The organism is Mesorhizobium sp. CA7 (assembly GCF_020165015.1).
In the GTDB taxonomy this organism is placed as follows: domain Bacteria; phylum Pseudomonadota; class Alphaproteobacteria; order Rhizobiales; family Rhizobiaceae; genus Mesorhizobium.
Window position 1 is genome coordinate 1 of record NZ_JAIUHH010000002.1, and the last position, 113,447, is coordinate 113,447.

Genomic DNA, 113,447 nt, shown 5'->3' on the forward strand with positions numbered 1-113,447 from the left:
GTAGGCAGTAGGCAGTAGGCAGTAGGCAGTAGGCAGTAGGCAGTAGGCAGTAGGCAGTAGGCAGTAGGCAGTAGGTGCCGTCGTCCCTAAGCCCTACTGCCTATTCCCTACTGGCTACGCGGTGATATCGATCACGCCGCAATCGCCGGGGGCGCTGCCAAACACGACGCGGCGTTCTTCCTTGTCCCACATCATCGACGTGATGGCGCCCGTGCCGGGCCGGCGCAGCAGCACTTCTTTGGCGTCGGCGAAGCGCGCCGCAATCACCATGCCGTCCTCGTAGCCGATGGCCACGACATCCTGGCTCGGATGGCAAGCGACGCAGGTCACCATAGTATTGCCGCGCGTGCCGAGCTCCAGCGGCGCCTTGCCCATCGGCCCGTCTTTGCTGGCGAACGGCCACACGATCGCCGCCGGCGCGCCGGAGCTCGCCAGCCATTTGCCCTTCACGCTCCAGGACAGGCTCTTCACCTTGCCCGGATAACCCGACATGCGCATGTGCTTGCCGTCGGCGAGCTTCCAGCCATGCAGCGCGTTTTCCTGCATGGTGGTGACGAGGAAGGCGCCGTCCGGTGAAAAGGTGATGCCGGTATGGGCGCCGGCCCATTCGAGCTCCACCGGCTTGCCCTCGGCGGCCGGGAAATGCAGCGTCGCGCCATTGTAGCGGGCGACGCCGAAACGCATGCCCTTGGGCGAGAAGGCCAGCCCCTCCACCGAGCGCGGATGGCTAAATTCCTTGATCTTGCCGTCGGCGAAACGCACGAAGGCCGTCTTGCCCGAAGCATAGGCGACCGCGCCCTGCGGCCCGGCGCTGACGCTGGTGATCCATTTTTTGCCGGCGCTGGCCAGCTCGCTCACCTCGCCGCCGGCCTTCACGGCAAACACCTTGCCATCCTCGCCGCCGGTGATCAGCCGGTCGTTGGCCGCGTCATGGAAGGCGGCAAGCAGGCCGTCATTGGCCTGAACCGTCTTGTGCCCATTATCGAGCCGGTGGATTGCGCCGTCGGCGAGCGCGAAATGCGGCACGTCATTCAAGAAGACGGCGGCAACGCAATGGCCTTCGAGATCAAGCGGGGCGACTGTGGGCATGCAAACGGTCCGTTCGAGATTAGCCAGCGCGGCTAGGTGCGGCCTTGCCTTCTCCCCTTGTGGGAGAAGGTGGATCGGCGCGCAGCGCCGAGACGGTTGAGGGGTGGGTGACGGAACGCCGTCATCGCCGAACTGGAGCACTCCTCATCCGACCTCACTTCGCGAAGCCACCTTCTCCCACAAGGGGAGAAGGAAGAACGGGCAGCGCTAGCGTTTGAAAGCCAGGAAATCAAGCCGCCTGGCAGGCTTCAAAACTCTTCCTGAGCCGCTCGGCGTCGAGATCGCGGCCGATGAAGACCAGCCGGCTTTCGTGTTTTTCGCCATCCTTCCAGGCGCGCTGGTGGTCGCCTTCGAGGATCATGTGCACGCCCTGCAGCACATACCGGTCCTCGTCGCCCTTCAGCGCGATGATGCCCTTCAGCCGCAGGATGTTCGGCCCTTCCATCTGGGTCACCTTCTCGATCCAGGGAAAGAATTTCTTGGGGTCCATCTCGCCGCCGCGCAGCGACACCGACTTCACCGTCACGTCATGGATGTCGGAAGCATGGTCGTGATGGTGATGATCGTGACCGTCATGATCATGATGATGGTCATGGTCGTGCGCGTCGAGGAAATGCGGATCGTTCTCCAGGGCCCGCGACAGGTCGAAGGCGCCGCGGTCGAGCACTTCGTCAAGCGCCACGCCGGAACGCTGCGTGCGATGGATTTTTGCCGCCGGGTTGATGGCGCGGATCGTCGCTTCGACCTTTTCAAGCTCATCGGGCGTGACGAGGTCGGTCTTGTTCAGCACCACCACGTCGGCGAACGCGATCTGGTCCTCGGCTTCCTTGGAATCCTTAAGGCGCAGCGGCAGGTGCTTGGCGTCGACCAGCGCCACAACCGCGTCGAGCTTGGTCTTGGTGCGCACGTCGTCGTCCATGAAGAAGGTCTGCGCCACCGGCACCGGGTCGGCGAGGCCCGTGGTCTCGACGACGATGGCGTCGAAGCGGCCGGGTCGCCGCATCAGGCCTTCGACGACGCGGATCAGGTCGCCGCGCACCGTGCAGCAGACACAGCCATTGTTCATCTCGTAGATTTCCTCGTCGGATTCGACGATCAGGTCGTTGTCGATGCCGATCTCGCCGAACTCGTTGACGATGACGGCGTAACGCTTGCCGTGGCTCTCCGACAGGATGCGGTTGAGCAGCGTCGTCTTGCCCGCGCCGAGATAGCCGGTGAGAACGGTTACGGGGATTTGCGTCTGTGCGTCGCTCATGGGTTGCCTCGAAAATCCTGGATTGTCGGCCTGATATAGGATGGGTGTCGAGCTTTTGCACGCGCCAAACCGATGGGCCAGGCCGACCCTCCAAGCGGAGCGGCGCCACACACGGATCGGCGGCGGCCGAGGCAGGCCAGACGGAGGAACTGCTCGGGCGCCCAAGCGCCTTCATCAGCGTTCGCTGTGAATCTCGCCGGTGCAAAAGTCGTTTGTCATCTAACTGAAATAAACATCTGGCATCACCTGCGCGGGCACCGCAATGCTTGCCGGCAAAGCGTTCCGCAAGCCGGACTCTTTAGATCGTCATTTGCCAGCCGTCGGACAGCCTCTATGCTTGTTCGCGCCGGTTCGGCCGAAGAGGGAACGACCATGGCCAAGGCGGACAAGACAGCGACAATGAGCCGGCTGCATTCGGCGGCAAGGCTGGCGCGCACGGCGCTCGCCGCGCGGCTTCTGGCGCACGGCTTCTATGCCGGCCAGGACCAGATCATGCTGGCGCTCGACCGCGAGGACGGCCAGACCCCCGGCAACCTCGCCGGCCGGCTCGGCGTGCGCCCGCCGACCATCACCAAAACCATCAACCGGCTGCAGGCGCAGGGTTTTCTGGAAAAGCGCGCCTCCAACGCCGATGCCCGCCAGGCCCATATCTTCCTCACCGAGTCCGGCCGCGAAACCATCCGCGCCATCGAGAAGTCGGTCAAGAAGACCGAGAAGCAGGCGCTGAGAGGCCTCGACAAGAAGGACCAGAAGGCGCTGTTCAAGCTGCTCGCCCGCATCGAGGCGAATCTGTCGAACGAAGATCTGGTGCTGATCGACGATGACGCGGAGTTGGATGAGGCGTAAGCGCGACGCGCAGCGTCGTCGCTTAACCGCGAGACGTCGGCGATAGACGCGCGATGCGAAGCATCGTCGCGCAGCCCCGCGGACTCCAAGCATCGGCGGCTTAGCGGAAAGGCGACGATGCTGCGCATCGTGCCCGGGCGACGATGCTGCGCATCGCGCCTGAGCGACGACGCTGCGCGTCGCGCTTACGCGTCGCGCACCAGCGCTGCCCAGCGCCCCGGCGTCATGCCGAACGCCTTCTTGAAATGCCGGTTGAAATGGCTCTGGTCGCTGAAGCCGGCGCCGGCGGCGATTTCCGCCAGCGACTCGCCCTCGGCGATCATGCGCCGCGCCTTTTGCAGCCGGCGCATCAGCAGGAAGCGATGCGGGCTGGTCGAATAGGTCGCGCGAAAATGGCGCGACAGCGCGTAGCGGTCGAGACCGGTGACGGCCTCCAGCTCATCGGAGCGCACCGGTCGCTCGGCATTCTCCTCGAGATAGTCGCGGGCAAGCGCGGCGGCGCGCCATGCGGTCTTGCCCTTTGACTTTGCCGGCTGCCCGGCATGGCGTTTGAGGTGTTGCGCCAGCTGCGCAACGAAATCTGCCACGAACAGGTCGCCGAGTGCCTCGTCCAGCGGCGCCAGTGCCGACAACAACGTGTCGCGCAAGCATGGATCGTCAACCACGGCGTCGCGAACGAAAGGCAGCGGCTCGCCACCGAGGCAGTCGAGCAGCAGGGACGGCTCCAGATACAGGATCCTGTAGCGCAGGCCGTCTTCCGTGCCGGCGCCGCCATCGTGCAATTCATCCGGATGCAGCACGATCGCCTGGAGGGGCAGGCTGTGTCGCAGCGCGCCGCGATAATGGAAGCGCTGCACGCCGTTCAATGTCACGCCGATAGCATAGGTGTCGTGCCGGTGCAGCTCGAAGGCGTTGCCATGGAAGCGCGCCTCGATGCGTTCGAGACCCGAGCCGCCCGGAGCCGAAACGATGCGATCGCCGTTGGCCGCATCCGCGCACGAACGTTCAAGACCTTCCTTCGCTTCTTCGCTTAGAGCCTGCGCCATCGCCTGTCCCGCCCGTCACGGGCCGTCTCGGAGTCTCAATCTTGGTGTTCGATACGAAAATTGCAATTGTTCTGAGAGAGGACCTGCCGGTGTGGCAGAAGCTCAACGTCACCGCGTTCCTGACCAGCGGCATCGTTGCGCAGTTCCCCGAAATCATCGGCGAGGCTTACCGTGATCGTGCCGGCAACCTCTACAACCCGATGTCGATCCAGCCGGTCATTGTCCTGTCAGCCGATGCGGCGACGCTGGGCGCGATCCACCGCCGGGCATTGGAACGCGGCGTGACGACATCCGCCTATGTCGAGGAGATGTTCGCGACCGGGCACGACGTCGCCAACCGCGCCGTCTTCGCCGAATTCGCCCCGGACGACGCCAAGGTCGTCGGGATCGCCATGCGCGGCGAGAAAAAGCTCGTCGACAAGATCACCAAGGGCGCCCGCATGCATGGCTGATTTATGCCATCTTGAACCGTCGAGATTGGCAGCAAACTCACCAACTTCGTCATCCACGGGCAGAGCGGGAGCGAAGCGGACGCGGAGACCCGAGGATCCATTCCGTGATTTTGATCGTAGGGTGCTGCGGAGCAGAATTCTGCACCGTCGCAACGCGTCGCAGTCACGGAATGGATTCTATGGTCTGCGCTGCGTCGCTTCGCTCCTTGCTCCGCCATAGAATGACGACCGCGAGGTGATCTCAGGCCATCGCCAAGAAACAATGCGCTCTAAGCCTGTCCGAGGCGCTTGTTGGGCCAGTCGCTTTTGGCTTGCTGGCAAGGGCCGATTGCCTCAGAAGGGTACCGTCTATCTTCCTTCGGCCCGACCTTGAGCACTCCCAGAAACAATGACGACAGCGCAACGCCGCCCGCGGCGATGCTTCTGATGCTGTGCGTCTATGTCTGCTTCACCTTTCTCGACACCTCCAGCAAATATCTGGTGCTGGCCGGCGTCTCGGCGCTGATCGTCGCGTGGGCCCGCTTCACCGTGCATGTCCTGCTGGTCGGCATCTTCCTGCGCGGCTGGCGCGAGCCGGTTCGCTTCCGCGCCAACAACCTGCCGGCGCACCTCTTGCGCGGCGTCCTTTTGTTCGGCTCGACCATGTTCAATATCCTGGCGCTGCGCACGCTGCAGTTGGCCGAGACAACGTCGATCTATTTCTTCGGCCCGATGGTCATCACCGCGCTTGCCGGCCCGCTGCTCGGCGAATGGGCCGGCTGGCGGCGCTGGCTGGCGATTCTCACCGGCTTCGTCGGCGTGCTGATCATCACCAGGCCTGGCGTCGGCGTGTTCGGCATCGGTCATCTCTTCGCGCTTGGCTCGATGCTGTCGAACAGTTTTTATGTGATCATGACGCGGCGCATGTCGTCGACGGAGACCTCGGAGAGCCTGATCCTCTTTTCGGCGCTGGCGCCCGCCGTGCTCCTCCTGCCGCTGCTGCCTTTCTCGCTGTCATTGCCGCAGGATGGCTGGCACTGGGTCATCCTGTTGATGCTCGGCGTCTTCGGCGCCGGCGGCCACTATTTGCTGGTCCGGGCCTATCGTCTGGCGACCACGACCCAGCTCGCGCCCTATCCCTATTCGCAGATGGTGTGGATGATCATTTCCGGCTGGCTGATCTTCCACCAGTTCCCCGACCGCTGGACGCTGCTCGGCGCCGCCATCATCGTTGCCAGCGGGCTCTACATCATCCATCGCGAGCACCGGCTTCGCGTCCGCAACTCCGCCTCGCTCGACACCGAGGCCGAGGCGCTGGCGAAAAAACTTTGATTTGCGCCGAATCCGGTGGCATAAGGCCGTTTTAAAAAATTTAAAGACCCTGGGGAGCGAAGGGCACTGGCACAGAAGATCAAGCTTTCGACGATCGCGGATGCGCTCGGCGTCTCCACGGCAACGGTGTCGCTGGCGCTGCGCGACAGCCCGCTGGTCGCCGGCACGACGCGCGAGCGCATCAAGGAGCACGCCCGCGCCATCGGCTATATCTACAACCGTCGCGCCGCCTCGTTGCGCACCTCGCGCTCCGGCATCGTCGGCGTCGTCGTGCACGACATCATGAACCCGTTCTTCGCCGAGATACTGCGCTCGATCGAAAGCGAGCTCGACCGCAGCCGCCAGACCTTCATCCTGTCAAACCACTACGACCAGCTGGAAAAGCAGCGCACCTTCATCGACACGCTGCTGCAGCTGGGCGCCGACGGCGTCATCATGTCGCCGGCCATCGGCACGCCGGCCGAGGACATCATCATGGCCGAGGAAAACGGCCTGCCGGCAGTGCTGATCGCGCGCACCGTTGCCGGCGCCGATGTGCCGGTGTTCCGCGGCGACGATGCCTATGGCACCGCGCTTGCCACCAATCATCTGATCTCGCTCGGCCACAAGCGCATCGCCATGGTCGGCGGCACCGACCAGACCTCGACCGGCCGCGACCGCTACCAGGGCTATCTCAACGCGATGGAGGCGGCCGGCCTGGAAGTGAAGCCGTCCTGGCGCATTCCCGGGCCGCGCACCAAGCAGGCGGGTTTCGAGGCCTCGGGACAGTTTCTGGCGCTGAAGGACAGGCCCACTGCTGCCTGCTGCTGGAACGATCTGGTCGCGATCGGGTTGATGAACGGCATCGCGCGCGCCGGCCTCGTGCCGGGCGTCGATATCTCGGTCACCGGCTATGACGATCTCGAGGAGGCGGCAATCGCGACACCGGCCCTGACCACGGTCTGGAACGGCCAGCGCGAGGTCGGCCGCCGCGCCGCCAGCGCCCTGCTTGACAAATTGAACGGACAGGCAGTGCGGCCCTCGCAGGAGCTGATCAAGCCGGAACTGCATGTGCGGCAGTCGACCGGCAAGCCAGTGGAGCGTGCATGAAGGCCGAAGGAAAATTGCCGGTCGCCATCCTTGTGCCGGGCGATTTCAACGACCATGCCCTCGGCCGCATCGACGAGGCGTTTAAGTGTGTGCGGATCGAACGCGCCGATCCGTCTTTGGTTACGGACGAGATCCGCGCCACGGTGCGCGGCATCGCCTCCTATGCAGGCATCGACGCGGCGATGATCGATGCGCTGCCCAATCTTGAGATTATCGCCAGCTTCGGCGTCGGCTATGATTCGGTCGACGCCGGTCACGCGGCCAAGCGCGGCGTCATGGTCACCAACACGCCCGATGTCTTGACCGAGGAGGTCGCCGACACCGCCATCGGTCTTCTGATCAACACCGTGCGCGAGCTCTACGCCGCCGAGAAATGGCTGCGCGACGGCGACTGGGTGACCAAGGGCAATTATCGCCTGAGCCGGCTTACCTTGCGTGGCCGCCGCGTCGGTATCTTCGGCATGGGCCGCATCGGCCGATCCGTCGCCCGTCGCCTTGAAGCCTTCGGCCTGCCGATCGCCTATCACAACCGGCGCAAGGTCGAAGGCCTGGCTTACGAATATCATGCCACTTTGAAGGGGCTTGCCGAAGCCGTCGACACGTTGATCTGCATTGCCCCGGGCGGCACCTCCACCGAGAAAGCGGTCAATGCCGAGGTCCTGTCGGCGCTGGGTTCGAACGGCGTCTTTGTCAATATCGGCCGCGGCTCGACGGTGGACGAGGCAGCCCTTGCTGCCGCCCTCAAGAGCGGCACCATCGCAGCCGTCGGGCTCGACGTCTTTGCCGACGAGCCGAACGTGCCGCAGGCCCTGCTCGATGCTCCCAACGCCTCGCTTCTGCCGCATGTCGGCTCGGCGTCGGTCCACACCCGCCGCGCCATGGCCGATCTGTGCGCCGACAACCTCGTGTCGTGGTTTACCGACCGCCGGCCGCTGACGCCGGTGCCGGAGACGCTCAACGTGAAGGCGCGAGCCTGAGGCGTTTCACCGTTTCAGGGAAAACGGCGAATTCACGGAAACGGCGAACCGCGCCTGTCTCTTTGCTTTGGTGTAATTCCGGACGGAAAGCCGTCCTGGAAATTGCTCCAATCCGCACGCGTCGCCACATTTATTAACGCCCACTTAACCCTTCGGAATCATTCTGCATACTTGGTTATGTGCGGAGAGACAGGGTGAAGCTGTTCGTTGGCTTGGCAGCATCGGTAGCGTTGTTCGGGGGCGTTCAGTTCCTGCATGGCGGCAACGGCCAGAGCGGGGCCACCGAACTCATCCCGACAAACGCCTATCGGCTGACCGCCAATGGCGATGAAGCGGCCTGCGCCATCCACCGCGGCGCCGAAATCTCCGAGGGCCTGTCGTTGCTTTCCGTCGCCCCGAACTGCCGCAAGCTGATGCCTGGCATCGAGCACGCGAAATTCTGGCGCGAGCAGGCGGATGGTTCGGTCGCTTTCAGCGAGGACGGGGTCGATCCGATCGTCACCTTCGGCGTTGCCGATGGCGACGGCTACGAATCCTACGCGCCGGCCGCGCCGCTTCTGGCGCTGAGCACGAGCGAATAGCAGCCGCGGAACTGTCCAGGCTTACTCTGCCGCGGCGCGGGCACCTGTTTTCGCGGCCGCATGCAGGCGCACGGCATCGCCGAAGGCCTTGAAGATCTTGGCGGAATTGCTGTCCGACTTCACCCAGTATTCGGGGTGCCATTGCACGCCGACTGCGAAGGCGCGGGCATCCTTGACGGAGACTGCTTCGATCGTGCCGTCGCTGGCCAAAGCCTCGACCTGGAGCCTGGAGCCCAGCAGGTCGATCGCCTGGCGATGCAGCGAATTCACCTTGATCTCGCCGGCGCCGAACACGCCGGCAAGGCAGCTTCCGGGCTTGATCGAGATCGTCTGGTGGATGCCGAAGCGCTCGTCCTGATTGTCGCTCACCGGCGCGCGGTGGTCGAGCGAGCCATCGCGCTCCTGGATTTCGGTGCCCAGCGTGCCGCCGAGCGCGACGTTCAGCTCCTGGATGCCGCGGCAGATGGCAAGCAACGGCACGCCGCGCTCGATCGCCTTGCGGATCAGCGGCAGCGTGGTTGCGTCGCGCGCCGGATCGTAGGGGCCGTTAGCCTCGCTGGGATCGCCGCCATAGAGCGAGGGATGCACGTTGGACTTCGAGCCCGTCACCATGACGCCGTCGACCGACGACAGCAGCTCGTCGAAATCGAGCCGGTCGCCGAAGGACGGCACCAGCAGCGGGAACACGCCGGCGCCGGCGACCGCCGCTTCCAGATACTGCTGGGGTGCCGCGTGCCAGGTGTAGTTGTCGAACTGGCGGACGTCGGACGAGACTGCGACGAGCGGTTGCTGCATTTTGGGTTTGGATTCCTTCGAGGGCTAAGGAGTTAATCTGCCTACAAAATAGGCGATCTGAGGGCAGTTTGCCATGGCAAGTTTCGCTGCCTTGCATGGGCCAGCGGCAGGCTCGTTAGACTATAGTTGCACGCGGCGCCGGAATGTCGGCAACCCTTGCCCGCAACACTGGACTCGACTCTTTGCCTGTGTATGTTTCTTCCCCAACCGATCCGGGCAACGAGGATGCCCTGACGTCGGTCATCTGATCCGCAAGGGAGGAAACTTAATGGATCGTCGTTCTTTCATTCGCAAGGCCGGTGCGTCCGGCGTCGGTGCTGCAGCTGCGGCCGCAGCGCTTGCCACGCCGGCAATAGCCCAGTCCAATCCGAAAGTGACGTGGAGATTGGCATCGTCCTTCCCGAAGTCGCTCGACACGATCTATGGCGGCGCCGAAGTCTTCTCAAAAATGCTGTCGGAGGCGACCGACGGCAATTTCCAGGTCCAGGTCTTCGCCTCCGGTGAGCTCGTGCCCGGCCTGCAGGCTGCGGACGCCACCACGGCCGGCACAGTCGAGGCCTGCCATACGGTCGCATACTATTACTGGGGCAAGGACCCGACCTGGGCGCTCGGTGCCGCAGTGCCCTTCTCGCTCAACGCGCGCGGTATGAATGCCTGGCACTATCATGGCGGCGGCATCGACCTGTTCAACGAGTTCCTCGCCACGCAAGGGCTGTTCGGCCTGCCGGGCGGCAATACCGGCGTTCAGATGGGCGGCTGGTTCCGCAAGCAGATCAACACGGTGGCCGATCTCTCGGGCCTCAAGATGCGCATCGGCGGCTTTGCCGGCAAAGTTGTGCAGAAGCTCGGCGTCGTGCCGCAGCAGATCGCCGGCGGCGACATCTATCCGGCGCTGGAGAAGGGCACCATCGACGCCGCCGAATGGGTCGGCCCCTATGACGACGAGAAGCTCGGCTTCTATAAGGTCGCGCCCTACTACTACTATCCCGGCTGGTGGGAAGGCGGCCCGACCGTGCATCTGATGTTCAACAAGGCCAAATACGAAGAGCTTTCGCCGGCCTACAAGTCGCTGGTGCATACCGCCGCGCAAGCGGCGGACGCCAACATGCTGCAGAAGTACGACTATCTCAATCCGGCGGCGGTGAAGCGGCTGGTGTCGAACGGCGCCAAGCTGGCGCCGTTCAGCCAGGAGATCATGGCCGCCTGCTTCGAGAAGGCCAATGAGGTCTACGCCGAGATGGAATCCAACAACGCGCCGTTCAAGAAAATCTGGGAATCGATCAAGGCTTTCCGCAAGGAGCACTATCTCTGGGCCCAGGTGGCCGAATACAATTACGACACCTTCATGATGGTGCAGCAGCGCAACGGCAAGCTGTAGACCGCCGCCCTCCTTCTCCCCTTGTGGGAGAAGGTGGATCGGCGCGAAGCGCCGAGACGGATGAGGGGTGTTGGAAGGATCGCCGTCCTTGCCAAGCTGGAGCACCCCTCATCCGTCGCCTTCGGCGACACCTTCTCCCACAAGGGGAGAAGGGAAAACCGCGCCTAGCCAGATGACGGGCAGCGCCAGCGCCTGTACATCAGTGAACTGGAACGCTTTCCCAGGAAGTGGGTCAGCCTCGGCCCGGCACCACCAGCACCTTGACCTCGCCCGGCGCCGGCGGATTGGCGATCACGTCCGGTGCCTCTTCGAGGCTGACCTGCTTCGAGATCAGCCGGTCGATCTCGATCGCGCCGGAGGCAATCAGCTGCGCGGCCCTTCCATGCGTGAACGGGTTGAGGAAGGAGCCGAGCACCTTCAGTTCGCGAAACAAGAGATCGAACGGCTCGATTTCCACCTTCATGCCTTGCGGCACGACGCCGACGATCACCACCGTGCCGCCCGCCTTTGCCATGCGCATCGACTGCTCCACCGTGTCGCGGACGCCGGCGCATTCCAGCACCACGTCGACGCCGCCGGGCGCCAGGCCATTCGGCCCGGCGACGGCCGCGATCGGGTCGCCGGCGCTTGGGTCAATCGTCGCGGTCGCGCCGAGTTCCTCGGCGAGCGCACGACGCGAAGCCTGCCGGGTCGACAGAATGATGGTCGCCGCGCCCGCGAGCTTGGCCAGCTGCACGACGAGCAGGCCGATGACGCCGCCGCCCAGCACCACGACCGATGCGCCCGGCCGGATCGCGGCCAGGTCGACGCCGTGCAGGCAGCAGGCGAGCGGCTCGCAGAAAGCGCCATGCGGCGGCTTGAGGTTTGCGGGCAGTCGGAAGGCTTGGCTTTGCGGCATCAGCACGTAATCGGCGAAGCCGCCGTCGCGGTGGATGCCGATGGCGCGCAGATTGCTGCAGAGATTGACGCGGCCGGTATGGCAGTGGGCGCAGCGCCCGCAGGCAATGTTCGGATCGCCGGTGACGCGGTCGCCGACGGCAATGCCCGTCACCGCCGCGCCGACCGCTTCGACGATGCCGGAGAACTCATGGCCGAGCGTCACCGGCGGCGTGCAGGGAAATTCGCCATGGAAGAGGTGGCGGTCGGTGCCGCAGACGCCGCAGGCCTCGATGCGCACCAGAACGTCCTCAGGCCCGGGAACGGGTTTTGCGACCTCGCGCAACCCGATCTTACCTACCGCTTCCAGCCGCACGGCTCTCATGGGTATCCTCAATTGAATTTGGGCGGCTGCGAGAGATCGGGCGCCGGCGCTGCCGGCTTGGCCGGCGCATCGCCGAAGCTCGGCGGCTGCGACAGGTCGGGCGTGCCGGGTGCCGCCGGAGCGCCGCCATTGGACGGCGCAGCTCCATTGTTGTTCGCCGGCGGCGTGCCGAGCGGCGACAGCGAAGGCATGTCGGGCAGCCTGAGGTCGATGGTGCTGGGCTCCACCGCGGCGCCCTTGTAGCGCATGACCATCTGCGGGAACGCGATGGTCAGCCCGATCATGATCACCTGGATCAGGACGAACGGCACGGCGCCCCAATAGATCTGCCCGGTGGTGATCGGCGCGATCTGCTTGCCGGTGATCCTGTCGAGGTAGGGCACGCGGGCCGCGACCGAGCGCAGGTAGAACAGCGCGAAGCCGAAGGGCGGGTGCATGAAGCTGGTCTGCATGTTGACGCCGAGCAGCACGCCGAACCAGATCAGGTCGATGCCGAGCTTGTCCGCCGCCGGCGCCAGCAGCGGCACGATGATGAAGGCGAGCTCGAAGAAATCGAGGAAGAAGGCAAGCACGAAGACCAGGATGTTGACGCCGATCAGGAAGCCGGTCTCGCCGCCGGGCAGCGAGGTCAGCAGGTGCTCGACCCAGATATGGCCGTTGACGCCATAGAAGGTCAGCGAAAAGACGCGCGCGCCGATCAGGATGAACAGCACAAAGGCGGAAAGCCGGGTCGTCGACGCCAGCGCCTGGTTGATGACGTCCATCGTCAGGCGGCCCTTCATTGCCGCCATGATGAGCGCGCCGACGGCGCCCATGGCGCCGCCTTCCGTCGGCGTGGCGATGCCGAGGAAGATGGTGCCCAGAACCAGGAAGATCAGCGCCAGCGGCGGGATCAGCACGATCACCACCTGCTGCGCCAGCTTCGACATCATGTTGATACGGAGCCGCTGATCGAGGATGGCGACGACATAAATGATGATGACGCCGACGGCGAAGCCGAGGATGTCGGCATTGTCGCCGTGGGTCGGCGCAAGGTAGCGATAGGCCGCGTATGAAATCGCGCCCGTCACCACAACTGCCACCAGCAGAGATATCACACCGTGGCCGAGCGTACGCGCCTCGAGCGGCAGCGCCGGCATCGAGTTCGGCCGGACGATCGACATGACCAGGATGTAGAGCATGTAGATGCCGGTGAGCACGAGGCCGGGGATCAACGCGCCGGCATACATGTCGCCGACCGAGCGTCCCAGCTGGTCGGCCAGCACGATCAGCACCAGCGACGGCGGGATGATCTGCGCCAGCGTGCCGGAGGCCGCGATGACGCCCGAGGCCACGCGCCGGTCGTAGCCGTAGCGCAACATGATCGGCAGCGAGATCAGGCCCATGGCGATGACCGAAGCGGCCACCACGCCGGTCGTTGCGGCAAGCAGCGCACCGACGAAGATCACCGCATAGGCAAGCCCGCCGCGGATCGGCCCGAACAGCTGCCCGATCGTGTCGAGCAGATCCTCGGCCATGCCGGAGCGCTCCAGCACGATACCCATGAAGGTGAAGAACGGTATCGCCAAGAGCGTGTCGTTGGACATCACCCTGGTGCCGTAGAAATTGTCGGGAAGCGCATGCAGCAGCGGCCAGGCAAGGTTGATCGACCCGCCGGAATAGGGCGACAGCACGACACCGATGAAGAAGAACATCAGCCCGTTGGCGGCGAGCGAGAAGGCTACGGGGTAGCCGATCAACAGGAAGATGACCAGCGAGGCGAACATGATAGGCGCCATGTTCTGCGCGATGAATTCGATCACGAGCGCACCTCGCCCGCGTGCGCCTTGGCTTCCTCGGCCAGCGCCTTGGCCTCGAGCTCGGCCTGCTCATGGGCCGAGATGAAAGGAGTGGGATCGTCCATGTCGCCACGCATGATGGCGATCTTCTTGATGATTTCGGAAACCCCTTGCAGCGCGAGCAGGAAGAAGCCGACCAGCAGGATGGCCTTGGCCGGCCACACGATCAGGCCGCCGGCATTGGTCGACATCTCGCCGCTGCGGAAGGAAAGCGACACGTAAGGCACGAAATAGATCACCATCAGCACCACGAACGGCATCAGGAAAAAGAGATGGCCGAAGAGGTCGATCCAGTGCTGCACACGGCGCGAGAACATGCCGTAGACGATATCGATGCGGATATGGTCGTTCTGTTTCAGCGTGTAGGCGGCGGCCAGCATGAAGGCGGCGCCGAACAGGTACCACTGCAGCTCCAGCCAGGCGTTGGAGGAGATGTCGAACACCTTGCGGATGACGGCATTGCCAGCGCTCACCAGGATCGCGAGCAGGATCAGCCACGACACCCAGCGGCCGATGAACTCGTTGATGCGGTCGATCGTCCTGGATAGAGCGAGCAGCCCTGCCATGCAGTCCTCCCTGGTACCGGCAGCGCGCCCGATTCCCCCTCCGGTGTCGCGCCGCTTGGCCCAACGATATGCAGTGCGTGGTCCGGCAGGTCAACATGACAAAGCGACGGCAAACAGATCGGCAAGCCGCGCAGAGGCGGAATGCCGCCGCATGACGCAACGTCATGCAACCAAAGTCTGGGAGCTCAGGCGATCTTGGCCTGGTCGCGCCCGGTGCCGATCAGCACCAGCATGGCGACGAGGAAGAGATAGATCCAGGCGTCGCGCCATTCGAGCGGGAAATAGCCGGCCCAGAGCGATTCCGCCATGCCGAAGGCCGCGGCGCCAAGCGCTGCCTTGAGCGGCGACAGATAGCCGCCGACCGCCGTCACGAACAGGATCTTGAGGCCGTAGACCAGCCCGGTGCCGAAGGAGACATTGCCGTAATAGAGACCGGCAAGCACGCCGGCCAGGGCGGCGCAGAAGCCGCTGAACAGCACGGCGCGGCGGAACACCGCGGTGACGTCGATGCCGCACATCGCCGCCGCTTTCGGGTCGTCGGAGACGGCGCGCCAGGCGCGGCCGAAATGCGAATGCGAGAACAGCCAGGCCGCCAGCGCCACCACGGCGATGATACAAGCGCAATCGAGCAGCTGGATGACGGTGAGCGTCACCTTGAAGCCGTCACCCTGGGCAAAGATGACGGGGTTGGCGAGCATCGGCGGCAGCCACAGGTCATGCGTGTCGGCCGCGATGCGGCTCGCTTCCGACAGGAAGATGAGAATGCCGAGCGTCGTCACCACGATCGCGTTGGGCGACCGGTCGGCGAGCCTCTCGAAAACGCTGCGCGACAGGACGTGGCTGATCAGCGCGGCATAAAGCACGGCGGCGGCGATGCCGAGCATTACCGCGGCGGCCAGCGTCAGCCACAGCGCCTGATAGCCGAAGGCGGCGGTCAGGATCATCGTCTGGCCGCAGAAGGCGAACAGCGCGCCGTAAGCCAGGTTGGTGCGATGCAGGATGCCGTTGGTCAGCACATAGCCGAAGGCGAGCAGCGCATAGAGCGCGCCCGAATGCAGCCCGTTCAGCACCTGCTGGAAGAAATAGAGCATGCGATATCCTACAGGTCGTATGACGCGACCCAGCCGGACCGTTGCACTCGGAATCTAACTTGTCAAATGCGTTTTATCGGTTAGATTTCTGTCATGACGGTTTCCTGGACCCCGCACCGCTTCACCGGCGGCATCCTTGCGCTCGACACGGCGAACACCGTCGTGCTGCGCAACGATCCGCAAAAGTCCTTTGACCGTTTTGACGATCCGGCCGAGATCGCCCGCTTCGCCGAGGCGGCGAGCGGCTTTCGCGCGGCCGAGCTCGGCGGCCGAAGGCTGCAGGCGCCGAAGCCGGGCGAGATAAAGCCAGCCGTCGTCTCGATTCGCGAAGCGACCGACCGCCTGTTTCGCCATGCCGTATCGAACGGCGCGATTGCGACCAGCCACTTGCCAGACTTCCTCACGGCCTGCGCCGGCGGGCTGTCCGGCAGCGCGACCGAGATCGGGGTGCCGGGCCAGCCTTTCGGCGATCCGCAAACGCCGATCGCCTTCGAGGCGGCTTTGGCCGTCTCGGCGCTGTCGCTGCTGCGCGACGAAACGGTGGCGAGGCTGAGGATCTGTCCCAATTGCAGCTGGCTGTTCGTCGACCGCAGCCGCAACGCCAGTCGCCTCTGGTGCGACATGGCGGTTTGCGGCAACCGCCAGAAGGCAAACCGCTATTACCGCCGCCGCACAGCGGCGAGGGAGGTCAGCAATGCTTAGGAAATTGTCGCGCTCAATCGTTCTCGGCGCCGCCCTGGTAGCCGCTGTCGCGCTCGGCGCGTGCCGCGACACCGGCAACGACCAGCTCTTTGCCATCTCCGGCAAGCTGTTCGAGTTCAATTACCGGCTGGCCATCGCCACCTATGTCATCACGCTGAAGCCGCTGCGGCCGATGGTCGACGGCCAGATCGCGGTGGTGAGCTTCCAGAACCCGGCCGGCGGCGATCCGCTCGTCGTCAACCAGAAGATCTGGCCGAAGCTGCCCCATATCACGCTCACCAGCCCGCCGCTCTCCTGCGTGGTCAAGGACAAGCCTTACAAAGTCTCGATCCGCATCCAGGATGCCAGCGGCACATTGCTGCAAAGCATCGACACCACCATGACCTCGTCGGAGGACCAGACCATGCTGCCGGATCGCCCGCTGGTGATCGGCCCGAAATACGAGCTCAACCCGGACCTTGCCGGCCATCCTGACGGCAGGCTGCCCGATGCGCAGAAGCCGGATTGCTCGAAAGCGACCTAAAACGCCCAGCGCTCACGAAATTTTTGTTCCTCGGGAAGCGGTTAGCGCGGTCTTGCATGCGCCGTCGGCCACTCGCCAGACCGTTTGTTGCGTGTTATCTGGCTGCTGCGATTTTGTTTGACCTCTCCGCCAAGGGAAGAAAGACTGCGGCGTCCCACTCCGACGTTGGCTGCCTGATTTGAGCCGCCTCCGCAGAGGAAATACCTGATGACGCTGCACGACGTCGCGCTCGACGACAAGTTCGACCTTGGCAAGGAGCGCGTCTTCCTGTCCGGCGCGCAGGCGGTCGTGCGCATGCTTCTGATGCAGCGCGAGCGCGACCGCCGCGCGGGCCTCAACACAGCGGGCTTCGTCTCCGGCTATCGCGGCTCGCCTTTGGGCGGCCTCGACATGCAGCTGTGGCGGGCCAAGAAGCAGCTTGCGGCTGCCGACATCGTCTTCCAGCCGGGCCTCAACGAGGAACTCGCCGCCACCGCCTGCTGGGGTTCTCAGCAGACCGAATTGCTGGGTGAGGGCACGCATGACGGCGTCTTTTCCGTCTGGTACGGCAAGGGGCCGGGCGTCGACCGTTCCGGAGACGTCTTCCGCCACGCCAATCTTGCCGGCTCGTCCAAGCACGGCGGCGTGCTTGCCCTGATGGGCGACGACCACATGGCCGAATCCTCGACGAATGCGCATGCCACCGAATTCCTGTTCGTCGACACCATGGTGCCGATCCTCAACCCGGCAGGCGTCCAGGAGATCATCGACTACGGCCTCTACGGCTTTGCAATGTCGCGCTTCGCCGGCACCTGGGCGGCGATCAAATGCGTCAAGGACAACATCGAATCGACCGCCTCGGTCGACGCCTCGATCGAGCGTCTGGGCATCGTCATTCCCGAATTCGACATGCCGCCGGGCGGCCTCAACATCCGCCACGAGATCGACATGCTCGGCCAGGAAGAGCGGCTGCACGAGTACAAGCGCGCCGCCGCCTCCGCCTTCATCCAGGCCAACGGTCTCAACCGCATCGTCTATTCCGGCGGCCGCAATCCCAAGCTCGGCGTCATCACCATCGGCAAGAGCTATCTCGATGTCCGCCAGGCGCTGGAGGATATCGGCATTGACGAGGCGGCCGCCAACCGCATCGGCATCCGCCTGTTCAAGGTCGGCTGCCCGTGGCCGCTCGATTTCCAGCATATCGCCGAGTTCGCGCGCGGCCTCGACACCATCGTCGTCGTCGAGGAAAAGCGCTCTTTGATCGAGGTTCAGCTGCGCGAGAATCTCTACGGCACCGCCACGCAGCCGGTGATCGTCGGCAAGAAGGACGAGCGCGGCGACTGGCTGTTTCCGGCCAAGGGCGCGCTCGATCCGAACGAGATCGCCATCGCGCTCGGCGAACGGATTCTGCGCACCATCGGCCCGTCGGAAGAAATCGCCGCGCGGCTGGCGAAGCTGCGCCAGTTCCAGGCGATGCTCGCAGACTCTGTCGATATCGGCTCGCGCACGCCTTTCTTCTGCTCCGGCTGCCCGCACAATTCCTCGACCAAGGTTCCGGACGGCTCGATCGCCGCCGCCGGCATCGGCTGCCATTTCATGGCGCTGTGGATGGACAGGAATACGGTCGGCTTCACCGCCATGGGCGGCGAGGGCGCGCAATGGGTCGGACAGGCGCCGTTCTCGAAGCGCGACCACATCTTCCAGAATCTGGGCGACGGCACCTATAACCATTCCGGCGTGCTGGCGATCCGCTTCGCGCTGTCCTCCGGCGCCAACATCACTTACAAGATACTCTACAACGACGCCGTCGCCATGACCGGAGGCCAGCCGCATGAGGGCGGCCTGACCGTCGACATGATCGCCAGACAAGTGCGCGCCGAGGGCGTCGAGCGCATCGCCGTCGTCACCGACGAGCCCGACAAATATGCCGGCAAGGCCGATTTCCCGGCCGGCGTTAGCATCCATCACCGTGACGACCTCGATCTCGTCCAGCGCGAGTTGCGTGGGCTCAAAGGCGTTTCCGTTCTCATCTACGACCAGACCTGCGCCGCCGAGAAACGCCGGCGCCGCAAGCGCGGTACTTTCCCCGACCCGGACAAGCGCGTCTTCATCAACGAACTGGTCTGCGAAGGCTGCGGCGATTGCGGTGTCCAGTCGAACTGCGTCTCGATCCAGCCGGTCGAAACCGAATTCGGCCGCAAGCGGCGGATCGACCAGTCGAGCTGCAACAAGGATTTCTCCTGCCTCAACGGCTTCTGTCCGTCCTTCGTCACCGTGCATGGCGGCAAGATCAGGAAGGCCGAGGGCATTGCCGGCAAGGCCGATCCTCTCGACGGCGTGCCCGCGCCGGCTGAATTCCGCATGGGCACCCAGGGCTGGGCGGCGATCATCGACGGGGTCGGCGGCACCGGCGTTGTCACCGTCGGCGCGGTGCTCGGCATGGCCGCGCATCTTGAAGGGAAGGGCTGCGGCATGATCGACATGGCCGGCCTCGCCCAGAAGGGCGGCTCGGTCTTCACCCATGTCCGCATCGCCCCGACGCCCGAGGACATCCACGCCATCCGCGTTTCGGCCGGCAAGGCCGACCTTGTGCTCGGCTGCGATCTCGTCGTCTCCGGCGCCAAGAAGGTGCTGGGCGCGGTGCGCGAGGGCCACACGATCTTCCTCGCCAACACCGCCGAGATCATGCCCGGCGAATTCACCCGGTCCGCCGACTTCTCGCTGCCGGTCGAGCGGCTGAAGAAGGCGATCCGGGCGGCGGCCGGCGACGACAAGGCGCATTTCTTCGACGCCACCCGCACGGCGACGGCTTTGTTCGGCAACTCGCAGGGCGCCAACATGTTCATGCTCGGCTTCGCCTTCCAGCATGGCGGACTGCCGCTTTCCGCCGAAGCCGTTGAAAAGGCGATAGAATTGAACGGCGAGGCGGTGCCGATGAACATCGCGGCCTTCCGCTGGGGCCGCCGCGCCGCGCATCAGCCCGATTTCGTGCGCGGCCTGGTCAGCCAGACGGACAAGCCGGCTTCCCGACCGGCGGAGACGCTGGACGATGTCATCGCCCGCCGTGTCGCCTTCCTTACCGCCTATCAGAACGCAGCCTATGCCAGGCGTTACGCCGACCGCGTGGCGACGTTGCGCGCCGCCGAAGCCAAGGCTGTGCCCGGCTCGACCGCGGTGACCGAGGCCGTCGCCAGGAACCTCTTCAAGCTGATGTCGATCAAGGACGAGTATGAGGTGGCGCGGCTCTACACCGACGGCACTTTCGCCGCCGACCTCGCCAAGCAGTTCCAGAGCTTCGAGAAGCTCGAGTTCCATCTCGCGCCGCCGATCCTCGGGCGGCGCGGCAATGACGGCACGCCCCGCAAATCCAGCTTTGGCCCGTGGATGATGAAGGGCTTTCGGCTGCTGGCGGCGATGAAGGGCCTGCGCGGAACCGCCTTCGACCTTTTCGGCTACACGGCCGAGCGGCGCACCGAGCGGCAGTCGCTGAGAGCATACGAGGCCGATCTCGACCTGATCGCCGGCGCGCTGGCGCCGGGCAGGGTGGAAGCTGCGACGGCCCTGGCCTCCGTGCCGGCGCTTATCCGCGGCTACGGCCATGTCCGGCAGGCCAGCGCCGACAAGGCGGCGGGCGAGCGCTCGCGTTTGATCGAGCGTTTGAAGCAAGCCCCCGCGGAGCCTTCGCTTCGGGCGGCGGAATGATCGCGCCGGCGCGTTGGACGCCGCGCCAAAATCCCGAATCCCTTATCCGTCCTGCTCACAGCAACCCTCTGCAACCGTCGCCGCGCGCCGTTCTAAGCCTTTCTTAAGGCGGGGTGTGGCATGACAAGGCGTAGTGTTGGGCCGAGTGTATGGGCAGAGCGAAGACCGAGAGCATCCCGGCGGACGTCTATATCCAGTTCGTGCGGGCATTGTTCGACAACGCCGGCATGGTGGCGATCGGCGGCGTATGCTACTGGATTGTCGGTTTCATGGTCTACCTGCGCACGCAGGATCTGCTTTATCTGGCCTTGGCTTTCGTTCTGCTATCGGCCAGCCTCTGGCGGTACTTCAGCATCCAAGGCTTCCACAGAGCGGGCGGCACCATAGCAAGTGTCGCAGAGGCAGAAGCGATAGAGCGCAACTACATTATCAAAGGCAGCGCCCAGGGCCTCGCATTGGGGTCATTCTGCTTCGTGTCGATCTACCTGCGTCCCGACCAGTTTGGTGAACTGGCGTCCGTGTCGTTGTCGTTGACGACCCTGGTAACGGTTGTCGGGCGAAGCTACGGGTCCATGCGCATGGTCCAGATTTTCTCCTTGACCCTCGTCGGGCCGGCGGCTCTTGCGCTCATCCTGCGCATGGATATGGCTTCTGTCGTCCTCGGCTTAATGATCATCCCGCTGACGTTCGTCACGATCAGCAGCGCTGACCATGTCCGCAACGTGCTCTTCTCCGCGGTCATTGGCCACAAGCAGGCGAGGAACCTGACGCGCCGGTTCGACCGCGCGCTCAACACCATGTCGCACGGCCTGGTCATGCTAGGCCCGGACGGGCGCGTCGCGGTGGCCAATGCCGAGGCTGCCCATCTGATGTCGCTGAAATCGTCCGAGGCGCTGCTCGGGCGCTCGATTCACAGCCTGCTGATGCGCGGCGTTGCCGGCGGCATGCTGGCGCCAAAGGACTGCCGCTACATCGAGGCGCAGCTGACGCGCGCCTTGCGCGAAGGCCGCGACCGCAAGGTGCTGGTTTCGCTTGCCAATGGCCAGCACTATGAATTTTCCGCGCGCGAAGGCAGTCAGGAATTGGGCGTCATCACCTTCGAGGACGTGACGGCCCGCGTCGAGGCGGAGGAAAAGATCCGCTTCATGGCGCGCTACGACAATTTGACGGGGCTGCCGAACCGCGCCTATTTCAACGAACTGGTCGGCGAAGCCATGGCGTCCGGCGACCGCGACCGGCTCTGCGGCCTCGCCGTGCTCGACCTCGACGATTTCAAGAGCGTCAACGACACACTCGGCCATCCAGTCGGCGATGGGCTGATCTATGCCTTGGCCGAGCGGCTGGCTGCGGTCGCTGGGCCAGGCATCAATGTCAGCCGTTTCGGCGGCGACGAGTTCATGGTCTTCTTCGACCGCATCGAGGACGAGAGCCATCTCAACGATTTGCTCGACGAGATCTTCGTCAACCTGCAGGGGGAGGTGGATGTCGCCGGTCACAGCCTACGCATCCAGGCCAGCGGCGGCGCCGTGTTGTCCAGGGTCGAAGACACCGATGTCGACGCCATGATCGTCAAGGCCGACCTTGCCCTCTACAAGGCCAAGGAGCTCGGCAAGAACAGCTGGCGGCTGTTCGAGGCATCAATGGATGCCGCGTTCCGCAGTCGCCAGCTGATGAAGGCCGACCTGCGCAATGCCGTGCAGGCCAGGGAGTTGCGCGTCGTCTACCAGCCGATCGTGGCCATCAGCACCATGCGCATCGCCAGTTGCGAGGCGCTCTGCCGCTGGGACCATCCCGATCTCGGCCCGATCTCGCCCAGCGTCTTCATCCCGCTCGCCGAGGAGATGGGCATCATTGCCGACATCAGTACTTTCGTGTTGCAGGCGGCCTGCGCCGAATGCGCCAAATGGCCGACGCAGACCAGCGTATCGGTCAACCTTTCGGCCAAGGATTTCCGCAACCGCGATGTCGTGCAGAAGGTTCGTGACGCGCTGGCGGCGTCAGGCCTTGCGCCGCACAGGCTCGAAATCGAGGTCACCGAGACCGCCTTGCTCGACGACAAATCGCTGACGCGCGAGCTGATCGAAGAGATGAAGACGCTTGGCGTCCGCATTGCGCTCGACGATTTCGGCACCGGCTATTCCAGCCTCAGCTATCTGCACAAGCTGCCGCTCGACAAGATCAAGATCGATCGCTCCTTCCTGATCGATTTGAACCAGAACCGGCAGTCGCTCGATCTTCTGAAGGGCATCGTCGGCCTGTCCCGGACGCTGGGTCTTTCTGTCACCATCGAAGGGGTCGAAACCTTCGAGCAGCTGAAGACGCTGGTCCATCTGGTCAAGCCGGACTTCGTGCAGGGCTTCCTCTTCGGCGCCGCGCTCAGCGCGTCGGGCATCGAGACGATGTCGAGTGTCACGTGGCCGTTTGCCGCGGATCTGTATATCGCCGGCAAACGGACAGCCAGCTGAACGCTATTGCGTTCAAAAAACAGATCGAATGTTCACCCAATGAAAGGATGACAGCTCGGGCGCTGTCTAAATCCGCCACGTCCTGGTGCGCGCAGCACCTGATTTCAGAATCACCGCGGTGATCGCCGCCAGTTCGGATCAGACAACCCGGCTGCACGATCCTGCATTTTTCACATGAGATCGCCGAACGGTTCACGGCCGTTAAGGTTAACAACCGGTAAATCAGCGATATCGAATTTTCAGCTTGTGTCTCATTTCAACTCGAATAGCTTATTTATAAGCGGAATTCGAGGACAGACTATGGTTGTTGCTAGAAAGAGTGCGTCGGTCGACGCCAGCGCTAGAATCGACTCGGCGCTCAACCGATCCATGATGCAACTGCTGGACCATGTCGAATATCGTCTCATCACCGGGGGTGAAGATCAGGAGGCGATCTACCGGCTCCGCTACAATTCCTATCGGCGCTCAGGTATGTGTGGTCCGATCGCGAGCGGTATGTTCGAGGATCGCTGGGATAATCTGCCCAACGCCTACCGGTTCGGTGTCTATTGCTATGGCCAATTGGTCAGCACACTGCGCTTCCATTATATTACCAGCGAGTGTCCGTTCTCGCCCTCCGTCGACGCCTATCCGGAAATATTGAAGGAGCGGCTTGCGCGCGGAGAAACCTTCATCGATGGAACCCGGTTCGCAGCCGATCCTGCCAGCGCACCGTCGCCCGGAGTGATACCTTTCCTGACACTCAGGATTGCCATGGTCGCCTCCTGTTATTTTGGCCAGGACTCGGTACTGACGCCGGTCAAGATGGAGCATTCCGCTTTTTACGTTCGTTACTTTCAGGCCGTGCAGAGGACAGAGGCTAGAGTATTTCCGGGCGTTCTTCCCCCGCTCGCACTGTTCGAAATCCCGGCCGGCGAAAACATGCGCCTGACGCTCAAACGATTGCCGTTCTTCAGATCGACGCCGATGGAGCAGCGGATGATGTTCGGCAATCCGGCCATCAACCGGCTGACGCCCCTCACCATTCTGCCGACGGCGAAATACTACCGCGCCGCTGCCTGAACGCAGGCCATGAACCTTTCGCCGGCGGCGACGTTGTCAGAGCAATTCCAGGAAAAGTGTGAGCGGTTTTCCGTCCGGAATTGCGTCGATACAAGCTCCGCAGCCCGGTCTGCCCAGGCGATCGCGCCTGTCATAAGAAAGGATCCCGCATGACCATCCACTCGCTCGCGCTGACGCCGCTGATCTCGCTGATCGCCGGCGTGCTGATCCTTGTGATGCCTCGGCTCCTCAATTACATCGTCGCGCTTTACCTGATCGTTGTCGGCCTGCTCGGCCTTTTCCCCCATCTCGCCGGCTGAAATTCCGCGCCGGCCGCGTCGACATTGCGCGGCATTCGATTTCAACTTTCGTTTGAGGCTGTTGTCGCGGACTGTGCGGCAATAGCGCCATTGCTCTTGGTTCGGCTTTTCGCTATGTGCCTCGAAGGCATTTTCGAAGGGGTACTTCCATGGCTGATCACACGCCGACCGGTCCTGTCGAGCTGGGCGCGCAGATGGACTATGCCGAGCACGACCGTACCTACAAAGGCTTCCTCGGTCTTGCCAAATACGGCTCTCTGTTCTGTGCCGCCATCCTTATTGCAATGGCCTTCGGCTTCTTCGTCGGCGGCTTCTTCTCGGCGACCATCCTGTTCATCCTGATCATGGCCGTCGGCACTCTCATTCTGCGGTAGACTTCCCAAGCCCATTGCCCTCGACGTCGCCGGACGTCCGGCCGACGCCTTGCGCAGTCAAGGTTCCAGCCGAAAGGATCATCCGGTGGGACAAATCGTATTCATCCCTCGTGAGGTTGACCCGAGCGAGCCGCGCGTCGCGGCCTCGCCGGAGACGGTCAAGCGCCTGGCGGGTCTCGGCTTCGACGTGATCGTCGAGAAGGACGCCGGCCTCGGCTCACGCATTCCCGACCAGGATTTCACTGCTGCCGGCGGCGCGATCGGAACGGCGGCCGACGCCAAAAAGGCCGATGTGGTGCTGAAAGTGCGCCGGCCGACGGATGGCGAGCTCAGGGGCTACAAGCCGGGCGCCGCCGTCATCGCCATCATGGATCCTTACGGCAACGATGCCGCTGTCGCCGCGATGGCCAAGGCCGGCATCACCGCCTTTTCGATGGAATTCATGCCGCGCATCACCCGCGCCCAGTCGATGGATGTGCTTTCCTCGCAGGCCAACCTCGCCGGCTACCAGGCGGTGATCGACGCGGCCGCCGAATATGACCGCGCGCTGCCGATGATGATGACGGCGGCAGGCACAGTGCCGGCGGCGAAAGCCTTCGTCATGGGCGTCGGCGTCGCCGGCCTGCAGGCCATCGCCACCGCGCGGCGGCTAGGCGCCATCGTCACCGCTACAGACGTGCGTCCGGCGGTGAAGGAGCAGGTGCAGTCGCTCGGCGCCAAATTCCTGGCGGTCGAGGACGAGGAGTTCAAGGCGGCCGAGACGGCCGGCGGCTACGCCAAGGAAATGTCGAAGGAATACCAGGCCAAGCAGGCGGCGCTGACTGCCGAGCACATCGCCAAGCAGGACATCGTCATCACCACCGCGCTGATCCCTGGCCGTCCGGCGCCGAAGCTCATCTCTGCTGCCATGGTCGCCTCGATGAAGCCGGGCTCGGTGATCGTCGACCTGGCGGTCGAGCGCGGCGGCAATGTCGAGGGCGCCGTGCCCGGCAAGGTCGTGACGACGGAAAACGGCGTCAAGATCGTCGGCCATCTCAACGTGCCCGGTCGTGTTGCTGCTTCCGCCTCGCTGCTCTACGCCAAGAACCTCTACGCCTTCCTCGAGACGATGGTCGACAAGACCGCGAAGACGCTCGCCATCAAGCGCGACGACGAGTTGGTCAAGGCCACCATGTTGACTGACGCTGGCCAAGTCGTGCACCCGAATTTCGCCAAGGCGGCGCAAGAGCCGCGCGTCGAACCGGCCGCCGTTCCTGCCAAGACCATGGTCGCCGACGCCTCCAAGCCTGCTCCGAAGAAGGCGGCGGCAAAGAATCCTGCCGCTGCCAAGTCGCCCTCGTCTAAGTCGAAAGGGACCGCGTGATGGAACAGCTGCAGAAAGCCCTCGACCAGCTCGATCAGGCGACGGCCGCCGTCCGCCTTGCGGTGCAAGACCTGGCCAACGCGCCCGCCGGCGCCGAGGCTGCCGGCAACGCCGCGCATGCGCTTTCGGGCGGCGCCATTGATCCCTTCGTCTTCCGTTTCGCCATCTTCGTGCTGGCGATCTTCGTCGGCTATTATGTCGTCTGGTCGGTGACGCCGGCGCTGCACACGCCGCTGATGGCCGTCACCAACGCCATCTCCTCGGTCATCGTCGTCGGCGCGCTGCTCGCCGTCGGCATCGCCGCTTCCGGCCTGGCCGCGGGCTTCGGCTTCGTCGCGCTGGTGCTGGTCTCGGTCAACATCTTCGGCGGCTTCCTCGTCACCCAGCGCATGCTCGCCATGTACAAGAAGAAGGAAAAGTGACGTGAACGCCAACTTCGCTTCCTTCCTCTATCTTGTCTCCGGCATCCTGTTCATCCTGGCGCTGCGCGGCCTGTCGCACCCGACCACCAGCCGCCAGGGCAATCTTTACGGCATGATCGGCATGGGCATCGCCATCGCCACAACGCTGGCGCTGGCGCTGCCTTCGGCCGGCCGCTTCGGCCTGATCGTGCTCGGTCTCGCCATTGGCGGCGGCATCGGCGCCATCACCGCGCGTCGCATCGCCATGACCTCGATGCCGCAGCTGGTCGCCGCCTTCCACAGCCTCGTCGGCTTCGCCGCCGTGATGGTGGCGGCTGCCGCCATCTACGCGCCGGAAAGTTTCGGCATCGGCACGGCGGGCGACATCCACGCCCAGGCGCTGGTCGAGATGAGCCTGGGTGTCGCCATCGGTGCCATCACCTTCACCGGCTCGGTCATCGCCTTCCTGAAGCTCGACGGCCGCATGTCCGGCAAGCCGATCATGATCGGCGCCCGCCACTTGATCAACATCGCGCTCGGCGTCGCCCTGGTGGTGCTGATCGTGCTGCTCGTGACCACCGAGTCCAAGCTCGTCTTCTGGCTGATCGTCGCCGCCTCGCTGGTGCTCGGCGTGCTCTTGATCATCCCGATCGGCGGCGCCGATATGCCGGTCGTGGTGTCGATGCTGAACTCCTATTCCGGCTGGGCGGCGGCGGCACTCGGGTTCACCCTCGGCAACCTGGCGCTGATCATCACCGGCGCGCTGGTCGGCTCGTCGGGCGCGATCCTGTCCTACATCATGTGCAAGGGCATGAACCGGAGCTTCATCTCGGTCATCCTCGGCGGCTTCGGTGGCGAGACGGCCGCGGTGGCCAGCGACGGCATCGAGCGCACCGTCAAGCAGGGCTCGGCCGACGACGCGGCTTACCTGATGATGAACGCGCAGAAGGTCATCATCGTGCCCGGCTATGGCATGGCGGTCGCCCAGGCGCAGCATGCGCTGCGCGAAATGGCCGACAAGCTCAAGGCCAACGGCGTCGAGGTGAAATACGCCATCCACCCGGTCGCCGGACGCATGCCCGGCCACATGAACGTGCTTCTGGCCGAGGCCAACGTGCCTTATGACGAGGTGTTCGAGCTGGAGGACATCAACTCGGAATTCGCGCAGGCCGACGTCGCCTATGTCATCGGCGCCAATGACGTCACCAACCCGTCTGCGCGCGACGACAAGTCCTCGCCGATCTACGGCATGCCGATCCTCGACGTCGACAAGGCCCGCACCTGCCTCTTCGTCAAGCGCTCGCTCGGTTCCGGCTATGCCGGCATCGACAACACGCTGTTCTACAAGGACGGCACCATGATGCTGCTCGGCGACGCCAAGAAGATGACCGAGGAAATCGTCAAGGCGATGGATCACTGAGCGTCATGGCAGGCATCAAAAAGAAAGGCCCGACAGCTGTCGGGCCTTTCTTTTTGAATCTGTAAAGGCGCGCTCAGATATCCAGATTGGCCACCGACAGCGCATTGTCCTGGATGAACTCGCGGCGTGGTTCCACCTCGTCACCCATCAGCCGCGAGAACAGCGAGTCGGCGTCGGTCGCGTCGTTGACCTTGACCTGCAGCAGCGAGCGCACATTCGGGTCCAGCGTGGTTTCCCAGAGCTGCTCGGCATTCATCTCGCCGAGACCCTTGTAGCGCTGCATGGTGAGGCCCTTGCGGCCTGAAGCGAACACTGCGTTGAGCAGCGCCAGCGGCCCCGAGAGGAGTTCCGAGGTCTCTTTCCGACGCAAGGCAGGCTGCTCGCCATAGACTTCTGCCAGGCGCGCTGCGTAGCGGTCGAGCTGGCGCGCATCGGCCGAATTGATCAGCCCGGCGTCGAGCTGGACCACATCCTTCACGCCGCGCACGGTGCGCTCGAACACATAGCCGCCCGAACCGTCATTGGACGTCGACAGCCTGCCGGTCCAGCCGCGCTCGGTCTCCTCGGCGATCATGTCAAGCCGCTTCGCGACGCGCTCGGCCATGGCATTGGCGCGGCCCAGATCGGCAAGCAGGTCGGGATTGAGCGCGCCGGCGATCGCCGCCTGCTCGACGACGCTGCGATTATAGCGCGTATGCAGCCCGTTGATTAGCTGGCGCACCGAAAGCGCGTCGTCGACCGAGGCGCGCAGGTCCTGTCCTGTCCGTACCTCGCCGGAGGCCAGCACCAGCGAGGCCTCATCCAGTCCGGACCCGATCAGATATTCCTCATAGGCGCTTTCGTCCTTGAGATATTGCGAGCTCTTGCCCCGGGTCACTTTGTAGAGCGGCGGCTGGGCGATGTAGAGATGGCCGCGCTCGATCAGCTCCGGCATCTGCCGGAAGAAGAAGGTGAGCAACAGCGTGCGGATGTGGGCGCCGTCGACGTCGGCGTCCGTCATCAGAATGATCTTGTGGTAGCGCAGCTTGTCGGCATTGAACTCGTCCTTGCCGATCGAGGTGCCGAGCGCGGTGATCAGCGTGCCGATCATGTCCGAAGAGAGCATGCGGTCGAAGCGCGCCCGTTCGACATTGAGGATCTTGCCGCGCAGCGGCAGGATCGCCTGGTTCTGGCGCGAGCGTCCGCCCTTGGCCGAGCCGCCGGCCGAATCGCCCTCGACAATGAAGATTTCCGACTTCGCCGGATCGCGCTCCTGGCAATCGGCGAGCTTGCCGGGCAGCGAGGTGACGCCGAGCGAGCTCTTGCGGGTGATGTCGCGCGCCTTGCGCGCGGCCTCGCGCGCGGCCGCCGCCTGGATCACCTTCTCGACCACCACCCTGCCTTCGCTCGGATGCTCCTCCAGCCAGGTGCCCAGCGCCTCGTTGACCAAGCTCTCCACCACCGGTCGGACCTCGGACGAAACCAGCTTGTCCTTGGTCTGCGAAGAGAATTTCGGGTCCGGCACCTTGACCGATAGAACGGCGGTCAGGCCTTCGCGGCAGTCGTCGCCGGTCAGCGAGACCTTTTCCTTCTTGGTCTGGCCGGACGATTCGCCATAGCCGGTGATCTGCCTGGTCAGCGCCGCGCGGAAGCCCGCCAAATGCGTGCCGCCGTCGCGCTGCGGGATGTTGTTTGTGAAAGCCAGCACGTTCTCGTGGTAGCTGTCGTTCCACCACATCGCGACTTCCACGGTGATGCCGTCGCGCTCGGCGCGGATGGCGATCGGCGTTTCGATCAGCGGCTTCTTCACCCGGTCGAGATATTTGACGAACTCTTCCAGGCCGCCGTCGTAATGCAGCTCGTGGCGCACCAAGTCGGCATGACGCGCGTCGGTCAGCACGATGCGCACGCCGGAATTGAGGAAGGCGAGCTCGCGCAGCCGGTGCTCCAGCGTGCCATAGTCGAATTCGACCATGGTGAAGGTCTCGGCCGACGGGAAGAAGGTGATCTCGCTGCCGCTGCGGCCCTCGTAGGTGCCGGGCTGTTTGTTCTGCTCATATGTGCCCGTCACCTTCAACGGCGCGTCGGCATTGCCATGCGTGAAGCTCATCTCGAAGATTTCGCCGTTGCGGCGGATCTTGAGCTTGAGCCATGCGGAAAGCGCGTTGACCACCGAGACGCCGACGCCGTGCAGACCGCCGGAAACCTTGTAGGAGTTCTGGTCGAATTTGCCGCCGGCATGCAGCTGCGTCATGATCACTTCGGCAGCCGAAACACCCTCTGAGGAGTGGATGTCGGTCGGAATGCCGCGGCCATTGTCGATCACGGTGACGGAACCATCCGGGTTGAGCGTCACCGAGACGAGGTCGGCATGGCCCGCCAGCGCCTCGTCGATGGCGTTGTCCACCACCTCATAGACCATGTGATGCAGGCCCGAGCCGTCATCGGTATCGCCGATATACATGCCTGGACGCTTGCGAACGGCATCCAACCCCTTCAAAACCTTGATGGAATCGGCGCCGTACTCGGCTTCCACGCCAATGGCGCTTTCGGTCTGGTCGCTCATGAATACCTGTCTGATTGATGTCGATGGTCCGGCACGGGAAAGTCACCCCGAATCGCGCCGTTTTGATGTCCTAGATATAGGCGCAAACGGCTGGTTTTCCAAGGTTTGCGGCCATTTTGCCGGCTTGGCGAGAAGCCTTTCATTCACCCCAGCCGACGGACCGGCAAGCTGGCTGAACGCGAGTCACATTTGGTGACGGTCGCGGACCTGCTCGGCCAGATGGACGCCCGCTTCGTCGGACACTACATTCGGCTGTCAGCGGAGCATGCTTCATGGACACCAAGCCCGCCCCTTTCGTGCCGCCGGCGCCGACGCCGCGCACAACGCCGCCTTCGACGCTGGAGATGATGCGCATCGTCTACCGCAATCCGCTCGAGCTGTGGGGCGAGCATACCTACAACGAGCCCTGGATCTCGGTGACCGGCATCGGCGGCCCTCTGGTCATCGCCAACGATCCCGGCCTCATCCGCCATGTGCTGATCGATAACGCCAGGAATTACAAGATGGCGACTGTGCGCCAGCTGATCCTGCGGCCGATCCTGCGCGACGGGCTGCTGACCGCCGAAGGCGAGGTCTGGAGGCGCTCGCGCAAGGCGATGGCGCCGGTGTTCACACCGCGCCACATCTTCGGCTTCGCCGGGCCGATGCTGAAGCGCACGCTGGATTTCGTCACCCGCTACGAGGCCGGCGGCATGACCGATGTCGCGCATGACATGACGCTGCTCACCTACGACATCCTCGCCGAAACGCTGTTTTCCGGCGAGATCGCCGGCGAGCCCGGCAGCTTCGCCAAGGAGATCGACCGGCTGTTCGAAACGATGGGCCGCGTCGATCCGCTCGACCTGTTGCGCGCGCCGGAATGGCTGCCGCGGCTAACCCGCATCCGCGGCCGCAAGACCATGGCCTATTTCCGCAATATCGTGGCCAACACAGTGAAGATGCGCGAGGAGCGGCTGAAGCGCGATCCCGACGGCGTGCCGCAGGATTTTCTCACGCTTCTGCTGCGCGCCGAGGGGCCGGACGGGCTGACCCGCGCCGAAGTCGAGGACAACATCATCACCTTCATCGGCGCCGGCCATGAGACGACCGCGCGGGCGCTGGGCTGGACGATCTATTGCCTCGCCGGGGCGCCCTGGGAACGCGACAAGATCGAGCAGGAGATCGACGCCGTGCTGGCGCGCGAACCCGATCCGACCAAGTGGCTGGATGCCATGCCGCTCACCCGCGCCGCTTTCGAGGAGGCGCTCAGGCTCTATCCGCCTGCGCCCTCGATCAACCGCGAGCCGATCGAACCGGAGACCTGGAACGGCTTATATATTCCGAAATACGCCGCCGTGCTGGTGATGCCCTGGGTGGTGCATCGCCACCGCAAGCTGTGGGACAGGCCGAACGCCTTCCTGCCGGAGCGTTTCCATCCCAAAAACCGCGACAGGATCGACCGCTTCCAGTACCTGCCCTTCGGCGCCGGGCCGCGCGTCTGCATCGGTGCAAGCTTCGCCATGCAGGAAGCGATCATCGCTCTGGCGATCCTATTGTCGCGCTTCCGCTTCGACGCGACATCGCAGACCCGACCTTGGCCGGTGCAGAAACTCACCACGCAGCCGCAGGGCGGCCTGCCGATGCAGGTCTCCCGTCGCATCTAGAGGTTCGCTATCGGTCGGCGATCGGCCGGCGCTGCTGGAACTGTCCGGCGGCGCGGAAGCGCCAGAGATAGCTGGGCAGGATGGTGGCGATCGCCTGCGGCTGGATGCCGAGGCCGGCAAGCGTCCTGGCGGCCTTGGCGGCTTCGTCCGAGACGACATTGTGCTCGCGCAGCTGCAGCACCTGGTCCTGGGTCAGGAGCGGATTGGGTAACAGCTGCAGGATCGACGCCTGGATGTTCGCCACCCACCACGGTACCGGCACCAGCAACCGCCGGCGGTCGATGACCGCGAGCAGCTCTTCCATGCATTCCTTGAAGGTCAGCACCTGCGGGCCGCCGAGCTCGTAGATCTGGCCGCCCTTAATCTTGCCGTCGACCGAGCGCGCGATCGCCTCTGCGACGTCTCCGACATAAACCGGCTGCAGCTTATTCTGCCCGCCGCCGATCAGCGGCAGGACGGGCGACAGGCGCGCCATGCCGGCGAAGCGGTTGAAGAAGCGGTCCTCCGGTCCGAAATTGATCGACGGCCGGAATATGACGGCATCCTGAATCGTCTCGAACACTGCCCTTTCGCCCAGCGCCTTGGTGCGAGCGTACTCGGACGGCGAATTGAGATCGGCGCCGAGCGCCGAGATCTGGGTGAGGCCGGCGCCGACCGAGCGTGCGGCCTCGGCGACGGCGCGCGCGCCGAACTCGTGCACGGCGCCGAATTTCTGGCGGCCGGTCTCATGCAGGATGGCGACCAGGTTGACGACATGGTCGGCGCCCTGCACGGCGCGGTCGACCGACCAGCGCACGCGCACATTGGCCTGCACCGGCTGGATCTGCCCGACATTGCCCAGCGGCTGCACATGGCCGGCAAGGTCGGGCCGCCGGCAGGCGACCCGAATGCGATAGCCGCGCTTGGCCAGCGCCCGCACGACGTGGCGACCGACGAAGCCCGAGCCGCCGAAGACGACGACGAGCTTGGGGGTCTGCAGGATTTCGGTCATGACTGGCTCCGCGCGCAAATGCTTGGCTGAAGCCGTTTCTTAATCCGTTTCTCGCCAAAGGCAAAGAGCGACCGGAAGTCGCCGTCGGCTTGTTTTTGAACTTGCCCGGAATGCCTGCCCCGCCGCATTTGAGAGAACAGAAAACCCCGCCGAAGCGGGGTTTTCCGGGCAGTGTCCACACCGAAGCAGAGTCCAACGAGACGGCCTGACCTGAGACGGCATCAAGGTGGCGTGAAGCAAGCACGCCCGCCCCGCCCTGAACGCCCGGCGTGGCGCCGCCAGCCGCGAGCCGGACGAAGCCAATCGGGCGGCTCGCGGCGTGGGGTGCCGGACATGGGTCGTGCAGCGTCTAAAAAGGTTCAATCGCGGAGGGAAAAATCAGGCCGAATAACGCTCGGCGAATTCCGAAATGCGCTGCACCACTGCCCTCGACGTGGTGATGCCGCGCGCCTTTGCCTTCTCGGCGGCGTCAGCGCGCGAGCGGCCGGGGATGTGCACGCCATAGCGCCGCCGCAACCGCTCGAGCTGGTCCTTCATGCGCCGCTCGAAATTCGGGTCGAGCAGCTTTGGCTCGATGGCCAGAACGAAAAGGCCGGTGCCGGGGCTCTCCGCCCCATCGGTGAACCAGGGCGCGTCGAGCGACCAGTTGGCGCCGGAAATGCCCGCGGCCAGCACCTCGACCATTAAAGCGATGTTGGCGCCGCGCTGGCCGCCAAAGGCAAGCATGGCGCCCTTCATCGCCGCCGCCGGATCGGTGGTCGGGTTGCCGCTGGCATCCAGCGCCCAGCCTTCGGGGATCTTCTTGCCGTCCTCGGCCGCCTTGCGGATGTTGACGAAGGCGGTCGCGCTCGACGACTGGTCGATGATCAGCGGCGGCCCGTCGGCGGCGGGCGACGCAAAGGACATCGGATTGGTGCAATAGACCGGCTTGACCGAGCCCGAGCCGGCAAGCACCGCCGGTCCGTTGGTGGCGGCGAAGGAAACCAGCCCCTGGTCGGCCAGCCGACCGGTGAAATAGCCGAGCGCGCCGCATGTATAGGCGTTCTTCTGCGAGAAGATCGAGACCCCGAACAGTTTTGCCGCCTTGACCAGGTCGTCGATTGTGCGGTCGAAGCCGGTATGGGCAAGTCCGCCGCGCGCATCCGAAAGATAGACGGCGAGCGCCGGCCGCGTGATCGCCGGATCGGCGTTGCCGTCGATGCGGCCGGCTTCGAGCGCTTCCAGATAGTCGATGAAATGCGACAACCCCACCGTCGACAGGCCTTCGGCTTCGGCGGCGATGATCGACGCGGTCAGCGACTGTGCCGCCTCCTCATTGGCGCCGGCGCCAAGCGCCGCCATCCGGCATAGGCCTGTTGCCTGGGCGAGGGTGAGTTGCATCAGTGTTGCCCTGCAGCGAGTAGCGAATAGGGAATAGCGAGTAGGGGGAAATAAAGAAACTACTCGCTATTCGCTACTCTCTATTCGCTATCCGATCTTGACCGGAATCCGTGCCTCGATCCGACTGAAGACGAAGACCAGGATACCGGTGATCGTCATATAGATCAGCGCCAGCAGCAGCAAAGGCTCGTAGGTCAGATAGGTGTCCTGGCGCACCTTGGAGGAGACGGCGAAGATATCGATGACGCTGATCGTCGCCACCAGCGGGGTCGATTTCAACTGCAGCACGGTCTCGCCGGTCAGCGTCGGCAGCGCACGGTAGAAGGCCTGCGGCAACCAGATGCGCCGGAAGATTTTCCAGCGGCTCATGCCGAACGCGCGGGCCGCCTCCAACTGTCCGCGCGGCACGCCGGCGAAAGCGCCCCGCATCACTTCACCCTCATAGCCGGCGAAGGAGAAGGTCAGCGCCACCACGCCATATGGCCAGGCCTGCCTGAGATACGGCCAAAGCCACGATTCGCGGATCCATGGATATTGCGGAAAGATCGAGCCGAGGCCGTAATAGAGCAGCCAGAGCTGCAGGAGCAGCGGCGTTCCCCGGATGATGGTGCAGAAGACCTTCGCCGGTGCCGAGAACCAGATCGGTCCGCCTGCCTGGGCGAGCCCGAGCGGCACGGCCAGCGCAAAGCCCAGCGCGCAGGTCACGGCGAGGATCCAAAGCGTCCGCCAGATGCCCATCAGGCCCATTTCCCAATATTGCGGCAGCCAGTCCCAGCGCATGAAGACGGCGGCGCACAGAACCAGCGCCAGCCCGATCAGGATCAGCACGATGCGGTGCGGCTTGAGCCAGATCGAGGCGCGCGCCGCCATGTGAATCGCGGAGGCTTCGGCGGACATCAGCGCGCCTCCCTGACGGAGGGCATGCCGCGCCGCGACCAGGCCTCGACGCGGCCGATGATCAGGTTGGAGAACAGCGAGAGCGCGAGATAGAGCGCGCCGGCCGCAAGGTAGAAAAGCAGGTAGGCCTTGGTCACGCCGGCCGCCTGGCGCGTTGCGAGGGTGAGTTCGAAGAAACCGACGACAGCAAGCAGCGCTGTGTCCTTGGTCGCGATGAGCCACAGATTCGCCAGGCCGGGGATGGCGAAGGGCAGCATGGCCGGCACAGTGATGCGTCGCAGCATCAGGCCCGCCGACATGCCGTAGGCGCGGGCGGCCTCGATCTGGCCTTGCGGGATGGCGAGGATGGCTCCGCGGATGACTTCGGTCGAATAGGCGCCCTGGACGAAACCCAGCACGAAAATGCCGGCCGCGAGCCCGCTGATGTCGACTCGGCTGTAGCCGATCGCCGTCAGCACCTGGTTGATGAGGTCGGTGCCGGCGTAATAGAGCAGCAGGATCAGCACCAGTTCCGGCACGGCGCGCACGACCGTCGTGTAGACCGCGAGCAGATCGCGCGTCACCGGGCCGCCATAGAGCTTGCCGAACGCGCCGGCGGTGCCGATCATGAGGCCGAGGCAGGTCGCGCCTATGGCGATCTCGATCGAATGCAGCAGGCCGACCAGCAGCGTGCCGCCCCAGCCGGGCGCCACGGGCGACAGGAGTTCGATGATGCCGGCCGCGGAGGCCGGAAGAAAGGCGTCGATCAGCTTCGTCCCCGGATTGCTGGCGAGCCGCCGATGGTCAGGTCAGCGGCGGGCACGCGTGGCAAGATCGGGCATGGCGCGGACGCCATGCCCTCACTCATTTCGAGAGGGCTCAGTTCGACTGCGTGGCGCCGCCATAGATGTCGAAGTCGAAATATTTCTTCGAGATCTCGTCATACTTGCCGTTGGCGCGGATCGCCTTGATGCCGGCGTTGAACTTTTCCTTGAGCGCGGTGTCTTCCTTGCGGATACCGGCGCCGACACCCGGGCCAAGCACTTCGTCGTCGGGCGCCACCATGCCCTTCAGGTCGCAGCAGGCCTTGCCCTGGTCCGACTTCAGGAATTCGCCGAGCGCGATCGAGTCGGCCTGCACCGCGTCGATGCGGCCAGCGGCCAGATCCTGGTTGGCTTCATCCTGGGTCTGGTATTCCTTGATTTCCTGCGCGCCGGTGAAATGCTTCTTCGCGTACACGGCATGCACGGTCGAGACCTGGACGCCGATCACCTTGCCCTTGAGATCGTCCGGCGTGGCGCCGAACTTCTGGTCCTTCGGCCCGATGATCGCGGTCGGCGTGTTGTAGTACTTGTCCGAGAAGTCGATCGTCTTCTTGCGCTCGTCGGTGATCGACATGGAAGAGACGATGGCGTCGATCTTCTTGGTCGTCAGAGCCGGGATGATGCCGTCCCAGGCCACCGGTGTGATCACGCAGTCAAGTTTCTCTTCGGCGCAGACGGCGTTGACGAAGTCGATCTCCCAGCCCACCCATTTGCCGCTGGCGTCGGGCGAGGTGAAGGGCGGGTAGGGTTCGGCGGCGACGCCGATCTTGACCTGCTCGGCCTTGGCCACTCCGCCCATCGCCGCGACGCCGAGAAGCAGCGCGGCGGCAAATGTCTTGAGAACAGTCTTCATGTCAGGACTCCCAGTTTGTTGTTGTTCCCGGTTTTTCGCTCCGCTTGATGCCGGCACCTAGCCGACATTGCGGAGGAATTGCTTGAGCCTTTCGGATTTGGGCGCGCCGAACAGCTGTTCCGGCGGACCTTCTTCCTCGACCAGCCCGTTGTAGAGATAGACGACATGCGTCGCGACCTCGCGGGCGAACTTCATTTCATGCGTCACCAGCACCATGGTGCGTCCCTCGCGCGCCAGGTCGCCGATGACTTTCAGCACTTCGCCGACCAACTCGGGATCGAGCGCGGAAGTCGGTTCGTCGAACAGCATGACGCGCGGATTGATCGCCAGCGCGCGGGCGATCGCGGCCCGCTGCTGCTGGCCGCCGGACAGGAAAACCGGATAGACGTCGCGCTTCTCCGCCAGCCCGACGCGGGCGAGCAGCTTCTCAGCCTGGGCGATCGCTTCGCCGCGCTTGACGCCAAGCACATGCACCGGAACTTCGATGACATTCTCGATCAGCGTCATGTGGCTCCACAGGTTGAAATTCTGGAAAACCATGCCTAGCCTCGAGCGAATGCGCTCGATCTGCCTGCGGTCGGCCGGAACGGTGTGTCCGTGGCTATCGGCCTTGAGCTTGATCTCCTCGCCATTGACCCGGATGATGCCGCTTGTGGGGTTCTCCAGGCAGTTGATGCAGCGTAAGAGCGTCGACTTGCCGGAACCGGAGCCGCCGATGATGGCGACCACCTCGCCGTCGCGCGCCGACAGCGAAACCCCCTTCAGCACGTGCAGCTGGCCGAACTTCTTGTGCAGGTTTTCGACGTGGATGGCTTCGGCGGCGCCGTTCTGCGCCTCACCGGATTGGACTGCGGCAGCTGCTGCAGCGCTCACCGGGTGACCTCTATCTGGCCGACTGCAAGTCGTCGAACGTCTATCCGGCTAATCAACATACGCTGCACTGACCCGCTCCAGACTTCAGCATGGACCCGACAGCGCGAGCCCGTCAATCCCGCTCATTACGGCACTTGCGGCCTTGTTGCGCAAGTGTATAAATAGCCTTTCATGAAATTTTCACGATTTTTTTCATCTTAAAAGGGCATCGATGAGCGCTTTCGGGTCACAGTCCATGGCGGCGCCGCTGCGGCGCGTGCTGATGCGGTCGGCGGCCAACGCCATGCGCGACGCCGACAGGGCGGCCTGGCACTATGGCCCGGGATTCAACCCGGCGAAAGCAGCCGTGCAGCATGCGGCCCTTGCCGACATGGTGGCGGCTTCCGGCGCCGAGATCGAATGGATCGAGGACACGGCCGACGGCCTTTCGGATTCGGTGTTCACGCATGACCCGTCGCTGATGACCGACCGCGGCGCGCTGATCCTGTCCATGGGCAAGCCACTGCGCGCCCGGGAGCCCTCGCTGCATGAGGAAACCTATAAGAGACTGGGCATTCCGGTCCTCGGTCATGTCGAGGCGCCTGGTCAGGTCGAAGGCGGTGACTGCGTATGGGTGGATGCCCGCACGCTGGCGATCGGGCGCGGTGTGCGCTCGAACCAGGAAGGCATCCAGCAGGTTTCCAACCTGCTGACGCCGCTGGGCATTTCCGTGTACGGCTTCGATCTGCCGCTGTGGCAGGGCGAAGAGGCGTGCCTGCATCTGATGTCGGTGATCAGCCCGCTGGCCGACGACCTGGCCCTGGTCCATTCGCCGCTTCTGCCGGCGGCGTTCTATCAGATGCTGAAGGCGCGCGGCATCCGACTGGTCGAAGGCGACGCCGAAGAGTTCGCCGCTTCCAACGGCCTCAGCCTGAACGTGCTGCCGACCAGCCCGCACAAGGTCATCGCCGTTGCGGGTTTTCCCAAGACCAAGGCCGCGATGGAAGCCGCCGGCTGCACGGTCGAGACATTCGAAGCGGATGCGCTCTGCATCGCCTGCGAAGGCGGGCCGACATGCCTGACGCGGCCGATCCTGCGCCAATGAATGCGCGCCGCAAGTTCCGCCGCGAGGGCGAGGAGCGGCGGCGGCAGGATCTGATCGATGCGACGCTGGACAGCGTGGCGGAATATGGACTTCAGGGCGCCACCTTGCGCACCATCGCCTTGCGCGCCGGCGTCACCGCCGGGCTGATCCGGCACTATTTCCCCGGCAAGGAAGAATTGCTGCAGGAAGCCTATACGGCGCTGGTCGGCCGCATGACCGAGCAGGCGAAGGCGGCATTGGTCATGGAAGACGCCTCGCCTCGCCAACGCCTCGCGGCTTTCGTCACCGCCAACCTCAACGCGCCGATCGTCGACCGGCGGGTGTTTTCGCTCTGGGCAACCTTCCTTGGCCGCGCCAATGCGGATCCGGCGCTCGCCCGTGCCCATCGCGAAGGCTATCTCGGCTTTCGCGACGAGGTGGAAGCGGTCGTTGCCGAGGTGCTCGCCGCCGAGCGGCGCAAGCCGGACGCAGGCGAACTGCGTCGCCATGCCATCGCGATCAACGCGATCATCGACGGGCTTTGGATCGAAGGCTGCCTGGCAGCAGAGATGTTCTCGCCTGGCGAATTGGCGGCGATTGGCGTCAAAGCCATAGAGGCCGAGCTCGGCTTGGCGCCGGAAAAGGGAGGAAACCAATGACCACCATCGGCGAGGCGCTGATCAAATTGCTCGAGGCGCATGGCGTCGACACCGTCTTCGGCATTCCGGGCGTGCATACGGTCGAGCTCTATCGCGGCCTGGCGGGCTCGAAGATCCGCCATGTCACGCCGCGCCACGAGCAGGGCGCCGGTTTCATGGCCGATGGTTACGCGCGCGCCGGCGGCCGTCCCGGTGTCGCCTTCGTCATCACTGGGCCGGGCCTCACCAACACCATCACCGCCATGGGCCAGGCGCGCGCCGATTCGGTGCCGATGCTGGTCATTTCCGGCGTCAACGCCACCGACACGCTGGGAAAAGGGCTGGGCTTCCTGCATGAGCTGCCTGACCAGCGCGGCATGATGGAGAAGGTGGCGCTGTTTTCCGAGCGCATCACCGAGGCCGGGCAGTTGCCTGGCGCGCTCGCCCGCGCCTTCGCCGTTTTCTCCTCCTCACGCCCGGGTCCGGTCCATATCGAGATCCCCACCGACGTCATGGTCAAGCCCGCCGATGGTGTTGCGGCCGTCCTTAGCAATGCCGCGCCGCCCGCTCCGGAGTTGGCGGCGATCGCCGAGGCGGCACGGCTTTGCAGGGCCGCACGCCGTCCGCTGATCCTTTCAGGCGGCGGCGCCAAGAAGGCCGATGCGGCGCTGCGGCGTCTGGCCGAGATGCTCGGCGCCCCCGTGGCCGAGACCGCCAATGCGCGTGGCCTGCTGCACGGCCATCCGCTGTGCGTGCCGGCGAGCCCCAGCCTCAAGGCCGTGCGCGCGTTGATGGCGGACGCCGATCTGGTGATCGCCGCCGGCACCGAGTTCGGCCCGACCGACTATGACGGTTATGGCGACGGCGGCTTCGTGCTGCCGCCGAGCCTGATCCGCATCGATATCGGCGCCGACCAGATTGCGCGCCGGCCGGTGACGGTTGGCATCCACGCGGATTGCGCGGAAGCGATCGAAGCTTTGCTGTCGGCAATCGGGCCGGGTCATGCTGTGGCGAAGGACGGCGAAGTCCGCGCGGCCGCTGCGCGGAAGGCAGCGCAAGCCGAGCTGAAGCCCGAATATCTGGCGCAGGTGCGCGCCGTGGAAGCGATCCGGGACGCGCTGCCGGGCGCCATCATCGTCGGCGATTCGACCCAGCCGATTTATGCCGCCAACCTCTATTACGACCACGACCGTCCCGGCGGCTGGTTCAACGCCGCGACCGGCTTCGGCGCGTTGGGCTACGGTCCGCCGGCGGCGATCGGCGCAGCACTTGCGGTGCCGGAGGCGCCGGTGGTGTGCCTCACCGGCGATGGCGGCTTCCAGTTCACCTTGCCGGAGATCGGCGCCGCGCTCGACGCCGAAGCGCCGGTAATCTTCGTCGTCTGGAACAATCGCGGCTATCGCGAGATCGAAACCTCGATGCTCGATGTCGGCGTCGAGCCGGTCGGCGTCTCGCCGGCACCGCCGGATTTCTGCAAGCTCGCCGGGGCCTACGGCATCGAGGCCGAGCGGCTGGCCGGGATCGGCGGTTTGGTGGAGGCGCTGAAGCGCGCACGGGCGGCGGCCAAGCCGCGCGTCATCGAAATCACCGTCGACTGAAGGCTCGTGCCACCGTTGCTCGGCCCATGCTGGCGCACCGCCAATTGGCATCGCCCGCCAAGGTCCGACGCATGCAAAGACGCTGCGCCAGCCATGTCGATATTTCAATTGAGTGACAGCGCGAAAGGCGCGACGTTCGAGCCTGGGGCGGCATAACCCAAGATATAATCATAAAAAAATGACAGGAGCGGTCTAGGTATGACGGAAACGCTGAATGGCAGGCGTGTCGTGGTGACGGGCGGCACTGGAGCGCTCGGCGGCGCGGTTGTCGGCAGACTGCTGGAGCAAGGCGCGATCTGCCACGTGCCAAATGCCCACGCGGCGGCCCCGCCGCATTTTCCTTACGCAGCCCATGCCAGCGTGCATTTGGCGCATAATGTCGACCTGTCGGATTCGGCCAAGGTCGAGGCCTTCTACCATCAGGTTCCCGAGCTCTGGGCCTCGATCCACCTTGCCGGCGGCTTCACCATGGCGCCGGTCGAAAAGATCGAGTCGGCCTCCTTCGCCGAGATGATGGACACCAACGCACGCACGGCTTTCCTGTGCAGCCGCGCCGCGGTGCGCTCGATGCTGGACTCCAACACGGCCGGCCGCATCGTCAACGTCACCGCGCGCGCCGGACTCGATCCGAGGCGCGGCTCCGGCATGGTTGCCTATGCCGCAAGCAAGGCGGCGGTCGCGGCGATGACTGTGGCCATGGCCGAGGAGTTGAAGGGCAAGGGCATCCTCGTCAATGCCGTGGCGCCCTCGACGCTCGACACGCCCGCCAACCGCGCCGACATGCCCGATGCCGATTTCGCCAAATGGGTCAGCCTGGAGGCCGCGGCGGAAGCGATCGCCTACCTCGCCTCGCCCGCCAACCTGGCGATGAGCGGCACGCTGGTGCCGCTCTACGGACGCGCCTGACCGCACAGAAATCCAGGCAATAGAAAAACCCCGCCGGATCGCTCCGGCGGGGTTTTTGTTGTTCGCCAAAGGGCTTACGCAATTCCGACGGAAAGCCGCCAACGGCTTTCCCGGAAGGCTTTAGTTGCCCTGCTTCTTCAGCGCGGCGCCCAGAATGTCGCCCAGCGAAGCGCCGGAGTCGGTCGAGCCGTACTGAGCGACCGCTTCCTTCTCCTCGGCGATTTCCAGCGCCTTGATCGAGACCTGCAGCTTGCGGGTCTTCTTGTCGAAGGCGATGACGCGGGCATCGACCTTCTGGCCGACGGTGAAGCGCTCGGGCCGCTGCTCGTCGCGGTCGCGCGAAAGGTCCGAACGCTTGATGAAGGTCTCGATGCCGCTGTCGACCAGCCGCACGTCCAGACCGCCATCCTTCACGCCGATGACCTCGCAGGTGACGACGGCGTTCTTGCGCAGCTCGCCGCTACTGGCCGCCTCGCCGACAGTGTCGCGGGCCAGCTGCTTGATGCCGAGCGAGATGCGCTCCTTCTCGATGTCGACGTCGAGCACCTGCGCCTTGACCATGTCGCCGCGATTGTACTCTTCGATGACCTGCTCGCCCGGACGGGTCCAGTCGAGGTCGGAGAGATGCACCATACCGTCCACGTCGCCTTCCAGGCCGATGAACAGGCCGAACTCGGTCTTGTTCTTGACCTCGCCCTCGACCTGGCTGCCGACCGGATGGCTCGAGGCGAAAGCCTGCCACGGGTTTTCCAGCGTCTGCTTGAGGCCGAGCGAGATGCGCCGCTTGGCCGGATCGACCTCGAGTACCACCACGTCGACTTCCTGCGTCGTCGACAGGATCTTGCCGGGATGCACGTTCTTCTTCGTCCACGACATTTCCGAAACGTGGATGAGGCCCTCGATGCCCGGCTCCAGCTCGACGAACGCGCCGTAGTCGGTGATGTTGGTGACGGTGCCCTTGATCTTCTTGCCGATCGGGAACTTGGTGCCGATATCCGACCACGGATCCGACTCGAGCTGCTTCATGCCGAGCGAGATGCGGTGGGTTTCCTGGTTGATGCGGATGATCTGCACCTTGACCGTCTGGCCGATGTTGAGGATCTCGGTCGGATGGTTGACGCGGCGCCAGGCCATGTCGGTGACATGCAGCAGGCCGTCGATGCCGCCGAGGTCGACGAACGCACCATAGTCGGTGATGTTCTTGACCACGCCTTCGACCACCTGGCCTTCCTCGAGGTTCTGCACGATTTCCGAGCGCTGTTCGGCGCGGCTCTCTTCGAGCACGGTGCGGCGCGACACCACGATGTTGCCGCGGCGGCGATCCATCTTGAGGATCTCGAAGGGCTGCGGGTTGTGCATCAGCGGGGTGACGTCGCGGATCGGCCGGATATCGACCTGGCTGCGCGGCAGGAACGCCACGGCGCCGTCGAGGTCGACGGTGAAGCCGCCCTTGACCTGGTTGAAGATGACGCCTTCGACGCGCTCACCCTTGGTGAACTTCTCTTCGAGACGCACCCAGCTCTCCTCGCGGCGAGCCTTCTCGCGCGACAGCATGGCTTCGCCAAGCGCGTTTTCGATGCGCTCGACATAGACCTCGACGGTGTCGCCAACCTTGAGGGAGGATTCCTTGCCCTTGGCGCCGAATTCCTTCAGCGGCACGCGGCCTTCGACCTTGAGGCCGACATCGATGATGGCCATGTCCTTTTCGATCGCGGTGATCGTGCCCCGGACAACCTGGCCCTCGCCGGAATGGCCGGCGGTGAATGATTCTTCGAGCATGCTCGCGAAATCGTCGCGAGACGGATTAGCTACTGACATTGTTTCTCCTGGAATACCCCGGTCTTCAAGCGGGGCGGGCGCCGTGGGTTAGCGTTGCGTGAGCCTGCCGGCGTTCCGGGCTGAAAGCCCTTGGCCGCTGTTCAGGCGGCAAGTCCGGCGCATGAAGAATGCTGGCAGGCTGGTTCGTGCCCGATATGGGTATTTTCGCCGCCAACGGCAATCGAAAAACCTGATCAGGCCTTGTTTCTCTTGGCAAGGACGTCGTCAACGATCGCCATCGCCGCCAGAAACGCGGCTTCTATAGCCATTTCGCTGGTATCAAGCAAGTGCGCGTCTGCCGCTGGCTTCAGCGGCGAGTCGGCGCGACCCATGTCGCGCTCGTCGCGGCGCTCGATATCGGCAAGGATGGTGGCGAGATCGGCGCTGCCGCCCATGCTCTCGATTTCGGCCAGCCGGCGCCTGGCGCGGACTTCGGCGCTTGCCGTGACATAGAGCTTGATGTCGGCATCGGGGCACACCACCGTGCCGATGTCGCGGCCGTCGAGCACGGCGCCGGGCGGCGCCTTGGCGAAGGCCCGCTGCTTCTCCACCAGGATGCGCCGTACGGTCGGAATGACCGCGACCTTGGAGGCCGCCTCGCCCACCGCATGCGCGGCCAGCACGGTGCGGTCGAGGTTCGACAAGTCGACCTGCCGCGCCGCGGTTTCTGCAGCCGAGACATTGTCGAGCGGCAGACCGAGCTCGAGCAGCTTGAGGGCCACCGCGCGATAGGTGAGGCCGGTATCGAGCAGGTTCAGGCGGTAGTGGTCGGAAAGCCGGCGGGCAAGCGTGCCTTTGCCCGCGCCTGCGGGGCCGTCGATGGCGATGGTGAAGGGAGTGGTCATTCGACGCCTTGACGCAAGCGCCTTGCGCCACTGGCGATCGAACTCGACCGCTGTGACCGGCAAAGCCTCGAAATCAGGATCCGAGTTGATCTCTTCGATATCTGGAAAGCCTTCGGTGGAATTTCGTGTCCCTCCGATTTCAAGGTCGTCTGACCCGTCCGGGGCATCACCGCGAATGGCGAAGCCAACCGACCCATCAGCATAGAACTCTATTGTCCGGTTTTGGAAATTGTCGTCTGCGACTTCATACCAGAGGTGAGACGGCTCTTCCGCGATCTCATGCTTCCAGTGAACGTAGACGTATTTCATACAATCTCCGCGCCCAATCCCTTCATCAATCCCATGAACTCCGGAAAGCTCGTCGCGATCATGTTGGCGTCGTCGATCGTCACCGGCTTTTCAGTTGCCAGCCCCATCACCAGAAAACTCATGGCGATGCGGTGGTCGAGATGCGTCTTCACGGCGGTATCGGGGCCGTTCGGATGAGCGCCGAGTCCCTTGCCGCCCGGTCTGCCGCGCACGGCGAGCGAGGCCTCGCCCTCGGAGCAGTCGACGCCGTTGAGCTCCAGGCCCCTGGCGACCGCCGCCAGACGGTCGGATTCCTTGACCCGAAGTTCCTCCAGCCCCTGCATCAGCGTCTCACCCTCGGCGAAGCTCGCGGCGACGGCCAGCACCGGATACTCGTCGATCATCGACGGCGCGCGCTCGGGCGGCACCGCCACGCCTTTCAGCTCCGAGGAGCGCACGCGCAGGTCCGCCACGTCCTCGCCGCCGGCATTGCGCGGATTGAGGATGTCGATACGGCCGCCCATTTCCTGCAATGTCAGCAGCAGCCCGGTGCGGGTCGGGTTCATCAGCACGTTCTCGATGATGATGTCCGAACCCGGCACGATGAGCGCCGCGACAAGCGGGAAGCCGGCCGACGACGGGTCGCCCGGCACGGCGATCGTCTGTCCGGTGAGCCTGCCCTGGCCTTCGATGAAGATGTGGCGCACACCGCGCTCATCCGTCTCGACGCTCAGGTTGGCACCGAACCCCTTCAGCATCTTTTCGGTATGGTCGCGCGTCATCACGGGTTCGATCACCGTGGTGATGCCGGGAGTGTTCAAGCCGGCAAGCAGCACCGCCGACTTCACCTGGGCGGATGCCATCGGCACGCGATAGGTGATGGGCGCTGCATGCTTCGGGCCGCGCAGCGTGATCGGCATGCGGTCGCCGGGAGCGGCCTTCAGCACCTGCACGCCCATCTGCCGCAGCGGGTCGAGCACGCGGCCCATCGGCCGGCCCGAAAGCGAGGCGTCGCCGATGAAGGTCGTCTCCATGTCATAGGTGCCGACGAGCCCCATGGTGAGGCGCGAGCCGGTGCCGGCATTGCCGAAGTCGAGCGGGCCTTCGGGCTGCAGCAGCGCGCCGTTGCCGGTGCCGCGGATGACCCATTCGCCGCCGTTCTTTTCGATATGCGCGCCCATCGCCTTCATGGCGGCGCCCGTGCGCATCACGTCCTCGCCTTCGAGCAGGCCGGTGATGCGGGTTTCGCCGGAGGCAAGGCCGCCGAACATGAACGAGCGGTGTGAGATCGACTTGTCGCCCGGCACGCGCGCGGTGCCGGCAAGGGCAGGGGATTTGCGGGCCGTGGCCGGCTTAGCGGCGGCGGAGTGAGACATCCTTGTCTTCCAAATGAAATGCCGGCTGACCGGCTCGGTTCGTCATGCTGCGGCGGTCTCGTATCACGGTGCGTTGCAATGGTCATCCCCTTGTGCGAGGCCTTCGAACACGAGCATTTTACAATGCCGGCTTTTGGCTTTGACAGCGCTCAAAACTGCCGTTATGGGGACCACTCTTTTATTGACGAGGCCTGCTGTGGCAAAAGCTGAACTTGGCACCAAGCGTGTCGACCCCGAAACGGGTCGGAAATTCTACGATCTCAACAAAGACCCGATCGTCTCGCCCTATACCGGCAAGAGCTATCCACGCTCCTATTTCGAGGAAGGCAAGATTTCCGCCCTCGAGGAAGATGAGGAAGTCGCCGAGAAGGAAGTGGACGCCGAGGAAGAGGAAGGCGCCGAAGTCGTCTCGCTCGAGGAGGCCGATGACGAGGTGAAGGGCGGCGGCGACGACCTTCCAGATCTTGGCGACGATGAAGAGGATGTCGATCTCGGCGACGACGAAGACGACACCTTCCTTGCCGACGAAGAGGAAGAGGACGATGACGTCGCCGATATGATCGGCGTCGGCGACGACGATGACGAAGTCTGAGTTCGTTTGCCGGCCATTTTGGCCTGTGACGAAAAAGCGGCTTTTCAAGGCTTGATCTTGACCGAAGGCGGCGCTAGAAGCCGCCAGCACTAAACGACGGCGCGGTTCCCAATCGCGCCGGATCTCTTCGCCGGAAACGGCGCCGGCCGACTGCCGGGAGTGGGGCCATAGCTCAGTTGGGAGAGCGCTTGAATGGCATTCAAGAGGTCGTCGGTTCGATTCCGATTGGCTCCACCAAACAGTCCTTCCTGAACTGCTGCACGAACGGGCAACCGCTCGACCTGAAATTGCTCTAACCGTGCTGGGCGCGGGTTCTGGCTGCTTTTCGCGCTGCCGCCGATCGTCCGGCGGCGCCTTTGGTCTCAGCGGCTTTCCTTGCCGCCGCCGACCGCTCTTCGGCCGTGCGGCCGGATGCGGCGCTCTTGGCCTGCTTCGACAGAGCCTTGTGGGAGGCGGTGCCCTTCGGCTCGCCCTCGAGCACCTTCGATACCGCCTTCGAGACCTTCGGCTGGCGCTTTGGCTTCCGTTCGCCCTGGCCTGCCTCGTAAGCATATTTGGCGCTCTTGCGTGTGGTCTCCTTCACATCTCCTTTTTTGGGGGGCGGCAGGTCGACGCCCGCGCGGCGCGCCTCCGAAAGGCCGATGGCGATCGCCTGTTTGGTGGAGCGGGCGCCGTGCTTGCCTTTGCGGACCTTGTCGATTTCCGCGTGAACGAATTCACCGGCCTGCGTGCTAGCCGACTTGCCTTCGCGCTTGTCCTCGCGCGCCTTTTCGATGGTTTTCTTGTCCGGCATTGTCTTTCTCCTCGTTCGAACGGGGGCATGATCGAATGCCGACAGGATGCGTCGGATCGCGCATCAGCGGCTTTCATATGTGCCGACGAGGTCGGCAGTGGCGATCATATGCGGCTCCGCCTGGGCCAGAAGATTCGCGATTTCCGGTTCTCCGCCGGTTTCCAGCGCCTCAACGTCGAGTGCCGAAAGGCGGAAGTGATAATGGTGAACGCCGTGCCCTTTTGGCGGCTGGGGACCGTCATAATGGGCATTGCCGAAGTCGTTCACGGCTTGGTGGAAAGTTTCCGGTCCAGCGGTGCCTTCCGGCAAGCGGTCTCGCCCGACGGCAATGTCGTAGACCGCCCAATGGCGAAACATGCCGCGCGGCGCATCGGGATCCTCGACAACGAGCAGGAAGCTTTTGGTCCCGGCCGGTGCGTTCTTCCACCGCAGGGGAGGCGACAAATTGCCTCCGTTGCGGACATACGACTCGGGAATGGTATGGCCGTTTTCAAAGGCTGGACTCTCAAGCGTGAAAGCCATGGCTGGACCTCCGTGTACCTATCGCGTTCTTCTCGAAGAATTCACGAACGATCTTTGCTCGGATTGGCGGAGCGCGCTCGCTACTGGTTTCTTTTGGAACGCGGGGCATTGGCGGGAGTTCCGGCGTCATGCCCGCGACGGAGCGTCGATGGATGCCAGCAAGTCGAGATGTCGGGAAGCTGCTCCAACGGAAGCGAACGCAGCTCGTATCCCGGCGAAACAAGCGCCGGAGGAAATCCCTATGCTGGTGGCCGCAACTAGGCTAAGGGCTTCCTGTCAGAGGGATGCTTATGAGAATTCCGGCTTTGGGTGGAAATCCGGCGCAGGGACGTGTTCGATCCGGGCTGCTTGCGCGACAAAACAATCTCTTGTCGATGCTTTGCATTGCGGTCGCGCTTGCTGCTTGTCAATCGACCCCGGACACACAGCCTGTTGCTGACCCGCAACCCGCTCCGGCCGCCGCTCCCGCTCCGGCCTCACCGAATTCGGCGGTGCTGGATGAGGCGGCCGCGATCGTTCCACCCGGCAAGGGCGTTCCCGCCAGATACGCCGCATTCTCCGGCATATGGGCGGGGCAGCTCAACGGCATGTATGACGGCAAGCTGGCGATCCTGACCGTGTCTTCAGGCGGGCAGGTGACGGCCAGCTACGCATGGGGCGATCTGGCCGACAACAAGCCGGGTGTGGCCGACGGCTCCGGCAGGATTTCCGGCAGTACGTTGAAGCTCGGGCGCCTGCCGAACGGCGCCGACATCACCGCCACGATGCCGTCGCCGGGAACGCTCAACGTCACCTACGCGCTAGCCGGCCAGACCTATACCGGCTCGTTCGCGCGGATCAGCCAGTGAGCAAAGTCAGTCGCTAAGAACTCCACTCGCTAAGATCAGGATTGAAGCCGGTCCTCGATGATCCGCACGCACATCGGCGTTCCGACCTCGTCGGTCTCGGCAAGCTTCTGCACGGCGAGCGTCGCCTCGTCGAAGGCGTAGGCGCCGCGCCCTGGAAGTAGGCGCCTCGCGATTGAGGCTGCCAACAAAGGCAAGACAGGCGCTTTGCATCGATCTTCCCTGGCGTTCGCCGGCGGCTCCTCCGCTGGTACCGGCTTGCGAAAATTTCGCCGATCGTCGCTTGCAAGGTAATCCCATATGTGAAAATATTATTCACAAAAGAAAACAGTGGGAGGAAAGCGACCATGCATCTCGTCATCCGGCATCGCGCCCGGAACCGCTTTGCAGGCCGCGCCGGAAGCTCCCGGAGAGGATCATGAGCGCATTCTCGCCGACCGTCGGTGTCGCCTCGACGCATCCTGCCGACATGCCTGAGGCGCATGCCGAAATCCCTGTCTGGAATTCGGAAAACTGGTTCTACGAGGACTGGCAGGTCGGCCACCAAATCCGCTCGCTTCGCCGCACCATCGCCGAGGGCGAAAGCCATATGTTCAACGCGTTGGTGCTGGACATCCATCCTTACGTGCAGGACCAGATGTTCGCCGAGAAGGAAGGCATCTTCGGCAAGCGGCTGGTGGCGGGCGCTTTCGTCTTTTCGGCCGGGCTCGGCCTGGTCGCCACCAACTGCATCAACGCCTTTTCCTATGGCTACGACAGACTGCGCTTCATCAAGCCGGTCTTCATCGGCGACACCATCTATTCGATCCGCACCAACCTCGACAAAAAGCCGCGCTACCAGGATATGGGCCTGATCCGCGCCAGCTATGAAGTCTTCAAGGGTGAAGGGGAGCTGGTGCTCTACTGCGAGCATCTGCAGACCGTGAAATACAAGAACCCGGCCGATTTCGTCGGCAAGACCGAGAAGTGAAACGTGGCCGCTGACAAAGAACTTCCGCTAACCGGCCTCGTCGTCATCGACATGAGCCAGTTCCTGTCGGGCCCCTATTGTTCGCTGCGCCTGCTCGACCTCGGCGCGCGCGTCATCAAGATCGAGCGGCCCGACGGCGGCGATCTGTCGCGCCGGCTCTATCTCAGCGACACCGAGATCGGCGGCGATTCCACCATTTTCCACGCCATCAACCGCGGCAAGGAGAGCCTTGCCGTCGATTTGAAGAACGAAGCCGACCTCGCCGCGCTGCGCGGTCTGGTCGCCAAGGCCGACGTGCTGATCCAGAATTTCCGGCCGGGCGTCATTGAGCGCCTCGGCCTCGACTATGAGCATGTCAGCACGATCAACCCCCGGCTCGTCTATGCCTCGATCAGCGGCTATGGCGAGGAAGGGCCATGGGTGAAGCGCCCTGGGCAGGATCTGCTCGCGCAGGCTCGTTCCGGCGTGATGTGGCTGAACGGCGACGAGGAGCAGGGACCGGTGCCGTTCGGCCTGGCGATCGCCGATATGCTGGCGGGCGCCGCTTGCGCCCAAGGCATTCTGGCCAAGCTGGTGCGGCGCGGCATCACGGGCGAGGGCGGCCATGTCGAAACCAGCCTGCTCGAGGCGCTGGTCGATTTCCAGTTCGAGGTGCTGACCACGCATCTCAACGACGGCCGCCGCCTGCCGAAGCGCTCGTCCTTCCGCAGCGCCCACGCTTATCTCTCGGCGCCTTACGGCATCTATCCGGCCAACGACGGCTACCTGGCGATTGCCATGACGCCGATCCCGAAGATAGCCGCCCTGCTCGAACTGCCCGAGCTAGACCCGTTCCGCGACAAGCCGGAGACCTGGTTCACCGCCCGCGACGAGATCAAGGCGATCATCGCCAGGCGCATCGCCGAGAAGACCGTCGACGAATGGCTGGCGGTCCTCGAGCCCGCCGACGTCTGGTGCGCCAAGGTGCTGACCTGGCCGGAGCTGATGCAGAGCGAGGGCTTCAAGACCCTGGACATGCTGCAGACCGTGACACGCGAGGACAACGTGTCGATCCTCACCACGCGTTCACCGCTGCGCGTCGACGGCGCGCGCGCCAAGGTGGATCGGGCCGCCCCGCGCATCGGCGAGCACAGCGAGAAAATCCGCGCGGAGTTCGGCCTGTGAGCGGTATTTCGTTGAAAGGCATGACCTGGAGGCATCCGCGCGGCTATGACCCGATGGTGGCGTGCTCGGCGCTGTGGCAGGAAAAGACCGGCGTCTCGATCGAATGGGAAAAGCGTTCGCTGCAGGATTTCGAATCCTTCCCGGTGGAAGAGCTCGCCCGCGCCTATGATTTGATCGTCATCGACCACCCGCATGTCGGCCAGATCACCGCCGAGAAATGCCTGGCGCCGCTCGATATGCCGGGACGCGAGGCGGAGCGCGAGGCGCTGGCTGCGGCAAGCGTCGGCAAATCCTATCCGAGCTACACCTGGCAGGGCCGGCAATGGGCTTTCCCGATCGACGCCGCGACCCAGGTGCAGGCCTGGCGGCCCGATCTGATCGAGGCCGCACCGGCGATCTGGACCGAAGTGCTGGCGCTTGCCGAGCAGGGCCGCGTGCTCTTGCCGCTGCGGCCGCCGCATTCGCTGATGTGCTTCTACACTTTGGCCGCCGATCTCGGCCGGCCATGCATAGTCGACGGTTCGGCCGACCTTGTCGATGGCGAGACCGGCGAAACCGCCTTGGAGATGCTGCGTGAGATTGCGGCGCTGGTCGATCCCGCATGCCCGATGATGGATCCGATCGCCGTCTTCGAGAAAATGGTAGAGCCCGGCTCGCGCATCGCCTGCGCGCCGCTGATCTATGGCTATGTTCCCTATGCGGTGGCGGGTTTCCGCCCGCACCGCCTCGCCTTCGCCGACATGCCGGTCGCCGGCGGCAACGGCCCGGTCGGCTCGGCGCTTGGCGGCACCGGCATTGCCGTCTCCGCCTTTTCCGCCCAGCGCCAGGCGGCAATCGACTTCGCCTACTGGATCGCCAGCGGCGACGTGCAGCGCGGCCCTTATGCCGCCGCCGGCGGCCAGCCCGGCCACGCCGCAGCCTGGGAAGATGATGCCGTCAACGCCCCGACCGGCGACTTCTATCGCGCTACGCGGGCGACACTCGAGGGCGCCTGGGTCCGCCCGCGCCATGACGGCTACATGGCCTTCCAGCAGCTGGCTTCGGACCGCATCAATGAAGGCCTTGCCGGCCGGCAGGACGCCGGTTATGTCGTCGCTGACATCAATCGCCTGTTCCGGGAGAGTTTCGCGCCAGCCGCTGGCTAGATGTGCCGATTGTGGCCGCGACGCTCCGCGAGCTTGACGTCTATATCCGCCAGAGACGGCGCGCATTTCCCGAGAGCAGCCGTGTCCGCTCCGAGTCGCTTGTGCCGGCAAGCAGCGCATGCGTGGCGGCAATCCATGTCGTGAGCCCGCCGCCCAGCGTGCAGACCGGCCAGTCGCTGCCCCAGATCACCCGGTCCCAGCCGAACGAGCCTATCGTGTGCTCGACATAGGGTCGAAGCGTGTCGACCGTCCACGTTGCCGGATCGGCATAGGCGATGACGCCGGAGATCTTGCCGACGACATTCGGACGCTTGGCGATCGCTTCCATATGCTCGCGCCACGGATGCTCGGCATTGCCCTTGATGTCGGGCACGCCGCAATGATCGAGGATGAACTGCACGTCGGGCGCGAGATCGGCAAGCGCCATCGCCTTCGGGATCTGATGCGGCAGCACCACCAGGTCGAAGGTCAGGCCGGTTTCGGCCAGCCGCTTGATGTTCTGGCGAAACAGCGCCCCTTCCGACAGATCGTCGGGCACGACATGCAGCACGCGGCGGAAACCCTTGATGAACGGGTCGGCCTTGACCGTTGCCAGATAGGCCTCGAAACCGGTCTCTTCCGGCCTGCAGGCGGCGATCGCGCCCTTGACTAGGCTGCCCGCCTGGCCGGCGATCGACTTGACCTGCGCCGTCTCGGCGGCGATGTCGGCGGGGTCTACGTCGACCTCCATATGCAACACGGCTTCAATGCCTGAGCGCCGCGCATCGGCGGCATATTCGGCATAGGAGAAATCGCGGTTCAGCGCCGGCACACCGGCAAGCCATGGATAGCGAAGCGCGCTCTGGTCGATGAGGTGCAGATGCGTGTCGATGATCATGGCGGCGTATCCTCCCGGGCTTCCGACACTATCTCGCCGAAAAATCTATTATTCAAATAAGAAATTACGACGATTGTGGCACATCCGATCCGGCGAGCTGCGAGAGCCTTGCCGCTGCATCCTGCAGATGCCGGATCGTCAGTGTGATGTCCGGCGCCGTGGGCGCGTTGACCAAGGTGATGTAGGGAATGGTCAGCGCCGCGATGGCTCTGCCGTCCGGCCCCAGCACTGGCGTCGAAAGATTGTAGACGCCGGCGGTCTGCAGCGACGCCATCATCTCGTAGCCGCGGTCGCGCACCTGGTCGAGGCGGGCGAAGAATTCCGGCGTCAGATTGAGATGCTCAGTGCTCTGTAGATGCTCGGCGATCATCATCTTGCGCTCTTCGGGCGAGCGGAAGGCAAGCAGCACATGGCCGGAACCAGTGTCGAACAAGCTGATATGCGAGCCGACGCGGATCGAGATGCCCCAATAGCGCGGCGCTTCCTGCTGCGCGATGACCACGGCGGCGCCGCGGTCGAACACCACCAACTGGTTGGCCTGCGATGAGGTTTCGGCCAGCTCCCGCATGATCGGCGTCGCATAGGACACCAGCCGGCGAACCGGTGCGTGCAATTGCGCGAGGCCGAAGAGCTTGAGCGTCAGCGAGTAACGGTCGCCGTCGATCTTGGTGACATAGCCGCGCCGCACCAGGCGGTCGAGCATGCGGTAGAACTCGTTCGGGCTGCGGTCGAGCCGCTTTGCGATCTCCGCCTGCGTCAGCCCACCGTCCACGCTGGACAACAACTCAAGAATATCCAGCCCCTTGTCCAGCGCCGGCGCGCGGTAGCGGTCCCCGTCTTCTTCCTCTGCCACCCGTCCCTCCAGTGAATTTCGATCTGCATATATGCATGAACTTCATTCCGCTGGAAGCACATTCGCCTTGACCCGGGAATGAAAATGCTATTTGCATATGAATGAAGCTTAAGCGATCGGTCGCGCACCCGGCGGATCGTCGCCGCGAGCCCATGGGAGGAGAACATGACGAGACTGGTTCTAGGCATTTCCGCCGGCCTGGCTGGCCTGCTGCTCGGCGGCACGGCTTTTTCGGCCGATCTGCCCGGCAAATTTCCGGGCGTGACGATCGACGTGAAGCTGATCGGCGGCCAGCAATATGAAAAGCTCTACGAGCGCATCCCCGAATGGGAGAAGGCGACCGGCGCCAAGGTCAACATCCTGACCAAGAAGAACGGCTTCGATATCGACAAGGAGCTGAAGTCCGACATCGCCTCGGGCAGCACCAACTGGTGCGTCGGTTGGAACCATTCTTCCTTCGCGCCGCAATATACCGGCCTTTACACCGACCTCAGCAAGCTCTTGCCGAAGGAAGAGATCGACGCTTTCGTGCCCTCGACGATCAAGGCCGCGACCATCGACGGCAAGCTCGAGATGCTGCCGCGCGCGCAGTTCGACGTCTCGGCGCTCTATTACCAGAAGAGCCTCTACGAGAACGCCGACAACAAGACCAAGTTCAAGGCCAAATACGGCTACGACCTTGCGCCGCCCGACACCTGGAAGGAAGTGACCGACCAGGCCGAGTTCTTTGCCAACCCACCCAATTTCTACGGCACGCAGTTCGCCGGCAAGGAAGAGGCGATCAACGGCCGCTTCTACGAGATGGTGGTCGCCGAGGGCGGCGAATATCTCGACAAGGACGGCAAGCCCGTCTTCAACTCCGAGGCGGGCATCCGAGCGCTGGACTGGTTCGTCAACCTCTACAAGGCCAAGGCCGTGCCGGCCGGCACCACGAACTATCTTTGGGACGATCTCGGCCAGGGCTTCGCCTCGGGCACCGTGGCGATCAACCTCGACTGGCCGGGCTGGGCCGGCTTCTTCAACGATCCGAAGTCCTCGAAGGTCGCCGGCAATGTCGGCGTGAAGGTCGCGCCCAAGGGTTCTTCCGGCAAGCGCACCGGCTGGTCGGGTTTCCATGGCTTCTCAGTGACCGAGAACTGCCCGAACAAGGAAGCCGCCGCCTCTCTGGCGTGGTGGCTGACCAATGAGGACAGCCAGAAGTTGGAAGCCGCCGCTGGCCCGCTGCCGACCCGCACCGCGGTCTGGGATTGGGACCTGAAGCAGGCTGAAAACGATCCTTACAAGAAGGAGGTCCTTGCCGCTTTCCAGGAGGAAGCCAAGCACGCCTTCGCCGTGCCGCAGACGCCTGAGTGGATCGAGATCTCCAACGCCGTCTACCCCGAACTGCAGGCGGCGATCCTTGGCGACAAGACGTCCAAGCAGGCGCTGGACGACGCCGCCGCCAAGGCGACGCAGATCCTGCAGGACGCCGGCAAGCTCTAAGCAGCGCTCCCAAGGCTGCCTCCCCCATCGTGAATGGGGGAGGCAGCAGCGTCTCGTCGCTGCCGACTTTCCGCCCCGGCCGGGGCCATGCCCGCGACGGCCCGAATTGAATGCAATACCCCACAGGATACCGATGAAGGGCCTCAAGCCATCCGCGCCGTTTCTGCTGCTGCTCCCGGCCATCATCGTGCTGGCGGCGGTCGTGGTGCTGCCGTTGATCCTGTCGCTCTATTCCAGCTTCACGCCGTTTCGCCTGACGCGGCCCGAGACCTTTTTCGTCTTCGTCGGCTTCAGGAACTATCTGTCGATCCTCACCAATGCGGATTTCTGGTGGGCCTTCGGCCGCACCGTTCTGTTGCTCACCATCGCGCTCAACCTCGAGATGCTGCTCGGCCTCGGCTTGGCCATGCTGGTCGAGAAGGCAACGCGCGGCCAGCGCATCCTGCGCACGCTGATGATGTTCCCGATGATGTTCTCGCCGATCCTCGTCGGCTTCCAGTTCAAATTCATGTTCAACGACAATATCGGCCTGGTGAACAATGCGCTGCAGTCGCTGGGCATCACTGAGGACGCCATCCCGTGGCTGATCGAAGGCCATCTCGCCTTCATCGCCATCTCGATCGCCGAGATCTGGTCGTCGACCTCGATCTTCGCGATTCTGATCCTGGCTGGCCTGCTCGCCATGCCCAAGGAGCCGATAGAGGCGGCCCGCGTCGATGGCTGCACGCCCTGGCAGACCTTCCGCTATGTCACATGGCCCTTCGTCATGCCCTTCGCCTATATCGCCATGACGATCCGTTCGCTGGACGTGGCGCGCGCCTATGACATCGTCAAGATCATGACCGACGGCGGCCCGGCCGGCCGCACGGAGCTGTTGTGGACGCTGGTCGGGCGCACCGCCTACAGCGATGCCCGCATGGGCCTCGCCAATGCGATGGCCTATTTCTCGATCCTGCTGTCGATCGCCTTCACCGTCTATTTCTACAACAAGCTCGCCGCGGCGCGTGCGCAGATCGGCGCTGAGTGGTGAGAATGGACGAGAACGCCTCCGCCCGCCTCACGCGCCGCGCGCTCACCGTCGCGCACCGCGTCGGCCTATTCCTTGCCATGCTGGTGATCTGCCTGCCGGGCATCTGGATCGTGCTGTCGTCGCTGAGGCCCACGGTCGAGATCATGGCCAAGCCGCCGGTCTGGATTCCGCAGCAGCTGTCCGTCGACGCCTATGTCGCCATGTTCAGCGGCATCGGCAAAGGCGGCATCCCGGTGCTCGACTATTTCCGCAACTCGCTGATCATCTCGGTCACCTCGACGGCGATCGCGGTGGCCATCGGCATGGCCGGCGGCTACGCCTTCGCGCGCTACCGCTTCCGCGGCAAGTCGGGCATGTTCCTCGGCCTGATGCTGACGCGCACCGTGCCCGGCATCGCGCTCTCGCTGCCCTTGTTCTTCCTCTATGTGCGGTTGGGCATCATCGACACTCATATCGGCATGATCCTGGCCTATGTCGCGCTCAACGTGCCGTTCACCATCTGGCTGATCGACGGCTTCTTCCGCCAAGTGCCGAAGGACCTTGCCGAAGCAGCCCAGATCGACGGCTGCACGCGCTGGCAGGCGTTCTGGCAGGTCGAATTTCCGCTGGCGCGTCCGGGCATCGCCTCGGCCGCCATCTTCGCCTTCCTCACCTGCTGGAACGAGTTCGCTTTGGCCTCGCAACTCACTCGTTCCGTCAATTCCAAGACGCTGCCGGTCGGCCTACTCGACTATACGGCCGAGTTCACCATCGACTGGCGCGGCATGTGCGCGCTGGCCGTGGTAATGATCATCCCGGCGCTGACCCTCACCTATATCGTCCAGAAACACCTCGTCGGCGGCCTGACCTCCGGCGCGGTGAAAGGTTGATTTCCATGGCAACGGTTTCGCTGAAACAGCTCACCAAGCGCTACGGCAACATGGAGATTGTGCACGGCATCGATCTCGATATCGCCGACCGCGAATTCATCGCGCTGGTCGGCCCCTCCGGCTGCGGCAAGTCGACGACGTTGCGCATGATCGCCGGCCTCGAGGACATCAGCGGCGGCACGATCGACATCGGCGGGCGCATGGTCAACGACTTGCCGCCGCGCTCGCGCAACATCTCCATGGTGTTCCAGTCCTACGCGCTCTACCCGCACATGACGGTGCGCGAGAATCTCGGCTTCTCCTTGAAGATCGCGGGTGCGGCCAAGGACGACATGGACCGGCGCGTCGCCGAAGCCTCCGCCATCCTCGGCCTCGACGAACTGCTCGAGCGCCGCCCCTCGCAGCTCTCGGGCGGCCAGCGCCAGCGCGTCGCCATGGGCCGCGCCATCGTGCGCGATCCGGATGTCTTCCTGTTCGACGAGCCGCTCTCCAACCTCGACGCCAAGCTGCGCACGCAGATGCGCACCGAGATCAAGAAGCTGCACGCCAAGGTCAAGTCGACGGTGATCTATGTCACCCACGACCAGGTCGAGGCGATGACGCTGGCCGACCGCATCGTCATCATGCGCTCGGGCCATATCGAGCAGGTCGGCACGCCGGACGAGGTGTTCAGCCGGCCTGCGACCCACTTCGTCGCCGGCTTCATCGGCTCGCCGCCGATGAACCTGCACCAGGCGACGGTGAGCGACGGGCGACTGATGTTCGGCGGCGGCGACAGCCTGCCGCTGCCCGGCCAGTTCAAGTCGAAGACGGCTGCCGGCGACAAGGTCGTGTTCGGCATCCGTCCCGACGATTTCTATCCGACCGGCCACGGCTTGAGCTCAGGCGGCGAAGCGGAAGTCCATCGTATCGAGCTGCCGGTCAGCATCACCGAGCCGCTCGGCAACGAAACGCTGGTCTTCGCCGAGTTCAACGGCACCGACTGGGTCTCGCGCATGCTCAATCCCAAGCCGCTGAAAGCAGGCGACAGGATCGGCATGAGCTTCGACTTGAGCCGCGCGCATCTGTTCTCCGCCGAAACCGGCAAGTCGCTGAGGAGCTGACATGGCGAAAATCGAGAAAATCGAGCTGCGCATGGTCGACCTCGTGCCGAAGGTGAAGCGCACCGACGCCATCCAGAGCTTCGTCAGCCAGGAGACGCCGATCGTCACCATCACCGATGCCGACGGCGCATCGGGCACCGGCTACAGCTATACGATCGGCACCGGCGGCTCGTCGGTTATGCGGCTTCTGGCCGACCATCTTGCGCCGCGCCTGATCGGCTGCGACGCCGACCGGATCGAGGCGATCTGGCACGATCTCGAATTCGCCACCCACGCCACCACCATCGGCGCCATCACGGCGATTGCGTTGGCCGCCATCGACACCGCCCTTTGGGACCTGCGCGGCAGGAAGCAGAACCTGCCGCTCTGGAAGCTCGCCGGCGGTGCCAAGGACCGCTGCCCGCTCTACACGACAGAGGGCGGCTGGCTGCATATAGAGACGCAGGCACTGGTCGACGATGCGCTGGAAGCGAAGGCCAAGGGCTTTGCCGGCTCCAAGGTGAAGATCGGAAAGCCACACGGTTCAGAGGACGTCGCGCGGCTGTCGGCGGTGCGCAAGGCGGTCGGCGACGGCTACGAGATCATGACCGACTGCAACCAGGGCTTTTCCGTCGACGAGGCGATCCGCCGCGCCGAGCGCCTGCGCGAGCTCGATCTCGCCTGGATCGAGGAGCCGCTGCCGGCCGACGACATAGACGGCCATGTGCGGCTGTCGAACTCGACCGCGACGCCGATCGCGGTCGGCGAGTCGCTTTATTCGATAAGGCATTTTCGCGAATACATGCAGAAGGGTGCATGCAACATCGTCCAGGTCGATGCCGGTCGCATCGGCGGCATCACCCCTTGGCTGAAAGTCGCCCACGCGGCGGAGGCTTTCGACATGCCGGTCTGCCCGCATTTCCTGATGGAGTTGCATGTCAGCCTGGTCTGCGCCGTCCAGAACGGCAAATATGTCGAATATATTCCGCAGCTCGACGAGTTGACGGGCGCCAAGATGCGCATCGAGAATGGCCATGCGCTGGCGCCTGGCAAGCCCGGCATCGGCGTCGACTGGGATTGGGACGCCGTGAAGGCAAAGAGCATCGCCGAGTTCACCACGGCGATCGTGAAATAGGGAGACGGATGATGCAGCGCATGGGAATGGTACTGGGCCTGAAGCCTGAGAAGGTCGAGGAATATGTCCGCCTTCACGCTGCCGTCTGGCCGGACGTGCTGACCATGATCTCGGCCTGCAACATCAAGAACTATTCGATCTACCTGAAGCGGCCGGAGAACCTGCTTTTCTCCTATTTCGAATATCACGGCACCGACTACGCCGCCGACATGGCCAAGATGGCCGCCGACCCGAAGACGCAGGAATGGTGGTCCGTTTGCATGCCCTGTCAGGAGCCGCTTGAGACGCGGAAGGAAGGCGAGTGGTGGGCCTCGATGGACGAGGTCTTCCATTATGACTGATGCCTTCGATCCGGCATCGCTGGCGCAGTCCTGGCCGAAGCCTTTAAAACCGCGCTCGATCGTCACGTTCGGCGCCGGCTCGATCGTCGGCGACGCGCATTTTCCCGCCTATCGTAAGGCCGGCTTCCCGATTTCCGGCCTCTACGATCCGGATCAGGCCAAGGCGCAAAAACTGGCTGACACATGGGACGTGACGGCATTCCGTTCGGTCGAGGAAGCGGCCGCCGTGACGGACGCGATTTTCGACCTCGCTACGCCGCCGGGCCGGCATGCCGAGGTGCTGAAGGCCCTGCCGGATGGCGCCGTGGCATTGATCCAGAAGCCGATGGGCAACTATCTCGGCGAAGCGACGGAAATTCTCGAGATCTGCCGCGCCAAGCAGCTCAAGGCGGCGGTCAATTTCCAGCTCCGCTTCGCGCCGATGATGCTGGCGCTGAAGGACGCCATCGCCCGTGGATGGCTGGGCGAGGTCGTCGATTTCGACGCGCTTCTGGCGCTCGATACGCCCTGGCAGCTCTGGGAATTCCTGCTCAAGGCGCCGCGCGTCGAAATCGCCATGCATTCGATCCATTATCTCGACCTGATCCGCCAGCTTCTCGGCAATCCGCTGGGCGTGCACGCCAAGACGCTCGGCCACCCCAACCACAAGGTGGCGCAGACGCGCACCAGCGCCATACTGGACTACGGCGATACGGTGCGCTGCGCGCTCTCGATCAATCACGACCACAAATACGGGCGCCGCTACCAGGCCTGCGAGTTCCGCATCTGCGGCACCGAGGGCGCGGCCTATGTCAAGCTCGGCCTCAACCTCGACTATCCGCGCGGCGAGCCGGACATTCTGGAAATCTATCCGAAAGGCGGGTCGGAGTGGGTCACTGTGCCGCTCGCCGGCGAATGGTTCCCCGATGCCTTTGTCGGCCGCATGGCCAATGTCCAGCGCTTCGCATCCGGCGAAGACGCGGAGCTGGTCAGCTCCGTCGAGGACGCCTGGCACACAATGGCGCTGGTCGAGGCCGCCTATAAATCGAGTGCCGCGCCGGCGACGCCGCTGGCTGCAAAGCCGTAAGGCCGGACATGGAACAGACCACCTATTTCGAGGACTACGAGATCGGCTCGTCGCGCCTCACCAGCGGCCGCACCATCACCGAGACGGACTTCGTCGTCCATGCTGGCCACACCGGCGATTTCTTCCCGCATCACATGGACGCCGAGTTCATGAAGGCGACGCCCTTCGGCCAGCGCATCGCACATGGCACGCTGGTCTTCTCGGTCGGTGTCGGGCTGACGGCGAGCGTCGTCAATCCCGTCGCCTTCTCCTACGGCTACGACCGCCTGCGCTTCATCAAGCCGGTCTTCATCGGCGACACGATCCGCACGCGCACCACCATCGCCGCCAAGGAAGACGACCCAAAACGGCCAAACGCGGGACGCGTCGTTGAACGCGTTGAGGTTTTGAACCAGCGCGACGAGGTCGTGCTGGCGGCGGATCACATCTACATCGTCGAGCGACGGCCCGGCTGAAAGACGGAGACAAAGAACATGGCGGATATCACTGGCAAGGTCGTGGTCGTCACGGCCGCCGCGCAGGGCATAGGACGGGCAAGCGCGCTGGCTTTCGCCAAAGCCGGCGCGATCGTCCACGCCACCGACATCAACGAGGCGGCCCTGGCCGAGCTTGGCAAGACGCCTGGCATCACGACGCGAAAACTCGACGTGCTGAACGACGAGGCGGTGAAGGCCGCCTTCGCCGAGATCGGCCAAGTCGACGTGCTGTTCAACTGCGCCGGCTTCGTCCATGCCGGCTCGATCCTGGAGATGAAGGACGAGGATCTCGACTTTGCCTTCAATCTTAATGTGCGCGCCATGATCCGGACCATCCGCGCCGTGCTGCCCGGCATGCTGGAGCGCGGCGATGGCTCGATCATCAACATGGCGTCGGTGGCGGGCGCCCCGAAGGGCGTGCCGAACCGCTTCGCCTACGGCGTGACCAAGGCAGCCGTGATCGGCCTGACCAAGTCGATCGCCGCCGATTATGTCGCCAAGGGCATTCGCTGCAACGCCGTCTGCCCGGGCACCGTCGAGAGCCCCTCGCTCCAGGGCCGCATGCAGGCGCAGGGCGACTATGAGGCCGCGCGCGCCGCCTTCATCGCCCGCCAGCCGATGGGCAGGATCGGCACGCCGGAGGAGATCGCCGACCTTGCGGTCTACCTGGCCGGCGCCACCTATACGACCGGGCAGGCCTATAATATCGACGGCGGCTGGTCGATCTGAGGCCGTTTCGGCCGCCAGTTGAGTTGTGAGGCAAGCCAGTTACGAGGCAGCAATGACCAAAATCACAGACCTCAGGACCTTCGACCTGCGCTTCCCGACATCGCAAAGCCTCGACGGCTCGGACGCGATGAATCCGGACCCGGATTACTCGGCTGCCTATGTCATTCTCGACACCGATGTTCCGCCGCTGAAAGGCCATGGCCTCACCTTCACCATCGGTCGTGGCAACGAGATCTGCTGCGCGGCGATCGAAGCGCTGCGCCACCTCGTCGTGGGGCTCGATCTCGACTGGGTGAAAGAGGATCCCGGCCGCTTCTGGCACCACGTGACCGGCGACAGCCAGCTGCGCTGGATCGGGCCGGACAAGGGCGCCATGCATCTTGCGGTTGGCGCGGTGGTCAATGCTGTCTGGGATCTCTGGGCCAAGGAAGCCGGAAAGCCGGTCTGGCGGCTGGTCGCAGAGATGAGCCCGGAAGAGATCGTGCGCATCGTCGATTTCCGCTACCTCACCGACGCCATCACGCCCGCCGAGGCGCTGGCGATCCTGAAGAAGGCCGAGACGGACAAGGCCGAGCGCATCGCCACGCTCGAGCGCGAAGGCTATGCCTGCTACACCACCTCTGCCGGCTGGCTCGGCTATCCCGACGACAAGCTGCGGCGTCTTTGCCAGGAAGCGGTCGACGAGGGGTTCAATCACATCAAGCTGAAGGTCGGCCGCGACCGCGCCGACGATATCCGCCGTCTCAGGATCGCCCGCGAGGTCATTGGTCCGGACCGTTACCTGATGATCGACGCCAACCAGGTCTGGGAGGTCGACCAGGCGATCGACTGGCTCAAGGACCTCGCCTTCGCGAAACCCTTCTTCATCGAGGAGCCGACCAGCCCGGACGACATCGCCGGCCACGCCAGGATCCGCAAGGCTGTCGCGCCGATCAAGGTCGCGACCGGCGAGATGTGCCAGAACCGCATCATGTTCAAGCAGTTCATCGCCGGCGGCGCGATCGACGTCGTGCAGATCGATTCCTGCCGCATGGGCGGGCTGAACGAGGTTCTGGCGGTGCTTCTGATCGCCGCCAAATACCGCCTGCCGGTCTGGCCGCATGCCGGCGGCGTCGGTCTATGCGAATATGTCCAGCATCTGTCGATGATCGACTATATCGCGGTGTCGGGCAGCAAGGACGGACGGGTGATCGAATATGTCGATCACCTGCATGAACATTTCATCGAACCCTGCGTGATCCGCGATGCCGCCTATATGCCGCCCCGTGCGCCCGGCTTCTCGATCGAGATGAAGGCACAGTCAATCGAGGACTACCTGCATCGGCCCTGAAAGGTGACGCTGCAAACTGTTACTACGCCCGCGCGACTGGACCGCTGCGAATCGGCTATGCCTGCCGAATGCAGGAGACTTCCCTCTACGAGCCGGTGAAGCGGTTCCTCGAGAGCCTGGATTTCGCCGTCAAGGGCGAGATCGGCGGCTGCGACGTGGTCGGCGTGCGTGCCGGCGAGCCGCCGGTTGTCGTCATCTGCGAGTTGAAGCTGCAGTTCAACCTCGAGCTCGTCCTGCAAGCCGTCGACCGCGCGGCGGCCTGCGACGAGGTGTGGCTTGCCGCCTATATGTCGGCGCGCGGCAAGGGCCGCGAGCATGACCGCCGCTTCCGCGCGCTCTGCCGCCGCCTCGGCTTCGGCCTGCTAGGCGTCGGCAAGAAGGGCGAGGTGGAGCTGCTGCTCAGTCCGGCCGCCTTGCCGCCGCGCCGGGATCCCAGGCGGCGCTCACGCCTAGTCGAGGAGCATCACCGCCGCAAGGGCGATCCGTCCATCGGCGGCAGCACGCGCAAGAAGCCGATCATGACCGCCTACCGGCAGGAAGCGCTGGCCTGCGCCGCCGCCCTGGCCGACGGTCCGAAACGGCCGCGCGATCTCAAAACCCTCTCGCCGCGCGCCGCCAGCATCCTTCTGCACAATTACTATGGCTGGTTCGCCAGGGCCGAGCGCGGTGTCTACGCGCTGACCGAAGCCGGCCTTGCGGCGATCCAACCTATGTCGGTGACGTTGTAAGAACGATTTGCCGATTCGGCGCTACGAACCGGAAAATCCGCGCCGTTCGGCCAAGCCTCGTTTCGACTGTTGACACGTCCCGCCGCCTGTGCAGAAATTGGTTGGACCATTGAACCACTTTAGGCTCAGCCGGCGTGACCGATTTCCTGCCCCCCATCCAGACCACGGCGCGCGACGACGCGGTGCTGAAGGCCTTGGCGGGGTTCGTGCGGCAGGAGGCTCTGGGTCCCGGCGAGAAGCTGCCGACGGAGCGCATCCTCGCCGAACGCCTCAAGGTCAGCCGCAATACGGTGCGTGAGGCGCTGACGCGCTGGGAAGGCCTCGGCCTTGTCGAGCGGCGGCAGGGCTCGGGCACCTATCTCAAGGCCGCCGTCTCCCCTGATATGCTGCACATGCCGCTGACGCTGTCCGGCGGCAATGATTTTGCCGGCCTAATGCGCACGCTGGAGATCCGCCGGGCCCTTGAGGCCGAGGCGGCGGCCCTTTGCGCCATCCGCGGCGGCAAGGCCGAGATCGCCGAGATCGAGCGCAAGCTCGACATCATGGAAGATGCCTTCCGCACCCGCGCAGGCATGTCCTCGGAGGAAGACTGGGAGTTCCACCAGGCGGTCTACCGCGCCTCCGGCAATCCGCTGTTCGAGCAGATCATCAGCGCCATGCATGAGCTCTTCCACCGTTTCTGGGAGCATCCACTCGGCGTGCGTGACTTCGGCCATGCCAGTTTTCCTTATCACCGGACCATCTTCAATTGCATCGCCGCGCGTGACCCCGATGGCGCTCGCGCCGAGGCGCTAAAACTCATCGCCACCGTCGAGGACGATTTGAAGCGCGGCGCTGCCAACCTCAAACTTTCGGACCGCAGATGAACGAGCAGCCCAGCACTTTCGACCCGGCCTCGATGGCCGGCGACTATCTCGGCGAGGCGGCGACCTTGCTGGCGCATGACGATCCGTTTCCAGGCGGCGCCGTGGTGCCGCCGATCTACCAGACCTCGCTGTTCACCTTCGCCAATTACGCCGACATGGCCGACACCTTTGCCGGCAGAAGGAAGCAGCCGATCTATTCCCGCGGCGATAACCCGACGGTGATGGAGTTCGAGGCGCGCGTGGCGGCGCTCGAAGGCGCAGAGGCCGCGCGCGGCTTCTCGAGCGGCATGGCGGCGATCAGCGCCACGGTGCTCGCCTTTGTCGGCGCCGGCGAGCGCATGGTTGCGGTGCGCAACTGCTATGGCGACGCCTACCGCCTGTTCGAGCGGCTGTTCCCGCGCCTGCACATCAAGGTCGATTATGTCGACGGCTCCGATCCCGACGCGGTTGCCGCGGCACTTCCCGGCGCCAAGCTGCTCTACCTCGAAAGCCCGACCTCGATGATGTTCGAGCTACAGGACCTGGAGCATCTGACGCGACTGGCGAAGGAGCAGGGCATCGTCACCACCATCGACAATTCCTGGGCGACCCCCGTCTTCCAGAAGCCGATCTCGCATGGAGTCGACCTGGTGCTGCATTCGGCATCGAAATATCTGAGCGGCCACAGCGACACCGTCGCCGGTGTGGTGGCCGGCTCGGCCGCCCACATCAAGCACATCAACGAGCAGACCTATTCGCAGCTCGGCGGCAAGCTGTCGCCCTTCGAAGGCTGGCTGTTGCTGCGCGGCCTGCGCACGCTGCCGCTGCGCCTGCCGCACCACATGAAGAGCGGGCTCATCATTGCCGAGCGGCTGAAAGCGCATGGCAAGGTCGAGCGGGTCAACCACCCCGCTTATTCCAACCACCCCGGCAAGAAGACTTTAGCCGGCTATGCCGGGCTGTTCTCCTTCGAGGTCACCGAGGATGTCGACATCCCGGCCTTCGTCGACGCCCTGAAATATTTCCGCATCGGCGTCAGCTGGGGCGGCCATGAAAGCCTGGTCGTGCCGGCCAAGGCCTCGCTCGAGCAGACGCCGGGCATCAATTCGATGGCGCGCTTCGGCGTCAGCCCTCGAACCATCCGCTTCAACGTCGGATTGGAAAATGTCGAGGACCTCTGGGCCGACATCGCCCAAGCCTTCGACAAAAGTAAAGCCTTCGACAAATCAAAAAAATAGTTGTCCAAAATGGGAGTCCCGAAGATGAAAAGACTGACCTTCATGTTTGCCGCCGTGGCCGGCCTGGCGATTTCCGCCAGCGGCGCGCTGGCCGACACCACCATCAAGCTGGTCGAGGTCATCACCAGCCCGCCGCGCACCGAATTCCTGAAGAAGCAGATCGCCGAATTCGAGACCGCTAATCCGGGCATCAAGGTGGAAGTGGTCTCGCTGCCCTGGGGCCAGGCCTTCGAGAAGTTTCTCACCATGGTGCAGGCCGGCGACACGCCCGACGTCGTCGAGATGCCGGAACGCTGGATGGGCCTCTATGCCAACAACGGCCAGCTCGAGGATCTCGGTCCCTTCATGGCCAAATGGCCCGACGCCAAGACGCTCGGCGACCGCGCCAAGCAGTTCGGCTCGACCGTCAACAACACCCAGTTCATGATCCCCTATGGCTATTATGTGAACGCGCTGTTCTGGAACAAGAAGCTGTTCAAGGAAGCCGGCCTCGACCGTCCGCCGGAAAACCTCGACGAGTTCGTCTCCTTCTCCAAGAAGATCTCCGCCATTCCCGGCAAATACGGCTACTGCCTGCGCGGCGGCCCTGGTGCCTTCAACGGCATGCACATGTTCATGAACATCGCCGACGGCAAGGGCGGCTATTTCACCGACGATGGCGTCTCGACCATCAATGACGAAGGCTCGGTCAAGGGCCTGCAGATGCTGGCCGACATGTACAAGAACGGTCTGGCGCCAAAAGATTCGGTGAGCTGGGGCTTCAACGAGACGGTGACCGGCTTCTATTCCGGCACTTGCGCCATGCTCAACCAGGATCCGGACGCGCTGCTCGGCATCGCCGACAAGATGAGCGCCGACGACTTTGCGGTCGCGCCGCTTCCCGTGGGTCCGAGCGGCAAATCCTACCCGACGCTCGGCTATGCCGGCTGGGCGATGTTCGCCAATTCCCAGCACAAGGACGAGGCCTGGAAGCTGATGGCGACGCTTCTGTCGCCCAAGGACAATCTGGAATGGGCCAAGGAAGTCGGCGTCGTGCCGATCCACAATGGCGCCGACCAGGATGCGCATTTCAAGACCGAGCAGTTCAAGGGCTGGTTCACCGAGCTCAGCGACAGCTCCAAATACGAAATGGTGACGCCGCCGACGCATCTGGAGAACCTCGGCAACTTCGTCGACCAGGTGGCGATAAAGAATTTTCAGGAAGTGCTGCTCGGCCAGAAGCCGGCCAAGGATGTCGCCGACGAATGGGCCAAGTTCCTGACCAAGGAACAGCAGGACTGGATGGCCAAGAACAAGAAGTAAGCGCAGGCCATTTCCTTCTCCCCGTTCTACGGGGAGAAGGTGGCCCGATAGGGCCGGATGAGGGGCAGCGCTGACTTCTGAAAGGCTGGCTCCGCCCCTCATCTGCCTGCCGGCATCTTCTCCCCGTTTTTACGGGGAGAAGAACGCTGTTTTGCCCGCCGGCGCCCACTCACCACCGTAGAGCCAAAAACTTATGACCTACGCCGTCTCCGAAATCCGACCCGCCGCCCGGCCGCGAAAGCAACGGCTGAGCAAGGCCGCGATCGAGCCGTGGCTCTATCTTTCGCCAGCTCTTGTCCTGCTGGTCCTGGTGCTTTTGGTGCCGCTGATCATCGGCATCAGCTATTCCTTCCGCAAATTCTCGGCCTTCAAGTCGCAATATGTCGGCCTCGCCCAATACCAGGCGATGCTCTCCGACCAGGTGCTCGGCCAGGCGCTGATCAACACGTTGTGGTGGACGGTTGCCAGCCTGTTCTTCCAGTTCTTCCTTGGCCTGGGTCTCGCGCTGCTGCTCGACAAGCCCTTCTACGGCCGCAAGGTCGTCCAAGCGGTGGTATTCCTGCCCTGGGCGGTGCCGTCCTTTCTCTCAGGCCTCACCTGGGCCTGGCTGTTCAACCCGATCATCGGGCCGCTGCCGCATTGGCTCTTCGCGCTTGGCCTGAAGGCGGAGCCGACCAACGTGTTGTCCGATCCTGCCACCGCCATGTGGGGGCCGATCGTCGCCAACATCTGGTTCGGCATCCCGTTTTTCGCCATCACGCTGCTGGCGGCGCTGAAGTCGATCCCCTCCGAGTTGCATGAAGCGGCGGCCATCGACGGCGCTTCGCCCTGGCAGCGCTTCACCAAGGTGACGCTGCCCTTCCTGGCGCCGACCATCGTCATCACCGTCATGCTGCGCACCATCTGGATCGCCACCTTCGCCGACCTGATCTTCGTCATGACCGAGGGCGGGCCGGCCGGCTCGACCAGCACGGTGCCGGTCTACATCTATGTCAGCGCCTTCAAGTCGCTGGACAAAGGCTACGCTTCGGCGGTTGCGGTGCTGCTTCTGGTGCTGCTGATCGCCTACGCCATCGGCCTGATCGCCATCCGCCGCACCCTGGTGAGGCACGTCTGATGATCGCCGGTCGCTCCACCTCCTCGCGCATTTTCGGCGGCATCGGTCTCTACGGCGCTATCACGGCCTACGTGATCTTCGCGCTGTTTCCGATCTTCTGGACGCTGAAGATCTCGGTGACGCCCGAACGCCTGCTCTATTCCGAAGGCATCACCTTCTGGCCGTCGCAGACGACTTTTCAGAACTTCGCCACCGTGCTCGAGGCCTCCGACTTTCCGCGCTATTTCCTCAACAGCGTCATCGTCTCGGTATCAACGGCCGCCTTTGTCACCGTCATCGCCACGCTTGCCGGCTATGCCATGTCGCGCTTCACTTTCCGCGGCAAGGCGACTTTGGCGATCCTGTTGCTGCTCACCCAGACCTTCCCGCTGGTCATGGTCATTCCGCCGATCTACCGCATCATGGGCGATCTCGGCCTGACCAACAGCCTGATCGGCCTGATCATCATCTACACCGCCTTCAACACCGCCTTCGCAACCTTCCTGATGCAGTCCTTCTTCGACGGCATCCCGAAAGACCTGGAGGAAGCGGCGATGATTGACGGCTGCACCCGCGCTCAGGCGATGCGCCGGGTGATCGTGCCGCTGACCTTGCCCGGCATGGGCGCGACGCTGGGCTTCGTCTTTACCGCCGCCTGGAGCGAGTTGCTGTTCGCGCTGATGTTGATTTCCAGCGACGAGCAGAAGACCTTTGCCGTCGGCCTGCTCACCTTCATCGGCAAGTTCGCCGTCGACTGGGGGCAGATGATGGCGGCCTCCATCCTGGCGCTGATCCCGGTCTGCGTCTTCTTCGCTTTCCTGCAACGCTATCTCGTCACCGGCCTCACCGCCGGTGCGGTCAAAGGATAAAAGATGGCTTCCGTCACGCTGCAAAACGTCGAGAAGGATTACGGCGCGCTGCGCATCCTGCACGGCGTCGATCTCGAGATCGCCGATGGCGAATTCGTCGTGCTGGTCGGCCCGTCCGGCTGCGGCAAGTCCACGCTGCTGCGCATGATCGCCGGCCTGGAGGAAGTTACCGGCGGCGAGATCCACATCGGCGAGCGGCTGGTCAACGACGTCGCGCCGAAGGACCGGGACATCGCCATGGTGTTCCAGTCCTACGCGCTCTACCCGCATATGGATGTCTCTTCCAACATGGGCTTCAGCCTGCTTTTGAAGAAGGCCGAGAAGACGACGATCGACGGCAGGGTAGGTGCTGCCGCCAAGCGGCTCGGCCTCGACGCCTATCTCGGCCGACTGCCGCGCCAGCTTTCCGGTGGCCAGCGCCAGCGCGTCGCCATGGGCCGCGCCATCGTGCGCGACCCCAAAGTGTTCCTGTTCGACGAGCCGCTCTCCAACCTCGACGCCAAATTGCGCGTCCATATGCGTGCCGAGATCAAGGCGCTGCACCAGCAGCTCAAGACCACTTCGGTCTATGTCACCCATGACCAGGTCGAGGCCATGACCATGGCCGACCGCATCGTCGTCATGCATGACGGCTATGTGCAGCAGGTCGGCCGCCCGCTGGAGCTTTACGACCGTCCGGTCAACACCTTCGTCGCCGGCTTCATCGGCTCGCCGGGCATGAACTTCTTGCCGGCTAAGGTCGCCAAGGGTGGCAAGGCGGATGCCGTGCTCGCCGATGGCCAGAAGCTGCGGCTGCCGGATGGCCTGCCGATCAGCGACGGCGATGACCTCACCATCGGACTGCGGCCAGAGCACATCAAGCTCGTGGACGACGGCGCGCTGAAGGCCGAGGTCGAGGTGGTCGAGCCGCTCGGCCTGTCGACGCAGTTCTATGCCAGGCTGGCCAACCAGCAGGTCTGCGTCTTCGTCATGGGCCGCAGCGATGTGAGGTCGGGCGACACCATCCGCCTCGGCGCCGATCCGGCTGCGCTGCATCTGTTTGATCCGAAGAGCGGAAACCGGATTGGATAGGTCCGCGGATCAGCGCCAGCGGAAAGCGCCCAGAGTGTAGTCAGGCCACGCGCCAAGGTCTGCGAACAGCCCCGTCAGGTCGCTCCTGTCGGCCAATATTCCCGTCATCACCAGCGCGGTCGACACGCCGGCCGCGTTGCCGCCGGCTATATCGTGCTCGACACTGTCACCGACACAGATCACATCGCTGAGTGCCGGATGTCCCGCAAGCGCCAGCGCAGCTTCGTAGATCGCCGGATAGGGCTTGCCGATACGGGTGACGCTGCCGCCGAGCTGTTCGTAAAGATCGGCGATCTCGCCGGCGCCGAAGCGCGGTCCGACCGCGGTCAGCATGATCCGATCGGGGTTGGTGCAGAAGCACGGCACCTTCCGCGCCGCCGCCGGGCCGAGAGGTCTTCGGTAGTGGTCGAGGTCGTAGCGGTCGCCTTCACTGGCCGCAATCAGCACCAGATCGGCGTCATCGCCGCGCTCGGTCAGAACGAGTGGCAGGCCCTCGATCGCCGAACGGTCCTCGTCGCGGCTGATCAGCAGGCATCTCGTGCCAGCCCGCAGCGCGCCCGAGTCCGCCATGTTTCGGAAGATGCGCCAAGCCACCTCGCCGGATGAGACGAAATGATCCCAGCTTCCCGCTTCGAAACCAAGCTTCAGCAGCCGCCCTTCGTTTGGCTCCGCCCGCTTGCCGGAATTCGAGATCAGCACCACGGTCTTGCCGGCGCGCTTCAGCGCCGACAGGGCTTCGACCGCGCCGGGATAAGCCTGTTGCCCGCCATGCAGCACGCCGAACTGGTCGAGCAGGAACACTTCGTAGCGTTCGGCGAGCGCTGCGATCCCGTCGAGATGCACGGCGTGCTTCGCGCTCACAGCAGCAGCCCCGCCTCCTTTACGGCCATCAGCGCCAGCCGCGCCGTGCCAGCCGCAGCCTCATCGGAGAGCGCCGGCAGAAAATCGACGCCGAGCTTGCGCCGTCGGATCGCGGTCCAGGCGGCATTGGCGGCGCCGCCGCCGACGCTTCGAACCGAGGTGAGCTTCGGCGCGCCGAGTTCGGCGAGCCTCTGGTAGCCGAGCGCCTCGATGGCCGCGATGCCTTCCAGCATCGCCTTGAGATAGTCGGCGTCCGATTCCGGTCGGGGCAGCAGGCGCGGCTGGAGCGTTGGATCGGTGACCGGAAAACGTTCGCCGGCCGAACCGAGCGGATAATAGTCGAGGCCGGTCTCCGTCGCGGGATCAATTGCGGCGCTGAGTTCGACGATGCGCGCGAGCGAAAAATGCTGGGCGAGCACCTTGCCGCCGGTGTTCGACGCGCCGCCCGCGAGCCAGGCATCGCCGAGCCGGTGGCTGTATATGCCGTAGCGCGGCGCCGAGATCGGCCGGTCGGACAGGATCTTGATGGTCAGCGACGATCCGAGAGCGGTGACACCGTCGCCCGCGGCCGCCGCGCCCGTCGCCAAGAAAGAGGCGCAGCCGTCCGTGGTGCCGGCGACCACCGCGACATCGCGCGGCAATCCGAACAGGTCGGCGGCGGCGGCCGTAAGCCTGCCGGTCACGCTACCCGGCCTGACAATGGTGGGCAGAAGCTCCACGCGCATGCCGGTCGCCGCGATCCATTCCGGCCAGCGGCGCGCCTCGGCATCGTAGCCGGTCTTCAGGCTGTTGTTCTCGTCGCTGATGTCGAAGCGGGCCGAGAATTGCCCGGCAATCCAGTCGGCCTGGTGCAGCACGGCGTGGATGCCAGGCAGGCGCTGGAACCAGAGCGCCTTGGCGAGACCGGAGGTCGCCCCATGCGCAGCACTTGCCTCCGGCGCCGTGCCGGCGATCACGGCGAGGATGGCCGCATCCGGAACCTTATCGTTGTACATCAGCGGCTCGGCCAGCGGCCGTCCGGCGTCGTCGGTCGGCAGCACGGTTCCCGACGTACCGTCCACGGCGATCGCGCGCACAGCCATGCGATCGATGCGCGAAAAAAGCTCGTGCAGTGTCGCTTCGACGGCGGCCCACCAAACGGCCGGATCGCGGCCGTTCGCGCCGAAGCGCTCGAGCGGCACGGCGGCGCTCGCGGCGGTGGAGAAGTCCGGACGCATCGCGACGGCGCGCGCTCCGGAGGTGCCGATGTCGATGCCTAATGCAAGAGGCGCCATTCGCCTAACCCGCCGCGTTGAGTCTCTGGCGATACTGCTCGGCATCCCAGTTGACCAGCTCGTCATTTTCGGCGGCGGTGAGATAATTCAATCGCGCCGTGGTGTCGATCCGCGCGGTCACGTCGGCGAGGCAGCGCTGCATAGCGTCCGCGCCGGAGCTGGCGTCGCCGCGCATCAGCACGCCGGCGCCTGGAAAGAGGACCGCGACGGGGTTCGTGCCCAGCCGCGCGACGACGTCGGCGACCTTCTCGCCAGGCCTTGCCACCACGGAGCCCCGGCCAAGGAAGATGACGTGGTCAGGGTAGAGGCTGCCGGCTTCGGCGATGCGGCGGCTGTCCTCATCGAGCGCCACCGCATGCGCCTCGATATCCGCCGGCAATCGGTAACCGCTGCCGTCGGCAAGTGCCGCCAGCGCCGCTATATCCGGGATCGGTGTCTGCCGCGCCGGGCGGGCCAAAAGCGATCTCACCCGGTGCAGCAGACGCTCCGCCTCGGCCACGGTCTCCGCTGCGACGACCAGTCCGTGATTGCCGAGGATCAGCACGTCGACCCCCTGCCCGAGACGCTCGGCAATGCCCTGGGCAAGCGGCAGGCCCGGCCGGCGATAGGGGACATAAGCCCACGCGATGCCCTGGAGACGCCGCCCGGCCTCGATCTCGCAATCGGCCTGAACGGCGAGTGAAATTGTCTCGACGCAGTGGACATGCAGCACCACTCGCTGCGGCATCAGCGCGTGTACGATGGTCTCGATCGAAGGGCGCAAGCCGCGCGGATTGAGGGCATCGATGGCAAAGGCCTGCGGCTTGTCGGCGCTCGGATCACGCCGTTCGAGGGCCTCGACGAGCGGACCCATCGCGACCGGTACCATGATGTCGTCCGTCAGCGCGTCCCTCAACCAGGTGCCGGAGGCCTTGATCCACAGCGTGTCCCCTGCCTTCAGCGATGTGTTGCCGCCGGCTGCCTGTGTCAGGTGCGGATCGTCGCCGATGGCTGCCGAAAGTGTCCGCAAGGCGGCCAGCTCCTGCGCATCAACTGTGGTCGCCATGGCGATCTTCCTCCAACGGCTCGGTCGGTCTCGCACGATCTCCCATTACAGGAGAATGATTGGTGCTGATATCGCAGATGCGAGCGATCTACGTCAACAGTGATCTATTATCGTCAAAACGGGCTTGCAATCCGACTGATGTTGAGTAAGTTGCATCAATTGTCATGCAAAATGGCATTGTCGGGAGGAAGAGTTGAGCGACTCCGGCCGCCAGCGTCAGATCGTCGAGCTATTGCGGGACCGGCCGTTCGCTTCGGTGCGTGAACTGCAGGAGCGGCTTGGCGTGTCGGCGGCGACGGTCAGGCGCGACATCGACAAGATCGACGAGGCCGGCGAAGCCAGGAAGGTCTATGGCGGCATCTCGGCGCTCGACGGCGCCTCGCATGCCGGCATCGCCTATGCGAGGCCCTATGACGAGAACCGTGACCTGGCGGTCGATGCCAAACGGCAAATCGCCGCTGTAGCCGCCACCATGGTGCGGGACGGCGATGCGGTCATCGTCCATGGCGGCTCGACCTGCTTCCATCTCGGCGTCAAGCTTGCCGACCGCAACATTCGCCTCTTCACCAATTCCATGCCGCTCGCCGCCTATCTCAGCGATCATGGCCATTGCAGCCTGACCATCGCCGGCGGCGATCTGCACCGCGAGCCCGGCATCATCCATTCGCTCACCCAGGCCGTGCCGTTTTATGCCTCGAAGTTCTTTCTCGGCGCGCAGGGCCTCGGCCATGAGGGCGTGCTGGAATCGCATCCGCTGCTGGTGCGCTCGATTATCGATCTCAGCCTTTGCGCCGACCAGATCGTCGTGCTGGCGGACAGCCGGAAGCTGTCGATCCACGCCCGCAATGTCGCGCTGCCGCTGTCGCGCATCGGCACGCTGGTGACCGATGACGGCCTGTCCGACGCCGATGCGCGCATGCTGGAAGATGCCGGTGTCACCGTGCGTATCGCCTCGCCTTCGGGAGCCGTCCAGTGAAGGTGGCGGTGCTCGATTTCGGCAAGACCAATTCGAAGCTGTTCGTCTTCGACCAGGACGGGCGCATCCTCGACGAACGGCGCACGAAACCCGACTGGATACGCAAAAGCGGGCTCAGCGTGCTTGACGAAACGGCGCTGCATAACTGGGCGCTGGACGCCGTCAACGAGGCCGCTGATGCCCACGGCATCGAAGGTCTGATGGTGTCGGGCCACGGCTGCACCTTCGCGCTGGTCGACGATACGGCGCTGACGCATCCGATCCTAGACTATGAGCAGGAGCCGCCCGCCGAGATCGCCGCGAGGATCGATCGGCGCATTCCCGATTTCGCCGAGACCTTCTCGCCGCGCCTGCCGCTCGGCTTCAACTATGGCCGCCACATGCTGTGGCTGAAAGAAGTGGAGCCCGGCGCGTTCTCGGCGGCGAAGGCGATTCTCGGCTATCCGCAATATTGGAGCTGGCGCTTCGGCGGCCACGCCGTTTCGGAAGTCTCCTATCTCGGCTGCCACTCGCATCTGTGGGCACCGAGCAAGCGTGACTTCTCCTCGCTGGTCGATGCCGAGGGCTGGCGGGGCCGCATGCCCGCCTTCGCGCACGCCGGCGGCGTCATTGGCGAGCGGCGCTTTGGCCGGGCGGGCAGACCGGTCGCCATTCACAACGGCGTTCATGATAGCAATGCCGCGCTCCATGCCTATCGCCGGCAGGACCTCGGGCCGCTCAGCGTGGTGTCGACGGGCACCTGGGTGATCGTTCTCAACCCTGACTGTCCGTTCGAGGCGCTCGACCGCGAGCGCGACATGCTGGCCAATGTCGATGTCGATGGCGGCCCGGTGCCTACGATCCGCTTCATGGGCGGGCGCGAATTCGCCGTGATCAGCGGCAACTGGCAAGGCGCGATCGCCTCGGCCGCCATACAGCGGGCGATCGACGCCGGCACGATGGCCGTGCCGAGCTTTGCCTCGGGCGGACCGCTGCCGGGCCGGACGGGCGAGATCCTCGGGCCCGTTTCCGGTGCTGGGGAGCGCGCCGCCGTAGCGCTGCTTTATGTGGCTCTGATGATCGATCTCTCGCTCGACCTGATCCGTTCGGCAGACACCGTCATCGTCGATGGCGGACTGAATGCGGATGGGATGCTTGCCGGCCTCCTGGCGGCGCTGCGGCCCGGCCAATCCTTCCTGCAGGGGGCCACGCTGGAAGGCAGCGCCACGGGCGCCGCGGCTCTCGCCTTCGAGAGCATCGGCCGCGAATTCGCCGCCGATAGGCCGGAGCCGGTACGCGCCGCGGACTTCAAAGGCCTGGATCGCTACCGCGACGACTGGCGCGGCCTTATTGCCGGACGCCACATCGCCGGCGCGGCGGCAGGAGGTGCGCAATGAGCGCCGCCGCCCGCGTCGAGGCGTCGCAAAGGCCGGTGCTGGAGATGCGCCACATCTCCAAGACTTTCGGTCCCGTCCGGGCCCTGCACGACGTATCGCTCACCGTCAATGCCGGCGAACTGCATGCGCTGATGGGCGAGAACGGCGCCGGCAAGTCGACGCTGATGAAGGTGCTGTCCGGCGCCTATCGGCCGGATGCCGGCGGCGAGATCCTGATCGAAGGTGCGCCGGTCGCCAGCGGCGATCCGATCAAGGCTCGCGCCCAGGGCATCGCGGTTATCTACCAGGAGCTGTCGCTGGCGCCGAACCTGACTGTGGCGCAGAACATCTTCCTCGGCAACGAGCCGCGTAGGTTCGGCATCGTCGACCGCGACCAGTGCAACCGTCGCGCCAAGGAAATCATCGAGCGGCTCGGCGTCTCCTTTTCGGCGCGCGCCTTGGTCTCCAGCCTGTCGCTGGGCGAGCGCCAGCTGGTCGAGATCGCCCGCGCGCTGTCGACCAGCGCCCGCATCATCGTCATGGACGAGCCGACCACCTCGCTGACCTCGCGCGAGACCGACCGGCTGTTCGAGGTGATCGGGGCGCTGAAGGCGCAAGGCATTGCCATCATCTACATCAGCCACCGCATGGAGGAGGTCTACCAGCTCGCCGACCGCGTCAGCGTGCTGCGCGACAGCGGCTATGTCGGCACGCTGGAACGCGCCGATCTCAATGCATCGCGCCTGGTCTCGATGATGGTCGGCCGCGATCTCTCGGCCTTCTACAAGAAGGATCACCGGCCGCCGGACAGCCAGCGCCCGGTTGCGCTGTCGGTGCGCGGCATGTCGGATGGCGGATTGCTGAAGGACTGCTCGTTCGATCTTTACCACGGGGAGGTGCTGGCGTTGGCGGGGCTGGTTGGTTCCGGCCGCACCGAACTCGCGAGGCTGATCTTCGGGGCCGACCGCCGCAGCGCGGGCGAGCTGGAGCTCGACGGCAAGCCGATTGCCATCGCTTCGCCACGCGAGGCGCTGGAGGCCGGCATTGCTTACCTCACCGAGGACCGCAAGGAGCTCGGGCTGTTTCTCGACATGTCGATCGCCGACAACATCAATATGGGCGTGCTTGCGAAAGACGCGCGCGCCGGCGGTTTTCGTGATTTCACCGCCGCCGAGCGGCGTGCCGCCAAGGCCATCGCCGATCTCTCGATCCGCACGCGCTCGGCGCAGGCCAATGCCGGCTCACTGTCGGGCGGCAACCAGCAGAAGGTGCTGCTTGCCCGCCTGCTTGAGACCGAGCCCAGGGTCGTCATCCTCGACGAGCCGACGCGCGGCGTCGACGTCGGCGCCAAGTCGGAGATCTATCGGTTGATCGACAGTCTTGCCGGCCGGGGCATCGCCATTCTCATGATCTCCAGCGAACTGCCCGAAGTAATCGGGGTGGCCGACCGCGTGCTCGTGATGCGCGACGGCGCCATCGCCGGCGAGGTGACGGCGTCGGAGGGCAGGCCGCTGCGTCAGGAAGAAATCATGGAACTTGCGACGGGGGCGGCCAAGGAAGGACCGACAAGATGACCGACAGCTCAACAGTGGCGAAAGCGGCGGATCAGGCAGCGGTCAGGAGCCGACGGCTGCGCACGGCCTTCGCCGCGCTCGGCATGCTGCCGGTTCTGGTGTTGCTTGCTGTCGGCTTCCAGTTCATCAACCCGCGCTTCCTTACCGGCACCAACCTGCTCATCGTCAGCCAGCAGTCGTCGATCAATATCGTGCTGGCCGCGGGCATGACCTTCGTCATCCTCACCGGCGGCATCGACCTATCCGTCGGCTCGATCCTCGCGGCCTCGGCGATGGTCGCTGTGCTGGTGTCGCTGGTGCCGGACTGGGGCATGCTCGGCATTCCGGCCGCCATTTTGCTCGGTCTCGGCTTCGGCGTCATCAACGGGCTGCTTGTCGCCTACATCAAGCTGCCGCCCTTCATTGTCACGCTGGGCTCGCTGACCGCCGTGCGCGGCGTCGCCCGCCTGCTCGGCGAGGATACGACAGTCTTCAATTCCGACCTGCCTTTCGACTTCATCGGCAATGGCTCACTGTTCGGCATTCCCTGGCTTGTCATCATCGCGCTGACCGTGGTGGTGCTGTCCTGGCTGGTGCTCAAGCGCACCGTGCTCGGCACCTGGATCTATGCCGTGGGCGGCAATGCCGAGGCGGCGCGCCTCACCGGCATCAAGGTGCCGCTGGTGCTGCTCTTCGTCTATGGCGTGTCGGGCCTGCTCGCGGGCCTCGGCGGCGTCATGTCGGCGGCGAGACTCTACGCCGCCAATGGCCTGCAGCTAGGCCAGTCCTACGAGCTCGATGCCATCGCCGCCGTCATTCTCGGCGGCACCAGCTTCGTCGGCGGCGTCGGCTCGATTTGGGGCACGCTGATCGGCGGGCTGATCATCGCCGTGCTCTCCAACGGGCTCATTTTGGCCGGTGTCTCGGACATCTGGCAGTACATCATCAAGGGATTGGTCATCATCGTGGCGGTCGCCCTCGACCGTTACCGGTTGCAGGCCGGAGCAAGAACGTGATTGACCTCGGTCGCCGGCCTAGACGGGCCGGATTGTGTGTAACGCACCGTGAGAGGCGCGGGGCAATCGGAGGAAGCAAGTAAATGAAGACTATCGCCAAACTGCTCTGCGGCGCAGCCCTCGCGGCCCTCGCCATCGCGCCGGCATCGGCCAAAGACCTCAACAAGGTCGGCATCTCGGTCGGCCTGCTCGGCAACCCGTTCTTCGTCGCCACCATTAAGGGCATCGAGGACGCGGCCAAGAAGATCAATCCGAAGGTCGAGGTGACGTCGGTGTCGGCCGACTACGACCTCAACAAGCAGGTCTCGCAGATCGATTCCTTCATCGCCGCCGGCGTCGATGTCATCATGCTCAATGCCGTCGATGCCAAGGCGATCGCGCCCGCGGTCAAGAAGGCGCAGGCGGCTGGCATCGTCGTCGCTGCCTTCGACGTCTCGGCGCCGGGCGCCGACGTCACCGTGATGACCAACAACGTCAAGGCCGGAGAGGAGGCCTGCCAGTATCTGGTCGATCACACCGGCGGCAAAGGCAACTACGTCATCCTCAACGGCCCGGCCTCGTCGTCGATCCTGGAGCGCGTCAAGGGCTGCAAGAACGTTCTTTCGCAGCACGCCGACATCAAAATCCTGTCCGACGACCAGAACGCCGAGGGATCGCGCGACGGCGGCCTGAAAGTGTTCCAGTCGCTGCTCACCCGCTTCGACAAGATCGACGCGGTGTTCGCCATCAACGATCCTACGGCGATCGGCGCGCAGCTCGCCGCCAAGCAGCTCAATCGCTCGGAATTCATCATCACCGCGGTCGACGGCGCCCCGGACATTGAGAAGGAGTTCGCGTCCGGCACCTCGCTGATCAAGGCCTCGGCCTCGCAGGATCCCTATGTCATGGCCGGCCAGTCGCTGACGATGGCGGCAGATGTGCTTGCCGGCAAGAAGCCGGCCGAGCCGACCGTGCTGCTCGATCCGAAGCTGATTACCGCCGAGAACCTGAAGGACTACAAGGGCTGGACGGCGGCCCGCTAAAAAGCCTGCTCCCAAGGCTGGCGCGGCCGGATCGGTCCGGCCGCGCCTCATTCATCGGACGGAGACGATCATGTCGCGCATTGGTATCCATTCTTTCGTCTGGTCTGCGAGTTCGGCGCAGGCGGATCTCGAACGCACGCTGGCCAACACGAAGGAAGCCGGCTTCGACCTGATCGAATTCTCCTATCTCGATCCGGCGGATGTCGATATCGGCAGGCTGGCCAAAAGCATCACCGATCTCGGCCTGGGCGTAGCGATCAGCATTGGCCTGCCTGCCGACGGCGACATCTCCAGCCCAGACAAGGCGGTCGCCGCGCGCGGCGTCGAGATCCTGAACCGCACCGTCGCCCTCACGCGCGATCTCGGCGGCCAAAAGATCGGCGGCATTCTCTCGGCAAGCCACGGCCTGCAAACCGAACCGCCGACGCGCGATCAGTGGAACCGCAGCGCCGCTACACTTGCCGGGGTTGCGGAAACGGCCAAGGCCGCCGGCGTGACGCTCAATCTCGAAATCGTCAACCGCTTCGAAAGCAACCTGCTCAACACCGCCGCGCAAGGACTAGCTTTCATCGAAGACACCGGCTCCGACAACATCTTCCTGCACCTCGACACCTTCCACATGAACATCGAGGAGGCCGATGTCGGCCTGGCCATCCGCCATGCCGCGAGGAAGATCGGTTATGTCCATATCGGCGAGAGCCATCGCGGCTTTCTGGGCACCGGCAGCATCGATTTCTCGGCGATCTTCGATGCGCTGGCGGCGATCGGCTACAGCGACGATCTCAGCTTCGAATCCTTCTCGTCCGAGATCGTCGACGAGAATCTGTCGCGGAAGACGGCGATCTGGCGCAATCTGTGGACCGACAATATGGAGCTTGCTCGTCATGCGCGCCGCTTCATCGCGGTCGGCCTGGAGACGGCCCGGCGCAAGGCCGATCTCGTCTCGGCTTCGCAAAGGCCCTGACGTCTTCGAGAATGTCGAGCAGTGAATTGCGGCTTTCGAGGGCCATGCTCTGCTAGACTCCTGTTGATTCGTCTCGACAGGAAAAGGCATGAGCAAGGCCCTCGGCACATTCGCACTGGTCACGGTTTTGAGCGCTTTGCTGATGGCGCTGTCATTGGCCGTGGCGAGGCACGGCTATCCCTATGGCGCGTTCGGCGTGAAGCGTCTCGACGGCATCGCCGACGCCGGCTCATTCCTGGCGATCGCCGCCGTCTATTTCTTCGCAGCCATGCTGATGATGATCCTGCCCATCCGCGCCGCCGGCGTCGTACTGACCCATGCGGCCGATGCGATCTTCTGGGCGACGATCGTATTGTTCGCGACCATCGTCGGCTCGCTGATCGCCAGATGGGCCTTCGGCCAGCACGAGGTGCTCTGGGCGCTTTTCAACTGGCGTTTCCTGTTCGTGGCAGTGATCGTTGCGGCGCATCTCACCATGAACGAGCTTCGCCGCAACATCCTGCTCAGAAGCCTGTTCTTCGTCGCCTTCGGCGCGGTCACGCTCGCCTGTCTGTTCTGGTCGTTCTCGACCTGACGCGGCAAGGCCCTAGGTTTGTCGCAGAAGGCCGGTAGACCTGCCACGGGACAATCATTATATCATTTGTCCGACAATTGACCGGCCGACGGACTGCCACTACCCCAGCTTCAAGGAATAAGACAATGACCGTGCTGCGCAAGAACCTGATCGACGGCGAGTGGCTTGGCGAGGCCGGCTCGCGCAACATCAACCCGTCGAACACCAACGACATCGTCGGCGAATATGCTTCGGCCGGGCCTGAGCAGGCAAAGCAGGCCATCGCGGCCGCCAAGGCGGCCTTTCCGGCCTGGTCGCGCTCAGGCCCGCTGGCCCGCCATGCCGTGCTGAAGAAAACCTCCGACGAGATCATGGCACGCAAGGACGAGATCGGCCGGTCGCTCGCGCGCGAGGAAGGCAAGACGCTGGCAGAGGGCGTCGGCGAGACGATCCGCGCCGCGCAGATATTCGACTTCTTCGCCGGTGAGACGCTGCGTCTGTCGGGCGAGATGGTGCCGAGCGTTCGGCCTGGCGTCGGCGTCGAGATGACGCGCGAAGGCGTCGGCGTCGTCGGCATCATCACGCCGTGGAATTTCCCCATCGCCATCCCCGCCTGGAAGATCGCGCCGGCGCTGGCCTACGGCAACACGATCGTCTTCAAGCCGGCCGAGCTGGTTCCCGAAAGCGCCTGGACCATCGTCGATATCCTGCACCGCGCCGGCCTGCCCAAGGGCGTGCTCAACCTCGTCATGGGCAAGGGATCGGTGGTCGGCCAGGCGATGCTCGACAATCCCGATGTCAACGCCATCTCCTTCACAGGCTCGGTCGGGACCGGCAAGCGCGTCGCCGCGGCAAGTGTGGAGCACATGCGCAAATTCCAGCTCGAAATGGGCGGCAAGAATCCGCTCGTCGTGCTCGACGACGCCGATCTCGCGGTGGCCGTCGACTGCGCGGTCAACGGCGCTTATTTCTCGACCGGACAGCGCTGCACGGCGTCCTCGCGCCTGATCGTCACCGACGGCATCCACGACCGTTTTGTCGACGCGATCAAGGAGCGGCTGGACAAGCTCGTCATCGGCGATGCGCTCGATGCCAAGACCCAGATCGGTCCTGTCGTCGACCAGAACCAGCTCAAGCAGGACGAGGATTACATCGCCATCGGCCGCCAGGAAGGCGCCGAGCTCGCCTTCGGCGGTGACCGGCTTGAGCGCGGCGCGCCTGGCTTTTATCTGCAGCCTGCGCTGTTTGTCGGCTCGACCAACGCGATGCGCATCTCGCGCGAGGAGATTTTCGGCCCCGTCGCCAATGTCATCCGCGTCAAGGACTATGACGAAGCGCTGGCTGTCGCCAACGACACGCCGTTCGGCCTCACCTCCGGCATCTGCACCACCAGCCTGAAGCACGCGACGCATTTCAAGCGCAATTCCGAGGCCGGCATGGTGATGGTCAACCTGCCGACGGCCGGCGTCGATTTCCACGTGCCGTTCGGCGGCCGCAAGGGCTCGAGCTACGGCCCGCGCGAACAAGGCCGTTACGCGATGGAGTTCTACACCACGGTGAAGACCGCCTATACATTCGCCGGCTAGAGCAGTTCCAGGAAAAGTGTTGGCGGTTTTCCGTCCGGAATTGCGCAAAAACAAGGAGATAGGGCGTTTCGCCGTTTCCATGAAACGGTGAAACGCACTAGTCCAATCCGGGAGCAGATCGATGAGCGTGGCCGACATGACATGGCTCAACCCGCCACCGCAGCACACGGTCGGCGACGGAACGCTCACCGTCCGAACAGGCAAGGACACCGACTTCTGGCGCGAGACCTTCTACGGCTTCTGGCGAGACAACGGCCATTTCCTCTACCGTTCCGTCGAGGGTGACTTCAGCGCCGAGGTGACCGTCAAGGGGGACTACAAGGTGCTCTACGATCAGGCGGGGCTGATGCTGCGCCTGAGCGAAACGCACTGGATCAAGGCCGGCATCGAATACACCGACGGGCTGGCATACTTCTCCGTCGTCGTCACCAACGACACCTCCGACTGGTCGCTGGTCGCCATCGCCGCCGGCAAGGACGGCGTCAGGATCCGCCTAACCCGCCACGCCGAGGCGATCCGCATCCAGTATCTGGACGCCTCGGACGGCCACTGGAAACCGGTGCGCCTGGCCTATTTCCCGATCTCGAAAACGGTCGATGTCGGCATGATGTGCTGCTCGCCGCAGCGCGAAGGCTTTGAGGCGACCTTCTCCGGCTTCACGATCGGGCCGGCGATTGCAAGGGACCTGCATGGGTGAGTGCGGAACCGCGTGGTTCTTTCGCGATTGCCGCGATAAGGTAAGACGGCGCCTTGCCAGAGCGGAAGGGTCCGATGCCGTCTGATACTCCGCTGATCCTGTTCTGGACGCGCTGCTTCAACAAGCCGACCGACATTGCGGCCACGCCGCAATATCCAGCACCCGTCGAATGGACCAACGACCGGCGACGGCTTGCCGAGGCCGATGCGGTGGTTTTCCATTTGCCGAATTTTCGTGAGGCCGGCGACGCCCGCAAATATCCCGGCCAGCTTTGGGTTGCCTGGTCGATGGAGAGCGTCGTCAACTATCCCGTCATGACCGATGCGGCCGTCATGCAGCACTTCGACATCGTCATGACCTATGAAACCGGGGCGGACGTCTGGACGCCTTATCTGCCTGACGCAAGCTGGTGGGAAGCCGCCCGACATGCGCCGATACCGCCCAAGCCCGAGCGCGCACCGACGGTGCACTTCCAGTCATCGAGCATCAATAAGAGCGGTCGTGATACATTCATCGCCGAACTGTCCCGGCACATCGCGGTCGATTGCTACGGCCGCTACCGGCCCAACCGCGAGATCACTGGCCTCGATCTCGGCCGGCAAACCAAGATCGAGACCATTGGCCGCTATCGCTTTTGCCTGGCGCTGGAGAATTCGATCGCGCCCGACTACGTCACCGAAAAGATGTTCGATCCGCTGGAGGCCGGCACGGTGCCGGTCTATCTCGGCGCGCCAAATGCCGCGGCGTTCGTTCCCGACAATTCCTACATCGACGTCGCATCCTTCAGCACACCGGCGGAACTGGCGGCCTATCTTCACCATCTCATCGAAACACCGCAGGCCTACGCAGCCTATCTTGCCTGGCGATCGAGGCCGCTGCCCGAGAGGCTGGCCGGTCAAGTGGCTGATCTCGACATGCATCCGCGTTGTCGGCTCGCCCGCCTCATCGCTCAGCGCCTGACGCAGCAGAGTACGGGCCGGCGGCCAGGCAAACCTTCGCTGCCGTTTGGGGCCGAGGCATTTCTGCGTACCAGGTTGCGGCGTTGGAAAGCTGCTTGGCGCGGCAGGCCGATGTAACACAGGCGTTTACCACGGCACGTGCAGGATTTCGGGCTTGGGCAAGCCGCTCGGGCGGATCCCCAGATCGTTGGCGAGCACGCCAAAAGCCTCTCAGGTCGGCGCCGGCATGCGGCCGATGGCCGGCCTCTCGTCCTCGGCGGGAACGACCATCTGGCGGCGCCGGAAAGCCGGCAATGGGTTCAGCTTGAACAGGCCATAATAGACGATGAAGGACGCCATGAAATAGGGGCCGAGCATCTCGACCTCGAAGAAGGAGCGGATCAGCATCAGCCCGGTCGCGCCGGCAAGCACCACCGAATCGGCACTCCACCCGCCGAACACCACCTTCGATACATGGCCGTAGAAGGCGCGCAGGATGACCAGCGCCAGCAAGGTGACGCCGATGAAGCCGATTTCGACCAGCGTCTCGACATAGGTGTTGTGGAAGTGGAAGCCGGAACGCGTCGAGATATAGAATTCCGCCCACAGCCGCTCCGGATCGGCAAAACCCTGCACCCAATAGGCGGCATAGCCATAGCCGAGCAGCGGACGCTGCTGCGCTGCTTTCCAGCCCTGTTCCCACAGATAGGTGCGGCCGGTGAGCGTCGAATCCTTGCCGAAGATGCCGAGCACGACATCCAGCAGCCCGAGGTTGAGCGCTGCCACCACGCCCGTCACCAGCGCCCCGGCGCCGACGACGAACAGCACCCGGCGATAGCGTCGCGACAGCACCTTGGTCATGGTGAGCAGCATCACGATGCCGATCACCGCCGGCAGCGAGGCCACCGACGTCGCCGAATGGGCGATTGCCAGCATATAGACCGACAAAAGCATGATCGGCGCGGTCCAGACGAAGCCCAGCCAGTTGCGCCGGTAGAAGACAAGGAACGCCAGGCAGAAGAAGATGCCGAGCGAAGAGAAGAAGCCGACCTGGTTCTTGGAACCGAAGGCGCCGACGAAATTGACCGTGCCGTCGATCGTGTCGAGCGCGTAACCACCGACTCCGAGTGAATAGAGCAGCACGAAGAAGATGCCGATCAGCGAGCCGACCACCAGCGTGCGCACGCTGATGGTGCGCGCCGCGACATAGGCGCATACGATGTGCGAGGAATATTGCACCGCCGCGCGCGCGCTGATGCCCGCCGCCTGCGACCAGAACACCGAGAGGCAGACATAGGCCGCAAGCAGAATGGGTAGCCAGGCGCTGGAGAGTTTCCAGGTGAAGCGCCGGTAGTCGACGAACAGCAGCGGCAGCCAGACGGCGTAGTAGGCGAGGATCAGGATCTGGCCGAAATTGGGCGAGTAGGCGAAGGCGAGCGTGGAAACCGCGACGGCGAAAATGCCGTAGGTCTCGTTGCGATCGGGATCGATCAGGATGGATTTCGGAATCTTCATACCGGCTTTTGTCCCGCGCTAAGCCACGGCCCGGGCGCGCTGCATCTGCCGCTGCAGGAAGCGCCGCACCGGCTCGTCATAGACGCGCGTGGCGATGTCGGCGATGACGACAACCATCGCCGCCATCACGATGCCGAACAAGGGATGATGCGCGAACGGATCGATCGAGAAGGCCTTGCCAGCCCCGGCGATGATCATCAGCATCGGCGTGTGGATGATGTAGATCGGGTAGGAAATCCGCCCGAGCCAGCCATAGACGCCTGACAGTCGCGGCGCGGTCGGCGCCACCGCGCCGGTCATCACCATGATCGGGAAGACGATGACGATTGCCGCGAGGTCGTAGGCAACGCGCGCGCCGCCGGCAGCCGGGGCAATGGCGAAGACGGCAAGCGTGAGCAGGATCGCGCCCTCGACCCAGAAGCCGCGCCGCAGGAAGCCGAAGCTGCCCTGCCAGCGGGCCATCGATCGGCAGAGCAGCACGCCCAGGAAGAACGAGAAGGTTACGCGCGGCAGCCCGCTGACGATGGTCTTGCCGGTCATGCCGAAATCGAGCGTGCCGGCGAAAACCGAGGCGACGACGAGCAGCACGAGGCTGGCGCCGACGATCCCCGTCAGCACCCGCCGCGACAGGAGCACGAAGACAGCGACATAGGCGATGTTGACGATGAGCTCGAAGAACAGCGACCACGATGCCGGGTTGAGAGGAAAGATCGTATGATAGGCATCGCCGACCAGCGGGATGAAGAACATGCCCGTCGTCAGCTGCATGCCGATCTCGGGCAGCGGCATGTATTCCGCCGGCATCAGTCTGTTCTTGACCAGCAAATAGAAGAAGCCGAGCAGCGTGCCGGCTAGATAGAGCGGATAGAGCCGGATCAGGCGGATGGCCACGAAAGTGCCGAAGCCCATGCCGGTTTCGATCTTGCGGTCATAGGCATGCGCGATGACGAAGCCGCTGAGCAGGAAGAACAGATCGACCGCGAGATAGCTCGACGGCAGCACCTTGCCGTCGGCGAGGAATGGCGAGAAATGGTAGAGCATGACGCTGATCGCCGCCACGCCGCGGATGGCGTCGAGGTTCAGATACACGTGACGCTGGGCTGCGGGCTGCATGTTATGCCTTCAAGCGGTCCAAACAGATCGCTCGCCCGCGCTGCGCGCGAACGAGCCTGGCTTGTCCCTCCCGCCTTCGTCCCGGTTCGCTTCGGACAAACCCGGGCCGGCGGCGCTATTGGCTGGCCGTCGGCGCCAGCTTCACCTTGATTACGTCGCCCGGCAGGATAGGCGTGTCTTCCTTGGCTTCGACCTCGCTGGTCTTGCCGTCGACGACGCGCACCAGCGAATAGAGCAGGGCTGGCTCTTCATTGCCGGTGTAGGCGGCAGCCGTTGCCGGATCCGATGCCTGTGCGATTAGGCCTTTCTGCATGCCGACCCTCAAGGCCGCCTCATTAAGGTTCGCTTCCGTTTGCTGCCGATCGGCGGTGAGGCTCGAACTCAGTGTGTTGCGGGCATCGATAGCGTCCTGCTCCGCCTTGCTGATCGACTGCTTGGCGGTGAGGATCGCCGTCTCATAATCCAGGATCTTGCCCTGCAGGTCGGTGACCGACTGCTGCGAGGAAAGCAGGCGCGCATTGGCGACCAGGCCCTTCTGCGCCAGCGGACCGATGCTGTCGGCCTGCTTCGAGGCCAGATCGACCTGCTTCTGCTGGTTGGCGATCTTCTTTTGCAGCGATTCGATTTCCGACTGCAGAACACCCTTCAGGTCGTCGAGTGCGTCGAGCTTCAGCTTCAGCGATTTCTGGTCGGAGACCAGGATCGCCGTTTCGTCGGCGACGATGGTCGGCAATCTCGGATCGCCTTGAATTTCCTGAGGCACCTCGAAAGTCGTCTTCCCGGCGAGGTCGGCGTCGATGCGGGCTCGCTTGACCATCAGCCGCAAGCGCTGGTCGTCATAGATCTCATAGCTGCCCTTGGCGGTAATCAGATCCTTTTCGAGCTGCGGACCATAGTCGGCATTGCGCCGGATACCGCCAGCAATGCTGATTGCCTTGAGCACGGTCAGATCGGGCACGAAGGGAAACTGCCCGGGGTTCTGGACTTCGCCTGAAATGTAGAACGGCCGGAACTGCGCCATCTCGACCGAGGCTTCCGGCTTGTCGGGCAGCGCCAGCTTTCGTTGCAGGGCGAGCCCGATCGCTGAAGCGATCTCGGCCGTCGTCTTGCCGGCGGCCTGCATGTCGCCGACGAAGGGCACCGAGAGCATCCCGCCCGGGCCGACCGAATACTCGCCATTGAGGGCCGACCAATCGCGGAACGTGCCGTCGACGGTCTGCCATTCGGCGACCCGGATGTTGAGCTTGTCCAGCGGTCCAAGCCGATAGTCGCTGGCGGCAGCGACCTGCGGCATGACCAGCAACGCAGCAAGCAAGACGCCGCCGAAGCGGGCTGTGGTCCTGGATATGAGACTGCATGCGAAGGGCAGTCCGAAGAGGTCTTTTGTCAAATACGTTTTCCGATTCGCTTTGGCCCCATCCGCCCGATGAGATCACTGCCGGATGCCTGCCCCGAATCTGGCGGAGCAGGCCCGTCGGTCAATAGCTGCCGCGTGACATCCACACGGCAGGGACAGTCTTGAAGATGATGCGAATATCCCCGGACAACGACCAGTTCTCGACATAATGGCGATCGAAGGCGACGCGCGTGTCGTAGGATACGTCGTTGCGGCCGCTCACCTGCCACAACCCGGTGAGACCAGGGCGCGATTTCAGGTAATAGACCGCCGCGCTGCCGTAGATTTCCAATTCGTCGCGCACGACCGGGCGCGGGCCGACAAGACTCATGTCGCCCTGCAGGATGTTGAGGATCTGCGGCAGCTCATCGAGGCTGAGCTTGCGAAGCACCTGGCCGACGCGGGTGACGCGCGGATCGTTCTTCAGCTTGCGCGTCGCGATCCATTCGGCGTTGGCTTCCGGATTGGCCGCCAGATACGCAGCGAGCACGCGCTCGCCATCCGGCACCATGGTACGGAATTTGAGGCAAGAGAAAATCCTGCCGCCGCGGCCGATACGCTTGTGGCCATAGAAGATCGGACCATTATCCGAAAGCTTGACCAGCAGCGCGACCATCAGGAAGAGCGGGCTCAGCAAGATCAGCCCAGCCAGGGACCCAACGACATCGAAACTGCGTTTGAGCAGACCGCCGATGGGGGGTGGAAAATCAACGCCGGCCTGCGCAAAACTCGCATTTGCCGACTTGGCGACGTCCCTCATGCAGAAGCTCCATACGTTGAACGGATGGTTTACGGCAAGATACCAAAAAAATGCTGCAGCGCAACACACAATTTCCCATCGCCTTGAAATGTTCACGTCATGAATTGATTAAATAATAAACCTGCCTTGCCCAAATTTTCACCTTTGTGGCACGTTTATGACAAGGTGAGAGAAAACCAGGAAAATGTAGTCCGCTTTTCGGGCCATTTTTGGACAGTGCATTCTTTGCTGCAGAAGAAACGCGGTTGCAGGCCGCTGGAAGCACTCGCAATGGTAAGTTATTCACATAAAATACTAATCAAAGTCATGAGTTTAACTGAAGCGGCAGACGTCTCATTGAATAGCTCTCGGAGCCAGAGTGTGCGGCGCAGCATGGCAGAGTCGATCTCGTAAAATCGTTGGAAACCATACCTGCACGGCCTTGCTCCGGCAGGCCGGCCTTAATAGAGTCGCAAATTGTTCCTGTCATAGTCTGCACGGGTAAGGAAGGTCGGAAGCAACCGGCCGGATTGGGCAGCCAGAAAGAGCTCTTTGGCGCAACGGGGAGTTACGCGGGTGGGTAAGTCGCAGCTTCTGCATGCTCGTCTCGGTTGAGAGGGCGGCGGTCATGTCTTTGCCGAAATTCATTGTCGGTATGATCTTCGCGCTCGCGATCGTCATCGGCTGGTCCTATTTCGATGGCGCGTCGGCGGGAACCATCCTGCTTCGCACCATCGTCTGCGCCGTCATTATCCAGGCTGGCTATTTCCTTCTGGTCTTTGCCATGATCGGGGGAGCCACGCCGACATCGGCCGACAAGACCCGTGAGGCGGACCGCGGCCCGATCCTGAGTAAGGTCGCCGAAGGCGAAAAGCTAAGCGCCAGACGCAGCCTCCACTGAACGTTCGACCGGCGCGGAGGTCAGCCCGGCCGCGATCGGTGGCGCGCTTTCGCGCTCCGCCTGCTCGCCGGACAGCATCCTCGCAAGCCGGCTGCCGGCTTTCGCCCTCAACCGCCGATATTGTCCGACCTCGACGATGCGTCCGTTCTCGATGGCCACGACCCAGTCGGCGAAGGCGATCATCGACGGCCGGTGTGCGATGGTCAAAATCGTCATCCGGTCGCGCAGCGCCTCGATTGATTGGGCGATCAGCGACTGATTCTGCCAGTCGAGCGCGCTTGTCGCCTCGTCGAGGATGAGCAGCGAGGGTTTGCGCAGCAGCGCACGCGCCAATGCGATGCGCTGCCGCTCTCCGCCGGAAAGGCGGACGCCGCGGTCGCCCACCACCGTATCGAGCCGCGAGTCCAGCCGCTCCACGAAATCGGCCGCATGGGCGTTTCGCAGGGCCGCCCACAGTTCTTCGTCGCTGGCCTCAGGCGCCGCAAGGCGCAGATTGGCGGCGATCGTGTCGTGCAGCAGGAACACATCCTGCGGCACATAGGCGACCTGATCGCGCCAGGCCCTGCGATTCTGCGCTGTGATCTCCACGCCGTCGGCCAGAATACGTCCTTGGGTGGGTTCAAGCAGCCCAAGCAGCATGTCGGCGATCGTGCTCTTGCCGGAACCCGAAGGGCCGATCAGCGCCGTCACCTTTCCGGCCGGCAGACCGAAGGTGATGTCGCTGGCCACCGGTTTGCCGTCGCCCTCGCCATAGGCGAACGCCACATCGCGGATGTTGAGGCCGGTCTCAAGCGACAGTTTTGCGCCTTGTTCGGTCACGTTCTCTTCCGGCTCGCGCTCGGCATCGAAGCGAGCCTGGAGGCTTTGCATCGAAGCATAGGCCGGCAGGTTGATCAGCACTTGTTGGGTCTGAAGCTGCATGTCCATGAAGCGCGGCGCGACCCGCATGAAGACCAGGAGCAGCACGACGATCTCGGCCAGCGACAGGTGAAAGCGAACCAGCGCGATATAGATGAAGAGGCTCAGCCCGATCACGCTCGTAACCTGGAACAGAGCGGTGCCGAGCGAGCTGTTGCGGACGAAGGCGATGTTGTCGGCCTTCATCCTGTCCAGCGTCGCGCCGAGCTCGGCAAAATAGCTTGCCTCGACGTTCAGGCTTTTGGCGACCTTGATGCCGCCGAGGAACTCGGAGACCGTGCGGTATTGGTCCTGGCGATTGCCGGTCAGCGTGCGGCCATAGGCGCTGGCGCGCGCCCGGAACGGCTGCAGCGCAACCAGCAGCACCAGACCGACAAGGATGGCGAAGCACGTCATCACCGGCGAGATGAACAGCGAGACAATGAGATAGCCGGCCAGGAGCAGTGTGGCTTGGGTCAGCATCAGCAGCGAGAAGGCCGCAACCTGCACCCGGTCGACGTCGCCGTTCAGCGCATGGTCGAGATCGGAGCTGCGGATGCGGGTGAAAACGCCCCAGCGCGCCTTGCCGATGCTCTCGAACAGGTTCATGCGCACGCGGTTGACGAAGTCATAGAGCAACCGCGCCATGTAGACCGACTTGAAGCGGTTGAACATCGCTTGCAGCGCCACCAGCGCGACGAGCAGTGAGAGCACGCTCGCGAGCGACAGCGTTCCGCCGGGCACCAGCCGATGCAAGGCCTCCGGCACCCGCACCGCATAGTCCTGGTCGGGCTTGCCGATCAGGCGCAGCAGCGGAACGAGCAGCAGGATCGAAATGCCTTCGGTGAGGCTCCCCAGGATCAGGAAGGCAAGCGCCGTCGCCGTGCGCCGTCCGCCGACATGCGCCACCATGGCGCCGAAACCGGCGACATCGCGCAAAAGCGACAGGCGAAACTTCGAGGACCAGCCCATACCCTGGCTCACCTTGTTCCCGACGCCAGGTCGGATTCGATCGCGGCGACCGCTTCATCGAGCCTGGCGAGTCCGGCCGGCACTTCGAGGCGGTTGACGCCGATCAGCCCGGCGATCTCAGCGCATTGGCTGAGATGCGCGGCGGCGAGATCGCCGGCCAACGCCTGCCGGCCGAAGCGCGTGATGTATGAGAATTTGATGATCGCCGGCAGCGCGGCGACACCGGCAAGCTGCGAGATCGCCGCGCGTTCGCCGCGCTCGAGCACATAGATGCGCGATACCGGCACCGCCTCGGCGGCAAATCCGTCATGCAGCCGATGCTGCGCCTTGTCGATTTGCGGATGCACCTGCGGGCGCACTTCCGCCTGCTCGAGGTGAATGGCGCCGGCCGCATCCGCGGCGAGCTTGAGCTGCGGAAATCCGGGCAGGATCATCGGTCGTCCAGGGTCGGACAAATCCAGCGCGACGACGTCGTCGGTGAGCAGCCGATGGCCGGCGCGGATCATCGCGCCCGCCGTCGTCGACTTGCCGGCGCCCTTGTCGCCCATGAAGATCACGCTCTTGCCGTCGACGGCAATGGCGCTGGCATGCAGGACGAGCAGCCCGCGCCGATGTAGGGCAAGAGCCATAACCGGCCCGAGCAGCGGAAAGGCAAGCAGCGGGTCGTCGATCCCCGGCGCCGGATCGACATCGATCCGCCTGCCGTCGCTGATCATGAAGGTGCCGACCGCCTGCCAGGAAAGATATTGGCGCGTCGCCTCGAACCGAAAGCCCGTGGCGCCATGCGATGCGCCGTCGGGAAAGTCGATCGGCCCGACCGCGATCTCCAGGTCCGGTGTCGCCGGTGCTGTCGGCTCCAGTTCCGGCAAGGCCAGGTCTGAACTGACGACCAGCCCGTACGCCCTGTAGAAATGGCGGACGCGTCCGCCCGGCGCCATTGTCCCGGTGGCGGGCCCCGGTCGCGCAAAGGAAGCGATCGGAAGATTCATGCGGGGCTTCCTTGGACTTGCCGTAGCCACAGCGACAGCGAAACCGAACGCCAGACATGCTGGACGTCGGGCAGCGTTGCCTGCTCGGGCTGGCTGAGCAGGCGCTCATAGACGGCGTTCACTTCAGGCAGGTTGACATAGGGCGCGATCCGCTCGCCGTCCGCTATCAGCAGCCTGTCCAGAAGCTCGCGGTGGTTGCCGAGCATGCCCTTGACCAGGTTGGCGGTGAAATCGATCTTGTCGCGTCGCCATTGCACGGCCGGCGGCAGAATGCCTTGCATCGCGCGGCGCAGCACGTGGCGGCCAAACCCGTCCCTGAGCTTTTCCTCGCCGGGCAGCGCCAGGCAGAACTCGACGAGCGGCTTGTCCCAGAACGGATAGCGGGGCTCGACGCCGGAATTGGCGGCGGCCTTGTCGAGCACTTCGAAGGCGTGCGGCACCAGCCCGGTGGACAGCAGCCAGCGATGCGTCAGCGCTTCGCTGGCGCTCACGGCGGCGGGCATGTAGCCGCTGCGATGGAAGCGCTCGGCAAGATCGGTGCGCCTGGCAAGGTCCGGATTGACCAGGCCCCGCCACGCGCGCGGCGCCGATGCTGGCCTCTGCCGCACCTTGCCGACAAGGCGTCTGGCCATCGATCTCATCCGGGCGATCCGCCAAGCGGGTCCGTAGATGGTCAGGAACTTGAAATAGAGGGAGAACATGCCCTCGCCATAGGTGTTGGCGGCGCTGTGCAATTCGCGCCACAGCTCGAGCCAACGGCCGGCATTGGCGAGTTCGTGAAGGTGCCCATGGCCCTGCGAGACGACCTCGTCGCCGCCATGCCCGTCGAGAAGCACCTTGACGCCCTTTGCGCCCGCGGTGCGGTAAAGGTCGCGGGTCAATGACAGACCGGGCGCCAGGAACGTGCCTTCCTGTTCCTCCAGGATGCGCTCGAACTCGGCGAAGGGCGCGTAATTGCTCACCGCAATCAGCGTGGCATCGAGCGGATTGTCGTCGAGCACCGCATCGATGAACGGCTTCTCGTCCATCGACGATCCCTTGTCGAAGACCAGCGAGAAAGTCTTGAGCTTCGGGTTTCGCTTAGCCGCCGCGCGAAGACCGGCAACGCAAGCGATCGAGGAGGAATCGAGCCCGCCACTCAGCATCGCGCCGACGGCCGGCGTGCCGCGCATGCGGTTCTCCACCGATTGCGCGAAGAGATGCCGGAATTCCTCAGCCGCGTCCGGGTGCGGCGGCCGCTGCGAAGGCTCGATCTGCCAGTAGCGCTGCAGCACTACCCGGCGGTCGGCGACCGTCATGCTGTGCCGCGCCGGCAGGCGGAAGATTTCGGCGTACAGCGTGGCCTGCGGATCGTCCGTCAAGCCGGCGAGGAAGCCGGAAATCTGGTGTTCGCTGAGCCGCCTGCCGACGCCGTCCAGCGCCAGGATCGGCCCGATCTCCGAGGCGAAGGCGAAGCGCCTGCCGGTCGAATGATAGTAGAAAGGTTTGACGCCGAGATGATCGCGCGCGCAAAACAGCGCCCGGCGCTCGCCATCCCATATCGCGAAGGCGAAATCGCCCTGCAGATAGGTCGGGCAGGCCTCGCCCCACTTAAGGTAGGCGCGCATGATGAGCACCGCGTCGGCGACCGACCGGTCCCGCATGCCGAGCCGCGCCAGAAGCTCGTCGCGATTGTCCAGCCGGCAGTCGGCGGTGATGGCGAGCTTGCCGCCGGCCATCGTCAGCGGGCCGGGGCCCTTCTCGCCGGTCGTGTCGAGCCAGGCATGGCCGAGCGCCACGCTGCCGTCCGTCCACCATGAGCTACCGTCGCGGGCGCGGTGGCGCATGCGCGAAAGCATCTCTTGGATATCGCCGGCCGCGGCGGGCCGGCCGTTATCGCTGAGCACGATTCCAGCGACGCCGCTCATCGCTCACGACCCATGGTCGACCAGATGGGCAAATCCTTTGATCGAGCCGCCAAGCACGATGTGGTTGCCGCTCATCAACCAGGCATGCGCCTTGAGCTCGCTGCCGGTCCCTCGTTCGATGCCGATGCTGATTTTCGATGCGCTGCCCTGGCGGGCGAGCAGATATTGTCCGGCCAGCGCTTGGGTCAGGCAGCTGGCGCCCGGCACGAGCCGCGCCGCGGCGGCGACGCCCCATGCGACACGCCGCAGGTCGGCGACACTGGCGTCGCGTCTGGCGTGCATTGCCGTCACCAGGCGACGGACACGGTTATAGGAGGACAGCGTCAACGCGAGCCGCACAACGCTCACCACCATCAGGCAGCGCGCCAGAAACAGCATTTCCCAGGCGCTCAGCGAGCGGAGCCTAGACCAGTTCCTCATTGTGGAGCCTCGCAAGCCCTGCTTCGCTCAGCCCCTTGAGCAAGCCCTCGACATCGGCCCTGCAGCGTTCGGCATCGACATTGTAGCGCGCAAGTACGGCGCTGCGGATATCGAGCATGGATCGCGGCTCCTGGATCTGCTCCCAGATGAAGGCGCCGACGCCGTTCAGGCTGTAATAGACATTGGATTTGAGGTGGAGTAGCGCCAGTCCGGCGCCGAATTCACAAGCCACCGCCTCGTTCGTCGCGACGACGCGGTCATGGTCCGAAGGGTTCCAGTGCATCCTAAAACCTCGTTGCTGGCCCGTCGCGCCCTATGGCTTCCACCGGGATCGGTTGCCTGCGATCCTCGGCAGGAATCCGGGGGACAACGCCCCCCGGCTCACCTGTTGGAGAGCATCCGGAGCCCCAACTCAGACACCCGGATACATGTGAGTTTTAAGAGAAAGTCAGCTCGCCGACCGGCGTGTGCGCGGGAAAGCTCGCGTCGAGCGCCGTCGTGCCTGCACCGCCCTGCGTGATGGTTTCAATCGAACCGTGAACCGTCAGGCTGGGGGTTTCATACTCATGCTTTTCAACATTCTGTTCCATTGTACTCTCCAATTAAGGACTGGAAGCGGCTGCAGAATGCCGCCAACATATCGCTATGCTGCAGCGCAATTGCTGCATGGCAACATCCATGAGTCAAGCTTGATTTACCAAGCATTAATCAATTCTTGGTTGCGCTCGCATCCGTTGTTAATCAAGGCCTAGGCAGCGTCATCCTAAACCTCACCCATCCAGGAATTCAACCGTAGGTCCGTGCCGTTTAGATAAGCGGTTGATTTATCTGCGATAATTTTTCAGGCGAAAAAGACATCTCGCAATTGCGAAGAATTTGTCACAAAAAATCGTCATTTTCCGGCCAGCCGGGACGCCCCTGGAATTGTCTTCAAAAGTGATTGAACGTGAAGCGATTTTAAACGCTGGGGTTGCGGTCAGGAGGCGACCTCAGCCGCTTTTGGCGTGAGCGCGTCAATTTTTCCGATGCTTTTCTTCGCAGTTGCAGTATAACCGCTTTGGGCGGCATTTTGCGGAGAACGACATCGGGCATGGCGGTGCAGGATGGCTCCTATGAAAGGCTGCGCGCCGCCGGCTGCGCCGACGAAGTCGCTTATGTGCAGGCCTGCCTGAGGCTGTTTTTCGCGCCACGAGCCAACATCACGGATGGCCGGGTCGATGTGCCCGCGCCGACGGTGTCGGCCACCCCGATCACGGCCACCCCGATCACGGCGGCCACAATCTCGGCGGCCCCAATTTCGGCAACCAATGTCGCCGACATCGCCAGGCTGAACAAGGTCGCCGTGTTCCTGCTCAAGGCGCTCGCGCGGGCGCCCGCGAATACCGCGCCTGCGGAGTTGCCTGGTTGGCTCGACAGCTACCGCCGGCGTACCATGTCGATGAATGTCGCCTGCATTGGCGATTCGGTGGCCATCGCTCGTGTGCTGCGCGACAGGCAGGTCGATTTCGTCTTCCTCAAGGGGCCGCTCCAGCAGCATCTGCTTTATGGCGACCACTTCATGAAGCCATCCGGCGACGTCGATATACTGGTTTCGCCGACCGGTTTCGCCAAGGCCCGCGATGCGTTGCGCACGATGGGCTATGAGGTTGCCGGCAAGTCGCGTTCGGTCTGGTGGGTGCGCTTCCTCGGTGAGCAACATATGGTGCGCGAAGACGGCGCGAGGGCCTCGACGGTCGACCTCCACCACCGGCTGCAGCAGCCGGGTTCGCCCAGCCCGCGCGACACCGACGGCTTCCTGCGCCGCAAGCGCGAAGTCGAGGTGGCCGGCGCCGCCATGCCGATCATCTCGGCCGCCGACACCTTGCTTTTGTCCGCGATCAGCGTCGCCAAGGCCTTTTTCAACCGCGAGCCCTGCGCCGGCTATGTCTGTGACGTCAGGGCCAGCGTCAGCCGCCTGAGCGAAGCCGAGCAGCGGAGGGTGCTCGACCACGCCGCCGAACAGGGCCTGGCGGATACGCTGCTCTTGGGATTGCGCGCCGCCGACGTGCTGCTCGGCGGCGACGGCACGCTGCTTTCGGATCGCGCCACCCGCATGCTGGCCCGCATCGACAACGCCGACCTCTTCCACATGGTCATGGCGCCGTGGCTCGCGTCCCTGCGCTGGCCGCAGCGCCGCCATGTGCTGTGGGAACTCTGCGGTCGCGAGCCGGTCCGCTACCTGGCTGAAGCCGGCTGGGCGGCCTCCGCCGACCTCAGCCGGCGCATCTTCGAGCGCCCGGCCACGGCCGGGCCGGCGCGGAGCGAAATGATCAGAATCGTGGGCGGGGCGGCCAATCATGCAAGCGAAAGGTGAGCCCATGCCCGTGACGACGCCCATAACGACCTCGGGAGTCTGCGTCATCATCGCCGCGCGCAATGCGGCGCGCACCATTCCCGGCGCCATCGCTTCGGCGCTGCGCGAGGCCGAAGTCGCCGAAGTCATCGTGGTCGACGACGCCTCCACCGATGACACCCGGGATGTGGCTTTGGCCGCCGACGACGGCAGCGGCCGGCTTGCCGTCATTCGTTTCGACGTCAATCGCGGTCCTTCCGCCGCGCGCAACGCCGCCATCCAGGCCTCCAAATCGCCCTTCATCAGCATTCTCGACGCCGACGATTTCTTCCTCGAAGGCCGCTTCCGCCGGCTTTTCGCCAGCACCGACTGGGATTTCGCCGCCGACAACATCATGCTGATCCGCGACGATGCGGCGACCGACCTCGCCAAGGTCGCCGCCCCGCCTTTCGCGGCCGAGCCGGAATTTCTCGATTTCGAGCGCTTCATCGACGGCAACATCTCGCGCCGCCGTGTGCGGCGCGGCGAGCTCGGTTTCCTCAAGCCGGTGATCAGCCGGGCTTTCCTCGAGCGGCATGGGTTGAGCTACGACGAGAACCTCAGGCTTGGCGAGGACTACGAACTCTACGCGCGCGCTGTCGCTTACGGGGCTCGGTTCAAGATCATCAAATCCTGCGGCTATGGCGCGATCGTGCGCGCCGATTCGCTGAGCGGCCGCCACAGGACGCAGGATTTGAAGCGCCTTGCCGATGCCGATCTGGCGCTGCTCCAGATAGACAGCCTTCCGGAGCGCTCGAAGGCCGCGTTGCGGCGCCATGAGCGCCATGTCCGCGACAAATACCGGCTGCGCAACTTCCTTGATGTGAAGGCCGAGCGTGGGCTGGCATCGGCCGCGGCCTACGCTTTCGCAAGCCAATCGAATCTGATCCCGATCGTGCGCGGCGTCGCCACCGACAAGCTCGACGCGCTGTTCCGCCGCACCGGGATTGTTGCGCGGCAGCAGATGCCGCCGACGCGCTTCCTGATGGCGGCAACCAGCGCCGCAAGCGGGTGATCGCCCATTGTCCCGGAAGCCGCCGTCCCTCAAAAAATCGCATTCCGGAAACTATGATGTTGCCTAGTCGCTGCCGGAATGGCAGTCTATGTTGCAATGCAGCAATTTCGAAAGGCCGATAGGATGGCTTCGATTTTTAGCTTCAGATCCCGGGATCCGGCTCGCGACCGGCAGACCGACCTCCAGCGTTTCGACCGGCTGGCGAAGCTGTTCGACCAGATCGCGGCCGAGATTGAGGCGGAGAAAACCGGACTGGAGAATCGTTATAAGTCGACGGCTGCCAACGCCGCCTTTCTGGTCGAGGCGATGGAGAATGGTTCGGCGTCGGCCAGCAAGGGATCGGATGTCGCCGCGATGACCAAGTCGATCCTGAACTGCGAGCGGCGCATTGCGGAGCTCGTTCGCCAGAAAGGCCTGGTGAAGGAACTGCGTCATTCGCTCGACGCGATCGTCGAGGATGGTGCCGACCGGTCTGCTGCGCAGGCGACGGCAAGAGGCTGACGGCGTCAGGCGCCGTCAGCGGTACGAGACGTTACAGGACATTAGAGGAGTCACAGGGCGGAAGATCGGAAGCGGCTCGCTCATGCGAACCGAGGATGACTTTGGGTTGGGCGGACAACACAAGGTGAGTTTGTTATGAACGCAGATCCGGACAACACCTCCACCGAGGCGGCTTGCGAGGTATCGCAGGCGCCAGGGAGCGGATTAACCAGCCTGAGGCTTGCCGTGATCGGCGCCCTGTTTGCGGTCGCTGCGGCCCTTGCGGCGAGCCCGCATCCCGCGCATGCGCAAGCGGCGCAGCAAGAGCTGCAAAGCGCGCCGTCCTTCGTCGACGATTTCTCGAATTTCAACCAGTCCCGCTGGTTCGTCTCGGACGGCTGGACCAATGGCGCACATCAGAACTGCACGTGGTCGAAGGATCTCGTGCGGCTGTCCGACGGCGTGCTTTCGCTGGGCTTCGAAAAGCGCAAGCTGAAGGACCGCGAGTTCGCCTGCGCCGAGATCCAGACCAAGCAGCGCTACGGCTACGGCGTCTATGAGGCACGGATGAAGACCGGCACCGGCTCCGGCCTCAACGCCGCCTTCTTCTCCTATATCGGCCCGCAGGACAAACAGCCTTGGGACGAGATCGACTTCGAGGTCCTCACCAAGGATCCGTCGAAGGTGCAGGTCAACAGCTACATCCAGGGCAAGCCGAAGAACGGCAAGCTTGTCGACGTCGAAGGCGGCGCCGACAAGGGCTTCAACGATTATGGCTTCGTCTGGGAGAAAGACCGGCTGCGCTGGTACGTCAACGGCAAGCTCGTCCATGAGGTGACCAACCCCGACGAGTTGCCGACCCATTCGCAGAAAATCTTCTTCAGCCTCTGGGGCAGCGACAAGCTGACCAACTGGATGGGCGCCTTTGTCGATCCCGGCAGCAAGGTGACCATGGAGGTCAAGCGCGTCGCTTTCACCGCTTTGGGCCAGCCATGCCAATTCCCGGAATCGCTGGCATGCAGCATTAGCAATTCCAACTAGGCATGATCCCCCAAAGTGGAACCGATTTTGGGATAGGATCATGCCGAACCAACTGGGCCGTTTGGCCTGCGGGACATCTGAACCGGCCGGACCGCTTTTGCGGCCCGGCCTTTGACAGGAATAGAACCAAATGAATTTGACGGTATTTGGGATTGGCTATGTCGGTCTCGTGCAGGCCGCTGTGCTGGCCGAGGTCGGCCATGAGGTGGTGTGCGTCGATATCGACGAGAAGAAGGTGGAGCGGCTGAACCAGGGCTTGGTGCCGATTTTCGAACCGGGCCTCGAGGCTCTCGTCAGAGAAAACCACGCGGCCGGCCGCATCCGCTTCACCACCGACGCGGCGGCGGCGGTCAGGCATGGCCAGATCCAGATGATCGCGGTCGGCACGCCGCCCGGCGAGGATGGCTCGGCCGATCTGAAATATGTGCTGGCCGTCGCCGAGACCATCGGCCGTGAGATGGACAGCGCCAAGATCGTCGTCGGCAAGTCGACCGTGCCGGTCGGCACTTGCGAGAAGGTGAAGGCCAGGATCGCCGAAACGCTGAAGAAGCGCGGCCGCGAGGATCTCGCCTTCGATGTCGCCTCGAACCCCGAATTCCTCAAGGAAGGCTCGGCGGTCGCCGATTGCATGAAGCCGGACCGCATCATCGTCGGCACCTCCAGCGAGGACACCGAGATGGTGATGCGCGAGCTCTACGCGCCGTTCAACCGCAACCACGAGAAGATGATCGTGATGGATGTGCGCAGCGCCGAATTCACCAAATACGCCGCCAACTGCATGCTGGCGACCAAGATCAGCTTCATGAACGAGATGGCCAATCTCGCCGAGCAGCTGGGCGCCGACATCGAGGAGGTGCGCAAGGGCATCGGCTCGGATCCGCGCATCGGCTACCACTTCATCTATCCCGGCCTCGGCTATGGCGGCTCGTGCTTCCCGAAGGATGTGCGCGCGCTGATCAAGACCGCCGAGGGCGTGAAGTTCGACGCCAAGCTGCTGCGCGCCGTCGAGGAGCGCAACAATGCGCAGAAGTCGGTCCTGTTCGACAAGGTCAACCACTATTTCAAGGGCGCGCTCAGGGGCAAGACCTTTGCCGTCTGGGGGCTGGCCTTCAAGCCCAACACCGACGACATGCGCGAGGCGCCGGCGCGCACGCTGATGGAAGCGTTGTGGGCGGCCGGCGCCAAGGTGCAGGCCTACGATCCCGAGGCGATGCAGGAGTGCCAGGCGATCTACGGCCTGCGCGAGGATCTGCTTTTGTGCGGCACCAAGGAAGCGGCGCTGCGCGGCGCCGACGCGCTTTTGATCTGCACCGAATGGAAGAGCTTCCGCGCGCCGTCCTTCGACGCGCTCAAGGATGCGCTGACGACGCCGGTCATCTTCGACGGCCGCAATCTCTACGATCCCAAGGTGATCGCGCGCTACGGCATCGAATACTTCTCGATCGGCAGGATGGCGGCATGAGGGCTGATTGCCTCAAGGACAATGGCCGTCGCCATGGCTGTGGACTCATGCCGGCGAACGGGGCATCGGCAACAGTATGAGGTCATCAATGGCTGCGCAGCGCAAACCGACGGTCACCGTCATCGTCCCCACTTTCAACCGGCAAAAATTCCTGCCCGAATCCATCGGCAGCCTGCTGCGGCAGACCGTGATGCCGGATCAGATCCTGATCGTGGACGACGGCTCGACGGATGATACCGGCGCGGTGGCGGCCTCTTTCCCGGCGCCGGTGGAATACTACCACAAGGAAAATGGCGGGAAATCGACGGCGCTGAATTTTGCCCTGAAGCGCTGCACAGGAGATTTCGTCTGGATATTCGATGACGACGACGTCGCGCACCCGACGGCGCTTGAGCGGTTTCTCGCCGCCTTCGAGCGCGAGCCGGCCGCTGATTTCGCATTCGGCGAATATGCGCGTTTCCAGCGTTCGGCCCAGATCGAGGAGCAGGATTACGAGATCGTCGCCTTCGGACATGTCAGCCAGGACAATTTCTTCCCGTCGCATCTCGAATATTGCCACGTCCACCAGCCGGGCCTCCTGGTGCGCCGCGAATGCTACGACGAGGTGGGTGGCTTTAACGAGACCCTGGTCCGGTCGCAGGACTACGAGATGATGTTGAGGCTTGCACGCCGGTTCAAGGGCATCAGGGTTGATGGCTTGATGTTCTTCCAGCGCCAGCACGACATGGTCCGCGGCAGCACCAAGGTGGTCATTTCCTACACCGACCGGATCAAGGCCTGGGGCGCGTACGACCGGGCGATCATGGAAGAGGTCTACAAGTCGGTCGATCTGCATGAGTATCTGGATCGCTCGGAGCAGGCCCTGCCGAGGACGGCCGATCTCGAGATGCAGGCGCTGCTGCAGCGGTCGAGCATCATGGCCAGGAAGGGTCTGTGGCATCACGCGGCCGAGGACATCCGCCGCTACGCCCTGCTTGCCGAACGAGCCGGAAAGACGTCGCTCAGCGACAAGGAACGCGCCATCGTGCGGCGTACGTTCGAAGCCTACGATACAGGTTTGGCATCCGCCCCGGCCGACGAATTCGTCTCGGCGGTGAAGGCCTGGAGGTCGGGACCGCTGAAGGCCGACATCGTCAGGGAATACATGCATTCCTTCCCGCATTATCTGGCGCGGGACCTGAAGGCGGGAAAGGTGATCCCGGCTTCGAAATTGTTGCGGGAGTATTCGGCGCTGTCGCTTTCCGCTTCGCTCGGCCGGCTGTGTCGGGCCATGACGTCGAAGCTTCCCTTGGCGCGCGGCGCAAGCTGATGAGCCGTGGCTTGCGGATACTCGCCCGGGCCGAATTAGGAGCAGAACGATGAAAGTGCTTTTTGCAAGCGGCAACGGGTACATTCCCGAGTTCACCGGCGGCGTGCAATCCAACACGCATCACCTGGTCGAACAGCTGATCGAGCACGGCCATCAGGCGTCGGTCCTCGCATCGCTGTTCGGCGACGGCATGTTCGGCCTCAAGGCGCGCGCCAAGATGAAGCTGTTGCGGCAGCCCGCGGTTGTCGACAATTTCCCCGGCTACCCGGTGATGCGCGCCTGGTTCCCCTGGGAGGCGGCCGGCTTCGCCGTCGAGAAGACCACACCGGACGTCGCGGTCGTGCAGTGCCACAAATCCGTCCTGCTCGGAAAGGCGCTTCTTGCCGAAGGCGTGCCGCTGGTCGTTTATCTGCACAATGTCGAATTTCACGAGCTCGCCGGCGATCCGCGCGAACTCAATTCGGCTTTGTACATCGCCAATTCGGAATTCACGGCGCGCACCTACAAGGAAAAATTCGGCATCGAGTCCACCGTGCTTCCGCCGACCATCAACGACGCGCTCTACTACACGCATACGACCGGCGAATTCGTCACCATGATCAATCCCTATGAGGAGAAGGGGTTCGATCTGGCGGTGAGGATTGCGGCCGCCTGCCCGGAGATTCCCTTCCTGTTCGTGGAGAGCTGGAAACTGGAGGACGAGCATCGTGCCCGCATCGAAAAGACCATCGCGCCGCTCTCGAACGTCACGCTGGAAAACCGCACCGACGATATGAAGACGATCTATGGCCGTACCAGGATCCTGCTTGCCCCGAGCAAATGGGAGGAAGCCTGGGGCCGCGTGGCGTCCGAGGCGCATTGCAGCGGCATCCCTGTCGTGGGCTCGAGGCGCGGCGGCCTGCCCGAAGCCATTGGTCCCGGCGGCGTGGTGCTCGACTACGACGCCCCGCTTACCGACTGGGCGTCGGCGGTGACGCGCCTTTGGAATGATCGCCAGGAATACGAACGGCTTTCGGCCTCGGCTCTGGCCTTCTCCAAGCGCCCGGAGCTCGATCCCGCGCGGCAATTGGTGGTGTTTCTCGATCTGCTGGAAAGAGCGGCTCGGCAGGGCGTCCGCCACGCTGCGTAGCTTGCAAGCAAGGAGAGGGAACCGTTTGCTGCACTGCACCAAAAATGTTGCGATGCGGCAAAAAACTGCAATAGGTTGGGCCGACAGGAGTCGAAGTTCATGCTGCATGCGTCAGGCCCTGCCGGCGATGTTTCCAGCCTGATTTGGGCGAGAACATCCTGCCGATGAGGATCTGCTTCGTAGTCGATAAATTTCCCACTCTGTCCGAGACATTCGTGCTCGATCAGATTGCCGGATGCATTGAAAGGGGAATGAAAGTCAGCGTCGTCTGCAACGAGATGGCTTTTGGCAAGGATAGCAATGTGGACGATGCACGTTGGCAGACATTGCCCGGCCCTGTCGTTTCCTGGTGGGGTGGCCTGAATCGCTACCGCTCACTGCTCCGGAAATGGTCCGGCAGATTTTGGGACAAGCTTTCGACCTTCATCGACCTGGCCAACGCACAAAAGCTGCGAAACGTCGATGTGATCGTGGCGCATTTTGGCCATAACGGCCTGCGCGTCGCCCGCGTCATGAAGCGGCGCAGGATTTCCGCGCCTTTAGTGACCATATTCCATGGCACCGATGTCGGCAGGCCGTTGCATGACGGCACTCTGGACCAGTACAGGCCCGTTTTCGAACAAGGGGCTCTCCAGCTCCCTGTGAACGCATTCTTCCGTCAGGCCCTGATCGATGCCGGTGCCGCGCCGGCACAAGTCGCGGTTCACCACATGGGCATTCGCCCAAGCGAGATCGAATATCGCTGGCGCTCCTGGCAGGGGCGTACGCTGTCTTTCATCTCGGTCTGCCGGCTGACCGAGAAAAAGGGAACCGAATATGCGCTTCGCGCCCTCGCTTGCCTGCCGCACCGCGATTGGACCTATTCCGTGATCGGCGGCGGGGAATTGCTGGAGGAATTGAAGCTTACCGCCGTCGACCTCGGTATTGCCGACAGGGTGACCTTCCTCGGACCGCGTCCGCACGGCGAGGTGAAGCAGCGCCTGCGCGACGCCCATGTCTTCCTGCTGCCAAGCGTCGCCGGGCGAGACGGCGATCTGGAAGGAATACCGGTTGCGCTCATGGAGGCGATGGCCGGCGGCCTGATCGCTGTCAGCACCTACCATTCCGGGATTCCGGAGCTGATCGAGGATCGCAAGACTGGCTTCCTCGTGCTCGAAAGGGACGTCGCCGCGCTTGCCGGCAAACTCACCTGGATCGCCGAGAACCCGGGCCTGTGCGAGCCGATAGCGCTTGCCGCTCGAAGGAAGGTCGAGGCCGATTTCAATGCCGATAACTTGAATGAACGCTTTGCGCAGATCGTTGCGCGGCTAGGGGAGACCGGATCCGTCACATGAATGCCAATCCGCCGCCCCCGCAATTTGGTCGCGTTGCCTTGCGTGGCGGGCTGGTCACGGCCGGCGCGCAAGGCTTCAAGATAGCGATCCAGTTCCTTTCGGTCGTCATCCTTGCCCGACTGCTCGTCCCCGAGGATTTCGGCCTGGTGGCTTCCGTGGGACCGATCGTGGCCTTCGTCGGCCTGCTTCAGGATCTGGGCCTCCAACAGGCGGTCATCCAGCGCAAGGAGATCGATCAACGGCAACTCAACCAAGTTTTCTGGCTGAGCGCGGTTGTCGGCCTGTGCGCCGGGGCGGTCGTGGCTTGCCTGGCCCCCGCCATTGCCGCTTTCTACGGTGATCAGCGAATGTGGGGGATAACACTTGCTTCCGCCGTGCCGCTGCTTTTTGGCAGTCTTGCCGCCGTGCCGCTTGCCCTGATGAACCGTCATCTGCAATTCGGCCAGCTTGCGCTCAACGACGCAATCACCGCGGCCGTAGGGCTGCTCGCTACCGCAACCGCGGCGTATTTAGGGCTTGGCTATTGGTCTCTGGTTTTGGGTCCGGCTGTGTCGGCTGTCGTAGCGCTGGTTGCCGGCTGGTTGGTGACGCGCTGGACGCCGTCTTGGCCGAATCTGAAGGTCGACGCCGACATATTCAGGTTCGGCGCGAATCTTACGGGCTTCAACCTTGTCAATTTTCTGTCTCGCAACCTCGACAACATTCTCATCGGAAAATATTCCGGCGCGGTCGAGCTGGGCTACTATGATCGCGCCTACAAGCTTCTGCTGTTTCCGCTGCAGAACATCAACCAGCCGCTGACGCGTATCATGGTGCCGCTGCTCAGCCGCATCCATGAGGACAAGCAGCGATTTCGAGACATCTATGTCCGGACAAACTGGCTGCTGGCCGTTATTACCATGCCCGGCATTGCGACCTTGACTCTGACTTCGGAGCAGGTGGTCAGGCTTCTCTTCGGCGAGCGTTGGATGGCCGTGGCGCCGATTTTCGCCTGGCTGGGCATCGCCGGCCTAATGCAGTCCGTATCGAGCACCACGGGGTGGATATTCATCTGCCAGGGCAAGACGAAGACGATGTTTCATTGGGGCATCTATTCGTCTTTGACGACCGTCGCCTCCTTCATCGTCGGCCTGCATTGGGGCGCCATCGGCGTCGCGGCTGCCTATGCCATCAGCGGTTACGTGCTGCGCATCCCGGTGCTTGCCGCCCTGATCCATCGTGTCGGCCCGGTGACCGCCGGCGATTTCCTGGGCATACAGGGGCTCTTCATCGTCTCGTCCCTGCTCGCCTGGCTCTCGTATCTGTCGCTGCCGGCCTTGCTGACCAATCAGTCGGACCTGCTCACGATCCTTGTGGCGGTTGTCCTAAACTACGGGTTCGCCTTGGCCCTCATGCTTGCTGTTCCGCAGTCGCGCAAGGCGTTGTTCGCCACTCTTGCCAACGTCGCCAGCAACATTGGGTGAGCGGTTGCCTATCAAGGAGGACAACGGCCTGGTTGCCGACATTGCCGACGCATGCTCTTCCAGCACGGCCTCGAGGCTTGCCCGGCGATAGTGGTCGAGACTGGCGATGAATCTGCCGAGTTTTTCGGCTGCTTCCGACGGCGTCACGGTATCGATATCGAGCAGAAGGTCGTCGACGCCGATGCGCTTGGCGACTTCCTTGGTTTTGAATTCATAGGCGATCGGCAGCACCGGTGTGCCGACGCAAAGCGACATGATCATCATATGCATGCGCGTGGCGACGACGAAGTCGCAATCCTTCACCAGCGCCATCAGTTGGTCGGGCGTATGAAATGCGGCGTCGACATTGACGTGTTCGGCGATTTCCGGGTCGAGTTCGGCCACGATCGCCCGCGCAGTCCTGGCGTCGTCATGGGCATATTCCGGCACACCCTGGCAGGTTGAGATGAAGGTCACCTCCTTGGCGTGGTCCCTGACAAGAATTGTGGCGATCTCCCGGATCGAATCGAGATAGCGGCGCATGCCATCCTCACCGTCGCTGACGAAGCTCCAGTGGCGGACGGAAATAGCGACTCGGCCCGTCGGCGCCGGTGCGCTGCCGAGATGTTTCTTGATCCTGTCGGTATCAGCCAGGGCAAAGACGGCATCGGCGACCACATGGCATTTGCCGGGGTCTTTCACCAGATCCAGGATGTGATTTCTGGATCGCTCATCACGCAGCAGGATGAGCGGAGCCCGATCGAAGATCGGGCCTAGCTCCTGGCGATTGTAACTTTTCTTGAACGGGCCGAGCGATTGCGTGAAGAAGATCGGGTCCTTGCCCAAGATCGCATCGATGCGGAATTGATTGAGCCGCTTTTCAAGATCGTAGTTCTCGACGAGATAGGTTCCGCCTGTCGTGACCACCAGGTCGGCGCTCGCATAGGCCTCAAGGCCGTGGCGGTCGCTTCTGCTGAAGAACACGCTGCTGGCGCCGTTTTGGGCAAAGCGGCGCAAGGCGCGCAAGACTCCCCGATTGTAGATCGACTTGAGCCGGCCCTTTATCCCGCCGCCATGCTGATCCTTGAACAGGGATTCCGACAGCAGCTTGTGGAATTCGAGATCCGGGTAATCTTTCTTCGGGTAAAGCCTGGCCGCGACGTCGGGCTGACTGTCGAAAACCAGGAACTGCACATCGCCGCCGACGATCGATCTGAGAATATGGCGGATAGCCAAAAGGATCGCGGCATCGCCAGTGTTCAGACACACTGTATTTTCGATCACGACTTTCATGGGGGACCTCGTTTCGCATCCGCGGCCAGGCCACGTCGATTAAAACGGCATGTTTGCCGGAGTGCTGACACGCGATCCGCGTCGCGATCTGGTGTGCTGCTCCGCGCTGATAGCCAACGCGAAATCCGGATCGACGCCAAGCAGGCTGAGAGTAGCTTATGATTTTTGCAGTGCAACAAAAAATGTGCGGGCGCTTGCTACGCCGCACCAAAATTGTTGCGATGCAGCAAAAGCTGTACTAGCATCCCCGATGGGTGGGCCCAACAGCGGTCGAGTTACATGCTGCATGTCTTGTACCTTGTGCATGACGTATCCGACCCGGCGGTGCGCCGGAGAATACAGATGCTCAAGGCAGGCGGCGCCAGGGTCACCCTGGCGGGCTTCCGCCGCACCACCAGCCCGGTCGCCGAGATCGAAGGCATCGAGCCTGTCGACCTTGGCGCGACGCGCGACGGCCGATTCGCGCAGCGCATCGGCGCTGTCGCCAAGGCAGCCATGTCGATCGGCGCGAAGCTGGGCGCCGTGCCCAAGCCTGATCTCATCATCGCGCGCAACCTCGAAATGCTGGCGCTGGCCCGCCGCGCCAACGGCGCGCTCGGGGCGAGCGTGCCGATCGTCTATGAATGCCTCGATATCCATCGCCTGGTGCTGCGCGACGACTTCGTCGGCAGGACGCTGCGTGGCGCCGAACGCCATCTCGCGCGCGACGTGAAGCTTCTGGTGACGAGCTCGCCAGCCTTCATCGCCAACTATTTCGAGCCTTTCGGGCAGATCGTCGCACCTGTCGAGCTGATAGAGAACAAATATTTCGAGGCAGCATCCGTCGTCGCCGCGCATTCTGTCGAGGACGACAGCCCATTGCCGCCGCCCTGGCGTATCGGCTGGTTCGGCGCGCTGCGCTGCCGCCGCTCGCTGGAGCTGCTGGCCGATTTCGCCCGCCGGCAGGCGGGCCGTTTCGAAGTCGTGCTCAGGGGCCGTCCGGCGCTGTCCGAATTTCCGGACTTTCACGGTTTCGTCGAGGCCGAGCCGTGGCTTTCCTTCCGCGGCCCCTATCGCAATCCGGAGGACATGGCAGCCATCTACGGTGAGGTGCATTTCTCCTGGGCGATCGATTTTTTCGAGGCCGGCCAGAATTCCGAATGGCTGCTTCCCAACCGCCTCTACGAGGGCTGCCGCTTCGGCGCCGTGCCGATCTCCATGGCGGACACCGAAACCGGCAGGTTCCTGAAGCAGCGGGATATCGGCGTGCTCCTGCCCGAAGCGACGCCCGAAAGCCTCGAGGCGATGCTGAGCCGGATGGACCAAGATGAATATCGCGGCCTGAGGTCGCGCGTGTCGGCGCGCAATCCGAAGACCTGGAGCTACGACCGCAGCGACTGCGCGGCCTTCGTCGACAAGCTGCGTGGCCTCGCCGCCATGCCTTCGGCTTTTGCGACACAGGCGGCCGCGTGATGGCGCAACAGGGCGAACAAAAACCGATGGCGCAGTCCACCTCATCGATCCTGATCGTCATTCCCTGCCTCAACGAGGCCGCCCATATCGGCGGCCTGCTCGACCAATTGCGGCCCGCGGCGGCCCGGCTCGGCGGCCGCATCGTCGTCGCCGACGGCGGCAGCACCGACGGCACGCAAGCCATCGTCGAAAAAATCGTGGCGAAGGATCCCCGGGTTATCCTGCTCGCCAATCCGAAGCGCCTCCAGAGCGCCGCCATCAATCTCGCGGTGGCGGCCCTTGGCGAAGGCGTCGACTACCTCATCCGCATCGACGCGCATGGCGGCTATCCGGACGACTACTGCGACCGGCTGGTCGCGGAGGCCCTTGCCACCGGCGCCGATTCGGTCGTCGTTTCGATGCTGACCGCCGGCACCGGGGCCGTGCAGAAGGCGGTCGCGGCGGCGCAGAATTCCAAGCTCGGCACCGGCGGCTCGAAGCACCGGCACATGTCCGAAGGCGAATGGGTCGACCACGGCCACCATGCGCTGATGCGCGTCGCCGCCTTCAGGCATGTCGGCGGCTACGACGAGAGCTTCAGCCACAATGAGGACGCCGAGCTCGACTACCGCCTGCGTCAGGCCGGCTACCGGATCTGGATGAGCGGCAGGACGCAGATGGTCTATTATCCGCGCTCGACGCTGAAGAGCCTCTATTTCCAGTATCTCGGCTATGGCCGCGGTCGCGCCAGGAACGTGCTGAAGCACCGCATGGTGCCGAAGGTTCGGCAGATGATTCCGCTGCTGGTTGCGCCCGTGGTGCTGCTCGCCCTGTTTTCCTTCGTCCACTGGCTGGCGGCGCTGCCGTTCCTCTTATGGGCGGCGGTGTGCCTCGGTTACGGCCTGGTGACGGCGATACGCCAGCGCAACGCAGGCATAGCGCTCGCCGGCGTCTCGGCGATGGTCATGCATTTCGGCTGGTCGGCCGGTTTCTGGCAGCAGCTTCTGGCGTCTCGATTGCAGCGCAAGGTGGCGTGATGACCGGGCGCTCGATCGACATCTGCATCTGCACTTTCCGTCGGCCGGAGCTGGCCGACACGCTGCGCTCCGTCGCCGCGCTGGAGAAGCCGGCGGGAGCCGAGATTGGCATCGTCGTTGCCGACAATGACGATGAGCCCGGCGCGCAGAAGCTGGTGAGAGCATTGGCCGAGGAATTGAAGCTGCCGGTCCGCTATCGTCACGCGCCGGCGCGCAACATCTCGATTGCCCGCAACGCCTGTCTCGACGCCAGCGTGTCGGACTTCGTTGCCTTCATCGATGACGACGAGACGGCGTCGCCCCGCTGGCTGGTCGAATTGATGGCGGCGGCCGATGCCACGGGCGCTGCGGCGGTGCTCGGTCCGGTGCGGGCGCATTACCGCCCCGACGCGCCGGACTGGATGCAGAAGGGCGACTTCCATTCCACCTTGCCGGTCTGGGTGCGCGGCGAGATCCGCACCGGCTACACCTGCAACGTGTTGCTCAAAATGGCCGACGCGAGCCTTCGCGGCCGACGCTTCAGCCTGGCGCGCGGCCAGACCGGCGGCGAGGACACCGAGTTCTTCGATGCTATGGTCAAGGCCGGCGGCCGCATCGCCTTTGCTCCGCAAGCCTTCGTCGACGAGGTCGTGCCGCGTGCCAGGGCCGCGTTCGACTGGCTGCGCCGCCGCCGCTTCCGCTTCGGCCAGACGCATGGCCACCTGATAGGACACGGCGCCGGCGGGTTGCGTCGCGCCGGTCAGGTCGGGCTCGCTTCGGCCAAGGCTGCCTACTGCTTCGGCATGGCTATTTTGACCGCCATCAGCCCGGTGCAGCGGAACCGCAGCGTGCTGCGCGGCATTATGCACGTTGGTGTCGTCAGCGGTTTGGTCGGCGTCCGTGAAATCCGCCAATACGGCCTCACGTCGCCAGAACAAGGGAACAAGCGTGCAGCCTGACGTCAGCTTCGTCATCGCCGCCTACAACGCCGAGGCGACTCTCGACCGCGCCATCGCCTGCGCGATCGCGCAACTCGGCGTGACCGTCGAGGTCATCGTCGTCGACGACCAGTCGAGCGACGGCACGCTGGATGTGGCGCGTGCTTATCCGCAAGATGTCGTCAAGGTGGTGGCGCTGCCCGCCAATCGCGGTCCGGGCGGCGCCCGCAATGCCGGCCTCGACCTGGCGCGCGGCCGCTGGGTGGCGGTGCTCGATTCCGACGACGCGGTCCTTCCCGGTCGCCTTGCCATGATGATCTCACGCGCCGAAGCGGCGGGCGCCCAGATTGCGGTCGACAATGTGCAGATCGTGCGCGAGGACGGCACGCCCGATGACACCATGTTCCCGGCCGGCTATCTCGAAGGCTTCCGCGAAATCTCGTTGGCCGACTACATCGCCGGCAATCTGGTCTTCGAATCGCGCTTCAATTTCGGCTATCTCAAGCCGATCTTCCAGCGCCGGTTCCTCAACGACAACAAGCTGCGCTACGACGAGAGGCTGCGCATCGGCGAGGATTACATTCTGCTCGCAAGCGCGCTGGCCAGCGGCGGCCGTTGCGTGGTCGAGCCGACCGTCGGTTATGCCTACCACATCCGCACCGGCTCGATCTCGCGCGTGCTCGAACTGCATCACGTCGAGGCGATGACGCGCGCCGATGCCCTGTTCGCGGCGGCATATCCCATGGACAGCGACGCAAAGGCGGCTTTCGCAAGGCGTGGCCGCAGCCTGCGCAAGGCGGCGTCGTTCCTGTCCCTGGTTCAGCACATCAAGGCACGCGCCCCGCTCAAGGCGATCGGCGCGGCGCTCAGGGATCCGGCCGCCATCGGGCATATGTCGATGCCGATCGCGGTTCGGCTCAGAAGGCTTGCGGCGCAAATTCGCCGTGGGCGTGGGGAGATTAAGCATGCGGGCGATTTGATAGCCGGCGACAGGTAGAAATCTTTTCTCTCAGAAGGAAGAGCAGATGCAGAAAGTCAGGAAGGCAGTCATCCCGGTGGCGGGGCTCGGAACGCGGTTCCTGCCGGCGACCAAGTCGATGCCGAAGGAGATGCTGCCCGTCGTCGACAAGCCTGTCGTGCAATATGCCGTCGACGAGGCGTTCGAAGCCGGCATCGAGCACATCGTCTTCGTCACCGGCCGCAACAAGGCGGTCATCGAGGACTATTTCGACCTGCATCCTGAACTGATCGGCACGCTGGAGCAGACCGGCAAGAAAGCGCAGCTCGAAGCGCTGGAAAGCCTGCTGCCGGAGGCCGGCGCCACCTCCTTCATCCGTCAGCAGTCGCCGCAGGGCCTCGGCCACGCCGTATGGTGCGCGCGCGAGGTGATCGGCAATGAGCCTTTCGCGCTGCTGCTTCCCGACATGGTGTCCTTCGGCGCGCGCGGCTGCCTCGCCGAGACGGTCGATCTCTATCAGCGGACCGGCGGCAATGTGATCGCCGTCGAGCGCTGCGACCCGGCCGAAACCAGCAAATACGGCATTGTCGGCCGCGGCGCCGACGTGGCATCCGGCTTCGAAGTGACGGCGATGGTCGAAAAACCCGCGCCGGCCAATGCGCCGTCGAATTTCTACATCAACGGCCGCTACGTTCTGCAGCCGGAGA

The 113,447-nt window shown here is 64.0% G+C and carries 106 protein-coding genes, 1 tRNA gene and 1 pseudogene (1 of these 108 running past the window's edge); 70 read left to right on the forward strand and 38 right to left on the reverse strand.

Annotation, left to right across the window (positions count from 1 at the left end; all coding sequences use genetic code 11):
• Window positions 1-114: 114 nt before the first annotated feature.
• Complete coding sequence (locus LB552_RS04755) at window positions 115-1,089, reverse strand: WD40 repeat domain-containing protein (RefSeq protein WP_224602289.1); 975 nt, start codon at window positions 1,087-1,089, stop codon at window positions 115-117.
• 229 nt (window positions 1,090-1,318) lie between these two features.
• Entirely contained in the window at window positions 1,319-2,344 is a 1,026-nt protein-coding gene (locus LB552_RS04760; RefSeq protein WP_224602292.1) for a CobW family GTP-binding protein, read from the reverse strand.
• A gap of 372 nt (window positions 2,345-2,716) precedes the next feature.
• Here LB552_RS04760 and LB552_RS04765 point away from each other — a divergent pair, with 372 nt between their 5' ends.
• Window positions 2,717-3,190, forward strand: coding sequence for a MarR family winged helix-turn-helix transcriptional regulator (locus LB552_RS04765; RefSeq protein ID WP_027169177.1), 474 nt, complete (start codon window positions 2,717-2,719; stop codon window positions 3,188-3,190).
• A 185-nt stretch (window positions 3,191-3,375) separates the two neighbouring features.
• On the opposite strand, the gene LB552_RS04770 is transcribed toward LB552_RS04765, so the two are convergent.
• A complete protein-coding gene (locus LB552_RS04770; protein WP_224602294.1) occupies window positions 3,376-4,236 on the reverse strand; it encodes a helix-turn-helix domain-containing protein in 861 nt (286 codons plus the stop codon).
• A gap of 44 nt (window positions 4,237-4,280) precedes the next feature.
• Between LB552_RS04770 and LB552_RS04775 the strand changes: the two genes are divergently transcribed.
• The 5 genes from LB552_RS04775 (at window position 4,281) to LB552_RS04795 (ending at window position 8,646) form a co-directional block, all read left to right on the forward strand.
• A complete protein-coding gene (locus LB552_RS04775; protein WP_224602295.1) occupies window positions 4,281-4,688 on the forward strand; it encodes a DUF2000 family protein in 408 nt (135 codons plus the stop codon).
• A 426-nt stretch (window positions 4,689-5,114) separates the two neighbouring features.
• Window positions 5,115-5,999 (forward strand): DMT family transporter, encoded by an 885-nt coding sequence (locus LB552_RS04780; protein ID WP_176477149.1) that lies wholly within the window; start codon window positions 5,115-5,117, stop codon window positions 5,997-5,999.
• Between the two features lie 66 nt (window positions 6,000-6,065).
• Window positions 6,066-7,088 carry a LacI family DNA-binding transcriptional regulator gene (locus tag LB552_RS04785; protein WP_095769389.1) on the forward strand — a complete coding sequence of 341 codons (1,023 nt, stop codon included), beginning with the start codon at window positions 6,066-6,068 and terminating at the stop codon, window positions 7,086-7,088.
• A complete protein-coding gene (locus LB552_RS04790) occupies window positions 7,085-8,065 on the forward strand; it encodes a 2-hydroxyacid dehydrogenase (RefSeq protein WP_224602297.1) in 981 nt (326 codons plus the stop codon). The genes LB552_RS04785 and LB552_RS04790 overlap by 4 nt, the downstream gene beginning before the upstream one ends.
• A 194-nt stretch (window positions 8,066-8,259) precedes the next feature.
• A complete protein-coding gene (locus LB552_RS04795; protein ID WP_224602299.1) occupies window positions 8,260-8,646 on the forward strand; it encodes a hypothetical protein in 387 nt (128 codons plus the stop codon).
• 21 nt (window positions 8,647-8,667) lie between these two features.
• On the opposite strand, the gene LB552_RS04800 is transcribed toward LB552_RS04795, so the two are convergent.
• Window positions 8,668-9,441, reverse strand: coding sequence for a gamma-glutamyl-gamma-aminobutyrate hydrolase family protein (locus LB552_RS04800; protein WP_095769386.1), 774 nt, complete (start codon window positions 9,439-9,441; stop codon window positions 8,668-8,670).
• Window positions 9,442-9,709: 268 nt separating this feature from the next.
• Between LB552_RS04800 and LB552_RS04805 the strand changes: the two genes are divergently transcribed.
• Window positions 9,710-10,819, forward strand: a complete 1,110-nt coding sequence (locus tag LB552_RS04805) for a TRAP transporter substrate-binding protein (RefSeq protein ID WP_095769385.1) — start codon at window positions 9,710-9,712, stop codon at window positions 10,817-10,819.
• Between the two features lie 232 nt (window positions 10,820-11,051).
• Here the strand turns inward: LB552_RS04805 and LB552_RS04810 are convergent, their stop codons facing one another.
• From LB552_RS04810 to LB552_RS04825, 4 genes are all read right to left on the reverse strand, one after another.
• On the reverse strand, window positions 11,052-12,080 hold the full coding sequence (locus tag LB552_RS04810) for a zinc-dependent alcohol dehydrogenase family protein (protein ID WP_224602300.1): 1,029 nt from the start codon (window positions 12,078-12,080) through the stop codon (window positions 11,052-11,054).
• An 8-nt stretch (window positions 12,081-12,088) separates the two neighbouring features.
• Window positions 12,089-13,879, reverse strand: a complete 1,791-nt coding sequence (locus tag LB552_RS04815; RefSeq protein WP_224603377.1) for a TRAP transporter large permease subunit — start codon at window positions 13,877-13,879, stop codon at window positions 12,089-12,091.
• Window positions 13,879-14,484, reverse strand: a complete 606-nt coding sequence (locus LB552_RS04820; protein WP_224602302.1) for a TRAP transporter small permease subunit — start codon at window positions 14,482-14,484, stop codon at window positions 13,879-13,881. Before LB552_RS04820 ends, LB552_RS04815 begins: the two co-directional genes overlap by 1 nt.
• A 185-nt stretch (window positions 14,485-14,669) precedes the next feature.
• Window positions 14,670-15,575: a branched-chain amino acid ABC transporter permease gene (locus LB552_RS04825; protein WP_224602304.1), complete on the reverse strand. Its 906-nt coding sequence runs from the start codon at window positions 15,573-15,575 to the stop codon at window positions 14,670-14,672.
• 93 nt (window positions 15,576-15,668) lie between these two features.
• Between LB552_RS04825 and LB552_RS04830 the strand changes: the two genes are divergently transcribed.
• The 10 genes from LB552_RS04830 (at window position 15,669) to LB552_RS04875 (ending at window position 27,865) form a co-directional block, all read left to right on the forward strand.
• A complete protein-coding gene (locus LB552_RS04830) occupies window positions 15,669-16,277 on the forward strand; it encodes a CGNR zinc finger domain-containing protein (RefSeq protein WP_224602306.1) in 609 nt (202 codons plus the stop codon).
• Window positions 16,270-16,800: a hypothetical protein gene (locus tag LB552_RS04835; RefSeq protein WP_224602316.1), complete on the forward strand. Its 531-nt coding sequence runs from the start codon at window positions 16,270-16,272 to the stop codon at window positions 16,798-16,800. Before LB552_RS04830 ends, LB552_RS04835 begins: the two co-directional genes overlap by 8 nt.
• Window positions 16,801-17,007: 207 nt before the next feature.
• Window positions 17,008-20,481, forward strand: a complete 3,474-nt coding sequence (locus tag LB552_RS04840; RefSeq protein WP_224602319.1) for an indolepyruvate ferredoxin oxidoreductase family protein — start codon at window positions 17,008-17,010, stop codon at window positions 20,479-20,481.
• Window positions 20,482-20,630: 149 nt separating this feature from the next.
• A complete protein-coding gene (locus LB552_RS04845) occupies window positions 20,631-22,946 on the forward strand; it encodes a putative bifunctional diguanylate cyclase/phosphodiesterase (protein WP_095769378.1) in 2,316 nt (771 codons plus the stop codon).
• 369 nt (window positions 22,947-23,315) lie between these two features.
• Window positions 23,316-24,008, forward strand: a complete 693-nt coding sequence (locus LB552_RS04850) for an N-acyl amino acid synthase FeeM domain-containing protein (protein ID WP_224602321.1) — start codon at window positions 23,316-23,318, stop codon at window positions 24,006-24,008.
• 149 nt (window positions 24,009-24,157) lie between these two features.
• Window positions 24,158-24,307: a DUF3096 domain-containing protein gene (locus LB552_RS04855; RefSeq protein ID WP_023729728.1), complete on the forward strand. Its 150-nt coding sequence runs from the start codon at window positions 24,158-24,160 to the stop codon at window positions 24,305-24,307.
• 149 nt (window positions 24,308-24,456) lie between these two features.
• Window positions 24,457-24,681 (forward strand): aa3-type cytochrome c oxidase subunit IV, encoded by a 225-nt coding sequence (locus LB552_RS04860; protein WP_140545869.1) that lies wholly within the window; start codon window positions 24,457-24,459, stop codon window positions 24,679-24,681.
• 85 nt (window positions 24,682-24,766) lie between these two features.
• A complete protein-coding gene (locus LB552_RS04865; protein WP_224602322.1) occupies window positions 24,767-26,044 on the forward strand; it encodes a Re/Si-specific NAD(P)(+) transhydrogenase subunit alpha in 1,278 nt (425 codons plus the stop codon).
• The gene (locus tag LB552_RS04870; protein ID WP_040974911.1) at window positions 26,044-26,466 is read left to right on the forward strand and encodes an NAD(P) transhydrogenase subunit alpha; all 423 of its coding nucleotides are present in this window, start codon (window positions 26,044-26,046) and stop codon (window positions 26,464-26,466) included. Before LB552_RS04865 ends, LB552_RS04870 begins: the two co-directional genes overlap by 1 nt.
• Before the next feature lies 1 nt (window position 26,467).
• Complete coding sequence (locus LB552_RS04875) at window positions 26,468-27,865, forward strand: NAD(P)(+) transhydrogenase (Re/Si-specific) subunit beta (protein ID WP_224602334.1); 1,398 nt, start codon at window positions 26,468-26,470, stop codon at window positions 27,863-27,865.
• Window positions 27,866-27,938: 73 nt separating this feature from the next.
• Here the strand turns inward: LB552_RS04875 and gyrB are convergent, their stop codons facing one another.
• The gene (gene gyrB, locus LB552_RS04880; protein WP_095769371.1) at window positions 27,939-30,410 is read right to left on the reverse strand and encodes a DNA topoisomerase (ATP-hydrolyzing) subunit B; all 2,472 of its coding nucleotides are present in this window, start codon (window positions 30,408-30,410) and stop codon (window positions 27,939-27,941) included.
• Window positions 30,411-30,682: 272 nt separating this feature from the next.
• On the opposite strand from gyrB, the gene LB552_RS04885 reads away from it, so the two are divergent.
• On the forward strand, window positions 30,683-32,053 hold the full coding sequence (locus LB552_RS04885) for a cytochrome P450 (RefSeq protein ID WP_224602336.1): 1,371 nt from the start codon (window positions 30,683-30,685) through the stop codon (window positions 32,051-32,053).
• A gap of 7 nt (window positions 32,054-32,060) precedes the next feature.
• On the opposite strand, the gene LB552_RS04890 is transcribed toward LB552_RS04885, so the two are convergent.
• The 6 genes from LB552_RS04890 to LB552_RS04915 all read right to left on the reverse strand — a co-directional run bounded on the left by LB552_RS04890 (window position 32,061) and on the right by LB552_RS04915 (window position 37,850).
• Window positions 32,061-33,044 (reverse strand): complex I NDUFA9 subunit family protein, encoded by a 984-nt coding sequence (locus LB552_RS04890; RefSeq protein WP_224602337.1) that lies wholly within the window; start codon window positions 33,042-33,044, stop codon window positions 32,061-32,063.
• A gap of 378 nt (window positions 33,045-33,422) precedes the next feature.
• Window positions 33,423-34,424, reverse strand: coding sequence for an Ldh family oxidoreductase (locus LB552_RS04895; protein WP_224602339.1), 1,002 nt, complete (start codon window positions 34,422-34,424; stop codon window positions 33,423-33,425).
• An 87-nt stretch (window positions 34,425-34,511) separates the two neighbouring features.
• On the reverse strand, window positions 34,512-35,321 hold the full coding sequence (locus tag LB552_RS04900; RefSeq protein ID WP_095769367.1) for an ABC transporter permease: 810 nt from the start codon (window positions 35,319-35,321) through the stop codon (window positions 34,512-34,514).
• Entirely contained in the window at window positions 35,321-36,034 is a 714-nt protein-coding gene (locus LB552_RS04905) for an ABC transporter permease (protein ID WP_411965667.1), read from the reverse strand. The genes LB552_RS04900 and LB552_RS04905 overlap by 1 nt, the downstream gene beginning before the upstream one ends.
• 145 nt (window positions 36,035-36,179) lie before the next feature.
• Complete coding sequence (locus LB552_RS04910) at window positions 36,180-36,977, reverse strand: transporter substrate-binding domain-containing protein (protein ID WP_095769365.1); 798 nt, start codon at window positions 36,975-36,977, stop codon at window positions 36,180-36,182.
• Between the two features lie 57 nt (window positions 36,978-37,034).
• Window positions 37,035-37,850 carry an ABC transporter ATP-binding protein gene (locus LB552_RS04915; protein ID WP_318012012.1) on the reverse strand — a complete coding sequence of 272 codons (816 nt, stop codon included), beginning with the start codon at window positions 37,848-37,850 and terminating at the stop codon, window positions 37,035-37,037.
• 211 nt (window positions 37,851-38,061) lie between these two features.
• Between LB552_RS04915 and LB552_RS04920 the strand changes: the two genes are divergently transcribed.
• The 4 genes from LB552_RS04920 to LB552_RS04935 all read left to right on the forward strand — a co-directional run bounded on the left by LB552_RS04920 (window position 38,062) and on the right by LB552_RS04935 (window position 42,055).
• Window positions 38,062-38,934, forward strand: coding sequence for a dimethylarginine dimethylaminohydrolase family protein (locus LB552_RS04920; protein ID WP_224602341.1), 873 nt, complete (start codon window positions 38,062-38,064; stop codon window positions 38,932-38,934).
• The gene (locus LB552_RS04925) at window positions 38,904-39,572 is read left to right on the forward strand and encodes a TetR family transcriptional regulator C-terminal domain-containing protein (protein WP_095769362.1); all 669 of its coding nucleotides are present in this window, start codon (window positions 38,904-38,906) and stop codon (window positions 39,570-39,572) included. The genes LB552_RS04920 and LB552_RS04925 overlap by 31 nt, the downstream gene beginning before the upstream one ends.
• Complete coding sequence (locus tag LB552_RS04930) at window positions 39,569-41,149, forward strand: 5-guanidino-2-oxopentanoate decarboxylase (protein WP_224602343.1); 1,581 nt, start codon at window positions 39,569-39,571, stop codon at window positions 41,147-41,149. The genes LB552_RS04925 and LB552_RS04930 overlap by 4 nt, the downstream gene beginning before the upstream one ends.
• Before the next feature lie 198 nt (window positions 41,150-41,347).
• Window positions 41,348-42,055 carry an SDR family NAD(P)-dependent oxidoreductase gene (locus LB552_RS04935; RefSeq protein WP_224602345.1) on the forward strand — a complete coding sequence of 236 codons (708 nt, stop codon included), beginning with the start codon at window positions 41,348-41,350 and terminating at the stop codon, window positions 42,053-42,055.
• A gap of 120 nt (window positions 42,056-42,175) precedes the next feature.
• Here LB552_RS04935 and rpsA read toward each other — a convergent pair whose 3' ends face one another.
• The 4 genes and pseudogenes from rpsA to aroA all read right to left on the reverse strand — a co-directional run bounded on the left by rpsA (window position 42,176) and on the right by aroA (window position 46,382).
• Complete coding sequence (gene rpsA / locus LB552_RS04940) at window positions 42,176-43,873, reverse strand: 30S ribosomal protein S1 (protein WP_095769359.1); 1,698 nt, start codon at window positions 43,871-43,873, stop codon at window positions 42,176-42,178.
• Window positions 43,874-44,067: 194 nt separating this feature from the next.
• Entirely contained in the window at window positions 44,068-44,718 is a 651-nt protein-coding gene (gene cmk / locus LB552_RS04945) for a (d)CMP kinase (protein WP_224602347.1), read from the reverse strand.
• 30 nt (window positions 44,719-44,748) lie between these two features.
• Window positions 44,749-45,027 (reverse strand): annotated as a pseudogene (locus LB552_RS29835) (DUF6881 domain-containing protein); the annotation flags it as partial.
• The gene (gene aroA / locus LB552_RS04950; protein WP_224602349.1) at window positions 45,024-46,382 is read right to left on the reverse strand and encodes a 3-phosphoshikimate 1-carboxyvinyltransferase; all 1,359 of its coding nucleotides are present in this window, start codon (window positions 46,380-46,382) and stop codon (window positions 45,024-45,026) included. The gene aroA and the pseudogene LB552_RS29835, both read right to left, overlap by 4 nt.
• 196 nt (window positions 46,383-46,578) lie before the next feature.
• On the opposite strand from aroA, the gene LB552_RS04955 reads away from it, so the two are divergent.
• On the forward strand, window positions 46,579-46,974 hold the full coding sequence (locus LB552_RS04955) for a TIGR02300 family protein (protein ID WP_224545357.1): 396 nt from the start codon (window positions 46,579-46,581) through the stop codon (window positions 46,972-46,974).
• Window positions 46,975-47,135: 161 nt separating this feature from the next.
• A tRNA-Ala gene (locus LB552_RS04960) sits at window positions 47,136-47,211 on the forward strand.
• 55 nt (window positions 47,212-47,266) lie between these two features.
• Here the strand turns inward: LB552_RS04960 and LB552_RS04965 are convergent.
• Window positions 47,267-47,767 carry a DUF6496 domain-containing protein gene (locus LB552_RS04965; RefSeq protein WP_224545358.1) on the reverse strand — a complete coding sequence of 167 codons (501 nt, stop codon included), beginning with the start codon at window positions 47,765-47,767 and terminating at the stop codon, window positions 47,267-47,269.
• Between the two features lie 63 nt (window positions 47,768-47,830).
• Complete coding sequence (locus LB552_RS04970) at window positions 47,831-48,289, reverse strand: YbhB/YbcL family Raf kinase inhibitor-like protein (protein WP_224602350.1); 459 nt, start codon at window positions 48,287-48,289, stop codon at window positions 47,831-47,833.
• 491 nt (window positions 48,290-48,780) lie between these two features.
• Between LB552_RS04970 and LB552_RS04975 the strand changes: the two genes are divergently transcribed.
• Window positions 48,781-49,137 (forward strand): hypothetical protein, encoded by a 357-nt coding sequence (locus LB552_RS04975; RefSeq protein ID WP_224602352.1) that lies wholly within the window; start codon window positions 48,781-48,783, stop codon window positions 49,135-49,137.
• Between the two features lie 35 nt (window positions 49,138-49,172).
• On the opposite strand, the gene LB552_RS04980 is transcribed toward LB552_RS04975, so the two are convergent.
• Window positions 49,173-49,331, reverse strand: a complete 159-nt coding sequence (locus tag LB552_RS04980) for a hypothetical protein (protein WP_224602354.1) — start codon at window positions 49,329-49,331, stop codon at window positions 49,173-49,175.
• A gap of 221 nt (window positions 49,332-49,552) precedes the next feature.
• Between LB552_RS04980 and LB552_RS04985 the strand changes: the two genes are divergently transcribed.
• Genes LB552_RS04985 through LB552_RS04995 form a run of 3 tightly spaced genes read left to right on the forward strand, consistent with a single transcriptional unit; the run spans window position 49,553 to window position 52,413 of the window.
• Entirely contained in the window at window positions 49,553-50,104 is a 552-nt protein-coding gene (locus LB552_RS04985) for a MaoC family dehydratase (protein ID WP_224602356.1), read from the forward strand.
• 3 nt (window positions 50,105-50,107) lie between these two features.
• Window positions 50,108-51,268 carry a CaiB/BaiF CoA transferase family protein gene (locus tag LB552_RS04990; RefSeq protein WP_224602358.1) on the forward strand — a complete coding sequence of 387 codons (1,161 nt, stop codon included), beginning with the start codon at window positions 50,108-50,110 and terminating at the stop codon, window positions 51,266-51,268.
• A 20-nt stretch (window positions 51,269-51,288) separates the two neighbouring features.
• A complete protein-coding gene (locus LB552_RS04995; RefSeq protein ID WP_224603382.1) occupies window positions 51,289-52,413 on the forward strand; it encodes an ABC transporter substrate-binding protein in 1,125 nt (374 codons plus the stop codon).
• A gap of 40 nt (window positions 52,414-52,453) precedes the next feature.
• Here the strand turns inward: LB552_RS04995 and LB552_RS05000 are convergent, their stop codons facing one another.
• Together LB552_RS05000 and LB552_RS05005 are read right to left on the reverse strand one after the other, a co-directional pair.
• Window positions 52,454-53,290 carry an amidohydrolase family protein gene (locus tag LB552_RS05000; RefSeq protein ID WP_224602361.1) on the reverse strand — a complete coding sequence of 279 codons (837 nt, stop codon included), beginning with the start codon at window positions 53,288-53,290 and terminating at the stop codon, window positions 52,454-52,456.
• Between the two features lie 64 nt (window positions 53,291-53,354).
• The gene (locus LB552_RS05005; RefSeq protein ID WP_095769349.1) at window positions 53,355-54,143 is read right to left on the reverse strand and encodes an IclR family transcriptional regulator; all 789 of its coding nucleotides are present in this window, start codon (window positions 54,141-54,143) and stop codon (window positions 53,355-53,357) included.
• Between the two features lie 165 nt (window positions 54,144-54,308).
• Between LB552_RS05005 and LB552_RS05010 the strand changes: the two genes are divergently transcribed.
• The 17 genes from LB552_RS05010 to LB552_RS05090 all read left to right on the forward strand — a co-directional run bounded on the left by LB552_RS05010 (window position 54,309) and on the right by LB552_RS05090 (window position 70,832).
• A complete protein-coding gene (locus LB552_RS05010) occupies window positions 54,309-55,625 on the forward strand; it encodes an ABC transporter substrate-binding protein (protein ID WP_224602371.1) in 1,317 nt (438 codons plus the stop codon).
• Window positions 55,626-55,758: 133 nt separating this feature from the next.
• The gene (locus LB552_RS05015) at window positions 55,759-56,655 is read left to right on the forward strand and encodes a carbohydrate ABC transporter permease (protein ID WP_224602373.1); all 897 of its coding nucleotides are present in this window, start codon (window positions 55,759-55,761) and stop codon (window positions 56,653-56,655) included.
• A 2-nt stretch (window positions 56,656-56,657) separates the two neighbouring features.
• A complete protein-coding gene (locus LB552_RS05020) occupies window positions 56,658-57,524 on the forward strand; it encodes a carbohydrate ABC transporter permease (protein ID WP_224602374.1) in 867 nt (288 codons plus the stop codon).
• A 5-nt stretch (window positions 57,525-57,529) separates the two neighbouring features.
• The gene (locus tag LB552_RS05025) at window positions 57,530-58,627 is read left to right on the forward strand and encodes an ABC transporter ATP-binding protein (protein WP_224602376.1); all 1,098 of its coding nucleotides are present in this window, start codon (window positions 57,530-57,532) and stop codon (window positions 58,625-58,627) included.
• Window position 58,628: 1 nt separating this feature from the next.
• On the forward strand, window positions 58,629-59,741 hold the full coding sequence (locus LB552_RS05030) for a mandelate racemase/muconate lactonizing enzyme family protein (RefSeq protein WP_224602378.1): 1,113 nt from the start codon (window positions 58,629-58,631) through the stop codon (window positions 59,739-59,741).
• Window positions 59,742-59,752: 11 nt separating this feature from the next.
• The gene (locus LB552_RS05035; RefSeq protein ID WP_135886830.1) at window positions 59,753-60,082 is read left to right on the forward strand and encodes an L-rhamnose mutarotase; all 330 of its coding nucleotides are present in this window, start codon (window positions 59,753-59,755) and stop codon (window positions 60,080-60,082) included.
• Window positions 60,075-61,148 carry a Gfo/Idh/MocA family protein gene (locus tag LB552_RS05040; RefSeq protein WP_224602381.1) on the forward strand — a complete coding sequence of 358 codons (1,074 nt, stop codon included), beginning with the start codon at window positions 60,075-60,077 and terminating at the stop codon, window positions 61,146-61,148. Before LB552_RS05035 ends, LB552_RS05040 begins: the two co-directional genes overlap by 8 nt.
• A gap of 8 nt (window positions 61,149-61,156) precedes the next feature.
• Entirely contained in the window at window positions 61,157-61,603 is a 447-nt protein-coding gene (locus LB552_RS05045) for a MaoC/PaaZ C-terminal domain-containing protein (protein WP_224602382.1), read from the forward strand.
• 18 nt (window positions 61,604-61,621) lie between these two features.
• Window positions 61,622-62,353, forward strand: a complete 732-nt coding sequence (locus LB552_RS05050; protein WP_224545373.1) for an SDR family oxidoreductase — start codon at window positions 61,622-61,624, stop codon at window positions 62,351-62,353.
• Window positions 62,354-62,405: 52 nt separating this feature from the next.
• A complete protein-coding gene (locus LB552_RS05055) occupies window positions 62,406-63,683 on the forward strand; it encodes an L-fuconate dehydratase (protein ID WP_224602384.1) in 1,278 nt (425 codons plus the stop codon).
• 68 nt (window positions 63,684-63,751) lie between these two features.
• Window positions 63,752-64,411 (forward strand): DUF2161 domain-containing phosphodiesterase, encoded by a 660-nt coding sequence (locus LB552_RS05060; protein ID WP_095769340.1) that lies wholly within the window; start codon window positions 63,752-63,754, stop codon window positions 64,409-64,411.
• A gap of 134 nt (window positions 64,412-64,545) precedes the next feature.
• Window positions 64,546-65,277 (forward strand): FadR/GntR family transcriptional regulator, encoded by a 732-nt coding sequence (locus LB552_RS05065; protein ID WP_224602386.1) that lies wholly within the window; start codon window positions 64,546-64,548, stop codon window positions 65,275-65,277.
• On the forward strand, window positions 65,274-66,494 hold the full coding sequence (locus tag LB552_RS05070; RefSeq protein WP_224602388.1) for a PLP-dependent transferase: 1,221 nt from the start codon (window positions 65,274-65,276) through the stop codon (window positions 66,492-66,494). Before LB552_RS05065 ends, LB552_RS05070 begins: the two co-directional genes overlap by 4 nt.
• A 24-nt stretch (window positions 66,495-66,518) precedes the next feature.
• Window positions 66,519-67,796, forward strand: coding sequence for an ABC transporter substrate-binding protein (locus LB552_RS05075; RefSeq protein WP_224511632.1), 1,278 nt, complete (start codon window positions 66,519-66,521; stop codon window positions 67,794-67,796).
• 193 nt (window positions 67,797-67,989) lie between these two features.
• Window positions 67,990-68,913 carry a carbohydrate ABC transporter permease gene (locus LB552_RS05080; protein ID WP_224602390.1) on the forward strand — a complete coding sequence of 308 codons (924 nt, stop codon included), beginning with the start codon at window positions 67,990-67,992 and terminating at the stop codon, window positions 68,911-68,913.
• Complete coding sequence (locus LB552_RS05085; RefSeq protein WP_224602392.1) at window positions 68,913-69,761, forward strand: carbohydrate ABC transporter permease; 849 nt, start codon at window positions 68,913-68,915, stop codon at window positions 69,759-69,761. Before LB552_RS05080 ends, LB552_RS05085 begins: the two co-directional genes overlap by 1 nt.
• A 3-nt stretch (window positions 69,762-69,764) precedes the next feature.
• On the forward strand, window positions 69,765-70,832 hold the full coding sequence (locus LB552_RS05090; RefSeq protein WP_224602393.1) for an ABC transporter ATP-binding protein: 1,068 nt from the start codon (window positions 69,765-69,767) through the stop codon (window positions 70,830-70,832).
• A 9-nt stretch (window positions 70,833-70,841) separates the two neighbouring features.
• Here the strand turns inward: LB552_RS05090 and LB552_RS05095 are convergent, their stop codons facing one another.
• From LB552_RS05095 to LB552_RS05105, 3 genes are read right to left on the reverse strand one after another with little or no spacing between them, the layout of a single operon-like run.
• The gene (locus LB552_RS05095) at window positions 70,842-71,693 is read right to left on the reverse strand and encodes a TIGR01459 family HAD-type hydrolase (protein ID WP_224602395.1); all 852 of its coding nucleotides are present in this window, start codon (window positions 71,691-71,693) and stop codon (window positions 70,842-70,844) included.
• Window positions 71,690-72,967 (reverse strand): FGGY-family carbohydrate kinase, encoded by a 1,278-nt coding sequence (locus LB552_RS05100; protein ID WP_224602397.1) that lies wholly within the window; start codon window positions 72,965-72,967, stop codon window positions 71,690-71,692. The genes LB552_RS05095 and LB552_RS05100 overlap by 4 nt, the downstream gene beginning before the upstream one ends.
• 4 nt (window positions 72,968-72,971) lie before the next feature.
• The gene (locus LB552_RS05105) at window positions 72,972-74,012 is read right to left on the reverse strand and encodes a class II aldolase/adducin family protein (protein WP_224602399.1); all 1,041 of its coding nucleotides are present in this window, start codon (window positions 74,010-74,012) and stop codon (window positions 72,972-72,974) included.
• 193 nt (window positions 74,013-74,205) lie between these two features.
• Between LB552_RS05105 and LB552_RS05110 the strand changes: the two genes are divergently transcribed.
• The 10 genes from LB552_RS05110 (at window position 74,206) to LB552_RS05155 (ending at window position 84,810) form a co-directional block, all read left to right on the forward strand.
• On the forward strand, window positions 74,206-74,988 hold the full coding sequence (locus tag LB552_RS05110; protein ID WP_095769331.1) for a DeoR/GlpR family DNA-binding transcription regulator: 783 nt from the start codon (window positions 74,206-74,208) through the stop codon (window positions 74,986-74,988).
• Entirely contained in the window at window positions 74,985-76,364 is a 1,380-nt protein-coding gene (locus LB552_RS05115; RefSeq protein ID WP_224602401.1) for an FGGY-family carbohydrate kinase, read from the forward strand. Before LB552_RS05110 ends, LB552_RS05115 begins: the two co-directional genes overlap by 4 nt.
• Window positions 76,361-77,917, forward strand: a complete 1,557-nt coding sequence (locus LB552_RS05120; protein WP_224602403.1) for a sugar ABC transporter ATP-binding protein — start codon at window positions 76,361-76,363, stop codon at window positions 77,915-77,917. The genes LB552_RS05115 and LB552_RS05120 overlap by 4 nt, the downstream gene beginning before the upstream one ends.
• Window positions 77,914-78,912: an ABC transporter permease subunit gene (locus LB552_RS05125; RefSeq protein WP_140845601.1), complete on the forward strand. Its 999-nt coding sequence runs from the start codon at window positions 77,914-77,916 to the stop codon at window positions 78,910-78,912. The genes LB552_RS05120 and LB552_RS05125 overlap by 4 nt, the downstream gene beginning before the upstream one ends.
• Before the next feature lie 83 nt (window positions 78,913-78,995).
• Complete coding sequence (locus LB552_RS05130) at window positions 78,996-79,934, forward strand: ABC transporter substrate-binding protein (protein WP_095769327.1); 939 nt, start codon at window positions 78,996-78,998, stop codon at window positions 79,932-79,934.
• Between the two features lie 70 nt (window positions 79,935-80,004).
• The gene (locus tag LB552_RS05135) at window positions 80,005-80,898 is read left to right on the forward strand and encodes a sugar phosphate isomerase/epimerase family protein (RefSeq protein ID WP_095769326.1); all 894 of its coding nucleotides are present in this window, start codon (window positions 80,005-80,007) and stop codon (window positions 80,896-80,898) included.
• Between the two features lie 88 nt (window positions 80,899-80,986).
• Window positions 80,987-81,472, forward strand: a complete 486-nt coding sequence (locus LB552_RS05140) for a hypothetical protein (protein WP_224602405.1) — start codon at window positions 80,987-80,989, stop codon at window positions 81,470-81,472.
• 125 nt (window positions 81,473-81,597) lie between these two features.
• Entirely contained in the window at window positions 81,598-83,037 is a 1,440-nt protein-coding gene (locus LB552_RS05145) for an aldehyde dehydrogenase family protein (RefSeq protein WP_095769324.1), read from the forward strand.
• A gap of 121 nt (window positions 83,038-83,158) precedes the next feature.
• On the forward strand, window positions 83,159-83,734 hold the full coding sequence (locus LB552_RS05150; RefSeq protein WP_224545390.1) for a DUF1349 domain-containing protein: 576 nt from the start codon (window positions 83,159-83,161) through the stop codon (window positions 83,732-83,734).
• Window positions 83,735-83,808: 74 nt separating this feature from the next.
• Complete coding sequence (locus LB552_RS05155) at window positions 83,809-84,810, forward strand: glycosyltransferase family 10 domain-containing protein (RefSeq protein ID WP_224602407.1); 1,002 nt, start codon at window positions 83,809-83,811, stop codon at window positions 84,808-84,810.
• Between the two features lie 93 nt (window positions 84,811-84,903).
• Here the strand turns inward: LB552_RS05155 and LB552_RS05160 are convergent, their stop codons facing one another.
• From LB552_RS05160 to LB552_RS05175, 4 genes are all read right to left on the reverse strand, one after another.
• Window positions 84,904-86,187 (reverse strand): O-antigen ligase family protein, encoded by a 1,284-nt coding sequence (locus LB552_RS05160; protein WP_224602409.1) that lies wholly within the window; start codon window positions 86,185-86,187, stop codon window positions 84,904-84,906.
• 18 nt (window positions 86,188-86,205) lie between these two features.
• On the reverse strand, window positions 86,206-87,300 hold the full coding sequence (locus LB552_RS05165; protein WP_224602411.1) for an acyltransferase family protein: 1,095 nt from the start codon (window positions 87,298-87,300) through the stop codon (window positions 86,206-86,208).
• 115 nt (window positions 87,301-87,415) lie between these two features.
• On the reverse strand, window positions 87,416-88,594 hold the full coding sequence (locus tag LB552_RS05170) for a polysaccharide biosynthesis/export family protein (RefSeq protein WP_095769320.1): 1,179 nt from the start codon (window positions 88,592-88,594) through the stop codon (window positions 87,416-87,418).
• Between the two features lie 184 nt (window positions 88,595-88,778).
• Window positions 88,779-89,456 (reverse strand): sugar transferase, encoded by a 678-nt coding sequence (locus tag LB552_RS05175; RefSeq protein ID WP_140544958.1) that lies wholly within the window; start codon window positions 89,454-89,456, stop codon window positions 88,779-88,781.
• A gap of 607 nt (window positions 89,457-90,063) precedes the next feature.
• Here LB552_RS05175 and LB552_RS05180 point away from each other — a divergent pair.
• Complete coding sequence (locus tag LB552_RS05180) at window positions 90,064-90,336, forward strand: exopolysaccharide production repressor exox (RefSeq protein ID WP_140544959.1); 273 nt, start codon at window positions 90,064-90,066, stop codon at window positions 90,334-90,336.
• On the opposite strand, the gene LB552_RS05185 is transcribed toward LB552_RS05180, so the two are convergent.
• The 6 genes from LB552_RS05185 to LB552_RS05210 form a co-directional block, all read right to left on the reverse strand.
• Window positions 90,310-92,205, reverse strand: coding sequence for an ABC transporter ATP-binding protein (locus tag LB552_RS05185; RefSeq protein WP_224603384.1), 1,896 nt, complete (start codon window positions 92,203-92,205; stop codon window positions 90,310-90,312). The two genes, LB552_RS05180 and LB552_RS05185, sit on opposite strands and share 27 nt — an antisense overlap.
• Before the next feature lie 8 nt (window positions 92,206-92,213).
• Entirely contained in the window at window positions 92,214-93,194 is a 981-nt protein-coding gene (locus LB552_RS05190; RefSeq protein ID WP_318012013.1) for a serine kinase, read from the reverse strand.
• Window positions 93,191-95,101, reverse strand: a complete 1,911-nt coding sequence (locus tag LB552_RS05195) for a lasso peptide isopeptide bond-forming cyclase (protein WP_224602418.1) — start codon at window positions 95,099-95,101, stop codon at window positions 93,191-93,193. Before LB552_RS05195 ends, LB552_RS05190 begins: the two co-directional genes overlap by 4 nt.
• A 3-nt stretch (window positions 95,102-95,104) precedes the next feature.
• Window positions 95,105-95,521 (reverse strand): lasso peptide biosynthesis B2 protein, encoded by a 417-nt coding sequence (locus tag LB552_RS05200; protein WP_224602419.1) that lies wholly within the window; start codon window positions 95,519-95,521, stop codon window positions 95,105-95,107.
• Entirely contained in the window at window positions 95,505-95,804 is a 300-nt protein-coding gene (locus LB552_RS05205; protein WP_095769315.1) for a PqqD family protein, read from the reverse strand. The genes LB552_RS05200 and LB552_RS05205 overlap by 17 nt, the downstream gene beginning before the upstream one ends.
• A 154-nt stretch (window positions 95,805-95,958) precedes the next feature.
• Complete coding sequence (locus tag LB552_RS05210) at window positions 95,959-96,111, reverse strand: lasso RiPP family leader peptide-containing protein (RefSeq protein ID WP_095769314.1); 153 nt, start codon at window positions 96,109-96,111, stop codon at window positions 95,959-95,961.
• Window positions 96,112-96,611: 500 nt separating this feature from the next.
• On the opposite strand from LB552_RS05210, the gene LB552_RS05215 reads away from it, so the two are divergent.
• From LB552_RS05215 to LB552_RS05255, 9 genes are all read left to right on the forward strand, one after another.
• Window positions 96,612-97,874, forward strand: a complete 1,263-nt coding sequence (locus LB552_RS05215; RefSeq protein WP_224602426.1) for a nucleotidyltransferase family protein — start codon at window positions 96,612-96,614, stop codon at window positions 97,872-97,874.
• A gap of 4 nt (window positions 97,875-97,878) precedes the next feature.
• Window positions 97,879-98,907, forward strand: coding sequence for a glycosyltransferase family 2 protein (locus tag LB552_RS05220; protein WP_095769418.1), 1,029 nt, complete (start codon window positions 97,879-97,881; stop codon window positions 98,905-98,907).
• Window positions 98,908-99,030: 123 nt separating this feature from the next.
• Entirely contained in the window at window positions 99,031-99,408 is a 378-nt protein-coding gene (locus tag LB552_RS05225; RefSeq protein WP_224602429.1) for a hypothetical protein, read from the forward strand.
• Between the two features lie 135 nt (window positions 99,409-99,543).
• Window positions 99,544-100,428 carry a glycoside hydrolase family 16 protein gene (locus LB552_RS05230; RefSeq protein WP_224602431.1) on the forward strand — a complete coding sequence of 295 codons (885 nt, stop codon included), beginning with the start codon at window positions 99,544-99,546 and terminating at the stop codon, window positions 100,426-100,428.
• 130 nt (window positions 100,429-100,558) lie between these two features.
• Entirely contained in the window at window positions 100,559-101,890 is a 1,332-nt protein-coding gene (locus LB552_RS05235) for a UDP-glucose dehydrogenase family protein (RefSeq protein ID WP_140845616.1), read from the forward strand.
• An 88-nt stretch (window positions 101,891-101,978) separates the two neighbouring features.
• The gene (locus tag LB552_RS05240) at window positions 101,979-103,199 is read left to right on the forward strand and encodes a glycosyltransferase family 2 protein (RefSeq protein WP_224602434.1); all 1,221 of its coding nucleotides are present in this window, start codon (window positions 101,979-101,981) and stop codon (window positions 103,197-103,199) included.
• Window positions 103,200-103,248: 49 nt separating this feature from the next.
• The gene (locus LB552_RS05245; protein ID WP_224602436.1) at window positions 103,249-104,328 is read left to right on the forward strand and encodes a glycosyltransferase; all 1,080 of its coding nucleotides are present in this window, start codon (window positions 103,249-103,251) and stop codon (window positions 104,326-104,328) included.
• Between the two features lie 143 nt (window positions 104,329-104,471).
• Window positions 104,472-105,662, forward strand: coding sequence for a glycosyltransferase (locus LB552_RS05250; RefSeq protein WP_224602438.1), 1,191 nt, complete (start codon window positions 104,472-104,474; stop codon window positions 105,660-105,662).
• Window positions 105,659-107,125 carry a lipopolysaccharide biosynthesis protein gene (locus tag LB552_RS05255; protein WP_224602441.1) on the forward strand — a complete coding sequence of 489 codons (1,467 nt, stop codon included), beginning with the start codon at window positions 105,659-105,661 and terminating at the stop codon, window positions 107,123-107,125. Before LB552_RS05250 ends, LB552_RS05255 begins: the two co-directional genes overlap by 4 nt.
• On the opposite strand, the gene LB552_RS05260 is transcribed toward LB552_RS05255, so the two are convergent.
• Window positions 107,027-108,397 carry a polysaccharide pyruvyl transferase family protein gene (locus LB552_RS05260; protein WP_224602443.1) on the reverse strand — a complete coding sequence of 457 codons (1,371 nt, stop codon included), beginning with the start codon at window positions 108,395-108,397 and terminating at the stop codon, window positions 107,027-107,029. The genes LB552_RS05255 and LB552_RS05260 overlap by 99 nt on opposite strands.
• Before the next feature lie 279 nt (window positions 108,398-108,676).
• Here LB552_RS05260 and LB552_RS05265 point away from each other — a divergent pair, with 279 nt between their 5' ends.
• The 5 genes in view from LB552_RS05265 to galU are tightly spaced (at most 28 nt apart) and all read left to right on the forward strand, a layout consistent with a single transcriptional unit that may run on beyond the window.
• Window positions 108,677-109,849 (forward strand): glycosyl transferase family 1, encoded by a 1,173-nt coding sequence (locus tag LB552_RS05265; RefSeq protein WP_224602445.1) that lies wholly within the window; start codon window positions 108,677-108,679, stop codon window positions 109,847-109,849.
• 26 nt (window positions 109,850-109,875) lie between these two features.
• Window positions 109,876-110,865: a glycosyltransferase family 2 protein gene (locus tag LB552_RS05270; protein ID WP_224602447.1), complete on the forward strand. Its 990-nt coding sequence runs from the start codon at window positions 109,876-109,878 to the stop codon at window positions 110,863-110,865.
• Window positions 110,865-111,803: a glycosyltransferase gene (locus LB552_RS05275; RefSeq protein WP_224527078.1), complete on the forward strand. Its 939-nt coding sequence runs from the start codon at window positions 110,865-110,867 to the stop codon at window positions 111,801-111,803. The genes LB552_RS05270 and LB552_RS05275 overlap by 1 nt, the downstream gene beginning before the upstream one ends.
• On the forward strand, window positions 111,793-112,779 hold the full coding sequence (locus LB552_RS05280; RefSeq protein WP_224602449.1) for a glycosyltransferase family 2 protein: 987 nt from the start codon (window positions 111,793-111,795) through the stop codon (window positions 112,777-112,779). Before LB552_RS05275 ends, LB552_RS05280 begins: the two co-directional genes overlap by 11 nt.
• 28 nt (window positions 112,780-112,807) lie before the next feature.
• On the forward strand, window positions 112,808-113,447 hold the 5' portion of the coding sequence (gene galU, locus LB552_RS05285; RefSeq protein WP_095766145.1) for a UTP--glucose-1-phosphate uridylyltransferase GalU. The gene runs 257 nt beyond the window's last position; only the first 640 of its 897 coding nucleotides appear in the window; it begins with the start codon at window positions 112,808-112,810; its stop codon lies beyond the right edge, outside the window.

What these genes read in the sequence shown, in the direction of transcription:
- LB552_RS04755 (WP_224602289.1), bottom strand. Translation starts at nt 1,089, where the DNA reads ATGCCCACAGTCGCCCCGCTTGATCTCGAAGGCCATTGCGTTGCCGCC.
- LB552_RS04760 (WP_224602292.1), bottom strand. Translation starts at nt 2,344, where the DNA reads ATGAGCGACGCACAGACGCAAATCCCCGTAACCGTTCTCACCGGCTAT.
- LB552_RS04765 (WP_027169177.1), top strand. Translation starts at nt 2,717, where the DNA reads ATGGCCAAGGCGGACAAGACAGCGACAATGAGCCGGCTGCATTCGGCG.
- LB552_RS04770 (WP_224602294.1), bottom strand. Translation starts at nt 4,236, where the DNA reads ATGGCGCAGGCTCTAAGCGAAGAAGCGAAGGAAGGTCTTGAACGTTCG.
- LB552_RS04780 (WP_176477149.1), top strand. Translation starts at nt 5,115, where the DNA reads ATGCTGTGCGTCTATGTCTGCTTCACCTTTCTCGACACCTCCAGCAAA.
- LB552_RS04790 (WP_224602297.1), top strand. Translation starts at nt 7,085, where the DNA reads ATGAAGGCCGAAGGAAAATTGCCGGTCGCCATCCTTGTGCCGGGCGAT.
- LB552_RS04800 (WP_095769386.1), bottom strand. Translation starts at nt 9,441, where the DNA reads ATGCAGCAACCGCTCGTCGCAGTCTCGTCCGACGTCCGCCAGTTCGAC.
- LB552_RS04805 (WP_095769385.1), top strand. Translation starts at nt 9,710, where the DNA reads ATGGATCGTCGTTCTTTCATTCGCAAGGCCGGTGCGTCCGGCGTCGGT.
- LB552_RS04810 (WP_224602300.1), bottom strand. Translation starts at nt 12,080, where the DNA reads ATGAGAGCCGTGCGGCTGGAAGCGGTAGGTAAGATCGGGTTGCGCGAG.
- LB552_RS04820 (WP_224602302.1), bottom strand. Translation starts at nt 14,484, where the DNA reads ATGGCAGGGCTGCTCGCTCTATCCAGGACGATCGACCGCATCAACGAG.
- LB552_RS04825 (WP_224602304.1), bottom strand. Translation starts at nt 15,575, where the DNA reads ATGCTCTATTTCTTCCAGCAGGTGCTGAACGGGCTGCATTCGGGCGCG.
- LB552_RS04830 (WP_224602306.1), top strand. Translation starts at nt 15,669, where the DNA reads ATGACGGTTTCCTGGACCCCGCACCGCTTCACCGGCGGCATCCTTGCG.
- LB552_RS04835 (WP_224602316.1), top strand. Translation starts at nt 16,270, where the DNA reads ATGCTTAGGAAATTGTCGCGCTCAATCGTTCTCGGCGCCGCCCTGGTA.
- LB552_RS04840 (WP_224602319.1), top strand. Translation starts at nt 17,008, where the DNA reads ATGACGCTGCACGACGTCGCGCTCGACGACAAGTTCGACCTTGGCAAG.
- LB552_RS04845 (WP_095769378.1), top strand. Translation starts at nt 20,631, where the DNA reads ATGGGCAGAGCGAAGACCGAGAGCATCCCGGCGGACGTCTATATCCAG.
- LB552_RS04850 (WP_224602321.1), top strand. Translation starts at nt 23,316, where the DNA reads ATGATGCAACTGCTGGACCATGTCGAATATCGTCTCATCACCGGGGGT.
- LB552_RS04855 (WP_023729728.1), top strand. Translation starts at nt 24,158, where the DNA reads ATGACCATCCACTCGCTCGCGCTGACGCCGCTGATCTCGCTGATCGCC.
- LB552_RS04860 (WP_140545869.1), top strand. Translation starts at nt 24,457, where the DNA reads ATGGCTGATCACACGCCGACCGGTCCTGTCGAGCTGGGCGCGCAGATG.
- LB552_RS04870 (WP_040974911.1), top strand. Translation starts at nt 26,044, where the DNA reads ATGGAACAGCTGCAGAAAGCCCTCGACCAGCTCGATCAGGCGACGGCC.
- gyrB (WP_095769371.1), bottom strand. Translation starts at nt 30,410, where the DNA reads ATGAGCGACCAGACCGAAAGCGCCATTGGCGTGGAAGCCGAGTACGGC.
- LB552_RS04885 (WP_224602336.1), top strand. Translation starts at nt 30,683, where the DNA reads ATGGACACCAAGCCCGCCCCTTTCGTGCCGCCGGCGCCGACGCCGCGC.
- LB552_RS04890 (WP_224602337.1), bottom strand. Translation starts at nt 33,044, where the DNA reads ATGACCGAAATCCTGCAGACCCCCAAGCTCGTCGTCGTCTTCGGCGGC.
- LB552_RS04895 (WP_224602339.1), bottom strand. Translation starts at nt 34,424, where the DNA reads ATGCAACTCACCCTCGCCCAGGCAACAGGCCTATGCCGGATGGCGGCG.
- LB552_RS04900 (WP_095769367.1), bottom strand. Translation starts at nt 35,321, where the DNA reads ATGTCCGCCGAAGCCTCCGCGATTCACATGGCGGCGCGCGCCTCGATC.
- LB552_RS04910 (WP_095769365.1), bottom strand. Translation starts at nt 36,977, where the DNA reads ATGAAGACTGTTCTCAAGACATTTGCCGCCGCGCTGCTTCTCGGCGTC.
- LB552_RS04920 (WP_224602341.1), top strand. Translation starts at nt 38,062, where the DNA reads ATGAGCGCTTTCGGGTCACAGTCCATGGCGGCGCCGCTGCGGCGCGTG.
- LB552_RS04925 (WP_095769362.1), top strand. Translation starts at nt 38,904, where the DNA reads ATGCCTGACGCGGCCGATCCTGCGCCAATGAATGCGCGCCGCAAGTTC.
- LB552_RS04930 (WP_224602343.1), top strand. Translation starts at nt 39,569, where the DNA reads ATGACCACCATCGGCGAGGCGCTGATCAAATTGCTCGAGGCGCATGGC.
- LB552_RS04935 (WP_224602345.1), top strand. Translation starts at nt 41,348, where the DNA reads ATGACGGAAACGCTGAATGGCAGGCGTGTCGTGGTGACGGGCGGCACT.
- rpsA (WP_095769359.1), bottom strand. Translation starts at nt 43,873, where the DNA reads ATGTCAGTAGCTAATCCGTCTCGCGACGATTTCGCGAGCATGCTCGAA.
- cmk (WP_224602347.1), bottom strand. Translation starts at nt 44,718, where the DNA reads ATGACCACTCCCTTCACCATCGCCATCGACGGCCCCGCAGGCGCGGGC.
- aroA (WP_224602349.1), bottom strand. Translation starts at nt 46,382, where the DNA reads ATGTCTCACTCCGCCGCCGCTAAGCCGGCCACGGCCCGCAAATCCCCT.
- LB552_RS04965 (WP_224545358.1), bottom strand. Translation starts at nt 47,767, where the DNA reads ATGCCGGACAAGAAAACCATCGAAAAGGCGCGCGAGGACAAGCGCGAA.
- LB552_RS04970 (WP_224602350.1), bottom strand. Translation starts at nt 48,289, where the DNA reads ATGGCTTTCACGCTTGAGAGTCCAGCCTTTGAAAACGGCCATACCATT.
- LB552_RS04985 (WP_224602356.1), top strand. Translation starts at nt 49,553, where the DNA reads ATGAGCGCATTCTCGCCGACCGTCGGTGTCGCCTCGACGCATCCTGCC.
- LB552_RS04995 (WP_224603382.1), top strand. Translation starts at nt 51,289, where the DNA reads ATGACCTGGAGGCATCCGCGCGGCTATGACCCGATGGTGGCGTGCTCG.
- LB552_RS05000 (WP_224602361.1), bottom strand. Translation starts at nt 53,290, where the DNA reads ATGATCATCGACACGCATCTGCACCTCATCGACCAGAGCGCGCTTCGC.
- LB552_RS05010 (WP_224602371.1), top strand. Translation starts at nt 54,309, where the DNA reads ATGACGAGACTGGTTCTAGGCATTTCCGCCGGCCTGGCTGGCCTGCTG.
- LB552_RS05015 (WP_224602373.1), top strand. Translation starts at nt 55,759, where the DNA reads ATGAAGGGCCTCAAGCCATCCGCGCCGTTTCTGCTGCTGCTCCCGGCC.
- LB552_RS05020 (WP_224602374.1), top strand. Translation starts at nt 56,658, where the DNA reads ATGGACGAGAACGCCTCCGCCCGCCTCACGCGCCGCGCGCTCACCGTC.
- LB552_RS05025 (WP_224602376.1), top strand. Translation starts at nt 57,530, where the DNA reads ATGGCAACGGTTTCGCTGAAACAGCTCACCAAGCGCTACGGCAACATG.
- LB552_RS05030 (WP_224602378.1), top strand. Translation starts at nt 58,629, where the DNA reads ATGGCGAAAATCGAGAAAATCGAGCTGCGCATGGTCGACCTCGTGCCG.
- LB552_RS05035 (WP_135886830.1), top strand. Translation starts at nt 59,753, where the DNA reads ATGCAGCGCATGGGAATGGTACTGGGCCTGAAGCCTGAGAAGGTCGAG.
- LB552_RS05040 (WP_224602381.1), top strand. Translation starts at nt 60,075, where the DNA reads ATGACTGATGCCTTCGATCCGGCATCGCTGGCGCAGTCCTGGCCGAAG.
- LB552_RS05045 (WP_224602382.1), top strand. Translation starts at nt 61,157, where the DNA reads ATGGAACAGACCACCTATTTCGAGGACTACGAGATCGGCTCGTCGCGC.
- LB552_RS05050 (WP_224545373.1), top strand. Translation starts at nt 61,622, where the DNA reads ATGGCGGATATCACTGGCAAGGTCGTGGTCGTCACGGCCGCCGCGCAG.
- LB552_RS05055 (WP_224602384.1), top strand. Translation starts at nt 62,406, where the DNA reads ATGACCAAAATCACAGACCTCAGGACCTTCGACCTGCGCTTCCCGACA.
- LB552_RS05060 (WP_095769340.1), top strand. Translation starts at nt 63,752, where the DNA reads ATGCAGGAGACTTCCCTCTACGAGCCGGTGAAGCGGTTCCTCGAGAGC.
- LB552_RS05070 (WP_224602388.1), top strand. Translation starts at nt 65,274, where the DNA reads ATGAACGAGCAGCCCAGCACTTTCGACCCGGCCTCGATGGCCGGCGAC.
- LB552_RS05075 (WP_224511632.1), top strand. Translation starts at nt 66,519, where the DNA reads ATGAAAAGACTGACCTTCATGTTTGCCGCCGTGGCCGGCCTGGCGATT.
- LB552_RS05080 (WP_224602390.1), top strand. Translation starts at nt 67,990, where the DNA reads ATGACCTACGCCGTCTCCGAAATCCGACCCGCCGCCCGGCCGCGAAAG.
- LB552_RS05085 (WP_224602392.1), top strand. Translation starts at nt 68,913, where the DNA reads ATGATCGCCGGTCGCTCCACCTCCTCGCGCATTTTCGGCGGCATCGGT.
- LB552_RS05090 (WP_224602393.1), top strand. Translation starts at nt 69,765, where the DNA reads ATGGCTTCCGTCACGCTGCAAAACGTCGAGAAGGATTACGGCGCGCTG.
- LB552_RS05100 (WP_224602397.1), bottom strand. Translation starts at nt 72,967, where the DNA reads ATGGCGCCTCTTGCATTAGGCATCGACATCGGCACCTCCGGAGCGCGC.
- LB552_RS05105 (WP_224602399.1), bottom strand. Translation starts at nt 74,012, where the DNA reads ATGGCGACCACAGTTGATGCGCAGGAGCTGGCCGCCTTGCGGACACTT.
- LB552_RS05120 (WP_224602403.1), top strand. Translation starts at nt 76,361, where the DNA reads ATGAGCGCCGCCGCCCGCGTCGAGGCGTCGCAAAGGCCGGTGCTGGAG.
- LB552_RS05125 (WP_140845601.1), top strand. Translation starts at nt 77,914, where the DNA reads ATGACCGACAGCTCAACAGTGGCGAAAGCGGCGGATCAGGCAGCGGTC.
- LB552_RS05130 (WP_095769327.1), top strand. Translation starts at nt 78,996, where the DNA reads ATGAAGACTATCGCCAAACTGCTCTGCGGCGCAGCCCTCGCGGCCCTC.
- LB552_RS05135 (WP_095769326.1), top strand. Translation starts at nt 80,005, where the DNA reads ATGTCGCGCATTGGTATCCATTCTTTCGTCTGGTCTGCGAGTTCGGCG.
- LB552_RS05140 (WP_224602405.1), top strand. Translation starts at nt 80,987, where the DNA reads ATGAGCAAGGCCCTCGGCACATTCGCACTGGTCACGGTTTTGAGCGCT.
- LB552_RS05145 (WP_095769324.1), top strand. Translation starts at nt 81,598, where the DNA reads ATGACCGTGCTGCGCAAGAACCTGATCGACGGCGAGTGGCTTGGCGAG.
- LB552_RS05150 (WP_224545390.1), top strand. Translation starts at nt 83,159, where the DNA reads ATGAGCGTGGCCGACATGACATGGCTCAACCCGCCACCGCAGCACACG.
- LB552_RS05155 (WP_224602407.1), top strand. Translation starts at nt 83,809, where the DNA reads ATGCCGTCTGATACTCCGCTGATCCTGTTCTGGACGCGCTGCTTCAAC.
- LB552_RS05160 (WP_224602409.1), bottom strand. Translation starts at nt 86,187, where the DNA reads ATGAAGATTCCGAAATCCATCCTGATCGATCCCGATCGCAACGAGACC.
- LB552_RS05165 (WP_224602411.1), bottom strand. Translation starts at nt 87,300, where the DNA reads ATGCAGCCCGCAGCCCAGCGTCACGTGTATCTGAACCTCGACGCCATC.
- LB552_RS05170 (WP_095769320.1), bottom strand. Translation starts at nt 88,594, where the DNA reads ATGCCGCAGGTCGCTGCCGCCAGCGACTATCGGCTTGGACCGCTGGAC.
- LB552_RS05175 (WP_140544958.1), bottom strand. Translation starts at nt 89,456, where the DNA reads ATGAGGGACGTCGCCAAGTCGGCAAATGCGAGTTTTGCGCAGGCCGGC.
- LB552_RS05180 (WP_140544959.1), top strand. Translation starts at nt 90,064, where the DNA reads ATGTCTTTGCCGAAATTCATTGTCGGTATGATCTTCGCGCTCGCGATC.
- LB552_RS05185 (WP_224603384.1), bottom strand. Translation starts at nt 92,205, where the DNA reads ATGGGCTGGTCCTCGAAGTTTCGCCTGTCGCTTTTGCGCGATGTCGCC.
- LB552_RS05190 (WP_318012013.1), bottom strand. Translation starts at nt 93,194, where the DNA reads ATGAATCTTCCGATCGCTTCCTTTGCGCGACCGGGGCCCGCCACCGGG.
- LB552_RS05195 (WP_224602418.1), bottom strand. Translation starts at nt 95,101, where the DNA reads ATGAGCGGCGTCGCTGGAATCGTGCTCAGCGATAACGGCCGGCCCGCC.
- LB552_RS05200 (WP_224602419.1), bottom strand. Translation starts at nt 95,521, where the DNA reads ATGAGGAACTGGTCTAGGCTCCGCTCGCTGAGCGCCTGGGAAATGCTG.
- LB552_RS05205 (WP_095769315.1), bottom strand. Translation starts at nt 95,804, where the DNA reads ATGCACTGGAACCCTTCGGACCATGACCGCGTCGTCGCGACGAACGAG.
- LB552_RS05210 (WP_095769314.1), bottom strand. Translation starts at nt 96,111, where the DNA reads ATGGAACAGAATGTTGAAAAGCATGAGTATGAAACCCCCAGCCTGACG.
- LB552_RS05215 (WP_224602426.1), top strand. Translation starts at nt 96,612, where the DNA reads ATGGCGGTGCAGGATGGCTCCTATGAAAGGCTGCGCGCCGCCGGCTGC.
- LB552_RS05220 (WP_095769418.1), top strand. Translation starts at nt 97,879, where the DNA reads ATGCCCGTGACGACGCCCATAACGACCTCGGGAGTCTGCGTCATCATC.
- LB552_RS05225 (WP_224602429.1), top strand. Translation starts at nt 99,031, where the DNA reads ATGGCTTCGATTTTTAGCTTCAGATCCCGGGATCCGGCTCGCGACCGG.
- LB552_RS05230 (WP_224602431.1), top strand. Translation starts at nt 99,544, where the DNA reads ATGAACGCAGATCCGGACAACACCTCCACCGAGGCGGCTTGCGAGGTA.
- LB552_RS05235 (WP_140845616.1), top strand. Translation starts at nt 100,559, where the DNA reads ATGAATTTGACGGTATTTGGGATTGGCTATGTCGGTCTCGTGCAGGCC.
- LB552_RS05240 (WP_224602434.1), top strand. Translation starts at nt 101,979, where the DNA reads ATGGCTGCGCAGCGCAAACCGACGGTCACCGTCATCGTCCCCACTTTC.
- LB552_RS05245 (WP_224602436.1), top strand. Translation starts at nt 103,249, where the DNA reads ATGAAAGTGCTTTTTGCAAGCGGCAACGGGTACATTCCCGAGTTCACC.
- LB552_RS05255 (WP_224602441.1), top strand. Translation starts at nt 105,659, where the DNA reads ATGAATGCCAATCCGCCGCCCCCGCAATTTGGTCGCGTTGCCTTGCGT.
- LB552_RS05260 (WP_224602443.1), bottom strand. Translation starts at nt 108,397, where the DNA reads ATGAAAGTCGTGATCGAAAATACAGTGTGTCTGAACACTGGCGATGCC.
- LB552_RS05265 (WP_224602445.1), top strand. Translation starts at nt 108,677, where the DNA reads ATGCTGCATGTCTTGTACCTTGTGCATGACGTATCCGACCCGGCGGTG.
- LB552_RS05270 (WP_224602447.1), top strand. Translation starts at nt 109,876, where the DNA reads ATGGCGCAGTCCACCTCATCGATCCTGATCGTCATTCCCTGCCTCAAC.
- LB552_RS05275 (WP_224527078.1), top strand. Translation starts at nt 110,865, where the DNA reads ATGACCGGGCGCTCGATCGACATCTGCATCTGCACTTTCCGTCGGCCG.